Consider the following 113,386-nt stretch of genomic DNA (forward strand, 5'->3'; position numbering starts at 1 on the left):
GATTCGAACCTACGACCAATTGGTTAAAAGCCAACTGCTCTACCAACTGAGCTAACGACCCAATGCGGGGCGCATGATACTGATTTGATTGATTAAATCAACTTTTTTAGGAAAAGAATTTTAGAAATAGCGAGTCGGATCCGTGACGCCAGCTTCTTGGAAGCCCGCCGCGCGCAAGCGGCAACTGTCACACTTGCCGCAGGCGCGCCCCTCGTCGTCGGCCTGATAGCAGGAAACGGTCATGGCGTAATCGACCCCCAGCCGGACACCGGCACGAACGATCTCCGCCTTGCTCAGGTTCTGCAAAGGCGCGCGAATGGCAAAGCCTTGCCCTTCTACCCCAGCCTTCGTGGCGAGGTTGGCCATGCGTTCGAACGCTTCCACGAATTCAGGCCGGCAGTCGGGGTAACCAGAGTAGTCGACTGCATTGACCCCAATAAAAATGTCCCGAGCACCCAGCACCTCTGCCCACCCCAGCGCCAGCGAAAGAAATACGGTATTGCGGGCAGGCACATAGGTGACAGGGATTCCCTCGCCCGTCTCTTCCGGCACCGCGATGCTGGCATCGGTAAGCGCCGAGCCGCCAATACCATCGAGATTCATGCCGATGACCTTATGCTCGATCACGCCCAACTGTCGAGCGACGCGCTCTGCAGCCTGCAACTCGGCGCGATGGCGTTGACCATAATCGAAGCTCATGGTGTAGCAGGTGTGTCCTTGTACCTTGGCCATCGCAACTACGGTTGCAGAATCGAGCCCGCCAGAGAGAAGAATCACGGCTTTCTTGTCAGTCATTACACCTACCTATCGAAAACAACGGCGCACCATGAAAAAACGAAGGGCGCTCCCAACGGATCAATGACCGGGTGCGTCGGCCCAAAGGATCTTATGCAGCTGAAGCTGCAGTCGCACCGGGAGGTTGTCACTGACGATCCAGTCGGCCAGCGAGCGAGCATCGACTTGACCGTGACTGGGCGAAAACAGCACTTCGCCCACACGGGCGTCCAGCCTGTATTCGATGAGTTTGGACACAGCCCAGTCGTAATCCTCGCGCGAGCAGATCACGAACTTCACTTGGTCATTGCCTGTTAGCTGACCGATATTCTCGTACAGGTTTCGCCCCATTTCGGCGGAGCCCGGCGTTTTAAGGTCAACGACTCGACTCACCCGTTCGTCTGTACCGGAAATATCCAGCGCGCCACTGGTCTCCAGGGACACCTCGTAGCCGGCATCACAGAGGCTGCGCAACAGAGGAAGGCAATTGGGTTGAGCCAGGGGCTCACCGCCAGTGACGCAGACGTAGCGAGGTTTAAAGGAAGCGACCCGCTTAAGAATCGCCTCGAGCGGCATGACCTGACCGCCGCTGAACGCGTAGGCTGTGTCGCAGTATTGACAGCGCAGGGGGCAGCCGGTCAGGCGGACGAATACAGTGGGCAATCCACTGGTACGCGTTTCCCCCTGCAACGAGTAAAAGATCTCGGTAATTCGCAGGGTATCTTGCATTATCAGCCACGGGCGTGACGGCTAAACAGGCCATCCGCCTCCGTTGCGGGAAAGGGGCGGCGATTCTAACGAAAAAACCCGCCAAGGGGCGGGTTTTGTTCAACAGCCGCGACCGGCATCGGGCTTATCGATTCAGCTGACGCTGAGCCAACTGCGCTGCCGAGCTATTCGGATAATCAGCAATGACCTGACGCAGAATGCCGTTGGCCTTGTCCCGGTTGCCCAGACGTATCTCGACGTCAGCCAGCTTGTACAGCGAATCCGGCACCTTATTGTGCTGCGGATACGCCTGACTGACCTTGGCAAAAGCCTGGCCGGCTGCCTGCAGATCGCCCTTGGCGAGGTTCACCTCGCCCAGCCAATACTGCGCATTACCGGCGTATGGACTGCTGGGATACTTGCGCAGGAAGGCGGAAAAAGCCTGGCTGGCCTTCTCGAAATCCTTTGCCTTGATCAGATCAAATGCGGCGTCGTAGTACAGCTTCTCCTTTTCAGGATCAGCCGACTGACTACTCGCCGCGCCTTGCATTGGAGCGCCTGCTGGCACCCGTACAGACTCGCCGACATTCGTTGCATCGGCGGTTGAAGAATTCTGGCTAGCCGATCCACCTGATGAGGCGCTCGACAAGCGACTGTCCAAATCCTGATAACGCTCCAGCCCTTCTTGCTTCAAGCGCTGGATCTCGTTCTGCTGCACTTCCAGCATACCGCGCAGCTGCGCGATCTCTTCCTGCATCTGCTGCAGCTGAACGAAGAGCATACCCTGCGCCGAGGACGGAGCAGACGCTCCGCCCCCGACATAGGCACCGCCCGTATCCGCCCCGGAGGAGTAACCCGACTCAGGCGCACCACCTTGGGTTTGCGAGTCGTATTCCACCACCGGGACCTGAGCTGCCGCGAACAGCGGCAGACCAAGTGCAATAAGCGTCAGCGCGTAACGGTGCTTGAGCATGGCTTATTACTTACGCAGTTCAACGCGACGGTTCTGGGCCCAGGACTGCTCGTCGTTGCCCATGGCAACCGGACGCTCTTCGCCGTAGGAGACCAGTTCCAGCTGAGCAGGAGACACGCCCTGCAGAACCAGGTAGCGCTGAACAGCTTTGGAACGACGCTCACCCAGAGCCATGTTGTACTCGCGAGTACCACGCTCGTCGGTGTGGCCTTCCAGCACTACACGGTTGCCCGCGGACTTCAGATCCTTGGCATGAACGTCCAGAGCGCGCATGGCCTCCGGCTTCAGGTCAGAACTGTCGTATTCGAAGTAGAAGGTAGTGATGGCGCGCAGAGCGGCTTCTTCGCCGCTCATGCTGCCGTCGACGGCACCGCTGTCAGCGCCATAGCCAGCGTTCGGATCAATGGCGGAGGAACCTTCGCCAGAGTCATCGCCACCCTTGGACGAACAACCAACAGCTACGGCCATAGCCAGAGCCAGCGCAGCGAACTTACCGAATTTCAGCATTTCCATGTGTAACAACCCCAGGTGTGTGTTTTTGGTTAGGTAAAGCGTTGATACCGCATCAGTTCAGGTAAGGGGACCACGATGGCTCACGGACTTCGCCTTGAGCAGTAGGAAGCGGGAGCCTAACTCGACCATTAATGGATGCGAGCATCAAGACTCCCCGGCCCTGCTGGCGGGTCGCGTAGATTAGCATGGTGCCATTAGGCGCAACAGTAGGCGACTCATCTAAACTCGTGTCAGAGAGCAGCCGCAAATTGCCGCGCTGCAGGTCCTGCGCCGCTACCTTGAAGTTGGTATAGCCCTCCTGACGATGAATCATGACCAAGGTCTTCTCGTCTGCGGAGAGTTTCGGATTGGCATTGTAGTTGCCCACGAAGGTAACCCGTTCGGCATTGTTGCTACCCAGACTTTGCTTGTAGATCTGAGGTTTGCCGGCACGATCCGAGGTGAAGTAAATAGTCCGACCGTCAGCGCCCCAGAAAGGCTCCGTATCGATCGCATAGTGATTGGTGAGCCGCTGCAGCTGGCGCGACCCGAGGTCCATCACATAAATCTCCGGGTTGCCATCTTTCGATAGCACGAATGCCAGACGATTGCCATCCGGTGAGAATGCCGGCGCACCGTTGAGCCCTTCGAAATTGGTGACCTGCTCACGACGACCGGTATCGATGTGCTGCATGAAGATGCGGGGGCGTTTCTGCTCGAACGAAACGTAGGCAATACGGCGGCCATCCGGCGAATAGCGTGGTGACAGAATCGGCTCTCGAGATTGCAGCAAGGTCACCGCGCGCGCGCCATCGTAGTCGGAACGCTGCAACGTGTAGCGCGTGTTTGCCCCCCCAAGGCGTTCAACGGTGACGTAAAGAAGCCGTGTCGAAAATGCACCCTTGATGCCTGTGAGCTTTTCAAAGGCCTGATCAGCAGCGTAGTGCGCCATGTCGCGCAGTTGGTCCTGCGCCCCACCCACGGTGCCCGTCATGACCTGCTGCTCAGTGGTGACGTTGAACACCTCGTAGCGTATCTGCAGCTTGCCGGCGGAGGGCTCGATATTGCCAACCACGACGTACTGAGCACCCAGCGCCTTCCAGTCACGAAAAATGATCTCACTGCCGCGAGTTGGCAAGCTGATCATGTTCTGCTTCGGGATCGGCTGGAAGACGCCGGTATTGCGCATGTCGTTGCCGATGATTTCGGCCATGTCTTCAGGCAGTACAGTACCGCCTTGCCAGCCAAACGGTACGACCGCGATCGGAATCGCGCGATCGGTACCACTGGTAACCACAATATTCTTTTCCTGCGCCACGGCACTGCCCAGCACAAATAAAAGAAGAACGACAAAACCTCGAAGGTAATTGATCACAACGCTAGATCCTCAGGCGTAAATGTCATCATGAACGAGCGATACGGCTGAAACTCCTGAGCAGAAAGCCCCTGCATCTCGGTCAGCCGACCAATATTCTTTACTGCTGCGACCGCGGAATTATCGAAGGGCGAATCACCGCTCGAACGCGAAACCGTCACGCCGGTAATGGTGCCATCCGGCAGCATGTTGACCCGTAGCGTAACCGACATGTTGTTTCGTGCCGATGGCGGCCGTGTCCAACCCTCTGCAGCACGCATACGAATCAGATCATCGAAGTTGCCGGCCACCTGATCGCCCTGCGTATCCGCCATGGCCTGTTGCCGCTCCGTATCTTCGGACAGCAGCTCGGCCAGCGCTTGCGCTTTCTTATCTTCAGCCGCCTTGCGGGCGGCCTCGGCGGCAGCTTTTTTCTTCGCCTCTTCCGCCGCTTTTTTCTTTGCAGCTTCGGCTGCCGCTTTTTTCTTCGCGTCTTCCGCCGCTTTCTTTTTCGCGGCCTCGGCAGCTGCCTTCTTCTTCGCGTCTTCCGCAGCCTTCTTCGATTCTTCAGCGGCTTTTTTCTTCTCCGCCTCGTCGGCTGCCTTTTTCTTGGCAATATCCGCCTGTTTCTTCTGCTCGGCCTTTTTAGCCTCTTCGGCCTTCTGAGCTTCAGCAGCCTTCTTGGCGGCGTCGGCCTTCGCTACCTCGGCCTTTCGAGCCTCCTCGGCCTTTTTTTGTTCCGCAGCTTTAGCTGCAGCCTGCTTTTGCTGCTCGACCTTGCGCTGCTCCATCTGCTCGGTTTCGTACTGCTTGGCAGCGGTTTTCTGCGCCTCGCCGGCAATCTTCTGGTTGGTCTGGGTTTTCGCCTGGCTTTGGGATTTGAGTTGATACAGGGTGGCCTGAACGATCGGCTTGGACGGTGGTAACTCGGGCGTCATGGCGAAGCTGACGAACAGCATGCCAAAGATGATGACGTGCAAGCCCACCGCCAGAATGGTGGGCCAGTAGAGGCTCTCAGAGCGCGAACGTTCCGACTGTTGCATCAAGGCGCCTCGGTGATCAGGCCGACGTTACCCACACCGGCTTCCTGCAGTCCACCCATGGCCGACATAACCGACCCGTAATCCACTGCCTTATCGCCGCGCACGAAGACTTGCACCTGCTTACCCTGGCTGCGGTTCTGGTTCATGATCGCAGTGACCGCCTTGGTCATCTCGTCGAGCGTCAAGGCCTTGTCCTGCGCGGTTTCGGTGTCCACCTCGCTACCGATATTCCAGTAGTAGCTCTTATCCGCCTTGATCGAAATGGTCAACACGCGCGCATCGTTATCCTGAGGCAGGACTTCGCTGCTGACCTTGGGCAGGTCCACCTTCACGCCCTGATTGAGCATCGGCGCGGTCACCATGAAGATCACCAGTAGCACCAGCATCACATCGATGTAGGGCACCACGTTCATCTCGGCGACAGGTTTGCGTCTGTTGCGAATTCTTGCCATGGCCTGTGGGCCTCAATCTTCTGTGGTGTGGACTTTGCGATGAAGGATCGCCTGGAACTCATCGGCGAAGGTGTAATAGCGGCCAATGAGCATTTCGCCACGCGCCGAGAAGCGGTTGTAGGCGATGACCGCTGGAATCGCTGCGAACAGACCGATGGCAGTGGCGATCAGCGCCTCGGCGATACCTGGCGCCACGGTGGCCAGGGTCGCCTGCTGAACCTGCGCCAGGCCGCGGAAAGAGTTCATGATGCCCCAAACGGTACCAAACAGGCCGATATAGGGACTGGTGGAGCCGACAGTGGCGAGGAACGGCAAACTCTGATCCAGCTTCTCTTCCTCACGGGAAATGGCGACGCGCATCGCGCGGTTCACACCATCCATCACTGCATCTGGATCCACGCCCTGCTGCTGGCGCAGACGGGAAAATTCCTTGAAGCCGGCCCGAAAGATCTGCTCGACGCCGGAATCCGGGTCCGGGTTGCTGCCCGCCTGACGATACAGCTTGGAAAGATCGATTCCCGACCAGAAACGTTCCTCGAAGGTGTCCAGCGAACGTTTGGCGGCCCGCAGCATATTGCCGCGCTGAAAGATGATGATCCATGAAGTCACCGAGGCGCCCACCAGGATCAGCATGACCAGCTGAACCACAAAGCTGGCGTTGCTGATCAGGCTCCACATGGACATATGATCGACGTTGGCTTCCACGCTTACTCTCCTGCTGGGGGTAGACCCGACCCGACGAAAGCTGCACGCAGCGCTTCGGGAATGGGGCGGGGTTTCAAACTCTCGGTGCGCACACAGGCCACCACGAACTGCCCTTCGCAGAGCAGCAGATCATCCTTCGCTCGCCGCACCTGCTGTTTGAAACGCAGGCTTGCACGCTTGGTCTCTACCACTTCGGCGGACACCAGCAATTCATCGTCAAGCCTCGCTGGCGCGTGGTAACGCGCTTCGCTGGAATGCACGACGAACAGCAGGTCTTCACCCACCAGCTGCGACTGGGCGAAACCCAGGCTGCGCAACCGCTCGGTACGGGCCCGCTCCATGAACTTGAGGTAATTGACGTAGTAAACGATGCCGCCCGCATCGGTGTCTTCGTAGTAGACGCGACACCGGTGAGAGAACGGTTGAGCATGTGATTCCGCGCGCATACTAGTGCCAGGCCCTGCAAATGCCAATTGGGTGAAACAACAATATTTTTGTCACGCTGTGTCATTGTCGAAAAGGTCGCCTACTGGCGAATCGCCCAGGCGTTTCGGCAGGTTCAGACCGAAATGCAGATAGGCGTGACGAGTGACCACTCGCCCTCGCGGTGTGCGCATGATGTAGCCCTGCTGAATCAGGTAGGGCTCGAGAACATCTTCGATGGTATGACGCTCTTCGCTAATCGCCGCCGCAAGGCTGTCGATGCCGACGGGGCCACCATCGAACTTCTCGATCAGGGTCAGCAGCAGTCGCCGGTCTTGATGATCCAGACCACGCTCGTCGACATCGAGCATGTTCAAGGCGAGATCTGCAGTCCCCTGGGTAATCTCGCCATTGCCACGAACTTCAGCGAAGTCGCGAACTCTGCGCAGAAGCCGGTTGCCGATACGCGGCGTACCGCGGGCGCGACGGGCTATCTCTAGCGCGCCGGCGGCTTCGATAGGCAAGCCGAGGATGCCCGCGGAACGTGTGACGATCGTTGCCAGATCGGCCGTGGAGTAGAACTCGAGACGCTGTACGATTCCGAAGCGGTCGCGCAGCGGATTGGTAAGCATACCGGCACGCGTGGTCGCACCAACCAAGGTGAACGGCGGCAGGTCGAGCTTGATCGAACGCGCCGCCGGCCCCTCTCCGATCATGATGTCGAGTTGAAAATCCTCCATCGCCGGATAGAGTACTTCCTCCACGATAGGTGACAGTCGATGAATCTCGTCGACGAAGAGGACGTCGCCTTCCTCCAGGTTGGTCAGCAACGCAGCGAGATCGCCCGGACGCTCGAGAACCGGCCCTGATGTGCTCTTTATCGATACACCCATCTCTTGGGCAATGATATTGGCCAGGGTGGTTTTGCCGAGCCCTGGCGGGCCGAAAATGAGCGTGTGATCCAAGGCCTCCTTGCGCGCCCTGGCGGCACGGATGAACAGATCCATCTGTTCGCGCACGACCGGCTGCCCGATGTAGTCAGCCAGACTCAGCGGGCGGATGGCGCGATCGAACTGCTCTTCGCGGTCACGGCCGGTAGCGGTAATCAGACGATCAGCTTCGATCACTAGACCATTCCCTTGAGTGCACGGCGGATCAGGTCTTCACTGCTCAAATCGTCTTCCTGTACGGCAGATACTGCACGACTGGCCTCCTGAGGTTTGAAGCCCAGGGAAATCAAGGCACTCACAGCATCATTCTCGGCGCTTGAGACTGCCACAACTCCACGAGGTTCCACCACCAAGGTAGCGATGGACGGCATGGTTTCCCACGCCTTGAAGCGATCCTTGAGTTCAACCAGTAAACGTTCGGCTGTCTTCTTGCCAACGCCGGGAATCTTCACCAGCACGGAGGTATCCTGTGCCTGGACACAGCGCACAAGCTCGTCCACCTCAAGCCCGGACATCAGCGCCAACGCCAACTTGGGACCCACGCCGTTGAGGCGAATCAATTCTCGGAACAGCTCGCGATCGCGCTTCTCGGCGAATCCGTATAACAGGTGCGCGTCCTCACGCACTACCAGATGGATGTGCAACGTCACCGTCTCGCCTATTGCAGGCAGACGATAAAGCGTGGTCATCGGCACCTCGACCTCGTAGCCAACGCCGTTCACGTCCAATATCAGGTGAGGCGGCTGTTTTTCAGCCAGGGTCCCGCGCAAACGTCCAATCACTGTGATACATCCTCTTTCGGCCGATAGTACGCAAGCAGACCGGTTGTTCTTTTTTTGTCAGCCCCTAGCGCGCCAGGCATGGGCATTACAGCCGCAGGCGCCCGCTTCGACGCTTGGCGCCGCTCAGGCCATGTGGAATCAGGCTCTGCCGATGATGGGCGTGACACAAGGCGATCGCCAGCGCGTCGGACGCATCGATCTGCGGCTTCTGCACCAGTTTCAGTAGATGCATGACCATCATCTGTACCTGCTGCTTGTCGGCCCCACCCGTCCCGGCAATGGCCTGTTTGACCTGAGTGGCAGTGTATTCGGCGATCTCCAGTCCCTGTTCCGCGGCAGCCACGATTGCGGCGCCACGTGCCTGCCCCAGCTTGAGCGCGGAATCCGCGTTGCGGGCCATGAACACCTGTTCGATACCCATGGTGACCGGGCCGTGCAAGCGGATCACCTCGCTGACGCCGGTAAATACCGCCTGCAGCCGGGCCGATAACTCACCGCTACCGGTGCGGATACAGCCTGATGCCACATATTCGCAGTTGCGACCGGTATCGCGTACGACGCCGTAGCCGGTGATTCGTGAGCCAGGGTCGATCCCCAGGATAAGCGTCATGCCATCGCCATTACTGTCTATTTATCCAGCCACCAGTATAAGGAGCTCCATGTGCCGCGACCAGCGACATAACGAATAGCCATGGCCAAACCGGCAAAAAGCCCAACAAAAAGCCGGAAGCTCCGAAGTCGCTTCCGGCTGCGTTGCTGCCAGCGGATCAGTCCAGCTGTTCCATGATCTCATCTGGAATTTCAGCGTTGTGGTAGACGTTCTGCACGTCGTCCAGATCTTCCAACGCATCGATCAGACGCAAGACCTTCTGGGCCGTGTCCAGGTCGCTCAGCGGCGCGGCGATCGAAGGAATCATTGCGATATCCGCCTCCTCAGCCTTGAAGCCTGCGGCGCTCAGCGCTTCGTTGACTGCATGGAAATCGGCGAAACCGGTCGACACTAGGGCGGAGCCGTCCTCACCCATTTCCACATCGTCGGCACCGGCTTCCAGCGCGGCTTCCATCAGCGCATCTTCGTCTACGCCCGCGGCAAAGCTGATCTGACCTTTTCGATCGAACATGTAGGCGACCGAGCCGTCGGTACCTAGATTGCCGCCGTGCTTGCTGAATGCATGACGGACTTCCGCCGCGGTACGGTTACGATTGTCGGTCATGGCCTCGACGATGATCGCGACACCGCTGGGCGCATAGCCTTCATAGGTCAGCTCCGCCATGTTGTCGGCTTCGTTGGTACCGGCACCACGGGCAATCGCGCGATCGATGGTGTCGCGGGTCATATTGGCGACCAACGCCTTGTCCACCGCAAGGCGCAGGCGCGGGTTGTCCGCAGGAATCCCTCCACTCTTCGCCGCAACGGTCAGCTCACGAATGAGCTTGGTGAAAATCTTGCCGCGCTTGGCGTCCTGACGCCCTTTCCGGTGCTTGATGTTGGCCCATTTGGAATGACCAGCCATAACTGCCTCCCTTTCTGATCAACTTTCATCTTGCTGAAACCAAGAGCCCAGGTTTCCCTGGGCTCCGGCGCCGCCGTCACTCGGCTTTCGGCTGCTCACGCAGGCGAATGTGCAACTCGCGCAACGCCTTGGCATCAACCGCCCCAGGTGCCTGGGTCATCACGTCCGCAGCACTCTGGGTTTTCGGGAAAGCGATGACTTCGCGAATCGACTGCGCGCCGGTCATCAACATCACCAGGCGATCGAGACCGAACGCCAGGCCGCCGTGCGGCGGCGCTCCATACTTGAGAGCGTCGAGCAGGAAGCCGAATTTCTCGTCCTGCTCGGCCTCGTCGATCCCCAAGATGCGGAATACGGTCTGCTGCATTTCCTTGCGATGGATACGAATCGAACCGCCGCCCAGCTCAGTACCGTTGAGCACCATGTCATAAGCCCTCGACAGCGCGCCGGCGGGATTGGCCTCGAGCTCTTGCGGCGTGCACTTAGGCGCGGTGAACGGATGGTGCAGCGCGGAAAGCGACCCGTCATCGTTCTCCTCGAACATCGGGAAATCGACCACCCACATAGGCGCCCACTCACAGGTCAACAGCTTCAGGTCGTGACCCAGCTTGATTCGCAATGCGCCCAACGCTTCGGAGACGATCTTGGCCTTATCAGCGCCAAAGAACACGATATCCCCATCGACCGCACCGACGCGATCGAGGATGACGTTGAGCTTGTCCTCCGGAATGTTCTTGACGATCGGAGACTGCAGTCCCTCGACGCCTTTGGCGCGCTCGTTAACCTTGATGTAGGCCAGACCCTTGGCGCCGTAGATGCCAACGAACTTGGTATAGTCGTCGATCTGCTTGCGCGGCATGCTCGCACCGCCCGGTACGCGTAGCGCAGCAACACGGCACTTGGGATCATTGGCCGGACCGCTGAATACCTTGAACTCGACCTGCTGCAACTGATCGGCGACGTCGACCAGCTCCAACGGAATGCGCAGATCCGGTTTGTCGGAGCCGTAACGGCGCATGGCTTCTTCGAACGGCATGTGCGGGAACTCGCCGAACTCAACGCCCAGCACCTCCTTGAACAGCTTGCGAACCATGCCTTCGGTGATGCCGATGATGTCGGACTCTTCGAGGAAGCTGGTCTCGATATCGATCTGAGTGAATTCCGGCTGGCGGTCGGCACGCAGGTCTTCATCGCGGAAACACTTGGCGATCTGGTAGTAACGATCGAAGCCGGCGACCATCAGCAACTGCTTGAACAGCTGCGGCGATTGAGGCAACGAGAAGAAGGTCCCAGGATGAGTGCGGCTGGGCACAAGATAGTCACGCGCGCCCTCAGGCGTCGGGCGGCCGAGGATAGGCGTCTCGACATCTAGAAAGCCGTTCTCGTCCAGGTAGCGGCGGATACTGGTGGTGATGCTCGAGCGCAGCTTGAGCTTTTCAGCCATTTCCGGGCGGCGCAGGTCGATGAAACGGTAGCGCAGGCGGGTTTCCTCGCCGACGTCGCTGTATTCGTTGAGGGGGAACGGTGGGGTTTCCGCTTCGTTGAGCACTTCCAACTCATACCCCAACACTTCGATCGCTCCCGATGCCATGTTCGGGTTGACCGCACCGGCCGGACGCAGGCGCACCTTGCCGGTGATCTTGATGACGTACTCGCTGCGCACCTTGTCTGCTGTAGCGAAGGTCTCGGCACGATCGGGATCGAACACCACCTGTGCCAGCCCCTCACGATCTCGCACATCGAGGAAGATGACCCCGCCGTGGTCGCGACGGCGGTGAACCCAGCCGCAAAGAGTGATTTCCTGGCCGTCCAGGCTTTCGTTCAACTGGCCGCAATAGTGGCTGCGCATCATGGTGAGGTTCGCTTCTCGTATCTTGGAAATTCGTTGGATCGCTCGATTCGCGACTGGACAGACGGCGTCATCGTGGCGCTGCGCCTGGATGTTGCTCGTCGGCATTGAAAGGCAGAGCAACCGGCACAGAGCGCGGCTCTACCCTTTACGGCAAACAAGCCGCCCGACACAAGCGCGGGATTATATCTACATAATCGCTTCGACGCAGCCGGCGCCGATAGTCTTGCCCAATGGAAGCGATCATCGACGGAAGTTGAAACCAACCGCACCCGATAGCTTCAAACCAACAGCCTGCTACTCGCGACGTAGCGCCACTCGCCGCAGGCATTCATTTTCTGGCATAACTGCAACCCACTCATCAAACGGGAGAAAGACCATGGAAATCAATATTGGTATTGCCGAGCAGGACCGCGCAGCTATCGCGGACGGTTTGTCCCGGCTGCTGGCCGACACCTACACGCTTTATCTGAAGACGCACAACTTCCATTGGAATGTGACGGGACCGATGTTCAACACCCTGCATACCATGTTCGAGACTCAATACACCGAACTGGCCGTCGCCGTGGATGACATTGCCGAACGCATCCGCGCCTTGGGCTTCCCGGCTCCAGGCACCTATGCGGCTTATGCAAAGTTGTCGTCGATCAAAGAGCAGGACGGTATTCCAACTGCTGAAGAGATGATCAAACTACTGGTTGAAGGACAGGAGGCGGTCGTGCGTACTGCGCGCGGCATTTTTCCGCTGCTGGAAAAGGTCAGCGATGAACCCACCGCAGATCTTCTGACTCAACGCATGCAGATCCACGAGAAAACCGCCTGGATGCTGCGCAGCTTACTGGCTGCTTGATACGAGACGGCGAACTACCTGCACCTCGGATAGTCGCGAAGGCAGCTATCCGAGGCAAACCAACCAAGCGCCCCTTCCAGCAACCCAACCCGCGCCACCCGTCATATTCCCCTCACCGCAAGCCATTTGAGTGGCGCCCTCCTTTACTGTTAAATACGCGCGCCGCAGGCGGGCACCATCAAATACGAGCGATCACTGCCCCACGCTCAGTTTCTATTTGCCCAACGCCTGCTGCTTTCTGTCGTGCCATTTAACTGTGAGTTATTCGAATGCTTAAAATTATCCATGTGTTAGTGGGCGTTGCGGCTCTGGCGCTGTCATTCATACCCAGCCTCACCGGCGCAATATCGCCCCTGCTGCAGCCCGACGCATTGTGTCTGCTGTTCCTGGGTCTGCTGAACGTACAGTTCGCCTCATCTGCACAGCTGAACATAAGCGGGCGTCGCCGCCCCGTTCTTCTGGCCGCAGCGGTACTGCTGATCGCCGCAGTCGTGATTCAGGCTGCAATATTGCTGGTTCCCGTCTCTGCCATTGCAGGCCAGCCAGCCATGCTTGTCAGCCTCATGCTGACCTTTGTTGCCGTACTGCTACAACTGGCCACCGCGCAAGCAGACGTGCGCGCAACCGGCCACATCCCAGCCCCAAAGGCCACTAAAGGTCAGCCCAAGCGCGCCGCGTCGCCCGCCCCCGGTCGCGAGACAGGCACGGTCAAATGGTTCAACACCTCGAAAGGTTTTGGCTTTATTTCAAGAGACAGTGGCGACGATGTCTTCGTCCACTTCCGGGCGATTCGAGGCGAAGGCCATCGCGTACTGGTTGAGGGCCAGCGCGTCGAATTCGCCATCATGATGCGCGACAAAGGTCTCCAAGCCGAAGACGTGGTCGCGACCCAGTCAGGCGAATAACCCGCCGCGTCAGATCCTTATCAATCTGGCGCTTTAGCTTCCGCCGCAACCTTGCTAATAGTGCGGCGGAGGCGCCTCATCCTCGTCGCCACCCATTCTGCTCTGTATCTCTTCCTGCCGCCTGGCCAGCATGCCCAACTGCGCCTGCAGTCGCTCGACCGTACGCTGCTGCGCAATCAGCACATCGTTCAAGGTCTGAATCGTATCGTCCTGAAACGCAAGGCGCGCCTCGAGATCGGTGATGCGTTGCTCCAGCTCCATAAAGTCACTCCGCAAAACGGAAATTGTCAGTGAGCACTAATTTCAGCTTCTGCCTGATAGCGTCAACCTGCGCGTCACTATACGGGCTCGCCGGATGATGTCCCCAGACAGGCGCTGGCCAGGCAACGTCACCCCGACGCCTGGCGATCACGTGCATGTGCAGCTGATTAACCATATTACCCAGCGTCGCGACGTTCATCTTGTCCGCGCCAAAGGTGTCTTTCAGTGTCTCGGCCAAGGCCGTTACCTCTCGCCACAGCGCCTGCTGATCCGCCGGATCCAGCTGAAACAGCTCACTGACCTCTTCGCGACGCGGTACGAGAATGAACCAGGGGTAATTTGCGTCATTCATCAACAGCAAGCGGCATAACGGAAAATCGCCCAGATTTAACGTGTCCTGCTCCAGCCGTGAATCGAGAACGAACATAACGGCACTCCTGCTCATATCGAAAATCAGCGCAACCACGATGCTGCGCATAACACCGGTTTAAAGAATACCCCAACGCCCCGCTAGCAACAGCAAGCCGAGGCGCACCAAGCCTGAGCACGGCCAACACACCGAAGCCCAGATTTAGAGCGAGCCAGCCGCTATGGGCAGCAAGAATCGCGGTGAACATCAGCTTTGCATTTTTGTGCACGGTTATTGCTTTGAAGTAAAAAAAGCACTAAACGAGGGGGGAGAAAAACACAAATAGCTGGGTTAAGCTTGCTGGCGCTAGTTTCCCCAGCTACACAGTAATTCTCGGAAACAAAATTCCAGGGCTTGCTGCAGGTTTCGACCAGCTAGGAAACAAGGACTGAAATTGAGCTTGTATACCGAAAATAAAGATGCCTCTTTCCGGCGCACGCAGGAAAGCAAGCACCAATTTGAAACCAAAGGAGCAATCACGATGAAAGTGATGAAGTGGAGCGTAATCGCAATGGCCGTTGCGGCCGGTACGTCGCAAATGGCATTGGCGTCCAGCCAGTCCGAGTCGGAAGGCTTTGTGGAAGGCAGCAGTCTGACAATCCTGAATCGTAACCTGTATATGAACCGTGATGCTCGCGACAACGGCTTCGGTGGTACCCCTGCCGCCAATGGCCAGAGCTATCGCGAAGCGTGGGGCCACGGCTTCATCGGCACCTTCGAATCCGGCTTCACTCAAGGCACCGTCGGCGTCGGCGTCGATGCAATTGGCCTGCTGGGCGTCAAGCTTGACAGTGGCGAAGGTCGTGCTTGGCCGGACATATTCCCACGGGACAGCGAAGGCAAGCCGCAGGACGACTATTCCTCAGCCGGCGCAGCAGTCAAATTCCGCGTTTCAGACACCGTACTGAAGTACGGCACTCAGTTCGTGGCCCTGCCGGTCTTTTCAACCGATGACGCCCGCCTGCTGCCGGAAACCGCGCGCGGTGGCCTCATCACCAGCAGCGAGATCGATGGGCTCGAGTTGAACGTCGGTCGCTTTACTGCACTGAGCGCCAAATCTGAAGCAGACCATGACTCCGTAGGACTAAAAGAGATCAACCTCGTCGGCGGCACCTACGCGTTCAGCGACAGCCTCAGCACCTCGCTGTACTACTCGGACGTAAAGGACGCTTTCGAGAAGTTCTACGGCAACGCCAATTACAACATGGGCCTTGGCGCAGACCAATCGCTGGCTTTTGACTTCAACATCTACCAGACCGAATACGATTCGGAGTTCACCGGTACTGGTAGCGACGAAGACAACACCATCTGGAGCCTTGCTTCTACTTACGGCATTGGCGCTCATAAGTTCACAGTCGCGTATCAAAAGTCGCATGGCGGCTACAATACCAATGGCTATGTCTATGGCGTAGACGGTGGCGGCACCGTTTGGCTAGGCAACTCAGTCCAATACTCCGACTTCTACTATGAAGACGAGCAGTCCTGGCAGGTCCGTTATGACCTAGACATGGCTGCCTACGGTGTTTCTGGTCTTAGCTTCATGACCCGCTACGTGAGCGGCAGTAACATCGACATGGGCGCTGGCAACTCCGACGCCGAAGAACGCGAATGGGATATGGAAGCCAAGTATGTCTTCCAAGAAGGCCCTGCCAAGGATCTTTCCCTGCGCGTACGCCAGGCGTTCTATAACGCCACCAATGGCCTGGATAACGACCTGAGCGATACCCGTCTGATCGTCGAGTACCCGCTGAGCATCCTGTAATACAGGCCCACCAGTTGTAGCTCGTGCAACACAGGAAGCCCGGCACTCGCCGGGCTTCTTCGTCATAGCAGCCCAGCCAGCCGATCGATTCTGTACGCCACCGTGGCGCCGCCGTACAATGCCGAGCCATATTCATCGCTCTGCAAGGACACAACGGCCCACATGCGCACCAGTCAGTTCCTGCTCTCGACCCTCAAAGAAACCCCTTCCGACGCTGTGGTCATCAGCCACCAGCTGATGCTGCGTGCCGGAATGATTCGCAAGCTGGCTTCCGGTCTCTATACCTGGATGCCGATGGGGCTGCGTGCACTGCGCAAGGCCGAGGCAATCGTCCGGGACGAAATGAACAAGGCCGGCGCGCTGGAAGTGCTGATGCCCGCGATCCAACCTGCCGAGCTCTGGCAGGAGTCGGGCCGCTGGGTGCAGTACGGCCCTGAACTGCTGCGCGTGAAGGATCGTCATGATCGTGAGTTCTGCGTCGGTCCGACGCATGAAGAGGTGATCACGGATCTGGCACGCAACGAGCTGAACAGCTACAAGCAGCTGCCAATGAATTTCTATCAGATTCAGACCAAGTTCCGCGACGAGATCCGTCCGCGCTTCGGCCTGATGCGCGGGCGTGAATTCCTCATGAAGGACGCCTACTCCTTTCATGCGGATCAGCAGTCGCTGCAGGAAACCTATGACCGTATGCACCAGGCGTACTGCAACGTTTTCACCCGCCTGGGGCTGAATTTCCGCGCCGTACAGGCCGATACCGGCTCGATCGGCGGCACCGGTTCGCATGAATTCCATGTGCTGGCCGAGTCCGGCGAAGACGATATCGCGTTCAGCGACAGCTCAGATTATGCCGCCAACATTGAAAAGGCCGAGGCCATCCCGCGCGAAGCCGGGCGCGGCGCCGCCACCGAAGAGCTGCGCTTGGTGGATACGCCTAACTGCAAGACAATTGCCGCACTGGTCGAGCAGTTCCAGCTGCCCATCGAAAAGACCATCAAGACACTGGTCGTGCGGGGTGCCGAGAAAGGCCAACTGGTCGCGTTGATCGTTCGCGGCGACCACGAGCTGAACGAGATCAAGGCGGCGAACCTGGCTGAGGTAGAAAGCCCCCTGGTGTTCGCAACGGAAGCGGAGATCCGTGCCACCATGGGCGCCGGCCCTGGCTCGCTGGGCCCGTTGAATCTGCCTATCACCTGCATCGTCGATCGTTCGGTCGCGCTTATGAGCGACTTCGCAGCTGGCGCGAACCAGGAAGATAAGCACTATTTCGGCGTCAACTGGGAGCGCGACCTGCCATTGCCTGAAGTGGCCGATCTGCGCAACGTGGTCGCTGGAGACCCGAGCCCCGACGGCAAGGGTACGCTGGTCATCAAGCGCGGCATCGAGGTTGGCCATATCTTCCAGCTCGGCACCAAGTACAGCGAGGCGATGAACTGCAGCGTCATGGGCGAAAACGGCAAGCCGGTGGTTTTGACTATGGGCTGCTACGGCATCGGTGTTTCGCGCGTCGTTGCCGCCGCAATCGAGCAGAACTACGACGACCGCGGCATTCTCTGGCCGGATGCGCTAGCACCGTTCCAGATCGCACTGGTACCGATGAAGTACGAGAACCAGGCCGTTCGCGAAGCGACCGATAAGCTCTACGCGGAACTCACCGCTGCCGGCTACGATGTGCTGCTCGATGATCGTGACAAAAAGACCAGTCCCGGCGTCAAATTCGCCGATATGGAGTTGGTGGGCATCCCGCATCGCATCGTCGTGGGCGATCGCGGACTTGCTGACGGCACGCTGGAATACAAGCATCGTCGTGATGCTGAAAGCCAGGCTGTGCCGGCCGCTGACATCCTCGAGTTCATCAATTCGCGCGCCAGTCGCTGACGGAAATCATGCTCAACCGAAGTGCTTCAACCTGCGCCATGCTTTGCATGGCGCTTTTTGTGGGTGGCTGCGCCAACCATCTGCCCCAACGCAGCGAACACGAAGCCCGTACCGAACGCAAGCTGCTTGACCACAGCCTGCGCATAGAAGTGGGTGCCCCGTTACTGGAATTGCCACAGCGGCGTGTTCGCGTGCTCGACCAGAAGACCTTCGAGGTCACCGATTTCGAGGTAACCCGCCGCTATGACCGCTATACGCCGTACCAGGCATGGCGAGAGCTGTACGAAATCCCACTGGGTAGCGTTGCGGTGGTCGCCGGAATAGGGGCCAATGTGCTCAACGTGGTCATGCTCGGTAACTTACCGGAAAGCGTTACTCGTGACTGGATCAGCTACGGCTTTGCGGGCCTTAACCCTTTCATCAATGTCGAATCCAATGGTCGCTCACAGCAGAACCTCGCCAGCCTCGACGAGCAACGCGGCGATGCTCGGCTTGAGTACTCCAGCCTGCCTTGGGCCGAGCGTCCGGTATTGGTCGTTGCAGGCCCCGAGACCCATGAGCTGAGTACCGACCGCAACGGCATACTGCGGTTGAATCTGCTGGATGGCCCATTCACCGACCAAGACATTAGCCAGGTCGGTAAACTCCAATTGCAGGTCGAAGATCCACAGGATGCGACCCGCGCCGACGCGATGTTGCTGGTCAGTCGCAACCTGCGTGGCAAGCTGCTCGAGGCCCACGACCTCATTTTCGACGATCTCGAAGGCGACGACGTCAACCAGTGGGTCCATCGCGTCAAACGACTCTCGGAGCTGGGGCTCGAGGAGGAAGCCAGCGAACTCGAGCAGAGCCTGATCGAACTGACCCACAACGATCCGGATCTGCAGCAGGAGTTTCTCCGTAGCCTGATGCAAGACGCTGGTCGCCAGGCCAGCGATCCGGGCGAAGACGACTGAGACCGCTCCCCAGTGAAAGCCCTACCCAGCCTATGGCTGCTGATGTTGATGGCTGCCTGGCCGATCTCTGCAGCTGTTCGCCAAGCACCCGAGCCGGAGCTGCGCGAGCTGATGCAGCGCACCGTATTGGAGGCCGAGAGCTTTGAGGATCGGTTTGACGCGGAAGTCTGGCTGCTGGACATGTCGACCCGTCTCAAACGCTACGTCCCCGATCCGCAAGAACGGCTGACGCTTTTGCGGCTGGTGCATCAGGAAGCTAGCAAGGCGGGGCTGAGACCTGACATGGTACTGGCGCTGATCCATGCCGAAAGCCGGTTCGACCGATTCGCCATTTCCAGCGTGGGCGCGCAAGGGATGATGCAAGTGATGCCATTCTGGAAAGCCGAACTAGGGCGCCCACAGGACAATCTCACCGACAACGCCACCAATCTGCGCTACGGCTGCACGATCCTCAGCTATTACCTGAAAAAGGAAAACGGTGATATCAATCGCGCTCTGGCTCGCTACAACGGCAGCCTCGGCAAACAGCATTACCCGGCGAAGGTCATCGGCTTCTGGCAAGACTTCTGGTACGTGAAGCCTTGATAGGCGCCTGCAGCAAAAAATAGCGCACTACCTTGTTTGAAAGCTTTAGACCTATCGCTCCAGCCGCTTCAGGTGAGTCTGGAGCCCTTCGGCAGTCTGCTCGCCAACCAGACTTTCGCGGACCGTTCCAGAGCCGTCGACGATGTAGGTCACCGGAAGTACCGTACTGCGAGGCAAGTCCAGTCGCTCGGCAGGGTCCACGCTGAGCACTCTGAAACCTATGCCCAGCGCGCCAGCCGCAGCGATCAATTCGTCCCCCTGAAGCCCGTCGAAATTGACCCCGAGCACGGTGATGTCGTCTCTCGATTGGTCCAGCGCGTTCAGCTCGGGAACCTCGGTACGGCATGGGCCGCACCATTCGGCCCAATAGTTGATCAACAACCACTGGCCTTCGAGTTGCTGCGACGTGACAGCGGCACCGTGTTGGTCGGGCCCCCAGTCTTCTGAGCAGCCAGCCAGCGTCAGGCTGATGAGCACACTGACTAGCCCAATGGATCGTTTGATCATCTTCGCTCCTTTGCGATGCCGAGCACCGGCTCGTTCATATCCGTCGCGCTTGCAGCCAGTCCGCGACACTACCACCGAACAGGCTGGCCTGCTCCTTCTCCAGCAGCTCCAGCGACTGCCGCAGCGTCGGATACCATAGCTCGTCCAGATGCTCCGGCAACGCGTGTCTGCCCGAGAGCGGCCAGGGATTACAACGCAACAATTGATCGAAGCTGTAATGGTTGAGATCGCGACATAGCACCCATCCGGATGACCCGGTCCGGCAGACGAGTTGCTCGCGCTCGAAGAACTCAAGGATCTCGTCCCACTCGTCCTCTGGCAGTTGCCAGCCATTTCGATGGGCGTCGCGCAGCCGCACCTCACGTCCAGCCAGTTGGCTTTCGTAAAGCACCCGCAGCAAACCGAGCATGACCAGCAGGCGCGGGACCGAGCGACGCCGCCATTGCTGGGACGAAGACATCCCGCATACCAGCTCCGCACCGAACAGCACGATCATCCAGGAAAGATAAACCCAGAGCAGGAACAGCGGCACCGCGGCGAAGGCTCCGTAGATCAGCTGATAGCTGGGGAAATAGCTGACATACAAACCGAACATCTGCTTGGCCGCCTCGAATAAAACCGCCGTGAAGCTACCTCCGACAATGGCGTGCCGTAGCGGCACCCGGGTATTCGGCACGGCGGCATAGATCAAGGTGAACGCAGCAATGCTGAGCACCAGTGGCATCGCTTTGAGCACGGTGCGTGCACCGATCAGTGCGTGCGGGCCGGAGATCAATGACAGCGAGGTGATGTAGGTGCTCATGGCGAACCCCGCACCCAGCAACAGCGGGCCGAGGCTCAGAATCGCCCAGTACAGAAGAAAGCTCGAGATGCCACGGCGTGGCTGACGCACCCGCCAAATCACGTTGAACGCTTTTTCGATGGTCAGGAGCATCATCAGTGCCGTCGCCATCAGAAAACCGACACCAAACCAGGTGAGCTGCCTTGCTTGATCCGTGAAGGCAACCAGATATTCCTGGATGGTTGCGCCCGTGGAGGGTATGAAGTTGCTGAAAATGTACATCTGGATTTGCTCGCCAACCCCCTGGAACGCTGGAATGGCAGACAGCATGGCGAAGGTCACCGTCATCATCGGCACCACCGCAAATAGCGTGGTGTAGGTCAACGCGGCGGCACTGTGTGGGCCGCGATCCGCCAGGAAGCGCTGCACCAGGAAACGGCCGAACTCTACGAAATCCTTGACTCGTTGCTGCATTCCATCCCCTTGGTGCCAATCGCGATTTTCGGACGCGCTTGTTCACAGGCTTATGACAACCGAAAGTCCATCTTCGCAGACAGTTACCTGCGACTGGCGTTTCAGGCCTCGCCATATTGAAGGTTACAATGGCTGCCTACACTGGCGCGAAGCAATTACAAATGACCGAACTGACCCTTTATCACAATCCACGCTGCTCGAAATCACGCGGCGCGCTGGAACTACTCGAACAGCGCGGCCTGACCCCGACCGTCATCCGCTATCTGGAAACACCTCCTTCGGCCACAGAACTCAAGCAGATTCTAGCTCGTCTGGGCATCGCACCCCGACAGCTGCTGCGTAGCGGTGAAGAGGAATACAAGGCGCTCAACCTGACGGATCCAGCGCTCACCGACGCCCAGATCATCGATGCGATGGTCGCGCATCCAAGACTGATCGAGCGGCCGATTCTGGTTGCCGGCGATGTCGCAGTGATCGGCCGGCCACCGGAGAAAGTGCTGGAGATCCTGCCGTGAGCGCGCCGTACATCTTGGTGCTGTACTACAGCCGCCACGGCGCGACGGCCGAAATGGCGCGACAGATTGCTCGCGGAGTGGAGCAAGGTGGCCTCGAGGCGCGGTTGCGCACCGTACCGGCGATATCCACCGAATGCGAGGCAGTGGCACCGACGATCCCGGCGCAAGGGGCGGTCTACGCCACACTCGACGACTTGAAGAACTGTTCCGGATTGGCTCTTGGCAGCCCGACCCGCTTCGGCAACATGGCCGCCCCGCTGAAATACTTTCTCGACGGCACCAGCGGGCTCTGGTTGACGGGGGAACTGGTGGGCAAACCCGCCGGCGTTTTCACCTCGACCTCGAGCCTGCACGGCGGCCAGGAGTCGACCTTGTTATCCATGCTGCTGCCCCTACTGCACCACGGCATGCTGGTGCTCGGCCTGCCCTACAGCGAAAACGCCCTGCTCGAGACCCGCGGCGGCGGCACCCCCTACGGTCCCAGCCACCATGCTGGCGCAGACGGCAAGCGTCTGCTGGATGAGCATGAAATCCACCTCTGTCGAGCCCTGGGCCAGCGCCTCGCGCAAACCGCCAAGCGTCTGGAGAATGACCGTGGCTAGAACGCCTAAACCACTCCCCTCCCTGGAATGGCTGACGCCCCGGGTAAAACTCAGCCGAGCAATAAGCCTGGCCAGCTTCATCGGCCTCGCTGTCCTGCTGACCATCTGGAATCTGGTTTTCGCCGACCTGCACGGTGCGCGCACTTGGGTCGTGGTCGGCATCCAGCTGATTCCGCTGCTTCTGGTCGCCCCAGGCATGATCTCGGGTAGTCCACGCGCTCATGCCTGGACCTGCTTCATCGTCAATCTCTACTTCATTCAGGGCGTACTCGCCGCCATCAACCCCGCCCGAGCGATATATGGTTGGTTGGAAGCAATCATCAGCCTGACGCTTTTCGTCAGTGCGCTGCTCTATACCCGCTGGGCTTATCAGTACGAGCGCAAAGCCTCGGGCGAAAGCTGAGGCGGGCCCGCGGCACAGCAACAGTGCCATGAGAGAACGGCGCTGAAGGCGTCGTGTGCGAGGGAGTGGCCAGTTCGGTATTCGCTGGACCGAAGCCCACCCTACCCAGGCCTTCGCACTTCTCGGAGAAGGTTTCAGCGCACCCGCCCGACGTTCGGCCGCGCCAGCGGCTAGAACGAACGAAGCAGCTGCATCCTGCCCTTACCAGCCGAGCGTCTGCTTGAGAAACGGAATGGTCAGCTTGCGCTGCGCCTGCAGCGAGGCCTGGTCCAGCCGATCGAGTAATTCGAACAACGCGCTCATGCTGCGCGCACCGCGGGTGAGGATAAAGCGACCGACGTCATCCGGCAGATTCAAACCGCGGCGCGAGGCACGAAGCTGCAGGGCGCGCAGCTTGTCCTCGTCCGACAGTTCCTGCAGTTGAAATACCAGTGAAAGGCTCAAGCGGGACTTGAGATCCGCCAGCTGCACGGCGATTTCTCGCGGAGAGGCATCTGCGGCAAGCAGCAAACGGCGGCCACTGTCGCGTAGTCGATTGAACAGATGAAACAGAGCTTCCTCCCACACCGGATCGCCCGCCACGGCATCCAGATCATCCAGGCAGACCAACTCGCTCTGTTCCAGATTATCCAGCAGCGCCGGGCCATACTCAGCCACATCGGCAAGCGGCAGATACACGGCCAACTCGCCTCGCTGCTCGACGCGCAGGCAGGCGGCCTGCAACAGATGGCTGCGCCCGACCCCAGTACTGCCCCAGAGGTAGACCAACTCGTCGGACCAGCCGGTTTCCGGCGAACAGACCCGTTCGACGTAGCCCAGCGCAGCGGCATTGGCGCCCGGGTAGAAGTTGGCGAAGGTGGCATCGTCACGAAGACGGATGCCCAAGGGCAGTTGAATGGGTTTCATGGTTGGCGGGGCGGCTCGACCGGCGGCTCGGCGTAAAGGTCCGAGAGTTTATAGAGATCATGCACGTGACGCAGCAGAACCATGATCACCGCAGCCACAGGCAACGCCAACAGCACACCGGTGAACCCGAACAGCTGCCCGCCAGCCAGCACCGCGAAGATCACCGCTACCGGATGCAAACCGATCCGATCCCCAACCAATAACGGCGTCAGCAACATGCCTTCGAGCATCTGCCCGACCGTGAACACCGCCGCGACGCCCAGCAATGGATAGGGCTCGAGACCGAACTGGAACAGTACGGCGATCAGGGCCGCACCGATACCGACCACGAATCCCATGTACGGCACGATGCTGGCGAGACCAGCCAGCACGCCGATCAACAACCCCAGCTCTACGCCGACCAGCATGAGTCCGGCGGAATAGACCACGGCAAGCGCCAGCATCACCAGCAATTGACCTCGCAGAAAGGCACCGATCACCTCGTGGCATTCGCGCATTAGCACCATGACGGTTTCTTCGCGCCGCCGCGGCAGTAACGACCGAAGCTTGGCCATGATCAAATCCCAGTCGCGCAACAGATAGAAGCACACCACAGGTACCAACAGCAGGTTCGCCAACCAGGCCAGCAAGGCGATACTGGAGGCCGTGGCCTGACTCAGAATGACCGCTACCACATCTTTGGTGCTGCCGATATTGGCGGAAAAAGCGCTCTTGATCTGGTCGAAGCGCCAAAAGTCCTCATCGAGGCCGAACTGCATCTGCATCCAGGGCAGTGCCGTCATCTGCAACCAGTCGAGTCCCAACGGTGCCAATTGATAAAGATGCATCAACTGCTTACCCAGCATCGGCACCAGTACCAGCAGTAGCACCAGACACAGCAGACTGAACAACGCGAACACCAGTATCACGCCCCAGGTGCGGGACAGTTTCCAGCGCTCCAGCCGATCGACCAGCGGATCACCCAGGTAGGCCAGCAGAATGCCGACTAGAAACGGCGAAAGAATGGGTGAAAGCTGATAGATCAGCCAGCCAAGCAGTAATAACGCCGCCAGCCATAGCCAGCGGTTGGTATGAGTGATCGTCATGGTCAAGACGCCTTGCTCCGGTTGATTCGAGGCCGCACGGCCACTGCAGGCGAAAGAGGAGGTTCGTAGCCGGCGGGCGCCGCCAATTGCAGCGCCCGCTCCGTTTGTATCGGGCATGTCGGCCCGCCCATACCGCTACCAGCGGTAGCGCAGCACCTCGCCCTGCTCTGCCGGTGGGATTTGCTCGGCAGCAGGCTGAACCGGCTCCTCGAGCGGTGCTTCGGCGTCGATCGGCTGTGCGCCGACCTCGCCAGCCGGCACGTCGGTGCCAAGCGGCGGCGCAGCGGCTTCATCGGCAGGGACCTCATGCAGCCGCGCCAATGCCAACTGCGCCCGCAATTGCTCCGGGCTGGCGTTGAGGCGATACACCAACCGGTCGCTTTCGACTCGCTGCAAGCGCGCACCGAAAGGTTCGAGCAGGCGATCCAGCTCGGCAAACCGATCGACATCGGCGCCCAGCACCTCGAGCGTGATCTCCGACGTCTCCCCTGGCGCCACCCGATACTGCGGCGCCAGGAACGTGCTGACTGCCAGCATCACCTCATCGGCCACTGCAGCCTGGCTGTCACCGCTCGCCTTGCCTTGCGTCTGCTGGTCACCGAGCCAGAGCCGCCAGTTGGCTTCCCAGGCTTCACCGGACTGTTTCGCCACCACCGCCAGCAGCCCATCGGCATCGTAGCGTTCCGAGGCTTCGCGAAGCGCCTGTGGTTCTTTCGCCGAGACGGCCTCGGTGGTGGCTGCGAGCTGCTCACTCAGATCGGCCAGTGGCAGACGTAACGGCAAGCCGCGATGCTGGGCGGCCACGCGCAGTTCGGACGAACCTTCCTGCGCATCGCCGACGAGCTGCGAGCCTTCTGGCGACGTTCCCAGCCACCAGGTGAGAATGCTGGGGCGGTCAGCCCCCCACAACGACAACCCGGCGGACCGCAGCGCACGCTCGGTAGTGGTCGGGTCGAAGTTCACCACGACCGCATTGTCTTCATAGGCATATCGGCTGACGAGCTGTTGCGGATCTTTGCGTAACTGCGCAACGGCGGCCTGGTCCGCCTCGGCCTTACCCGTGAGGCGCAAGACCAAGGTATCGAATGCCTTGCGCAGCGCCTCTTCACGTTCCGCCGGCTGCTGGCTGGCAACCGGTTCACGCACCTTGTAAAGATCGCTGAGGGGCGCAGCCATGGCGTGGGCGGATGCGGCCACACCGCAGAGGGCGAAAAAAAAGCGGGGAATGAGGCGCATGGAAATACTCGCTGGCTGGCCAGTCGTGGGGAGCCGGTCGGTCGCGATGACGACCGGCCACGATGAATCAAGCGTTATACCTTAAACAGGCGCCTGAATCGGGGCAACCGCCGCACTTGGCTGTTGCGCATGCGGCTAAAAAAACCAGGCAGTTTGTGCGAACTTGCCCGACGCAACTGCGTCCGGGATGGCCGCTCTGCGGCAAGCCTGATAAAATCGCGCGCTTTCCGCAGACCGGTCCGGCACCTTCGCCACGTTGAGACAATCGTCTCGTCCCACCGGTCGCCCCGCACTCTCCTCACAGGTCCGGATTATGAGCAAGCAACCCTCCATCAGCTACAAGGACGCCGGTGTCGACATCGATGCAGGCGAGGCGCTGGTCGAACGCATCAAGGGTGTGGCCAAGCGCACCGCGCGTCCTGAAGTCATGGGCGGCCTGGGCGGCTTCGGCGCGCTCTGCGAAATACCCGCTGGCTACAAGCAGCCGGTGCTGGTGTCCGGTACAGATGGTGTGGGTACCAAGCTGCGCCTGGCCCTGAACCTGAACCAGCACGACAGCATTGGCCAGGACCTGGTGGCCATGTGCGTCAACGATCTGGTGGTTTGTGGTGCCGAACCATTGTTCTTCCTCGATTACTACGCTACCGGCAAACTCAACGTCGACATCGCCGCCACCGTGGTTACCGGTATCGGCGCCGGCTGCGAGCTGGCCGGCTGTTCGCTGGTAGGTGGCGAGACGGCCGAAATGCCCGGCATGTATGAAGGCGAAGACTACGACCTAGCCGGTTTCTGCGTCGGCGTAGTAGAGAAAAGCGAAATTATCGACGGCTCGACAGTGACTGCCGGCGATGCTCTGATTGCACTGCCTTCTTCGGGCCCGCATTCCAATGGCTATTCGCTGATCCGCAAGATCATCGAAGTAGCCGGAGCCGACATCGAGAACACCCAACTCGATGGCAAGCCGCTCACCGAGCTGCTGATGGCGCCGACCCGCATCTACGTCAAGCCATTGCTCAAGCTGATCAAGGACACCGGTGCGGTCAAGGCCATGGCGCACATCACCGGCGGCGGCCTGCTGGACAACATTCCGCGCGTGCTACCCGAAGGCAGCCAGGCCGTTATCGACGTCGGCAGCTGGCAACGTCCTGCGGTTTTCGACTGGCTGCAACAGCAAGGCAACGTCGAGGAGCATGAAATGCACCGCGTGCTGAATTGCGGAGTCGGCATGGTCATCTGCGTCGCTCAGGAGCAGGTCGAGACCGTTCTCGACAACTTGCGCAGCGCTGGCGAAAGCCCTTGGGTGATCGGCCGGATCGCATCGGCTGACGAAGCCGCAGACCGCGTCGTACTGAACAACCTGAAAAGTCATTGATGAGCGCACCCTGCGACGTCGTGGTGCTGATTTCAGGGTCTGGCAGCAACTTGCAGGCTCTGATCGATAGCCTGGGCGAAAACAATCCGGTGCGCATCCGTGCGGTTGTTTCGAATCGCGCCGAAGCGTTCGGCCTCCAGCGTGCACAAGCTGTCGGTATTGTCACCCACGTGGTGCAGCACAAGGACTTTGCCGACCGCGAAGCCTTCGATGCGGCTCTGATGCACGTCATCGATGGGCACAAGCCACAGCTCGTGGTGTTGGCCGGTTTCATGCGCATTCTCACCCCTGGCTTCGTCCGTCACTACCAGGGCCGGCTGCTTAACATTCATCCGTCCCTACTGCCGAAGTACAAGGGGCTGGATACCCATCGCCGCGCACTCGAAGCCGGCGATCGCGAGCACGGCTGCAGCGTGCATTTCGTCACCGAAGAGCTCGATGGCGGGCCGGTTGCCGTACAGGCCACACTCACCATCGAAGACGGCGAAAGCATCGGCCAGTTGACCGATCGGGTGCATGCGGCGGAGCACATCATCTACCCACTGGCCGTTCGCTGGTTTGCCGAAGGCCGCTTGCGCCTTACCGAGCAAGGCGCGATGCTGGATGGCGCCCCACTGCCGACTACCGGCCATCTGTTACGAATCTAGGAGATCTTATGCGTCGCGTCTTGCTGCTTGCTCTTGCCGTACTGGCTTTGCCAGTTCAGGCCCTGGAGCTCAAGCCCTTCTCCGCCAGCTATACCGCAGACTGGAAGCAAGTTCCTGTCAGCGGCACCGCCCAGCGCAGCTTGGAAAAGCGCGAGGGTGACATCTGGGAACTGGATTTCGAGGCTTCCATGCTGGTAGCCAGTTTCAATGAACGCAGCACGTTCAAGGTCGAGGGCGAAAGCTTCTTGCCGCAGAAGTATCGCCTGAAGCGCAGCGGGCTCGGCAAGGGCAAGACCATCAAGCATGATTTCGATTGGGCCGCCAAACAGGTTGTCGGCGAAGATCGCGGCGACCCGGTCAAGCTGCCGCTCAACCGCGGCCTGCTGGACAAGTCCACCTACCAGATCGCGCTTCAACACGCCGTGGCGGCGGGCGAAAAGAGCATGAGTTACCAGGTGGTCGACGGCGATGAAATCGAAACCTATGACTTCCGCGTACTCGGCGAGGAGAAGGTCAGCACCAAAGCCGGCCAGGTCGACGCAATCAAAGTGGAACGCGTGCGCGATCCGACGCAGAGCAAACGCCAGACCATTCTCTGGTTCGCCACCGATTGGGATTACCTGCTGGTCCGCCTGCACCAGATCGAAAAGGACGGCAAGGAATACCAGATCATGCTCGACGAAGGCACCGTCGACGGCAAAGCCGTGAAGGGTAACTGATCCCCACCGCGCCAGCCTGCTGGCGCCTTACCGTCCGCTGCTACGCCGAGTCCGTCATGACCTACCCCCGCTCCCTGCTGCTCCTTCTGCTGCCGATTTTCGCTGGCTGCCAAGCGTTTTCCTGGCGCGACGAGCCATCTCGGCAAGCGGTCGAACGGCTGCAGGGCGAAGTCACGCGCAACGAAGGGATGCTGCTATTGCGTAGCTGTCAGGGTCAGCGACAAGTCGAGCTGCTCGATACCGGCACGACCGGATTGTCTGACGATGCCCAGGCATTGCTCTCCGACAGCGGCCGACCGCTGTTCGCCGATGTGCGTGGCAGGCTGATCTCGCGCGCCGATGGCAGCAGCCAAATGCAGCTGACCCAGGTTTACCGCCTTCAGAGCGAAGGACCCGGCTGCGACGCGAGCGGATTCAACCAGCTGGCACTGCGCGCCGGCGGTCACGAACCGGGCTGGAGCGTTCGAATCACGACCAAAGGCCTGTTGCTCGAGCGGCTCGGCCAGGCGCCGTTGGCGGTGCCCTATCTAGAAGAGCAGTTGCCCGGCGGGCAAACCAATTTCAGCAGCGAAGCCAACAGCCAACGCATCGATCTCTGGGTCGCCCCGCAACGCTGCGTCGATGGTGCCACCGGTGCCGTCAGCCATCTGACCGCCGAGCTGCGCCTCGACAACCAGACACTGCGTGGCTGCGCCTATTACGGTGGCGCCCGCAACGAATGAACCTATCGAAGCGCCCATCGCCGCGCTTCCCTACGCTTCGAAGACTCCGACCATGAATGACGACCTGTCCCTGCTACAGCCCTACCCGTTCGAGAAACTTCGCGTGTTACTCGCCGGCGCGCAACCGCCGGCCGACAAGCGCCCGATTGCGTTGTCGATCGGCGAGCCGAAACATCCTTCGCCCGATTTCGTGGCCCAGGCACTGGCGACCAATCTGGACCAACTCGCGGTATACCCGTCCACCCTTGGGATTGCCGCACTGCGTGAGTCGATCGCCCGTTGGTGCGAGCGTCGCTTCGGCGTTACGGCGGGGAGCATCGACCCGGCGCGCCACGTGCTGCCGGTCAACGGTACTCGCGAAGCGCTCTTCGCCTTCACCCAGGCCGTGGTCAAGCGCAGCGCCGATGCGCTGGTGATCAGCCCCAATCCGTTCTACCAGATCTATGAAGGCGCAACGCTTCTGGCCGGCGCCGCGCCGCATTACCTGCCCTGCACCGCCGAAAACGGTTTCAACCCTGATTTCGATGCGGTCTCGGCAGAAACTTGGCGACGCACTCAGATCCTCTTCCTTTGCTCGCCGGGCAACCCCACCGGCGCGCTGGTGCCACTCGAGACGCTCAAGCGGCTGATCGCTCTGGCCGACGAATATGACTTCGTTATTGCTGCGGACGAATGCTACAGCGAGCTGTACTTCGACGAAGAACACCCGCCGGCAGGGCTGTTGACCGCCTGCGCCGCCCTGGGACGCGAGGACTTCAAACGCTGCGTGGTCTTCCACAGCTTGTCCAAGCGCTCCAATCTGCCCGGCCTGCGCTCAGGTTTCGTCGCTGGCGACGCGGATATCCTCAAGGCGTTCCTGCTCTACCGCACTTATCACGGCTGCGCCATGCCGGTGCAAACACAGCTGGCCAGCATCGCCGCCTGGAACGACGAAGCTCATGTGCAGGCCAATCGTCAGCTGTATCGCGAGAAGTTCGATGCGGTGCTGGACATCCTCACCTCCGTGATGGAGGTGCAGCGTCCCGATGGCGGCTTCTACCTGTGGCCTAAGACGCCTGGCGATGACCAGCAGTTCACGCGCGAACTCTTTGCCAGCGAACACGTGACCGTAGTTCCGGGCTCCTATCTGTCACGTGAAGTGGATGGATTCAGCCCGGGCACGGGCCGGGTACGCATGGCGCTGGTGGCGCCGCTCGCCGATTGCGTCGAGGCTGCCGAGCGCATCCGCGCCTTCATCGCCAAGTCGTGATCTGGAAGCCGGACGTTGCGACGTCCGGCTTACCGATTCAGGCCACCCCCGGCGGGATCTTGTCCTTGCCGTAATCGCGCAGTTTTTCCAGATTTTCCGGTTTCATGTGCTCTGGAATGTCCGCAGTGACGGGCTCGTCGCTTTTGTCACGCTCGTCCACATCCGGTTTTTCGGGTTCGTTCATGGCATCCTCCTTCAGATTGCGTTCTCTTCCCAGATCAGTTCACCTTCGTCGCTGACCTCCGTGACCTTGGTCAGTGCAGCTTCGGCTGCAGTCTCGGCCTCGGAGGCAAGGTCATACCGCCGCCCGTTAGCCACCTTGAATACCTGGGCGTTTTCTTCCGTCCCCCGCCGTTTCACGGCTATCACTGCCTCGAATCCGTCATCGGCAGGAACGGCGGACGAGATGGCTTCATGGTTTTCGAAATGCTTGCGTGCCATACATGACCTCATCGTTGCGACTGTGATCAATGGACAACGTAGAGGGAGAAAAAGGTCGAACGTCTTCTTCGTGACCCACTCACTGAACCCATGGCACTGCCGCGACTCCACCTATAAACAGACGACCGGGAGCCCTCTATGCCAATGAGCGAAACCTACATGTCCAACGCCCCTTCCCGCGACGAGGTCGATGCGCTCGACGGTCTCACTCTGCTCGAGTTCGGTACAGGCTGGTGCGGTCATTGCCGTACGGCGCAGCCTCTGCTCGCCCAAGCCATGGCCGAGCGCGACATTCGCCACTTGAAAATCGAGGATGGACCGGGCCGCCCGCTGGGCCGCTCCTTCCGGGTCAAGCTTTGGCCGACCCTGATTTTGATGCGCCAGGGAGAGGAATTGGCTCGAGTGGTGCGCCCTACCGATACTCAGGCAATCGAACGATTGCTCAGCCAAGCCGATAGCGCCACGGGCTAAGGCCCTCCTGAGCGACAACGCACCCTGCCAGGCAGTGCCCCAACGGGCGGCAGGCTTTGCCTCATCGTGGCATAATCCGCGGCCCAGTTTGGCCGGAGAACGCGGAGCTGTCATGCCCGAGAAACGCAAAGGACTCTGTCTGTACGGCATCAAAGCCTGCGACACCATGAAAAAAGCCCGCACCTGGCTCGACCAGCAAGGGCTAAGCTATGACTTCCATGACTACAAGAGCGCCGGGATCGACCGCGCCCATCTGGAAGCCTGGTGCGATGAACACGGCTGGCAAATCGTACTCAACCGTGCAGGCACCACCTTCCGCAAGCTGGACGACACGCAGAAGGCCGACCTCGATCAGGCCAAGGCCATCGAGCTGATGCTGGCCCAGCCGTCGATGATCAAACGCCCGGTGCTCGACCTGGGCGACAAGACGCTAATCGGCTTCAAGCCGGACATTTACGCTGCCGCGCTGGCAGCCAAGAACTGATACCGCTCGCCACGACGAGCCGCGATTGATAAGAAGGATTTTCCCTATGAGCAACACCCTATTCAGCCTGGCCTTCGGCGTCGGCACCCAGAATCGTCAGGGCAGCTGGCTGGAAGTCTTCTACGCGCAGCCGCTGCTGCGCCCGGCCGGTGAACTGGTTGCCATCATTGCGCCGCTGCTCGGCTATGAAGGCGGCAACCAGGCGATTGCCATCAGCACGACCCAGGCCGCGCAACTGGCCGATGCGATCAAGCCGCTCGACACCGCACAGCACGCCCTGCTGACCCGTTTGGCCGAAAGTCAGCGCCCATTGGTGGTCACGCTGCTCGCCGACGACACTGCACCGACGTCCACACCCGAGGCCTACCTGAAGTTGCACCTGCTCTCCCATCGCCTGGTCAAGCCGCACGGCGTGAACCTGACTGGGATCTTCCCGCTGCTGCCCAACGTCGCCTGGACCAATCAGGGAGCGGTGGATCTGGCCGAGTTGGCCGAGCGTCAGCTGGAAGCGCGTCTGAAGGGCTATCTGCTGGAAGTCGTTTCCGTCGACAAATTCCCCAAGATGACCGACTACGTGGTGCCGGCCGGCGTGCGTATCGCCGATAGCGCACGCATCCGGCTTGGCGCCTATGTGGGCGAAGGCACCACGGTGATGCATGAAGGTTTCGTCAACTTCAACGCCGGCACCGAAGGCCCAGGCATGATCGAGGGGCGCGTCTCAGCGGGCGTGTTCGTAGGCAAGGGCTCGGACCTGGGCGGCGGCTGCTCGACCATGGGCACGCTGTCGGGTGGCGGCAATATCGTCATTTCCGTGGGAGAAGGCTGCCTGATCGGCGCCAACGCCGGCATCGGTATTCCGCTCGGCGACCGCAACACTGTCGAAGCAGGCCTGTATATCACCGCCGGGACCAAGGTAAACCTGCTCGACGAACAGGGCGCGCTGGTCAAGGTGGTCAAGGCACGCGAACTTGCCGGCCAGACAGACCTGCTGTTCCGCCGCAATTCTCAGAACGGCGCGGTGGAATGCAAGACTCACAAATCGGCGATCGAGCTGAACGAAGCGCTGCACGCGCACAACTGACCGCTTGGCTGGTGGCCAGAGCCGGAAGCTGAACGCAACAGCGCACCGCTTTGGCTTCCAGCCTCCAGCTTCAGGCCTAACGCTATGCTCTTGTCCCCCTGGCGCTCCGACTTTCCGGCCCTGGCGATTCTCGAAGCCCAGGGCCAGACTTATCTCGACAGCGCCGCCACGGCGCAAAAACCCCAAGCGTTGATCGACGCGCTGACGGGTTATTACACCTGCGGCACCGCCAATGTGCACCGCGCCCAGCATCAGCCGGCAGAGCGCGCGACGCGCGCCTTTGAGGACGCACGAATCAAGGTGGCACGATGGCTTAATGCGGCCAGCCCGACCGAAATCGTTTTCACCCGAGGCGCCACCGAAGCGCTGAACTTGCTTGCCTATGGCCTGGAACCGCTGATCGACACGGATGACGAGATCGTGGTCAGCGCGCTAGAGCATCACGCCAATCTGCTGCCCTGGCAGCAGCTGGCGAAGCGGCGCAATGCCAAGCTACGGGTGTTGCCGCTGGACGATCGCGGCGTGATCGATCTGGAGCGGGCCGCCAGCCTCATCGGCCCGCGGACCCGTTTGCTTGCCGTCAGCCAGCTGTCAAACGTGCTCGGCGCCTTGCAACCACTTGCCGAATTGTTGCCCTTGGCGAAGGCTCAGGGGGCGTTGACAATCGTCGATGGCGCGCAAGGCGTCGTGCATGGACGGCATGACATGCAAGCGCTGGCTTGCGACTTCTACGTGCTGTCCAGCCATAAGCTTTACGGACCCGAAGGCGTCGGCGCGCTCTATGGGCGAGGCGAGTCATTGCTCAAGCTCCGGCACTGGCAATTCGGTGGCGAGATGGTCCGCGTCGCTGATTTTCAGCATGCCGAGTTCCACGCCGCACCGCTAGGCTTCGAGGCCGGTACGCCACCCATTGGGGCGGTCATTGGCCTCGGTGCGACCCTGGACTACCTTTCCAAACTGGACGCAACGGCGGTGACCGGCCATGAGCAGGCCCTGCACACGAAGCTACTGGCCGGGCTCGCGGTGCGCGAAGGCGTGCGGCTGCTGGGCGAACCTCGGCTGGCGCTCGCCAGTTTCACCGTGAACGGCGTGCATCACGGCGATCTGGCCCACCTCCTGACCGAGCAAGGCATCGCCATACGCAGCGGAACCCACTGTGCCCAGCCGCTGATGAAGGCGCTCGGGGTTGATGGCGCCATTCGTGTATCGCTCGGGCTGTATAACGACGGCGCCGACATCGAGCGCTTCTTCGGCGCCCTGGACCGTGCCATGGAAATCCTGCAATGAGCGAGCTGTCCATTGCCGCCACAGGAGCGCTGCAGAGCTTCCAGCAGGCAGCGGGCTGGGAACAGCGTGCGCGCCTGCTGATGCAATGGGGTGATCGCCTCGAACCGCTCAGCGACACCGAGCGCACCGACGATAATCTCGTAACCGGTTGCGACAGCAAGCTTTGGCTGCTCGGCGAGCCGCGCGGCGATCACTGGCACTTCCGCGGCACCAGTGAAGCCCGCCTGCTGCGAGGCTTGCTCGCGGTCCTGCTGCTGCGCGCGAACGGTCTGCGCGCGAGCGAACTGCAGCGGCTGGATATCGCCGACTGGTTCGGGCAGCTCGGACTATCGCGGCAATTGTCGCCGTCGCGCGCCAATGGAATGAACGCCGTGCTGCAGCGAATGCGCGAGTTGGCCTCGAGCGGCTGATCACACTCGGCGCGCCAATAGCACACCAGCGTGACTGACCCCAGTCATCAGCCTCGTGTTCGCTCCGACGGCCGCCTGGCGCCGGCGACCAGCTTGTCGACGGCACGCGCCGCCGCCACCATGCCGAAACTGGCAGTAACCATCATCGCCGCACCAAAGCCACCAGCGCAGTCGAGTTTGACCCCTTCACCAACGAAACTCTTGCTCTGGCAGACGCCGCCATCCGGTTTCGGATAGCGCAGCTGCTCGGTGGAAAACACGCAGGGCACGCTGTAGGTGCGCCCCGGCGTGCGTGAGAAGTTATATTCGCGCCGCAGTAGCGAGCGCACCTTCGCCGCGAGTGGATCGTTGAAGGTCTTGTTCAGGTCGGCAACCTGAATTTGCGTAGGGTCAACCTGGCCACCGGCACCGCCTGTGGCGATGATCTGGATCTTGCGCCGCTTGCACCAGGCGATCAGCGCGGCTTTGGCCGGCACGCTGTCGATGCAATCGATGACGCAATCCATCTGCTCGGTGATGTATTCGGCCATGGTCTCTCGGGTGACGAAGTCTGCAACGGAGTGCACCACGCAGCCCGGATTGATCGCCTTGATTCGCGCCGCCATCTCGTCGACCTTGGGCTTGCCGACCGCACCGTCCAATGCATGAACCTGCCGGTTGGTATTGGTGAGGCAGACATCATCCAGATCAAACAGGCTGATTTCGCCGACGCCACTGCGCGCCAACGCCTCGGCCGCCCACGACCCGACCCCGCCGATCCCGACCACGGCGACATGCGCTGCCGCCAACCGCCCGAGGCCTAGGGAGCCGTAAAGACGGGCGATACCGCCGAAACGCTGATCGTCAATGGACATGTCGATACCCCGAAAAAGACTCGGGCGATTATATGTTCCTTCGCTCCGGCTGACACAGGGCCGTGCATCACGCTGCCTCAGGCCCGGCACCAAGCGACAGGCAGAACACCTTTTCCTGTCGGCTCCGCCGAAGGCACTACGCACAGCACGGCAGAACCCAGGTTTTGCTTTAATATGGCGCTCTTTTTCCCGCCTGCCTCGGAGCCGTGATGACCACCGCCGCCCTCTCGCCCACCCTCGAACTCGCCTGCGAGCTGATCAACCGGCCTTCGGTGACTCCGCTGGACGAGGGCTGCCAGCAGCTGATGAGCGAACGTCTCGCGGCCTGCGGCTTCGCGATCGAGTCGATGCACATCGAGGACGTGGAAAATTTCTGGGCGATCCGCGGTCAGGAAGGCCCGGTGCTGTGCTTTGCCGGCCACACCGACGTGGTGCCCACCGGCCCATTGCACGCCTGGCAGAACCCGCCATTCGCCGCCCGCATCGACGCGAAAGGCATGCTCCACGGGCGCGGTGCGGCGGACATGAAGGGCAGCCTGGCTTCGATGATCGTCGCAGTAGAACGCTTTACCGCGGACTATCCCAACCACAAGGGGCAGATCGCCTTCCTCGTCACCAGCGACGAAGAAGGTCCGGCCCATCACGGCACCAAGGCCGTGGTCGAGCGCCTGCGTGAGCGTGCTCAGCGACTGGACTGGTGCATTGTTGGCGAGCCTTCGAGCACCAACCTGGTCGGCGACGTGGTGAAGAACGGGCGCCGTGGCTCGCTCGGCGGCACCCTGACGGTGCGCGGTCAGCAAGGCCACGTGGCCTATCCCCACCTGGCGAAGAATCCGATTCATCTCGCCGCGCCAGCATTGGCCGAACTGGCTGCCGAGCACTGGGACGACGGCAACGCCTTCTTCCCACCGACCAGCTTCCAGATCTCCAATCTGAATTCAGGCACCGGCGCTACCAATGTCATTCCCGGCACCCTGGAAGCGGTGTTCAATTTCCGCTTCTCCACCGAGTCCACCGTTGAGGGACTGCAGCGACGTACCGCCGCGATTCTCGACAAGCATGGCCTGGACTGGAAGGTCGACTGGGCGCTGTCCGGCCTGCCTTTCCTCACCGAGCCTGGCGAGCTGCTCGATGGCGTGGCCGCGGCCATCCGCCAGGTCACTGGCCGCGAGACCACGCCATCGACCAGCGGTGGCACGTCCGATGGCCGTTTCATCGCCACGCTCGGCACCCAGGTCGTGGAACTCGGCCCGGTCAACGCGACCATCCACCAGGTCGACGAACACATCCTCGCCAGCGATCTCGACCTGCTGACCGAAATCTACTACCAGACCCTGGTCAACCTGCTCGCATGCTGATCTGTCCGGTCTGCCAGGGCGCGCTCGCCACGGTCGACAATGGTGTCGCCTGCCCGGCGAATCACCGTTTCGATCGCGCCCGCCAGGGATACCTGAACCTGCTGCCGGTGCAACACAAGAACAGCCGCGACCCGGGTGACAACCAGGCCATGGTAGAAGCGCGTCGACGCTTTCTCGACGGCGGCCACTACGCGCCGCTGGCGGCTCGTCTGGCGCAGCTGGCGGCCGAACGCTCACCGTCGCGCTGGCTGGACATCGGATGCGGCGAGGGCTACTACACCGCTCAGATCGCCCAAGCCCTGCCGGATGCCGAAGGTTATGCATTGGACATTTCCCGCGAGGCGGTCAAGCGGGCGTGCAAACGCGCACCGCAGTTGGAATGGCTGGTCGCGAGCATGGCCCGGGTGCCGCTGGCTGACGCCAGCTGCGGCCTGCTCGCCAGCGTGTTCAGCCCGCTGGATTGGAGCGAAGCTGAGCGCCTGCTAGCGCCCGGCGGCGGGTTGCTGCGCATGGGGCCGACCCGTGAACATCTTTGGGAACTGCGCGGGCTGCTGTATGACGAAGTACGCGAGTACGATGACGAGAAGCACCTGTCGCTGATCCCCGGCGGCATGCATCTGGCCCATAGTGAAACCCTCGGCTACGAGTTGCGACTGGATAGCGCCGAAGCCCGCGCCGACTTGCTGGCGATGACACCGCACGGCTGGCGCGCCAGCGCCGAGCGCCGTGCCGCAGTGATCGACACACCGCTCAAGGTTCGGGTTGCGATACGCTACGACTGGATTCAGCGTGACCGGTAGCATCGCGCACGTAAGAGAGCCGTAGCCGACCAATCCTACGAGGCCAGCCAAGCCACGCCGGTTCATTTCTCAATAGGCTGCAACCACCACCGACAAGGCCATCATCCATGCGTCAACCGGACATCGAGATCTACCTCAGGGACGCCAGCCAGGACGCCGTGACTGAATGGCTGAACCGGGCTGTTGGACCCTGCTCTCCCTGGCAAACCAAGGGCAAGGCGTTCAAGTGCAAGGCCGGCGATATCCCGGTGACCTGGTTTCCGAAGGCGGTCGGTAAATGGCACAGCTTGCTATTGGAAAGCGATGCGACCCCGTGGAACGACGACGTCGCCTGCGCACGCGCCGCTTATCAGGCGTTGAGCGTGGAAATCCGCTGCGCACCAGGTGGCTGGCAGGAAGAAGAGTCAGTCGAAAATGCCGATCGCTGGATCAGCGTCAGCGAGCGTGGCGAAGCGGAGATTCTCTGGCGCACGGACTGAATGTTGGTTTGCACCGTGGCATTCAGGTGCTACCCGCTCCGCCGCCAGACAGCTGATCCGTCGGCAATTACTGGGCGCACAGAAGCGAAATTCTCGGAAATCTGCCCCTTACGCCGACTATTCGGGGCGACCAATCGGAAAGAACTGGCCATGGCTCCAGACGCCCAGCCAGCTGGTGCCATCGATCTCGCGCGGGACCGCCAACTCGACCAACTGATAGAAGACATTGCGGTGAATCAGCGCTTCGAGATTGGCACGCACATGCACGTAGGGGGCCGGCTCCTGGCTGGTAGGATCGAGCTCGACCCGCATCGGATGCTCTGCACCCGCTTCGGTTTCGTCGCCGACATTGGTGACGAAGCGAAGCACCTGAGCTTCGCCGCTGCCCTCGACCTCCAACTCGACCGCCACGAAAGGTGCGTCATCAACGGTGATGCCTACCTTCTCTACCGGTGTCACTAGAAAGTAGTCGTCGCCGTCTCGTCGAATGACCGTGGAAAACAGCCTCACCATGGCAGGTCTTCCGATCGGCGTACCCATGTAGAACCAGCTACCGTCGCGGGCGATTCGCATATCCAGATCGCCGCAGAAGGGCGGGTTCCACAAATGAACCGGTGGCAGGCCCTTGTTCTCAGTCTTTGGAATCTGCCCCAGCAGATTCGCGGCTTTTCCAGCATCGCTCATGTGCGCTCCTTAACGGCTGAGGCCCGTCAGGCGTCGGGCATAATCGCGCAACGGCGGCCCTAACAAGACCTGCGGTGTCGCATCATAGATATTAAGCAGCCCTCCGCGGCTGCGAATTCGCGCCGTATCGACCAGATACCGATTCCCGGTTTCGATCAGCATCAGCTGGACCACGCTGGTATCGACCCCAAGTCGATCGAGCGCGCGCTGATCATCGAGCTCGTCGAAACTGCCGATGCGGTCATCGGCGGCGGCAAATCGCGTGTACAGCAAGTAATGGGCACCAACAGCCGCTGCCTGGTTCAATGCCTCTTCCAATCCTGCAGGCTCTGGAGCGCGACGAACCAGCGGAAAGTATTCGACAAACCCCTTGAACGCCTCCTCAGCTACCACGTTCGGCCGCGGATACGCATTGCCGGGCGGGACGAAGTGGCCTTGGGCGATGTAGATGAACGAATCGGGCTGCAGCCGCCATGATGCGGACCTCACGGTCTCGCTGTGATCGAGAAACCCGACGTCTCGCAGCTGGTTGCGAGTGCCCTCGGCCATGTCACTGACCTGCATGCACCCGCCCAAAACCAGCACGGCCACGATAAGGCTGAATACTTTCATCTTTGCTCCTGCCAATGACGGAAAACCGGCGAATAGCAAAGCAATGCAGCAAACAAGCCAGCTCCGCGCAAAACGGCTGTAGCGCGTGCTCGTCTTCCTGCCACAACGGCACTCGACTGCGCGAAGGATCGGCCAACGACACGGCTTACTGGTTGGATTCCCGTTCCGCAAGCCGCCACCCGTCTCCGGCGATTCGAACTAGTCGCGCTTGCGCTTGTTACCCATGCGAACGCCAATGTCCATCAAGAACTGAAAGAAACCTTCCTGATCTTCTAGTACGTTGCTCCAGAACGGCGAGTGATAAAGCGCTACTGCGCCGTGCACCAACGCCCAGGCCGCGCAATAGTGGAAATAGGGAGGCACGTCCTCAAGCTTGCCTTCGGAAATGCGCCCCTTGATCAATTGGGTCAGATGATCGAAGTTGGAAGCGCGAATCCGGTGGAGTTCCTCGACCATGTCCGGGACCTGATTGCCCTTGACGACCTTCTCTTCGAGGCGATCGAACAACCGATAGCGCTGGGGGTCACGCATGCGGAATTCGAAATAGGCGCGAGACAGCGCCTCCTTGTCCTGATCAAGGCTCGGTGAATGCAGCAGCTCATTCAGGTCCCGCTCGTAGTCGAGCATGAGCCGCAGATAGATTTCGGCCTTGGATTTGAAATGCTTGTAAATGGTGCCTTTGCCGATGCCCACCCTGTCGGCGATCATCTCGACGGTGACACTGTCTTCTCCTTGATCAAGGAACAGCTGGAGCGCTGTATCAAGAATCTCTTGCTCGCGACGGCGAAATTCGCGGACCTTCCGGGGTTCATTTTGCATAAGAGGCTGCGGCTTGAAATCGAAGCAGATGATTATGCCCATCTAGTCAGAAAATGCACGGAACATCTCTTATGAGTACGTTGAATGACGAATTCCCTCAGATCGAAGGTTTGCGATACCTGAATCACGCCGCTGTCGCACCCTGGCCTCGACGGGCAACTGAAGCCGTGACCGCCTTTGCACAACAGAACATGGCGCTCGGCGCGCGGGACTATCCCCAATGGCTGGCAGTCGAAAGCCAATTACGTGATCGCTTGGCCAGGATGCTCAACGCACCGACATCGGCCGATATCGCGCTGGTCAAGAACACGTCGGAAGCGCTGTCATTCGTAGCCTTTGGCCTGGACTGGGGCGCCGGCGACCAGATCGTCATCAGTGACGAAGAGTTTCCGTCCAACCGGGTCGTCTGGGAGGCTTTGCAACCTCAGGGCGTGGAAGTGATACAAGTCAGCCTCAAGGGCGACGATCCGGAAGCCGCGCTCCTGGCTGCCTGCGGACCCAAGGTACGCCTCATGGCAATCAGCGCCGTACAGTACGCCAGCGGCCTACGGCTCGATCTGCCCCGCCTAGGCGAAGGCTGCGAGCAGCGCGGTGTGTTGTTGTGCATCGATGCGATCCAACAGCTCGGCGCACTCGCTTTCGACGTCCAGCAATACCGGTGCGCCTTCGCGATGGCCGATGGGCATAAATGGCTATTGGGACCGGAGGGCCTCGGCGTCTTTTACTGCCGCAGCGATCTGCGCGCCAGACTGAAGCTCCACGAATACGGCTGGCATATGCTCGAACATGCAGGCGACTACGACCGCAGCGACTGGCAGCCAGCCCGCAGTGCCCGCCGCTTCGAGTGTGGCAGCCCGAATATGCTCGGTGCCATGGCGTTGGATGCCAGCCTTTCGTTGCTCGAAGAGATTGGCATGAGCGAGGTGAGCCGAGCGCTAGCCGAACGCATCGATCACCTGCAACATGAGCTGGCGGCCATGCCCGGCATCGAGTTATTGAGCCCAACCGACCCGTTTCGGCAGGCCGGCATCATGACCTTCAGAGCCAATGGCTGGGAAAACGCAGCGCTGTTCCAGCAGCTCAAGGCCGAGCAGATCGTCTGTGCCCTTCGTGGTGGTGGTATACGGCTCTCGCCCCATTTCTACACGCGCCCTGATGTCATCGAGCAGACATTGACGGTGGTTCGCGGCCTGCTTGCAAAGTGAGCGATCAAGGTGCGCGTAACTATTCCAAATCCGTTTTAAAAAGCGCATGAATCGCCCGGCAAAGTTGCCGATCCGGGCCAATACTTCAGGCACTGGCCGCGCAATCCCCCCAATGCTCGGCCAGCTGAGGGAGCGAGGAACGTGACCTCAAACTCCTAATGGTCTTGGCCCGGCTCCTCGCGACGCCGGGTTTTTTTTGGCTGGCGATAGCAACATGCTTTAGCAATCAGCCAGGCGCGGCGCGCCGACTGGAAAGCCGAAGCCGGAAGCACACCCAGATGAACAGGACCCAGATCGGGATGGCAATGATCGAGGTACGTAGCCCCGGCATCGAGAGCATGATCGCCGCAATCAGTGCCACGAAAGCCAAGCACAGGTAGTTGCTGAAAGGGCACCAGAAAGCCTTGAACGAGGGATCGATACGCTGCGCTGTCATTGCTCTGCGAAACTTCAAGTGTGCGAGGCTGATCATCGCCCAATTGATCAGCAGCGCCGCGACCACGAGTGACATGAGCAACTCAAGGGCCGTCTGGGGTAACAGGTAGTTCACCAGCACGCAGAGCATCGTCACGAGAGCAGAGAGCGCGATTGCCAGAACCGGGACCCCACGACGGTTCACCATCATTAGCACCCTGGGTGCATCGCCCTGCTCAGCCAGACCGTAGAGCATCCGGCTGTTGCAATAGACACCGCTGTTGTAGACCGAGAGGGCCGCGGTCAGCACCACGAAGTTGAGAATATGTGCCGCAGTGTCGCTACCGATCAACGAGAAGATCTGCACGAAAGGACTACCGCTGTAAGGATCGCCGGCAGATCCCAGGGTTTCCAGCAACGTGTCCCAGGGGTACAGCGCCAGCAGGACGCTCAGCGCGCCGATATAGAAGATCAGGATGCGGTAGACGACTTGGTTGATAGCCTTTGGGATGACGGTCTTCGGATCCGATGCTTCAGCGGCGGTAATCCCCACCAACTCCAGCCCACCGAAGGAAAACATGATGATTGCCAGCGCCATGACCATCCCGCTTACGCCGTTGGGGAAGAATCCACCATGGCTCCACAGGTTGCTGAAGCTGGCCTGCTTACCGCCCTCCCCGCTCAGCAGCAAATACAGACCCAGCGCGATCATGCCGACAATGGCGCCAACCTTGATGATCGCGAACCAGAACTCGGTCTCGCCGAACGTTTTCACGTTCACCAGATTGATGAGATTGATCAGCACGAAAAAGGCCGACGCGGTGGCCCAGGTCGGCACCTCGGGCCACCAGAACTGCACGTATTTGCCGACTGCCGTCAGTTCGGCCATTCCTACGAGCACGTAGAGCACCCAATAATTCCAGCCGGAAAGAAAACCGGCATAAGGCGTCCAGTATTTGTGGGCGAAATGGCTGAAGGAACCCGCGACCGGCTCCTCGACGATCATCTCGCCAAGCTGACGCATGATCAGGAAAGCGATCAGCCCGCCAATGGCGTAGCCCAGAATCATCGACGGCCCCGCACTGCGGAGCACGCCGGCCGAACCGAGGAAAAGCCCCGTGCCGATGGCGCCTCCGAGCGCGATCAGCTGGATATGGCGATTTTGCAGGCCGCGCTGAAGCGGCCCGGTACGCAGCGTCTCGCTGGACATGGCGTCACCTTGATAGGTCTGTGACGAGGAAGCGGTCCGGCTCATGACAGTGATACGGAGCCGAGTTGAACCCTCGTATCCGCATGCCGGGGTTCAGGCATGCGGACCGAAGCGGCGCGGATTGTACACGCCATTGGACGACGAGGCTTGAAGGGCACGCGCCTTCGAGCGGCAACCTCGCTCAGCCCTTGACCCGGGTCAACGGGAAGAGTCGCTTGAAGTTATCCGTGGTCTGCTCGGCGAAGACGTCGAAATCGACACCACGTAACTGTGCCAGAAACTCGGCGACCTCGCGCACGTACTGCGGTAGGTTCGGTTTGCCCCGATAGGGGATCGGCGCCAGGTAGGGCGAATCGGTCTCGACCAGCAAGCGATCCGTCGGCACGCGGCGGGCCACGTCTCGCAACGCATCGGCATTGCGGAAGGTCACGATTCCGGAGAGCGAGATGTAGAAGCCCAGATCCAGCGCCGCCTTGGCCATGTCCCAATCTTCGGTGAAGCAATGCAATACGCCGGCTTGTGGCAGTGCCGCTTCGCGAAGCAGCGCCAGCGTGTCGGCACGGGCCGCCCGCGTGTGAACGATTACCGGTTTGCCGCAGACTTGGGCGGCCTCCAGGTGCAGGCGGAAGGACTGCTGCTGCAACTCGGCGGCTTCGGGCTCGTAATGATAGTCGAGGCCGGTTTCGCCAATCGCCACCACGCCTGGCCCATCCAGCTCTTGCAGCAGCCAGTCCAGTGCAGGTTCGGCACCGGGCTCGAGATCCAACGGATGCACGCCTACCGAACAGTCGACATCGTCATAGCGTTGCGCAAGCGCCTTGACCGCCGCGGTATTCTCGACGCTAACACCAATACAAAGAAAATGCCCGACACCACGCTGACGCGCAGCATTCAGCGCGGCATCAAGAGAACCGCCGTGCACGGCAAGATCAAGGCGATCGAGGTGGCAATGCGAGTCAACCAACATGGCGAATTACCCAAACAGAAAACGCGCCATTGTAGAGCAAAGCAACCGAGAGGTCGCAGACCGACCAGATGCAGGTGGGCGTCGCTAGAGGCAAAAAGCCGCCAAGCGATCTTCGCAACTGCGGCTTACATGGTGTGTGTTGGCCGATCGGACTTCATCGCCCCGGCCAGATAGGTTTCAATCTTGTTGCGGGCAGTCGAATCGCCCTCGTTGAACTGGACGCCGACGCCAGCGGCCCGGTTTCCCTGTGCGCCCTTGGGGGTAATCCATACGACCTTGCCGGCGACGGGGATCTTTTCAGGCTCGTCCATCAGGCTCAGCAGCATGAAGACTTCATCACCGAGCTTGTAGCTCTTGTTAGTAGGAATGAACAAGCCACCATGCTTGATGAACGGCATGTATGCCGCATAGAGCACCGACTTATCCTTGATGGTCAGGGACAGAATGCCGTTACGCGGACCAAGGTTTGCAGGCAGGCTCATGCGGTATTCCTAACAACAGTTCCGATGGATTCTAGCTTGGCTCGGGCAAACTTGCCCACTGCACCAAGAGCGCTTCGAGAAGCAAGACACGGTTAAGGTTGGCTTTGCCCAATACTTTTTGCCGGTGGGCCAGCAACCAGTCCTGCATCACCAGCAGCCTGGTCGACGGCGTCTTCTGCGCCAGGTATTGAATGACCTTCTGCATATCGGCAGAGCCAAGCCCCGCTTCATCGCCGGTCATCTGAAAACGCAGAATCAGATGCGCCCACTCACAGAACCAGTCGAACAGCAAAATCAGCGACAGCGGATTCCAGGCCTCGGCCAGCTGACTGGGGGATTGCTGCCGCTTGAGCAGCTTTTTCACCCCTTCTATCACCTGCACGCGCATCTCCAAGACGCCGATATCGTGAAGCTTAAGCGCTGCGAGCGGAGAGTTCGCTGCCAATGTCAGCAATTCTTCACGCTGAACTGCCAAGAGATCCGGAAGCTTGCCGGAAAGCCAATCCAGACTTTGCTGACGACCAGGCAACGGACAACGTTGCTGTACACAGCGACTTTTGATCGTGGGCAGCAGCCGGCTGGGTTGATGACTGATCAACAGCAGCACGGTATTGCCCGCAGGCTCTTCGAGACTCTTGAGAAGCGCATTGGCGGCATTCAGGTTCATCGCCTCGGCAGGTTCGAGCAGAACCACCTTGCGCCCCCCGAGCTGCGCGGTCTGACTGACAAACCCGACCAGTTGGCGAACCTGGTCGACACGGATGGCCTTGTCGACCTCCTCCGGCTCCAGAATGTAATGATCGGGATGGGTGTGTGCCGCCAGTAGCATGCAAGCCTTGCAGCGTCCGCAAGCTCCGCTCGGAGCCGGCTGCTGACACAGCAGGAACGCCATCAACTGTTCGGCCAGTGCACGCTTGCCAATACCCGCTGGACCATGCAAGAGATAGGCATGGGCATGCTGTTGACGACCCGCCAGCAGCTGCCACAGGCTGGCCTGCCAGGGAAGAATGCCGTCAGCCAAGGGCACGCTCCAACAGCTCGGGCAAGAGCGCGTCCAGCGCTCGCTGCACCATTGGCAGAGATTGGCCCGCATCGATTACCCGATAGCGCTGTGGAACCTGGCGTGCGCGATCGAGATAAGCGCTGCGCACGGCCTCGAAGAAGCCCAGCCCCTCCTGCTCGAACCGATCAAGACGCCCTCGCGCAGCGGCGCGGCTTAAACCGATCTCCACAGGCAGATCGAAAATCAGGGTCAGGTCCGGACGCATATCGCCCTGTACGAAGGTCTCAAGCTGCTCGATGCGCTGAAAGGACAGGCCGCGGCCTCCGCCTTGATAGGCATAGGTGGCATCGGTGAAACGGTCGCAAAGCACCACGGCGCCCCGTTTCAGCGCCGGACGGATCACCTCGGCAAGGTGCTGCGCACGCGCCGCGAACATCAACAACAGTTCCGTATCGCTGCCCATGGGTTCATCCGCAGGCGTCAACAACAGCTCGCGAATCCGTTCGGCCAGCGGCGTTCCACCGGGCTCGCGGGTCAGCACGACGTCAAGGCCGTGATCACGAAGGCGCTGCGCGAGGTACTCACGATTGGTGCTTTTGCCCGCGCCTTCAGGCCCTTCCAAGGTAATAAAGAGTCCTGTCACTGGATATTCTCGATCGGCACCGGAGCTTGCCGGGGCGGCGGACTGGAACGATAGTCGGCGCGGCGCTTGAGCTGGTACTCACGCACCGCACGATTGTGCTCGTCCAGCGAATCGCTGAACACATGGCTGCCGTCGCCACGCGCGACGAAGTAAAGGCTTTTTCCTTCGGCCGGATGCAACGCGGCATGAATGGCCTCGCGACCGACCATGGCGATCGGCGTCGGCGGCAGCCCGCTGTTGGTGTAGGTGTTATAGGGAGTCGGCCTGCGCAGATCGTTGCGGGTGATCCGTCCGCGATACCGCTCGCCCATACCGTAGATGACCGTGGGGTCAGTCTGTAGCAGCATACCCCGTTCCAGACGGCGCACGAAGACACCGGCGATTTCGCCGCGCTCCGAAGGCACTCCGGTTTCCTTTTCGATGATCGATGCCATGATCAGCGCCTGGTATGCGTCCTGATAAGGCAAGCCTTCACTGCGCTGCTCCCATTCCTCGGCGAGAACGGCTTCCAGACGTGAATAGGCCCTTTGAAGCAATTCGAGGTCGGTAACGCCGCGGGTAAAGCGGTAGGTGTCGGGAAAGAAACGCCCTTCCGGATGCAAACCCGCCTGGCCGAGTCGCCCCATTATCTCGGCGTCCGACAGACCGCCCAGCGTCTGCTGAATCGTAGGCAACATTTCCAGCGCGGCGCGTACCTGGCGAAAATTCCACCCCTCGACAATGGTCAGGGTGTGTTGAACAACCTCACCCCGCTGCCATAGCCCTATCATGTCGCGGACGGTCATTTCCGGACGCAGCTGATATTCGCCGCTGTGCAATGTCTGCCCAGAAAGATTCAGGCGCCAGTACAGTCGCAACCAAAACGAGTCGTTCAGCTTGCCTTCTCCCTCCAAGCGCTGAAACAAGCCACTGGGCGTATCGCCAGATTCGACTTCCAGCGTCTGCGCCTCATCAAGTTGCAAAGGCTGATCCAGCGCGGCGTAGAGTTTCCAGGCAATCAGTCCGAGCGTCAGCGCGGCGACCAGCACGGCGCCCAAGAGCGCAAAACACAGTTTTCGAATCACGAATTACTCGACAGATCAGCTACCAGACATTGAAGTTTACGTGTGAGCGGACCCACCGGCCATACGCTGGCTCCCAATTGCCGAACAGGCCAGATGCCATAAAGGCTGTTGCAAACGAAAACCTCATCCGCACCGACCAGCTGTCCGAGCGATACGTCATCTATCTTGCTCTGAATCCCCGACTGTCGCGCTCGCTCAAGGATTTCCTCACGCATCACACCAGCCACACCACAACGGTGAAGTGATGGCGTCAACAGTACACCGGACTCCACGATGAAGAGGTTACTGAACACAGCCTCCACCACGCGTCCGGACGTATCACGCATCAAGCCCTCCGCGAAGGTGGAATCCTGCCATTCGGCACGCGCCAACACCTGTTCCAGCCGATTGAGATGTTTCAGCCCGGCCAAAGCTGGCTGCTCAGCGAGGCGAGTCGCACAGGCATACAAGCGCACCCCTCGCTCGCGGTGCCCGACGGGATGATCTGGCAGTGGCGAGCCCAGCAGTACCGTGCGCGGCTGGCAGGTAGCCGGTGGGCCGTAGCCGCGCTTTCCGTCACCACGGGTCAGAATCAGCTTGGCTACGCCAGTACCAAGCGCCGCGCTGAAGGCGGTAATTTGTGCGCGAAGAGCTGTCAGATCAGCTGGAATAGCGAAACGTTGGCATCCAAGACCGAGACGATCCAGATGACGATCGAGAAGCTGCGGCGAACCGCTGACTACCTTGATGGTCTCGAACAGACCATCGCCGTACGCAAGCCCCCGATCATGAACGGGCAGCCCTTCAGCGGGCCGTCCGTCCACCCAACTCAATGTCACTCGACGAACCGACGGAAAACCAGTGAGCCGTTGGTGCCGCCAAAACCAAAGGAATTGGAAACGGCGACATCAATTGTCCTGGGTTTAGCTTCGTGCGGCACGAAGTCCAGATCGCATCCTTCATCGGGCTCATCGAGGTTGATCGTTGGCGGAGCCACCTGATCGCGAATGGCAAGCACGCTGAATATCGCCTCGACAGCGCCGGCGGCACCCAGCAAGTGGCCAACCATCGATTTAGTCGAGCTGACCGACAGCTCGTAGGCGTGACTGCCGAACACTGTCTTTATCGCAGCGGCCTCCGCCTTGTCGCCGGCAGGCGTGGAGGTGCCGTGCGCATTGATATAGTCCACCTGTGCCGCATCGAGCTTGGCGTCCACAATTGCGCTGCGAATGCAGCGAGCCGCACCCGCACCATCATCCGGCGGCGAGGTCATGTGAAAGGCATCGGCGCTCATACCGAAACCGATCAGTTCGGCATAAATTTTCGCGCCACGCGCTTTGGCGTGCTCCAGCTCTTCCAGAACCAGCGCGCCAGCGCCGTCCGACAAAACAAAGCCGTCCCGGCCCTTGTCCCACGGACGGCTAGCTGCAGCCGGATCGTCATTGCGGGTGGACAATGCTCGAGCAGCAGCGAATCCGCCGATGCCGAGACCACTGGCTGCCATTTCCGAACCACCCGCGACCATCACGTCCGCCTCGCCATAGGCGATATTGCGCGCCGCCATGCCGATGCAATGCGTTCCTGTGGTGCATGCCGTAGCGATGGCATAGTTCGGACCTTGCAGTCCCAGGTGGATCGATAGAAAGCCGGACACCATGTTGATGATCGAACCCGGCACAAAAAAAGGCGAAATACGCCGTGGTCCTTGTTCGATCAATGCCTTGCAGCTGTTTTCGATATTGGTCAGGCCGCCAATACCCGACCCCATCGCGACACCGATGCGTTCGCGATTAGCGTCGGTGATTTCCAGCCCGGAATCGCGCACCGCTTGAAAACTGGCCGCTAAACCGTATTGGATGAAAAGATCGAGTTTGCGAGCTTCTTTCGCTGGCAGATATTGCTCGACGTCGAAATTCTTGACCGATCCGCCAAAGCGCGTGGAGTAGGCGGAAAGATCCATATGTTCTATCAGGCCGATGCCACTGCGGCCGGCGAGAATCCCCTGCCAGCTGCTTGGCACATCGTTACCCAGCGGCGATAGCATGCCCATCCCGGTGACTACGACGCGTCTACGCGACACAGCAATTCTCCTTACGTTTATTCGACCTGCTCTGCTCCGCCAGCACGCCAACGAGCAAGAACCAGCCATCAGACTCGCGCGCAGGGGCACGACCAGCTGAATACAACTAACTCAAACAAAAGCCGCACTGCCCGTTCAAGGCAGTGCGGCTTACTGGTTCGAAGCAGGATTACAACTTACTGCGCGTGCGCGTTGATGTAATCGATAGCTTCTTGAACAGTGGTGATTTTCTCGGCCTGCTCGTCCGGGATTTCAGTCTCGAATTCCTCTTCCAGAGCCATCACCAGCTCAACGGTGTCAAGGGAGTCGGCACCCAGGTCTTCGACGAAGGAAGCGCTGTTGGTAACTTCCTCTTCTTTGACGCCAAGTTGCTCGGCAACGATTTTCTTGACGCGTTCTTCGATGGTGCTCATACCTTGTTTTCACTCCTATGGAAAAATCAGGCAGCTGGTCTGCGCGGTAGTGTATAGAAAGCGTTTTCCGCATTTCAAGCTGAAAGCGGGCAAGCATGAGCCGGCTTTCAACCATCTGTCTATAAACAAACCGCAGTTTTATAACGAACTAACCAGCCGTTATGACTGCATACATGCATTGGGCGTCACATTAGCTCATGTACATACCGCCATTCACCGGTACCGTAGCACCGGTGACATAGGCGGCGCCGTCAGAAGCTAGGAAGGCGACGACCTTAGCAATCTCTTCCGCTTGCCCAAGACGCCCCAATGGGATCTGCCCTAGCAATGCGTCACGCTGAGCTTCGGGAAGCTCTCGCGTCATGTCAGTATCAATGAAGCCCGGCGCCACGGCATTGACCGTGATACCGCGCGAACCGACCTCACGGGCCAGTGCTCGGCTGAAACCTTCAAGTCCGGCTTTGGCTGCGGCGTAGTTTACCTGCCCAGCGTTGCCCATGGCACCTACCACGGAACCGATGCTGATAATTCGCCCCCAGCGCGCCTTGGTCATGCCACGCAGGACACCTTTGGTCAGACGGTACAGGCTGCTGAGATTGGTATTGATCACATCATGCCATTCATCGTCTTTCATCCGCAGCATCAGGTTATCGCGCGTGATGCCCGCGTTATTCACGAGAATAGCCGGCTGGCCGAGGTGCTGCTGAATATGCTCCAGCGTAGTCGCGACGGACTCATCGCTGGTAACATCCAGCACCAATCCAGCACCTTCGATGCCGTTTTCCTTGAGCGTTTCGGCGATGCGCTCGGCGCCCGACGAAGAAGTCGCCGTGCCAATCACGATGGCGCCCTGGCGACCGAGCTCCAGCGCGATGGCCTGACCGATACCGCGGCTGGCACCTGTCACCAGGGCGACCTTGCCTTGCAGACTCATAAATATCTCCTTGTTCAGACCAGTGCGCTACGAGTGGCAGCGAAAGCTTCTGGCGTTTCTAGATTGTAGGTATTGATGCCCTTGACGCAGCGCTTGTTGAGACCGGACAGTACCTTGCCCGGGCCACATTCGACCAGGTCGGTCACGCCCTGCGCGTTCAACGCAACAATGGTCTCGACCCAGCGAACCGGGCTGTAGAGTTGAGCTAGAAGATCATGCTTGAGCGTATCGAGATCGGATACGATCGCCGCGCTGACATTCTGGACCAACGGAATCTGAGGCGCCTGCCAGGCGGCCGCAGTGACGGAATCGGCGAAACGCTCCGCTGCAGGGCGCATCAGGGCACAATGCGACGGCACGCTGACCGGCAGCGGCATGGCGCGCTTTGCGCCCTTGGCCTTACAAATCTCGATAGCACGCTCAACGGCCGCAGCGCTGCCAGCAATTACCACCTGACCAGGCGCATTGAAATTGACGGCACTGACCACCTCGCCCTGCGCCGCTTCGCTACAGGCCGCCAGCACATCGGCGTCATCCAGCCCGAGGATCGCTGCCATACCGCCGGAACCAGCAGGAACGGCTTGCTGCATGAGCTGGCCACGCAGCTCGACCAGCTTCACCGCATCAACGAATGGCAGGCTGCCTGCAGCGACCAAAGCAGAATATTCGCCCAGGCTATGGCCTGCGACGAACGCTGGGGTCGTTCCGCCTTCAGCCAGCCACAGGCGCCACAGCGCAATCGAAGCAGTCAGGATCGCCGGCTGAGTCTTATCGGTCTGGTTCAACTGCGCCTCTGGACCTTGCTGGGAAAGCGCCCAGAGGTCGTACCCCAGCACGGACGAAGCTTCAGCGAAGGTATCGATGACCAGGGATTGCTGGGCCCCGTGCTCGGCAAGCATGCCGAGGGACTGGGAGCCCTGCCCTGGGAAGACGAATGCAAGTGATGCGGACATGAAACGGCTCTCTTGTGGTTGTTCGTCAGAAGAATACGCCACGGGGACGCACCGGATTGTCAGTTGGATGGCGAGCCGTTGGACGTGGTCACATCAGCAGCGCCTTTTACCGACCGATTGGTCACGAGCAAATGCTCGAGCCGACTGTGCAATCGCTCCGGCAGATTGTGCTCCACGTCCTGGGTTGCGCGCAGGATAGCCGACCGGAAGCCCTCAGCACCGGCGCTACCATGACTTTTCACGACGATGCCCTGAAGCCCTAGAAAGCTGGCACCGTTGTACTGCGCCGGGCGCAGATCGGCCCGCAACTGACGCAACAGCGGCAGAGCCAGCGCCCCTACCAGACGAGAAATCAGTGAACGGCGAAAAAGCGCTTCGACGCGCAAGGCAACCAGATGCGCCAGCCCCTCGCTGGACTTGAGCAAGATATTGCCAACGAAGCCATCACACACCGCTACGTCAGTTTCACCGCGAAACAGTCCGTCACCCTCGACGAAGCCCCGATAATTGATGTCGCCCGCCTGCTGCAGCAGCGCAGCTGCCGCTTTGACCTGCTGGTTTCCCTTGATCTCTTCGGTGCCAACATTAAGCAACGAAACGCGTGGCTGCTCGATACCAAGGCTCTGCGCAGCAACCGATCCCATCACTGCGAATTGATAGAGCTGCTCGGCAGTACAGTCCACATTTGCACCGAGATCAAGCAATAGACAGGCGCCCTCAATCGTAGGAATCGCGGTCATCATGGCGGGTCGGTCGACCCCGGGCAATGTCTTCAATACATGACGGGCGAGCGCCATCAACGCGCCAGTATTCCCAGCGCTGACACACGCTTGAGCCTGACCGTCGCGCACCAATTCCAGCGCAACGCGCATGGACGAGCGTGGCTTGCTGCGCAATGCCTGCGTCGGACGCTCGTCCATGCCGATCACTTCGTCGGCATCGACAATCGTCAGACGCGCGCGATCCACACCCGGACGTCGAGCGATGATCTCTTCAAGAATGGAGGATGGGCCAACCAAGGCCAGGTGCAGCGAGGGGACTTCAGCCAGACAGTGGAGACTGGCCGGAACAATGCAGTGGGGACCGAAGTCCCCACCCATTGCATCGATCGCTATGATCGGAGCAGACAAGACTTACTCGTCAGCGCCCTTGTCGATCACTTTACGACCACGGTAGAAACCTTCCGGGGAAACATGGTGGCGCAGGTGAACTTCACCGGTGCTCTTTTCCACGGACAGGGCGTTCGGCTCGAGCGCGTCGTGCGAGCGACGCATGTCACGGGCGGAACGGGATTTTTTGTTCTGCTGAACAGCCATTGGGATCAACTCCTAAACGTTTGGGTCACGCTTTAACTGAGCCAGTACGCTGAACGGGTTGGACCGCGATACCTCGTCCTCACTCGGCTCGGGCTCATCAGGCCCAGCCGGCGGCTGGCAAACTTCTTGGTCATGGAGTGGAACAATCGGAAGAGCGAGCAGAAGCTCCTCTTCAACCAGCGCCAGCAGATCCAGAGGATCCTCTCCCACTTCCAGCACGTCATAGCCCTTAGGCAGGTGCTGGCTGCTCGAACCTTCATTCACCACGGCATAATCGCACTCGCTGTGAATAGGTAGAACAACCGGCTCCAGACAACGCTGGCAAATCATGGTGACCTCAACATCAAGCTCACTGTGAATGACCACAGTGCGCTGCTCGTCGCGCCCAAAATCAAAACTGGCGCGCACCACACCCTTGTCATCCTCAAGAGGATCGACGAGCCGCTTCAGCCCAGACAATTGCAGCTCACCCTTCAGGTTAGCTGCTCGGTCAGCAAGCTTGCGCGGATCTACGTGCGGAGGTATTGGTCCTTTCAACATAAGCGCGGCATTCTAGGGATGCGCCTCTCGACTGTCAAAGGAATTCAGCCGCACAATTGAGGTCCGCCGACCGACGATCGGACCTCTATATAAAAGGAAGGAAAATGCGCCGCCTGCTTCTCGCATCCAGCTCTCCCTATCGACGCGAACTGCTCTCGCGATTGCAGCTGACCTTCGATTGCAGCGCCCCGGAAATAGATGAGACCGCGCATCCTGAAGAGCTGCCGGAGCAACTGGTGCGTCGGCTGGCTTACGAAAAGGCGCAAGCACTGGCGCCGACCCATCAGGACCACCTGATCATCGGCTCGGATCAGGTCGCTGTGTTAGAGAAGAGCATCCTGGGCAAACCCCGAACATTCGAGCGAGCGAAGCAGCAGCTACAAGCCTGCAGTGGCAAAAGCGTACTTTTCCTGACTGCATTGGCCCTACTGGACAGTCGAACCGCAAGCACCCAGATCGATTGCGTCAGCTTCATCGTCCATTTCCGAGACCTCGATGACCACCAGATCGAACGTTATCTGCACGCCGAGCAGCCCTACGATTGTGCAGGCAGCTTCAAGGCCGAAGGTTTGGGTATCAGCCTGTTCCGCGCCACGGAAGGATCGGATGTCACCAGCCTGATCGGATTGCCACTGATCCGACTGGTCGACATGCTGAATAACGTCGGAGTCAAAGTTCCCTGACCCCTCAACCTAGGAGAACTAGCGCAGCTGCGGCCCTTGGAATCCCATCCACAGCGCCAACTGGGCACCGACGCTTGCACCAAGCTTCTTGGTGAAGCGATCCAGCGCGGAATCCTTCACGGTGAAATCCACCAATTCCTCTTCGCCAATCACTTCGCGCGCCACGTAGCTGGTATTACCCAGACCATCAATGAGTCCGAGCTCAAGCGCCTGCTCGCCGGACCAAATGAGCCCGGAAAACAGCTCAGGATGATCGGCGACCTGCAGCCGATCACCACGTCCTTGCTTGACGCTGTCTATGAACTGGCGATGAGTGGTGCCGAGCACGTCGCGCCAAAATTTGGTTTCCTCCGGCTTCTCCGGCTGGAATGGGTCGAGAAACGCCTTATGTTCGCCCGATGTGTAAACCCGGCGCTCGACCCCCAGTTTGTCCATCGTTTCGACAAACCCGAAAGTCGCCGCCGTCACTCCAATTGAACCGACCAGGCTCGACTTGTCGGCATAGATCTCGTCTGCGGCACTGGCAATATAGTAAGCGCCCGAGGCACCCAGATCGGCGATCACCGCATAGACTTTGATGTCGGGGTGCTCGCCACGCAAACGCCGAATCTCGTCGTAAATGTAACCCGACTGTACGGGACTGCCGCCCGGGCTATTGATTCGTAGAACGACGCCCTTGGTTTTGGGATCTTCGAAGGCCGCGCGTAGCGCCCCGACGACATTGTCCGCACTCGCTGACTCTTCGTCGGCGATCATGCCGCGAACGTTGATGACCGCCGTGTGGCTGCCGCTCGCGCTCCTGCTGTCGCCGATCTCCAACAAAGGCGAGAACATCAGCAGCGCTCCGAAGAGATAGACGAAGGTCAATAGCTTGAAGAATATCCCCCACCGCCTAGCCCGCCGCTGCTCCTGGACACCGGCGAGCAAGGTCTTTTCCAGCAACTTCCAACTTCTGCGATCTTCCTGCTGCTCGCTCACAGGTGCTTTCCATTCATCCGACATTCGCAACTACCTCTGCTGTACTTGCGGAGCGCAGCCAATCGCCAAGCTCCGAAAAACAATTAATGGCCATGAGCGGCGAACATGCGCGCAGCACCTCGATCGGCTGCGCACCGTAGGACACCGCAACACTATCTACCCCAGCTCGCCGGGCCATCTCGAGATCGAATACCGAGTCCCCAACCATCAAGGCCCGCTCGGGGCTGACCCGGCACTGTGCCAAAATCTCATGAATCATTAATGGATCAGGTTTGCTCGCGGTTTCATCCGCACAACGGGTCACATCGAAGAAATCGCTCCAACCCTGCCCGTCCAACACCCTATCCAGCCCGCGCCTTCCTTTTCCGGTCGCCACGGCGAGCAGATGCCCCTGGTCGCGAAACTGCTGCAGCGCCAGCGCAACTCCGGGGTAAAGCTTCGATGGTTCGGCCTCCAGCATGAGGTAATGGTCGGCATAGGCACGACGAAACGCCTCAGCCGTCCGCGCATCCGTGACATGTGGATACAGCACCGCAATGGCTTCGGGCAAACCCAGCCCGATGATCCCCTTGATAGCCGCCTCATCGAGGGGCGGTAGGCCGCAACGGGCTGCGGCGACAGAGATGGATTCGACAATACGCCCGATCGAGTCCATCAGGGTGCCGTCCCAATCGAAGATCAGGAGCTCGTATCTACTCACCAAGCCTCTCCAGCGTCCGCGCCCAAACGTCGTCGACAGGCGCTTCCAGACTCAGTTCGCCACCGTCAGGCAAGGGCACTTTCAACGCATAGGCATGAAGAAACAATCGCTTGCCGCCCAGATCACGAATGACCTTCGAAAACTCTTCGTCGCCATACTTGTTGTCGCCCGCAATTCCGTGCCCCGCGTGAAGCGCATGGACACGAATCTGGTGGGTACGCCCTGTTACCGGCTTGGCCTCGACCAGCGTGGCAAAATCGCCGAAACGACGTAGCACGCGGAAGAGCGTCAGCGCATCTTTGCCCTCTTCAGTGACCTCGACCATCCGCTCGCCCGAGCGCAGCGTATTCTTCATGAGCGGCGCGTTCACCTGCTTTCTGCCGGTCTCCCAGCGCCCCCGCACCAGCGCCATGTAACGCTTATCGACACCATCGCCACGCAACTCCTGATGCAGGTGACGTAGCATGCTGCGCTTCTTCGCGACCATCAGCAGCCCGGACGTATCTCGATCCAGGCGATGCACCAGCTCCAACTCCTTCGCATCGGGACGCAGTTGACGCAGCGCCTCGATGACGCCAAAGCTGAGCCCACTGCCGCCGTGCACAGCAATGCCGGCAGGCTTGTTCAGCACAATAAGCGCCTTGTCTTCATAAACGATGGCCGCTTCCAGTCGCTCGAGAAGCCCTTGCGCCACCGGGACCGCCTCGTCCCGCTCGGGTAATCGAAGCGGCGGCACCCGGACTATATCGCCGGCCCGCAGCTTGTATTCAGGCTTTATTCGCCCTTTATTCACGCGTACTTCGCCTTTGCGCAAAATGCGGTATATCAGCGTCTTGGGTACGCCCTTGAGCTGAGTACGAAGAAAGTTGTCGATGCGTTGGCCGGCAAGCTCCGGCACGACCTCGAGCATTTGCACGCCGGAGGTCTGAGAGGGGGTATTGGTCATCGCCGGATGATATCAATTTTCATGGATTTGAAGCACTTAAACATTGCTGTTATAGTCCCGAACGCCGCCAAAAGTGGCCAGGTCAATGAATGCCAGCGAAACCGCCATTCCTGACCCAGCAAATGTTCGAGGACGTGAGGCCGTCCGACGGAGCTTCCCTCAAGTAGCGGTGAAGCCCCGAAACAAGCCTTGAAGACATGATGCGTAACCCCGACGGGGAAGCGCGATAATCGATAACCCGCCCGGATTCTGCGAGCGGCACCCGATTTTCAAAGTATGAGTGTTGGGTGGAGATGTACAGCCATCGGATTGCGTAGCAAAGGCTTTCATAGACGCTTCATTCCGTCCGCTACCGATTGCTGATTCCTCCTCCCGAACCATTGCTTCTGTTCCGACAGCAAGCAGGAGACGTCGTCGCGACGCCGGCCCAACTGGCCTTACATCGCTGGACACTGGAGTGCCTTACAACCATTCCTGACTCACCTGACACCGACCGCGAGAGTCGTGTGTGCCGAACGCCGTTTCCGCTGCCCTGGAAACCGACGGTACTACATGAAAAGAATGCTAATTAACGCAACTCAACCCGAGGAGTTGCGTGTCGCACTGGTCGACGGCCAGCGCCTGTTCGATCTCGATATCGAATCCGGTGCCCGTGAACAGAAGAAAGCCAACATCTACAAAGGCAAGATCACGCGCGTCGAGCCCAGCCTCGAAGCCGCTTTCGTGGATTTTGGCGCCGACCGCCACGGCTTTCTTCCCCTCAAAGAGATCTCCCGCGAGTACTTCAAGAAGGCCCCCGACGGCCGCGTCAACATCAAAGAAGTCCTGAGCGAAGGCCAGGAAGTTATTGTCCAGGTCGAAAAAGAAGAGCGTGGCAACAAGGGCGCAGCCCTGACGACTTTCATTAGTCTAGCCGGCCGCTACCTTGTTCTGATGCCGAATAACCCACGCGCCGGCGGCATCTCTCGCCGCATCGAAGGCGAGGAGCGCAACGAACTCCGTGAAGCGCTGAATGGCCTCGATGTCCCTGCCGACATGGGTTTGATCGTCCGCACCGCCGGGCTCGGCCGTTCCAGTGAAGAAATGCAATGGGATCTGGACTACCTGCTGCAGCTCTGGAGCGCGGTCAAGGAAGCTTCCCAGGATCGCCCCGCCCCTTTCCTGATCTATCAGGAATCCAACGTTATCATCCGCGCCATCCGCGACTATCTGCGCCAGGATATCGGCGAAGTTCTGATCGATAGCGTCGAAGCCCAGGACGAAGCCCTGTCCTTCATCCAGCAAGTCATGCCGCAGTACGCCAGCAAGATCAAGCTGTACGAAGACAGCGTGCCGCTGTTCAACCGTTTCCAGATCGAAAGCCAGATCGAAACCGCCTTCCAGCGCGAAGTAAAGCTGCCGTCCGGCGGATCCATCGTCATCGACCCGACCGAAGCTCTGGTGTCCATCGACATCAACTCGGCGCGCGCCACCAAGGGCGGCGATATCGAGGAAACCGCGCTGCAGACCAACTTGGAAGCCGCTGAGGAAATCGCTCGCCAGCTGCGTCTGCGCGATATCGGGGGCCTGATTGTCATCGACTTCATCGACATGACCCCGGCGAAGAACCAGCGCGCCGTGGAAGAGAAGGTTCGCGAAGCGCTCGAGGCCGATCGCGCCCGTATCCAGGTTGGACGTATCTCGCGCTTCGGCCTGCTGGAAATGTCTCGTCAGCGCCTGCGTCCGTCGCTCGGCGAGACCAGTGGCATCGTCTGCCCTCGCTGTAACGGCCAAGGCATCATTCGTGACGTCGAGTCGCTGTCGCTGGCGATCCTTCGCCTGATCGAGGAAGAGGCGCTAAAAGATCGCACGGCAGAGGTTCGCGCCCGCGTCCCCTTCCAGGTCGCCGCATTCCTGCTCAACGAGAAGCGCAACGCCATCACCAAGATCGAACTGCGCACCCGCGCGCGAATCTTCATCCTGCCGGACGATCATCTGGAAACGCCGCACTTCGAAGTGCAGCGTCTTCGCGATGACAGCCCGGAAATCATTGCGGGCCAGGCCAGCTACGAGATGAGCCCGACCGAGGTCGAAGAAGCCCAACCGGTCAGCTCGACACGCACCCTGGTTCGTCAGGAAGCGGCAGTGAAAACCGCCCCTCCACGGACGGCGCCCGCACCGGCGCCGGCCGCCACGCCAGTAGAAGCCGCCGCGCCTGCCGCCCAGGAGCCGAGCCTGTTCAAAGGGCTGGTCAAATCGCTGGTCGGTCTCTTTGCCGGCAAGCAGGAAGCCCCGGCCGCTGAAGTCAAGCAGAAGCCCGCCACCAGCAGCCGTCCGCAGCGCAACGACGAGCGTCGCAGTGGCCGCCAGCAGAACCGTCGCCGTGATTCACGCAGCAATCGCGACGAAGAACGCAAGCCGCGCGAGGAACGTGCTCCGCGCGAAGAGCGCGCCCCACGTGAAGAGCGTCAGCCCCGCGAAGAGCGCCAGCCTCGTCCTCCACGCGAGGAGCGTAAGCCACGCGAAGCCCGTGAACCTCGCGAGCCGATCGAGGCCAACGACAGCCCGGCGCAGCCACAGCCGCGTCGCGAACGCACGCCACGCGAGGATCGCCAACCCCGCGAAGAGCGCAAGCGCGAATTGCGTGCACCGCTGGATGAGCCAGTCCAGACCGCTCCAGTGGGGGCTGCCAGTGAGGAAATCACCGAGCGTAAACCGCGCCCGCCTCGCGAAGAGCGTAAGCCTCGCGCAGAGCAAGCCGCGAGCACGGACGAACTGCAGCAAAATGACACCGCAGAAGCCACGCAGGATGAACAAGAGTCGACCGAAGGCGGAGATCGTCCGCGTCGTCGTTCCCGCGGTCAGCGTCGTCGCAGCAACCGCCGTGATCGTCAGCGTGATGCCAACGGCAACGAGATTGGCGAAGAGTCCGAGAACAACGTTGCCGAAGTCAGTGAAAGCAATGCACCGGTGAAATCCGAACAGGTTGCCATTGCCGCGACGGCAGCCGCCCTAGCGGCGAACACGGCCGACACCGACACAGCACCAGCGGCGATCCAGGCCGAGGCGACGTCGGAAACGCCAGCGTCAGCCAATGCCGAAACGGCTAGCACGACCGAAACGGCGAAGCCCGCAGAAGAAGTCAACGCAGCGCCAACAGGCGACACCACGACACCGACTATCGCAGAAGCCGCACCAGCCGCTGCCCCGCAGCCAGAAGCTGGCCAACCAGAACTTTCGGCAATCGAGCCTGAGGTCGCGCAAGCACCGGTCGAACCGGTTGCCGAACAGCCAGCGGCAGCGCCCGTCGAACCGGTAGCTCCAGTTCTGACAGCGACCGGCCGCGCACCCAACGACCCGCGCGAAGTACGTCGTCGCCGCCTCGAGCAGGAGCGCCAGGCCAAGGAAGCAGCCGAAGCCGAAGCGAAGGCCGCCGAAGCGAAAGCTTCAGCCGAAGCACAGACACCAGCGGAACTGGCAAGCCCTGAAATCGTTGTCAGCGAGGCGGTTAATATTGCATCGGCCGAACAACCGGTCGCCGATTCAGCCAGCAGCAAGGAAGAGCAGGCCATCGAACCGGCGCCGGCGCAGCCACAAACGGCCGAACCAGAAGCCGAACAGGCCGTCACAGAAGCTGTTCTGCTCGAGGAACCGATCAAGCCCACCACGGAAGCTGCCCCTGAGGTGGCCGACGAAGCCACCGAGCAGGATGACGCCGATAAGCGCCAGAACTGACAGGCACAGCAGTAAAAAAAGGGATGCTTCGGCATCCCTTTTTTGTGTCCATGTGCCCGTCACTGGGACCTACAGGAAATGGATACGCCGGTAATCCTCGACACGGCACAACCGAAAGCGATCAGACGCAAGCCGCCCGCCATACCAACGAGTAGAGCGGCCGAACGAACTCCGTATCAGATGACGTTGGGCTCTATTTCCAGCTGCACGCCAAAGCGTTCGGCAATATCCGCCTGGATGCGCCGAGCCAGATCCAGAATCTGCCGACCGGTGGCCTGACCATAATTGACGAGCACCAATGCCTGCAACCGATGCACACCCGCGTCACCGTCCCGATAGCCTTTCCAGCCCGCTCGCTCGATCAACCAGCCGGCGGCAAGCTTGACCTGCTCATCGCCTTGCGCAAACGCCACCAGATCGGGGTATCGCGCCCGCAATGCAGCTGCGATCGACTGAGGGACCAAAGGATTCTTGAAGAAACTGCCTGCATTGCCTAGAACTCGAGGGTCGGGCAGCTTCTCGCTGCGAATGGCACAGACCGCACGACTTACATCCATTGGCGTCGGATGGCGGATATCGTGCTGTTGCAACCATTGGCGAAGAGGCCCGTATTCAAGCTTCAGATTTGCCGTTCGCTGCAGCAAAAAGCGCACCCGCAGAATGACGTAGCGCCTGGCCTCGCGCTTGAACAAGCTGTCACGGTAGCCGAACTGGCACGCTTGCAGATCGAATTCAACGAGACCTCCAGTTTCACGGTCCAGCGCGGTCAGCCCAGCGAACACGTCTTTGATTTCGACGCCATATGCACCAACGTTCTGAATCGGTGCAGCGCCGACGGTACCGGGGATCAGGCTGAGGTTTTCCAGGCCGGACAAACCGAGCTCCAGGCTGTGCAGCACGAAAGGATGCCATGACTCCCCCGCCGCCGCCTCGATCACCACCTGCTCACCGTCGTCATTGAGCACCCGCACGCCCCGACTGGCCATGCGCAGCACCAGCGCATCCACATCCGCAGTAAGCACCAGGTTGCTGCCACCACCGAGAACCCACAGCGGGGCACCAAGACGGCGAGCCTCGGCGAGCGCCTCGACTACCTCCTGGTCGTTATGAGCCTCGGTAAAGCGTGCCGCGCTCGCCTCGACAGCCATCGTATTGAAGGCCTTGAGCGAGCGGTTCTGTTCGATGATAAGGGTCACAGACGCTCCCTGACCTCGTTAAGCAGGGCGACGGATGCCCTTTCGATCAGGTCAAGCACCTGCTCGAAACCGTCCTGGCCACCAAAATACGGATCAGGCACAGCATCTTCGCCCAGGTTGTATCGGCGCAGGAACAGGCCCAGCTCACCGCGCGAGTTCGAGGGCCGTAGCGCCTGCAGTCGCTCCAGATTCTCGTGATCCATTGCCAGGATCAGATCGAAGCGCTGGAAGTCCTCGACCGCCACCTGTCTCGCTCGTAGCGTGCTGAGGTCATAGCCTCGCCTGGCGGCCGCCTGGCAGGACCGCGGGTCCGGCCCTTTACCGACGTGCCAACCACCGGTTCCAGCAGAATCGATGGAAATGCGACCTTCCAGCCGAACGTCCTGCACGTGCTTGCGAAACACCGCCTCAGCCGTGGGCGATCGGCAGATGTTGCCCATGCAGACGAATAGGACGTTCATGCTCAGGCTCCGAGCTGCTTGCGGACACGCTCGAGATCTTCTGCGGTGTCGACGCCAGCCGGAGGCGCCTCGATCGCATCGGCGACGTGAATGCGTTTGCCATGCCAAAGCGCGCGCAACTGCTCGAGGCACTCAGTGTTTTCCAACCAGCAAGGCCCCCAGGCGACGAAGTCGGCCAGGAATCCGGCCCTGTAGGCATAGATGCCGATATGTCGACGATAGGGAACCTCAGCCGGAAACGCGTCCCGGTCACGGGCGAAGTCATCCCGCGCCCATGGCAACGGCGCACGACTGAAGGTCAACGCCAAACCATTGATATCGCTAAGTACCTTCACTACGTTGGGATTGAACAACGACTGCGCGTCGCTCATCGGCTCGGCAAGCGTGGCGATGGCCGCTTCCGGATGTGCGTCGAGGTTGCGCGCGACCTGATCGATTACCGCAGGAGGAATCAACGGCTCATCGCCCTGCACATTGACGACGATCGCATCAGTCTCGAGGCCCAGCTTATTCGCCACTTCGGCGAGGCGATCTGTGCCCGAATTGTGATCGATACGTGTCAGCAACACCTCCGCCCCGAAGTCTTGGCAAGCCTCGAGAATCCGCTTGTCATCGGTAGCCACCACCACTCGCTGCGCACCGCTCTTGCAAGCTTGCTCCCAGACGTGACGAATCATCGGCTTGCCTGCGATGTCTTGCAGCGGCTTGCCAGGCAGACGGGTGGACGCATAACGCGCCGGGATCACGACCGTGTAAGGGCTGCTCATTTGTCTAGGCGCTCGTCCACTTCCAAGGTGCGGGCTTCGCTTTCCAGCATCACCGGAATCCCGTCTCGCACCGGAAACGCCATGCCGTCGGCTTTGCAGATCAGTTCGGACTTGTCGTCGGTGAGCTTCAGCGGGCCCTTGCAGAGCGGGCAGGCGAGAATATCGAGCAGTTTGGTATCCATGCGCAGTCCTTGGATGCAGCCGACCGCACCTGGCAGATCGAGCGGCTTAGGGGTGTTCAGGTAGCAATCGGCCCAGCTGTGTATCGAACCAGGTCACGAACGCCGCCGATGGCTCGGCCTGCACCTGCAGATAACACCAGCCCGGCGGCGCGAATGCCCGGCATTTGACCGCATCCTTCTCCGTCATCACCAAGGGTAGCTCGGGGCTGAAACTCAGCTGCTCCAGGCTATAACGGGCGTGGTCGGCGAAGGGATGCGGAATCGGTCGCCAGTGTAGCGCCTCGAGCGTACTGAAGAAACGCTGTGGATTACCGATCCCGGCGACCGCGTGCAGCTGCTGGCCTGGAGGGAAATGATCAAGCGACCAAGCCTGATTGCTTGCCAGCTCGATCAATCGGGATGGCCGCAAGGCGAAGCCGAAACCGGACGGACTGTCGGTCAGTGCTCCATTGAAAAGCACCGCGTCGACCGACTCCAGCCGTTCGAGCGGTTCACGCAGCGGGCCGGCAGGAAGACAGCGAAGATTGCCCAGGCCACGCGCAGCATCGATGAGTACCAGTTCAAGGTCGCGAGCCAGCCGGTAGTGCTGCAAGCCGTCGTCGGAAAGAATGAGATCGAGTGGCTCGCACTCGAGCAGTCCGCGAACGGCGCGTGATCGATCCGGATCGATCATGACCGGAACGCCGGTTCGCTGCGCGATTAAAAGCGGCTCGTCACCCGCTTCGGCCGCCGAGTGGTTGGGCATCACTCGCCAGGGATACGACGGTGGTGTGGCGCCGTAGCCACGGCTGACCACCCCCACCTTCAGGCCGCGGCGACGGCAATGTTCGATGAGCCATAGAATCAGTGGAGTCTTGCCGGTTCCGCCAACGGTGATATTACCCACCACCACCACAGGCACCGGAGCGCGGTAACGATCTGTCGCACCGCTGATGAACTTCTTTCGCTTGGCGACGACCACACGCCGGTAGAGCGCCTCCAGTGGCGCGAGCAACGCCAGGGCCGGGTGCCCTTCGTACCAGGCTCGCTGCAGACGGTCGGCAAAGGACATCAGGGCTCCGGCTGGGCCTCGACGGTGGTGATACGAAGCTGCGCAAAACCCAGCTTTCCGGCTGCATCCATGGCTGTGATGACAGCCTGATGCGGGGTCTTGCCATCGGCGCTGATGATCATCGGCAGGCTGGTGTCACCGCCAGACTCCTTGCTGAGAGCTGCCATTAACGTACTCAGGTCATGCTTGATCAACGTCTTGCCGTTCAGGGTAAAGCTGCCATCGACATCGATGACCACTTCCAGCTGCTTTTTCTCGGCATCCTGGGGCGGCGTACCACTGGCCGCTTCAGGCAAATCCACCTTAAGCTGTGTTTCGCGGGTAAAGGTCGTGGTCACCACAAAGAACAGCAACAAGATGAACACCACATCGATCAGCGGAGCCAAGCCGATGTCGACGTTTTCTCGCGCCTTACGTCGAAACTTCACGCCTTGCCCTCACCCAGATCGACGTCGCGGTCGCCCTGTACGACCTCGACCAGCTTGATCGCCTCCTGTTCCATTCCAACCACCAGTTCTTCGACGCGGCGCAGCAGGAAACGGTGAAAAAACAAGGCCGGGATACCGACCATCAGGCCAGCCGCCGTGGTGATCAATGCCTTGGAGATACCCGCAGCGAGCAAGGGTGCATTGGCCATGCCTGATCCCATGAAGGCACTGAAGATCTCGATCATTCCGAGCACGGTGCCTAGCAGGCCGAGCAATGGCGCGATGCCGGCAATGGTACCCAACGCATTGAGGTAGCGCTCGAGGTCATGGACGACACGCGCCGCAGCCTCCTCGATACACTCCTTCATGATCTCCCGGCCATGTTTGGAATTGGCCAGGCCCGCAGCTAGGATCTCGCCGAGTGGCGAATCCGCGCGCAGCTCTTTAAGTTTCTGGTTGCTGAGCTTCTTGTCCTTGATCCACTTCCACACCTGACCGAGGAGGTGCGACGGAGTCACGCGACTGGGTCGTAGCGTCCATAGTCTTTCGATGATGATGCCAGCCGCGGCGACGGAACATAGAATGATTGGCAGCATTATCCAGCCGCCCGCTTTAACCAGCTCCCACACGAGATGAATCCCCCTCGAAAAAGTGGCGCCACTCTAGCATAGGGCCGACGGACCGCCGACGGCCACGGTTCTCATTTTTCCCGCCAGAATCGCCGTTCGGCGCGCAATCCTCGAATGGGCTCGAAACGGCCGAGACGGATCTGCAGAGCACCCAGTTCAGCCGTATCGAAAATCCGGGCGCCCGATGCCCGCAAACGTTGCACGACATCCGGATGCGGATGGCCGAAGGCGTTGTGCAGGCTGCGCGAGACAAGCGCGCCTTCGGCACCGGCTGCCTGGATAAATGCGGTTGAAGATGAGCTGCGACTACCGTGATGCGGCACCAGCAACCACCGCACGCCCAGCGGCAGTTTGCTCGCCAGCAGCGCCTGTTCGGCCAGCGTATCGATATCTCCGGTCAATAGCAGGCGTTCACCGCCGGCTTCGACCAGCAGCACGCACGACGACTGGTTTCCATCCTGGGCTTGTGACCATCGCCAAAGCGTAAAGCGGACCTGCTCCCATTCCCAGTGCTCTCCAGAGCGGCACGCCTCGGCACCCAGCGAAGCAGGCAGTCTTTCCGGCTCACCGCTGAGCACTCGCGCCAACGGCATCAGCCTCTTGATAGCCATGGCGCCACCGGCATGATCGCTGTCAGCGTGACTGAGGAGCATCAGGTCGAGATCGGTCAATCCCAGCGTTCTCAACGACGGAAACACCACCCGCTCGCCAATATCGAAGTCGCCATAGCGCGGTCCCGCGTCATATAGAAGTGCATGATCCCGGGTGCGCACCAGCACGGCCAGCCCCTGACCGACATCAAGCACCCAAATTTCCGCCTGTCCCGCTGCGGGTTTGTTTACTGGCGGAAATAGCAACGGCGCGAGAAGCAACAGTCCCAACGCTCGAAATGGCACCCCGGCCGGCAACAAAAATAGCAGCGTCCCCAGCGCGACCAGCACCCAGGCCCATATCGGCAACGATGCCGGTAGCCATGCAGCCTGCCAACCGGCAAGCCATTGCAGCGTATCGAAAAGGAACGCCAACAGGCCACCCGCCAACCACAGCAACGACTCACCAACGCCCGCCAACCACAGCAGCGAAACCCCCATCAGAGACAGCGGCACGATCAGCATGCTGACCAGTGGCACCGCAAAAAGATTGGCGACTGGACTGCTCAGGCTCACCGGCAAGCCCAGCGCAAGCAATGCCGGCAACAGGCCGAGCGCCATGCACCACTGGGCACGGCTCAACGCCCGCCACCAGTCCCAGCTGCCCAGTCGGCCACGGAAGACCAATGCGAGCAGCGCCACGGCCAGGAAAGACAACCAGAATCCCGATTGCAAACTAACCAATGGATCGATTAGCAAGACGCCATCGAGCGCGACGAGCAGCGGTAACCAGACACCGAGATGTCGAAACCGCAAGCGCCACAACAGCACCAGCGCGACCATCACCGAAGCCCGCTGAACCGGGACTTCGAAGCCCGCCAACCAACCGTATGCGAGTGCTCCGAACAGCGCCAGACCGCAGGCACAAGGCAGCCAGTCGATCCGCCGCGGCCAGATGCCCCAACGCGCCAATAGCGCAACCAGGCTATAGAGCAGACCGGCCAGCATCCCCACATGCTGTCCCGAGATCACCATCAAATGCACGGTTCCGGTGCCCTGCAGGATGCGCCAGTCTGACTTGGACAAACCACTGTCATCGCCAACCACCAGCGCTGCAATTGCACCCGAGCGTCCTTGGGCGTCAACCGCCATCAAGCGTTGGCGCAACCGATCGCGCCACGCCAGGTTCCCCTCTGAAAACGCCACCCGCTCGCCTGCTTTGATCGTGCCGCTGGCACCGATCCGACGTGCAAGAAGCCAGGCCTCGTAATCGAATGGATGGGGATTGACCAGGCCACGTGGCCTTTTGAGCTTGGCGGCGAGCCTCCATCGCTCTCCCGCCTGGATCATCGGTCCACCGTACCAGGCCAGGCGCATCCGCGAGGGTAAGCCGGCATGTCGGGATGAGACATCAACCAGTTCGAAGCGCACCACACCGTCACGAACATCCGGCAGTCCAGTCACCTGCCCTTCAAGCCAGAAGGTACGACCGTCGAGTTCGGTCGGGAGGCGGTCGCTTAACGCCCAGTGAGCACTCAGGCAGGCCCATGCGAGACCGCAAAGAAAACAGCCAAGCGCTCGCCAACGAAACGGCAACAAGACCAGTCCCGTCACGAACATGAACGGCAGCGACCCAAAAGGTGGCAATTGCGGTAGAAAGCGCAGCAATAAAAGGCCTGCCGCCAGTGCCAGCAAGGCTGTACGCATGAAACATCTCCTGGATTCCCTTCCAGCGATCAGCACATCCGTAGAAGACGGCTACCGAGTCACTGTGGCATCACCGACATCCTGTCGGCCGCCACAGTGTAGAATCCATGTCACAAACTCATCTCAGCGCCGGGTCTCGTTTCAGGCATAATCGGGCGCGCTTCAGCCCGCCAGAGAATCTTCATGCCGCGTCGTTTTTTCAAACGCTACATGCCGCACCCCGATCGCATAAAGACCCACAAATCTTTGCGATTTCTCGGCACCCTGACTCACGATCCAAACCTGCTCCACCTCAACCGGCATTCGGTTTCCAGAGCGATAGCCATTGGCCTGTTCTGGGCCATGATTCCGATGCCCATGCAGATGTTGGCCGCCGCGCTATGTGCGGTTCCAGCCAGGGCCAACCTGCCAATAGCCGTAGGGCTGGTCTGGCTGACCAACCCATTGACCATGCCTCCGGTTTTTTATTGCAACTACAAGGTCGGCGCCTGGCTGATGGATACCCCGGTTTCGCCGATGCCAATGGAGCTGACCCTCGCATGGGTGCAGAAGATGCTCAGCAGTCACTGGGAGCCCTTGTATCTAGGCTCTCTGGTGGTCGGCCTCGTCTTGGCCGTGCTCGGTTACATTGCGACTCAGGCCTATTGGCGCTGGTGGGTCAGCCGCAGTTGGCGCAAGCGCCAACTGGACCGCCGCTGACACGCACACCTACTCATAGCGCAGCGCTTCTGCGGGCTGAGTCTGCGCTGCACGCCAAGCGGGATAGAGTGTCGCCAAGAAGCTCAGGATCAATGCGGCTAGCGTCACCAACAGCACATCCTCCAGACGCAGCTCTGATGGCAAGGTGTTGATGAAGTAGACGTCGGAGCTGAAGATGTGTTGCCCCGACACCCGCTCCAACCATCCCACCAGCGTACTGACGTTGAGCGCGCCCAACACACCTAGGACGGTACCTATCAGCGTGCCGGTCAGGCCAATGATGCTGCCCTGCACCATGAAAATCGTCATGATCTGACGAGGCGTCGCCCCCAGGGTACGCAAAATCGCGATATCGGCACGCTTATCGGCCACCACCATGATCAAGGTGGCGATAATGTTGAAAGCGGCAACCGCCACGATCAGCAGAAGCAGCAGCCCGATCATGGTCTTTTCCATCTTCATGGCGCTGAACAGACTGCCCTGTGTGAGCGACCAATCCTCGCTGCGGTAACCGGCACCAAGCCTGGCAACGAGGTCGTGCCCAACCTCCGGAGCGCGATACAGATCTGCCAGTCTGAGCCTGACACCTTCGACCTGGTCCGGTTGCCAGCGAAGAATCCGCGCCGCATCGGTCCGATGAATCATGGCCAGGCTGCCGTCCAGTTCGGCGCCCACCTTGAATACCCCGACGACATTCAATCGCTGCATGCGAGGCGTGATGCCGCCAGGCGCGTCACTGAGCTCAGGGACGATGAGGGTGAGCTTGTCGCCCAGTTTCAAACCGAATCGCCGCGCGGTCATCAGTCCGAGAATTACGCCGGACTCGCCCGGTTTGAGATCGTCGAGCCTGCCGGCGACCATCTTCGAACCAAGTATCGATACCTTACCTTCGGTCTGCGGATCGATGCCCTTAATCTCGATCGGCTGCATCGAGCCCTTGAATGAAAGCATGCCCTCCAGCTGAGTGATTGGCGCGGCGCCGAGCACTTCGGGATGCGACCGGAGCTGCCCGGCCAGCGATTGCCAGTCATCCACAGGATGTCCGTCACCGGCGATCACGACGTGCGGAACCATTCCCAGAATGCGGTTGCTCATCTCCCGCTGAAATCCGTTCATGACGGAAAGCACCATGATCATCGCCAGCACGCCCAACGAAAGTCCGATCATGGAGGTCAAGGAAATGAAGGAGATGAAATGGTTGCGACGCTTGGCCCGCGTATAGCGACTGCCAATGAAGATGCTGAGCGGCCTGAACATTACCCGGCCACCAACCGGCCGTCTTCCAGGCGCAGAATGTGGTCCATTTGCCCGGCGAGTTGCGGATCGTGAGTAACGACGAGAAACGCAGTGCGCAACGAGCTGCTCAACTCCAGCATCAGATCCTGAATACCTTGGGCGGTATGGTGATCGAGGTTACCGGTAGGCTCATCGAGCAGGACCAGCGCCGGGCGGTTGGCCAATGCACGAGCAATCGCCACGCGTTGACGTTCGCCCCCGGACAGCTCTGACGGCTTGTGCGCCAACCGGTGGCCGAGCCCCACACGCTGCAACAGTTCCGTCGCACGTGCCCGTGCATCGACGATCGGCGCCTTGCCGATCAGCAATGGCATGCAGACGTTCTCTAGAGCGGTGAATTCGGGCAACAAGTGGTGAAACTGGTAGACGAAGCCCAGCGCGCGATTACGCAACAGCCCACGATCCTTTTCGCTAAGGGCTGAAAGCTCCTCGCCGGCCAGCCAGACGCTTCCTTCGCTCGGTGTATCAAGACCACCAAGTAGGTTCAGCAGCGTACTTTTACCCGAGCCCGAACTGCCGACGATGGCAACCCTCTGCCCCGGAAACAACTCCAGTTGCAGGCCGGACAGCACACTGACCGACTCCGGGCCCTGCTCGTAGCGTTTTCCCAGGTTACGGCAACTCAATACCGCACGATCGTTGGATGACCTTTCATTCATAACCAGCTCACTCATATCGTAGCGCCTCGGCCGGTTGGGTACGGGCGGCACGCCACGCCGGGTATAGGGTGGCAAAAAAACTCAGGACGAGCGCTGCGACGCAGACTTGGATCACGTCGGCGGCCAACAGTCGAGACGGGAGATAATCGATGAAGTACACATCAGCGCTGAGAAACTTGTGTCCGATCAGGCGCTCCAGCGCAGCGATCCAACCGCTAACGTTCAGTGCTGCGAAAATACCGAGCAAGGCGCCTACCAGAGTACCGACGACGCCGATGACCGTGCCCTGAACCATGAAAATCGCCATGATCTGCCGGGGCGTCGCGCCAAGGGTACGCAGGATGGCGATGTCTCCGCGCTTGTCGGTCACGACCATGACCAGTGTGGAAATGATATTGAAGGCGGCCACCGCGACGATCAGCAGCAGCAGCAGCCCGATCATGGCCTTTTCCATACGGATCGCCTGATAGAGATTGCCATGGGTGCGGGTCCAATCGCGCGAATAGAAGTCGTCACCCAACTGGCCCGCCAATTCCCATGCAATACGCGGAGCCTCGAACAAATCGACGAAACGCAAACGCAGCCCTTGGACCTGATCGGGCTTCCAGCGATGCAGCCGTGCGAGGTCGGAAATATTAGCCATCGCCACGTAACCGTCGATCTCACCCGCGCCTACATGGAAGATGCCGCGTACCGTGAAGCGCTTCATGCGCGGGAAAACACCCGCTGGGGTGACCGTCACTTCAGGGGCGACGAAGGTGATCTTGTCGCCGACACCAACACCGAGTTTTTCGGCCGCCTTGTCACCAATAACGATGCCGAACTCTCCAGGCACCAGATCTTCTAGCGTGCCCTCTCGAAAGAACTGGCCAACGATGGATACGTCCGGTTCGACCACTGGATCCACGGCATTGACGAGAGTCTTGGTAACCTGGCCGCGGTGGGTCAGCAAGCCCTGCATCTGAATGAACGGCGCTACCGCTGCGACCTGCGGATGCTGCGCGAGCCGCTGCCCCAAGGCTTGCCAGTCGTTGATCGGCGTCGCGCTTTCGATCGTGGCGTGCGGGACCATGCCCAGCACGCGACTGCGCATTTCTTGGTCGAAACCGTTCATCACCGACAACACGACGATCATCACCAGCACGCCGAGCGCGAGCCCGATCATGGATGTGAAGGATATGAAGGAGACGAAGAGGCTGCGACGTCTGGCGCGTGTGTAGCGCGCCCCGATATACACGGACAGCGGTCTGAACATAAATCGATGAGTTCGCTTTCGCTGGCAGGAAATAACAAGCTGAATGACGTTGCCAGGCGGCCTGATACACTCAAGCCATCACTGCAGCCCGGGGATCGACATGCCCACAGAAGACACCGAAGATCGCCGCGAATACTATCGTATCGAGGACATGATCGCACTGGAAATCCTGCCGCCGGAACACGCCGAAACAGTCTCCGGTAGCGGCTCGGTGCGGCTGTTCGACTTGCTTGGTGAACTGCACCAGCTCGATTTCGAAGCACAGTACCTGCTGCGCCAGATCGCAGAGGGGAATCGCACGCTAGCCAACTATCTGAAGGTGCAGAACAAGCGCATCGACCTCTTGGGCCAAGCATTGGCACAGGACCTGATAAAAGACCTGGGGGCAGCACGCGAGGTTGTGCTCTCGGAAGGCGGCATCAGTTTCGTCAATGACCAGCCGCTCGGCGAAGACACGCTCTGGACGCTCAAGCTGGTGTTGATGCCGCAATGTCTGGGCATGTTGTTACGCGCCCGCGTCGCGAGCTGCCAGGCCCTCGACGACGGGCGCTTTGCAATCGGCACGTCCTTCGAAGCGTTGACTGATGCACAACGGCAACTGCTCGCGCGGCATATCCTGCAGAAACAGGCGACGGAACGACGCCTGGCTCGTGAAAGTCTGCAAGGAACCTGAACATGCATCGATTGCTTATCCCGCTTCTGACATTTGCTCTCTGCATCCCGGCACAGGCCGACGTCATCCGCATTCCAATCGGCCAACAAGGTCAAACCCAACAGCCTTTGCCCAATCGCGGCGACGCCAAGAACCAGGTACTTGAGCGCTTCGGTCTTGCCGATGAAGAGCATCCTGCTGTTGGTCAACCGCCTATCACGCGCTGGGATTATCGTGAGTTTTCGGTTTACTTCGAAGATAACCGGGTGATCGACAGTGTTTTGCAACACCAACGTCTCACTCCAGCACAGCGAGATAAACAACCGTGACATTGATCTATGGCCATCGTGGCGCAAAAGGTGAAGCTCCGGAAAACACCTTGGTCGGCTTCCAGCGATGCCTCGCCCATGGCGTGCGCCGCTGCGAGCTGGATCTTCATTTGTCCAAAGACGGCGAATTGATGGTCATCCATGACCCGACACTCAAACGCACCACGGGACGACGCGGCAAGGTCGTCGAGCACGACGCTGAAGACCTGATTCGTTACGACGCGCGCAGTGGCGGACCAGGCTGGAAACAACCCTGCCCTATCCCGCGCTTGTCGGAATTGTTCGAGAAATGCGATTTCGAGCACTGGCAACTGGAAGTCAAAAGCGCATCGAGGGTTCGCGCCGCGCGCTCGGTGCTCGCAATCAAAGAGCTGGCCGAGCGTTATGGCCTGCTTGATCGGATCACCGTCACATCCGGATCACGGGAAGTGTTGCGGGCCCTGAAGCGCCTGACCCCGGAAATATCGTGCGGACTGGTCGCCGAATACGCCTGGCTCGACCCCTTGAAAGTGGCCAAGCAATACGGCTGCGAGCTGCTGGCGCTTAAGTGGACGTTGTGCACGCCCGAGCGGATAGCCAAAGCCCGCCAGCAAGGGCTGCACGTTTCGGTATGGACAGTGAACGAACCGGCGCTGATGCGTCGGCTCGCGGATTTCGGCGTCGACAGCCTAATCACCGATTACCCTGGCCTCGCCGTCACCACGCTGCGCAACACATGAACTGAAGAGGACCGCCATGCCCGGCGGTCCTCGTTCCTGCCCTCAAAAGCTTTCCCGATTCGGCCAGCGCCAGTTCCGGGTATCTTCTCCAACCGGCTCAGGCCACCGGTCGGAGCCGCTCAAAAAAGCCGGTTTAGCCCGTCAAACGCAGCGACGCGATAGGCTTCGGCCATGGTTGGGTAGTTGAAGGTGGTATTGATGAAATACTTGAGCGTATTCGCCTCACCCGGCTGGTTCATGATCGCCTGACCGATGTGCACGATTTCCGATGCCTGATAGCCGAAGCAATGCACGCCGAGCACCGCCAGCGTTTCTCGATGGAAAAGGATTTTCAGCATACCTACTGGCTCGGCTGAAATCTGCGCCCGTGCCATTCCCTTGAAGAACGCCTTGCCCACTTCGTAGGGAACCTTCGCCTCCGTGAGTTCGCGCTCGTTCTTGCCGATCGAACTGATCTCCGGAATCGTGTAGATACCGGTCGGCACATCGTCGACGAAGCGCCAGCTGTCGTTTTCGACGATGCTCCCGGCAGCCGAACGGCCTTGGTCATAGGCCGCACTGGCCAGCGATGGCCAACCAATCACATCGCCCGCTGCGTAGATATTGCCGACATCGGTACGGTAATGCTCGTCCACCTTGATCTGCCCGCGGCTATTGACCTTGAGACCGATGTTTTCCAGGGCGAGCTTGTCGGTGTTACCGGTCCGCCCGTTACACCAGAGAAAGGCGTCCGCCTTGATCTTCTTGCCCGATTTCAGATGCAGGATGACGCCGTTGTCGACTCCTTCGACACGCTCGTACTCTTCTTTATGACGAATCAATACGTTGTTGTTGCGCAGGTGATAGCTGAGCGCATCGGAGATCTCGTCATCGAGGAAGCTGAGCAACTGATCTCGGTTGTCGATCAGGTCGACCAGCACGCCGAGACCGCTGAAAATCGACGCGTACTCCGAACCGATCACCCCGGCTCCGTAGATGATCAAGCGGCGTGGCGTATGGCTCAGGGTCAGAATGGTATCGCTGTCATATATGCGAGGATGCGAGAAATCGACGTCGGCAGGGCGATAAGGGCGCGAGCCGGTCGCAATGATGAATTGATTGGCCACCAGCGTTTCAACCATGCCGTTGGCACTGACCACTTCGACGGTCTGCTCGTCGGCAAAACTCGCAGTGCCGAAGAAAATGTCGATACGGTTGCGAGCGTAATAGCCGGTACGCGAGGTGACCTGCTTGGCGATTACGCTTTCGGCGCTCTTCAGTACATCGGGAAACGAAAACCAGCGCGGCTCACCGATCTGGCGGAACAACGGGTTGGTGTTGTACTGCATGATCTGGCGCACCGAATGGCGCAGCGCTTTGGACGGGATGGTACCCAGATGAGTGGAGTTGCCGCCGACATGCGGCCTGCTATCGACCACGGCTACCTTACGTCCAGCCTTGACCGCGTTCATTGCAGCGCCTTCGCCGGCAGGGCCCGAGCCCAATACCACCACATCGTAATTGTAGACAGCCATATTCACCCCTGAACACGCAGCAGGCAGCCCTGCCGCCGTTAACAAATTCGGTTGGTCTGGGCGAATCGCCATCGCTGGCGTACCGCCCTGGACCTTACGCCGATAAATCCAAGCGGCATCGGCGCTGCAGCATGCAAGACTCGGGTCGGCGGCCAACGCAGCCGACCACGCCACAGCCGGGGTCAGCGTTTGGTCGCGTCGTACGCGAGATCTGCTTTTTCACCCTGGCTCGCCTGCGCAGTTACTTCTTCGCACTTCTCGCGGCTACCGCCGCAGATCGAGCACTCTTTTTCGATGCCAAGATTGGCGATGCCCCCGCAGGAACCGGCGATGGGCTTACGCCCCATGATCACGCCGATGGACATGCCGAACACGACCAACAGCATGACGAGAAAAACGATTAACCAAGTCATTACTCTGCTCCCGCACCGAATAACTCATCGAAGGCCCCGGTGCTTCTGCTTATGAATTCCTGTCCTTCGCGGATGACGAAAAACGCTGCGATATTTCGCTCTGTCGCATACGCCATTCCCCGCTCGGGACCCATTACCATGAGCACAGTAGACAATCCGTCAGCCCTTAATGTCGAGGGATCGACCACCGTCACAGCCGCCAGATGGTGAACGATAGGGGCGCCGGTTTGCGGATCGAGCGTGTGTGAATAACGTTTGCCGTCACGCTCGAAATAGTTGCGGTAATCACCGGAGGTAGAAACGGCAAAGCCATCCAGTTCGATGATTCGTTGCGCAACCCGCTCGTTATCCCGTGGCGCTTCGATAGCGACGCGCCAGGGCGACCCATCCGGCTTGCGGCCCCGCGCCTTGAGCTCCCCGGTGATCTCTACCAGATAACTGTTGACGCCTGATGCCTCGAGCGCTGCCGCGACCTGATCAACCGCGTAGCCGGCGGCAATACTGTTGAAGTCGACTTGGACAGCCCTGTCCTTGCAAAGCTGCTCGCCCTCTACCCGGACATAATGCTGGCCGACATTTTGCCGAGCCGTGGCAATTTCTTCAGCAGACGGCACCCGCTCGCCTCGCCCCTGCGGACCAAATCCCCAGAGGTTAAGTAGCGGTTCGATGGTCAGATCCAGCGCACCGTCGCTTTCGTCTGAAAGCTGCTGCCCCGCCAGGATCAGCTCGCGCACGCCGTCGGGCATGTTCGTGCATTCGCCTGCAGGCAAAGCATTGAACATTTCGATATCCGAATCGGCCCGGTAGGTCGACAGTTGCCTGTCGATCTCGGCGAGTATCGACTCGGTCTCGCGCTGTAGCTGCCCCTTGTCGGCTGCCTCGCGCCCCGCCACGTACTTGACCGTGTAGGTGCTGCCCATGGTCGGGCCACCGAAGCTTTCCACCTTGTCCTGAAACAGACAGCCCGTCAGGGCCGCCGCCAGGGCGGCAACGATGACGGGCCGAAAGAACGCATGGGCCATGCTAGCCGCCGAAGTCGTCGAGCAGAATGTTCTCCGGTTCGACGCCCAGATCGGTAAGCATCTTGATCACCGAGGCGTTCATCATTGGCGGGCCGCACATGTAGAACTCGCAATCCTCAGGCGCCGGGTGGTCCTTCAGATAGTTCTCGTACAACACGTTGTGAATGAAGCCGGTCGGGCCATTCCAGTTGTCTTCAGGCTGCGGATCGGACAATGCCAGATGCCACTCGAAGTTGTCATTCTCGGCCTGCAGCTGGTCATACTCTTCGACATAGAACGCTTCACGCATGGAACGTGCGCCGTACCAGAAGCTCATCTTGCGCTTGGACTTCAGGCGCTTGAGCTGGTCGAAAATGTGCGAACGCATCGGAGCCATGCCCGCGCCACCACCGATGAAGACCATCTCGGCGTCGGTATCCTTGGCGAAGAACTCACCGAACGGACCGTAAACGGTAACCTTGTCTCCCGGCTTCAAGCTGAACACCCAGGAAGACATCTTGCCTGGTGGCAGATCGTCTTTGCCTGGTGGCGGCGACGCAATACGGATGTTGAACTTAACCAGACCGACCTCTTCCGGGTAGTTCGCCATGGAATAGGCACGAATCACGGTTTCATCAACCTTCGACACATATTTCCACTGGTTGAACTTGTCCCAGTCACCGCGATATTCCTCCTGAATATCGAAGTCCTTGTACCGAACCTCATGCGGCGGACATTCCAGCTGCACGTAACCACCGGCACGGAAGTCGACGTTTTCGCCTTCCGGCAGCTTCAGGGTCAGCTCCTTGATAAAGGTCGCCACGTTCGGGTTGGACAGCACGGTGCATTCCCACTTTTTCACACCGAACACTTCTTCTGGCACTTCGATCTTCATGTCCGCCTTGACCGGAGTCTGGCAGGACAGGCGCCAGCCTTCGCCCGCTTCACGACGGGTGAAATGCGACTCTTCAGTGGGCAGCATCTCGCCGCCGCCGCTCTCGACGATGCACTTGCACTGCGCGCAGGTACCGCCACCGCCGCAAGCGGACGAAAGAAAGATGTTGTTAGCAGCCAGGGTTTGCAGCAGCTTGCCGCCCGCAGGGACGGTAATGGTGCGTTCGCCGTTGATCTCGATGCTCACATCGCCACTGGAAACCAGCTTGGCGCGCGCCGCGAGGATGATTACCACCAGCGCAAGCACGATGGCGGTAAACATACCGATGGCGAGGAAAATTTCGTAACTCATCAGTTCATCCCGTCCTTACAGCTGTACGCCAGAGAAAGACATGAAGCCCAGCGACATCAGTCCGATGGTGATGAAGGTGATACCCAGGCCCTGCAGACCATCCGGCACATCGCTGTATTTGAGCTTCTCGCGAATACCGGCCAGCAACGCGATGGCCAGCGCCCAGGACAGACCCGAGCCGACGCCATAGACAGTACTTTCCGCCAGGTTGTAATCACGTTCGACCATGAACAGCGTGCCGCCCATGATGGCGCAGTTCACGGTGATCAGCGGCAAGAACACACCCAGCGCGTTGTAGAGGCTGGGCACGTACTTATCGAGGGTCATCTCGAGAATCTGAACGATGGCTGCGATCACGCCGATGTAGCTGAGCAGCCCAAGGAAGCTCAGATCGACCTCAGGCAAACCGGCCCAGGACAGCGCACCCGCCTTGAGCAGGTAGGTGTAGATCAGATTGTTGGCCGGAACGGTGATGGTCTGGACCACGATGACCGCGATACCCAAACCGATCGCCGTTTCCACCTTCTTCGAGATCGCGATGAAGGTACACATGCCGAGGAAGAACGCCAGCGCCATGTTTTCGATGAACACAGCGCGGACGAACAGGCTGAGGTAATGCTCCATTAGTAAGCCTCCTTGTTCGAGACTTGCGGCGCCATCTTAAAGGACGGCTTCTCGACCTGCTCTTTCTTCCAGGCGCGGATACCCCAGATGAACAGGCCGATCAGGAAAAACGCCGAAGGCGGAAGTAGCATCATGCCGTTGGGCAGGTACCAGCCACCGTCGTTGACGACCGGAAGAATGGTGTAGCCCATCAGCTTGCCAGCACCGAACAGCTCGCGAATGATGCCGAGGGCAATCAACATGGCGCTGTAGCCGAGCCCGTTGCCTAGGCCATCGAAGAACGACAGCATGGGCGGGTTCTGCATGGCGAATGCTTCGGCGCGTCCCATCACGATGCAGTTGGTGATGATCAGACCGACGAATACCGATAGCTGTTTGGACAGGGAAAAGGCGTAGGCCTTGAGCACCTGATCAACCAGAATCACCAGTGAGGCGATGATCACCATCTGCACGATCATGCGGATCGAGCCTGGAATCTGGCTGCGAATCATCGAGATGAACAGATTGGAAAACGCCACCACCAGCGTCAGCGCAACGGACATGACCAGCGCGGTCTTAAGGTTGGAGGTGACTGCCAGCGCCGAACAGATTCCAAGAATCTGTAAGCCGATGGGGTTGTTATTAAAGACCGGATTGAACAGGACTTCTTTGATAGTAGGTTGCGACATGGTCAAGCCTCCCCAGCGCGCAGGTTAGCGATAAATGGACCGAATCCGTTCTCGCCCAGCCAGAAGTGCAGCAGGTTGTTCACCCCGTTGCTGGTCAGGGTCGCGCCAGCCAGCGCGTCGACCTGATGGTCGGCTCGCGGACTTTGCGGATCGACGCCGCCTTTGACCACCTGGATGGCCAGCTTGCCGTTCTCGCTGAACAGCTCTTTGCCCTGCCACAGGCCACGCCATTTGGGATTGTCCACCTCGCCGCCGAGACCGGGAGTCTCGCCATGCTGATAGAAGCCCAGCCCTTCGACGGTGTTGAGATCGCCCTTGACGGCGATGAAGCCGTACAGCGTCGACCACAGCCCGTAGCCACGGACCGGCATGATCAGCGTAGCGACCTCGCCATTCTCCTCGACGGTGTAAACGACGCTGTAGCGCTCGCGACGCTTGATCGAAGCGATATCCTCATCACCCGAGAGCGCTTGCGAAAGCTCCGGGTCCTTGGCTGCAACCAGCGGATCGAAAGTGTTCGGATCGAACTCATCGCTGTACTCGCCTGTTTCCAGGTTGACCAGCTTCGCGACGATACGCTCCTTGTAGAGGGCCTTCACCTGGTTGCCAGACATGCCTGGCTCACCCAGACCGGCAATCGCCAGGATGCTACGCTGCTTATCCAGCTGACGATTTTCCAGCTGCGTCGGGCGAAGCGCCACGGCCGCACCCGCAACGAACACCGAGCAGACCAGGCAGACCAACAAGGCCACGACCAGTGTGCGAACGGTGGATTCTTTTTGACTAGACATTACGTGCCAGCCTCCGCTTGATGTTGGCCTGAACGACAAAGTGGTCAATCAACGGTGCGCACAGGTTGGCGAACAGAATCGCCAGCATCATGCCCTCCGGAAATGCCGGGTTCACCACCCGGATCAAGACCACCATCAGTCCAATAAGAATGCCGAAGACCCATTTGCCCGTATTGGTCATCGACGCAGAAACCGGGTCGGTCGCCATGAAAATCAGGCCGAAGGCGAAACCGCCCACCACCATGTGCCAGTACCAAGGCATGGCGAACATCGGATTGCTGTCCGAGCCGATCAGGTTGAACAGATAGCTCAGTGCAATCATGCCCACCATCACGCCGCTGACGATCCGCCAGGATGCGATCTTGGTCATCAACAGCACAGCTCCACCAATGAAGATGGCCAGCGTACTGGTTTCGCCGATCGAGCCGTGAATGGTACCGATGAAGGCATCCATCCAAGTGATACCGCTGCCGATCACATTCTCCATACCGCCGGCAAAGCTCAGGCTGAGCGCCGTTGCGCTGGAGAATCCATCCACTGCTGTCCATACGGCATCACCGGACATCTGGGCCGGGTAGGCGAAGAACAGGAAGGCACGACCGGTGAGCGCAGGGTTGAGGAAGTTCTTGCCGGTACCGCCGAAGATTTCCTTGCCGATCACAATACCGAAGCTGATACCCAGCGCGACCTGCCACAGCGGAATGCTGGGCGGCAGAATCAGGGCAAACAGCACCGATGTGACGAAGAATCCTTCGTTGACCTCGTGCTTGCGGATCGAGGCGAACAATACTTCCCAGAAACCGCCCACGATGAAGGTCACCGCGTAGACAGGGATGAAGTAGGCCGCGCCCTGGATGAAGTTATCCCACAGGCTGTTCGGATCGAAGCCGGCCAGCGCGCTGACCAACGCCAGTCGCCAACCTTCTTGCGAAGCAAGCAGATCCGGGCTCTGTGCGTAGATCAGGTTGGCCTGGTAGCCGGTATTCCACATGCCGAAAAACATCGCCGGGAAAGTGCACAGCCAGACCGTGATCATCATCCGCTTGAGGTCGATACCGTCACGCACGTGAGCGGTGGTCTTGGTTACGCTACCGGGACGATAAAGGAAGGTGTCTGCGGCTTCGTAGAGTGCATACCACTTCTCGTACTTGCCGCCCTTCTCGAAATTGTGCTCGATCTTGTCGAGGAATTCGCGAATGCCCATTCCTTACCCCTCCTTCTCAATGCGAGTCAGGTTGTCCCGCAGGATCGGGCCGTATTCGTATTTGCCGGCACAGACGTAGGTGCACAGCGCCAGATCCTCTTCATCCAGCTCGAGGCAGCCAAGCTTCTGCGCAACTTCGGTGTCGCCAACGATCAAGGAACGCAGCAGTTGAGTTGGCAACACGTCAAGCGGCATGACCTCCTCGTAGTTACCGACTGGCACCATGGCGCGGGGACTGCCATTGGTGGATGTAGAAAAGGCGAACTTCTTACCGCCCATCAGCTTGGAGATGTAGATATTGAGGATCGAGTGCTTGTCGCTACCGGCACGCAGGTAATGCAACATCTCGCGCTCTTTGCCCTCACGCAGGCAGGAAACCTGCTGGTGATACCGGCCCAGGTAGGCGAAGGCGCCATGCGCCGTACGACCACCCAATACCGAACCGGAAACGACGCGATTGGCGCCCGGCTGCAGCTCACCGGCCGTCAGCTCGTCGAGGCTGGCGCCTAGACGAGTACGTACCAGACGCGGATTTTCCACCACGGGACCGGCAAGTGACACCACGCGCTCGACCGACAGACGGCCACTGGTGAACAGCGCGCCAACGGCGATCACGTCCTGGTAGCCGATGGTCCAGACACTTTTGCTGGCGCTGACCGGATCGAGAAAATGGATGTGCGTACCGGCCAAACCCGCCGGATGAGGTCCGGCGAAACTCTCGATTTTCACCTTGGCGAGCTGCTCGCCTGGTAGCGAGGCGCCCTCGGCTTTGCACAGGAACAGCTTGCCTAGATTGCCGAGCACCTTCAGGCCCGCTTCGAAGTCAGCGGCACGCTCAGCGATGATGATGGTAGGGTCCGCCGCCAGCGGATGGGTATCCATCGCTGTGACGAAAATGGAGCTGGGTACCGCATCGATGGCCGGAACTTTGCTGTAAGGGCGCGTACGCAGCGCGGTCCAAAGACCTGATTGCTGCAGATTCTCGCGAACCTGGGCATCGCTTAGCCCTTCGAGTTCAGCGGACGCGTACTGGCTGAACATCACCTCTTCCGCTCCGTCGAGATCAACGACCACCGACTGAAGGACGCGCTTTTCGCCGCGGTGGATGGCGCTGACGGTGCCAGCACCCGGCGCGGTGAAAACCACCCCTGGTGTCTTCTTGTCGGAGAACAAGACTTGCCCCAACTTGACCCGATCACCGACCTGGACCTCCATGGTCGGCTTCATGCCAGGGTAATCAAACCCTACGACGGCAACGCTTCGCACGGGCCTTCCAGCCTCGATACGCTGCGCCGGCGCACCTGCAATGGGCAAATCAAGCCCACGTTTTATATTGATCATCGGTTCGCTAACCACTGATTTAAAAGGCTTTTTTTACGAGCGCCGCGACTTCACTAAAGTCGAATTGCACGGCGCGCGCTGATAAGTTATCAGCGCGACGCTATGCCGCGGGCCCAGGTAGAAATCCGCCCGATTATAGAGGTCGCAAGCCGTGACTGACCACCCAGGGTCTTTCAATTTTTTGACTAGAGACAAGCGATTCGCCGTAACCAACTATTGACGCTGCCCATTCCGGGCCGAACAACTCCGCATATTTCCCGACGAAATGAAAAACGGGAGCCGAAGCTCCCGTTTCTTTGCACCCGATGCGTTAGCGCGGGAAGGCTGGCGGGTTCACGCCAGCCATATCTTCCATCACGCGGACTACCTGGCAGCTATAGCCGAACTCGTTGTCGTACCACACATACAGAACGACACGGTTGTCGCTGCAGATGGTCGCTTCGGCATCCACCACGCCTGCATGACGCGAACCGACGAAGTCCGTCGAAACCACTTCCTGCGAATTGACGAAGTCGATCTGCTTTTGCAGATCCGAATGCATGGCCATCTGGCGCAGGTATTCGTTGATCTCTTCGCGGGTCGTGGCCTTTTCCAGGTTCAGATTGAGAATGGCCATGGAAACGTTAGGCGTCGGCACCCGGATGGCGTTGCCCGTCAGCTTGCCTTTGAGCACCGGCAACGCCTTGGCAGCGGCAGTGGCGGCCCCGGTCTCGGTGATGACCATGTTCAGCGCAGCGCTACGACCGCGACGACTGCCCTTGTGGAAGTTATCGATCAGGTTCTGGTCGTTGGTGTAGGAGTGCACGGTCTCCACATGACCATTGACGATGCCGTACTGATCGTTAACCGCCTTGAGCACTGGCACGATGGCGTTGGTGGTACAGGAGGCTGCCGATACGATCTTGTCATCAGCGGTGATATCGCCATGGTTAATGCCATGCACGATGTTCTTCAGCTCGCCCTTGCCAGGCGCGGTCAGAACGACGCGCGCAACACCAGGGCACTTGAGATGCTGGCTGAGGCCTTCGGCATCACGCCACTTGCCGGTGTTGTCGACCAGCAGCGCGTTCTCGATGCCGTACTGGGTGTAATCCACCGAGGACGGGTCGTTCGAGTAGATCACCTGAATCAGGTTGCCGTTAGCTGTGATGGTGTTGTTTTCCGCATCGATGTGGATGGTGCCGTCGAACGGACCATGTACCGAATCACGACGCAGCAGACTGGCGCGCTTGACCAGGTCGTTCTCGGCGCCCTTGCGTACGACGATCGCCCGCAGGCGCAGGCCGTCGCCACCGCCGGTCTTCTCGATGAGGATGCGCGCCAGCAGGCGGCCGATACGACCGAAACCATAAAGCACGACGTCCGTGCCTTTGTGTACGCCCGAGGTATTGCGCTTGCCAGCCACTTCGGCCAGTTCGTCACGCACGAACTGATCGAGGGTTCGGCCATTGCCTTCGGCCTTGTACTTGGCAACGACTTTGCCCAGGTCGACCGAAGCGGCACCCAGATTCATGTCGCTCATAGTGGTAAGGATCTGGTGCGTCTCATGCACGCAGAGTTCGGCTTCGTCAGCCTGACGGTGACGTGCGAATCGATGCGCCTTGAGCAGCGCGATGACCGAGCGATTGATCAGGCCACGGCCATAGATGGAAGTCACCACGTTGTTGTTACGATACAGCTGACCAATCAGCGGAATCATCGCTTCGGCGAGGGCTTCTCGATCAATCCATTCACCAAGACACTGGTCGGGCTTCTGAGTCACGGGCAGTTCCTTCCAACATGTAGGGGCTGAGAAAAGGGGCTACATTATGCCGGCGCACCCTAGCGCCGGCAATCTGTGCAGCGGAAACACTGACAGCGTCCCGCGCAGATAGTTACAATCCGCGCGGTCCATTTTTTGACCGGAGCCACGCCCACTCGTGTCCGTATTGCGCCTTCCGCCCATGCCTGCCGCCAGCGGCAAGCAAACCTGGGGCAACCTTCCCGGAGCCGCGCTGAGCCTGGCCATTGCCGAAGCAGCCAGCAACGCAGAGCGTTTCACCCTTCTCCTCACTGCCGACAGCCAAAGCGCCGAACGCTTGCAGGAAGAACTCGCGTTCTTCGCCCCGACGCTACCGGTGCTGCATTTTCCCGACTGGGAAACACTGCCCTATGACGTCTTTTCGCCGCACCAGGACATCATTTCCCAGCGCATCGCAGCGCTCTATCAGCTTCCCGAGCTGACCCACGGCGTGCTGGTAGTCCCCATCACTACCGCGCTACACAGGCTCGCCCCAAAGCGCTTTCTGCTTGGCTCCAGCCTGGTGCTGGACGTCGGCCAGAAGCTCGACGTCGAACAGATGCGCATGCGCCTGGAAGCAGCCGGCTACCGCTGCGTCGATACCGTTTACGAGCATGGCGAGTTTGCCGTGCGTGGTGCGCTGATCGATCTGTTTCCTATGGGCAGCACGCTGCCCTATCGCATCGACCTGTTCGACGACGAGATCGAAACGTTGCGCACCTTCGATCCGGAAAATCAGCGCTCGATCGACAAGGTCGAGTCGATCCGCCTGCTGCCAGCGCGCGAGTTTCCGTTGAAAAAGGAGTCGGTCACCGGTTTCCGCGCGCGGTTTCGTGAACGCTTCGATGTCGATTTCCGCCGCTGCCCGGTCTATCAGGACCTGTCCACCGGGATCACACCAGCGGGCATCGAGTACTACCTGCCGCTGTTCTTCGACGAAACCTCGACGTTGTTCGACTACCTCCCAGAGGACACTCAGGTCTTCTCGCTGCCCGGAATCGAGCAAGCCGCCGAGCATTTCTGGAAGGACGTACGCAATCGCTACGAGGAACGCCGCGTCGATCCCGAGCGGCCTCTGCTGCCGCCCGCCGAGCTGTTCATGCCGGTCGAAGACTGCTTCGCCCATCTGAAATCCTGGCCACGAGTAGTGGCCAGTCAGGACGATGTCGAGACCGGTATCGGACGCGAGCGTTTCCCGGCCAGCCGCTTTCCTGAATTGGCGATAGACGCCAAGGCCAGCGAGCCGCTGGGGGCGCTGCGCCGCTTCCTCGACGAATTTCCTGGCCGTGTGTTGTTCACCGCTGAATCGGCTGGGCGCCGCGAGGTCCTGCTGGAACTGCTGGCACGGTTGAAACTACGCCCGCAGGAAGTCTCTGGCTGGCCGGAGTTCGTTGAAAGCCGAGAGCGGCTGGCGATCGCCATCGCCCCGCTGGACGACGGACTGTTGCTAGAAGACCCATCGCTGGCACTGATCGCGGAGAGCCCGCTGTTCGGCCAACGGATCATGCAACGGCGCCGCCGCGAAAAAGGTCGTGACGCCGGCGAGAACGTCATCAAGAACCTTACCGAGCTGCGTGAAGGCGCGCCGGTGGTCCATATCGACCATGGTGTCGGCCGCTATCAGGGACTGGTCACGCTGGAAATCGAAGGTCAGGCCGCCGAGTTCTTGATGCTGCAGTACGCCGAGGAAGCCAAGCTCTACGTGCCGGTATCCAGCCTGCATCTGATCGCGCGCTACACCGGCAGCGACGATGCGCTGGCGCCGTTGCATCGCCTGGGCTCGGAAACCTGGCAGAAGGCCAAGCGCAAGGCCGCCGAGCAGGTTCGCGATGTCGCCGCCGAGCTGCTCGATATCTACGCCCGCCGCGCCGCCCGCGAGGGGTACGCCTTCGAAGACCCGCAACTCGATTACGAAACATTCAGCGCTGGTTTCCCTTTCGAGGAAACACCGGACCAACAAGCCGCCATCGAGGCCGTGCGCAGCGATATGCTGGCGCCCAAGCCCATGGACCGCCTAATCTGCGGCGACGTCGGCTTCGGCAAGACCGAAGTGGCCATGCGCGCCGCTTTCATTGCGGTGCACAGCGGTCGTCAGGTGGCCGTCCTGGTGCCCACCACCCTACTCGCCCAGCAGCACTACAACAGCTTTCGCGACCGCTTCGCCGATTGGCCGGTGCGCGTCGAGGTGATGAGCCGTTTCAAGTCCGCCAAGGAAATCCAAGGCGCGGTGCAAGAGCTGGCCGAAGGCAAGGTCGACATTCTCATCGGCACCCACAAACTGCTGCAGGACGACGTGAAGTTCACCAATCTGGGTCTCGTCATCATCGACGAAGAACACCGTTTCGGCGTGCGCCAGAAAGAACAGCTCAAGGCCCTGCGCAGCGAAGTGGACATCCTCACGCTCACCGCCACTCCAATTCCGCGCACCTTGAACATGGCGGTGGCCGGCATGCGCGACCTTTCGATCATCGCCACGCCGCCAGCGCGCCGCCTGTCGGTACGCACCTTCGTCATGGAGCAACAGAACTCGGTCATCAAGGAAGCACTGCTACGCGAGCTGCTGCGTGGCGGCCAGGTCTACTACCTGCACAACGACGTGAAGACCATCGAGAAATGCGCCGCCGACCTCGCCGAGCTGGTACCGGAAGCGCGTATCGGCGTGGGCCATGGACAGATGCGCGAGCGCGAGCTCGAACAGGTGATGGGCGATTTCTATCACAAACGCTTCAACGTGCTGATCGCCTCGACCATCATCGAAACCGGTATCGACGTGCCCAGCGCCAACACCATCATCATCGAACGCGCCGACAAGTTCGGCCTGGCCCAGCTGCATCAGCTGCGCGGACGCGTCGGACGCAGCCACCACCAGGCCTACGCCTATCTGCTGACGCCACCACGCAAGGCCATGACCCCCGACGCGGAAAAGCGCCTGGAAGCCATCGCCAACGCACAGGATCTCGGCGCAGGCTTCGTCCTCGCCACCCACGACCTGGAAATCCGCGGGGCCGGCGAGCTGCTCGGCGACGGCCAGAGCGGACAGATCCAGGCCGTCGGATTCACGCTTTATATGGAAATGCTCGAACGGGCAGTCAAGTCGATCCAGAAAGGCGAACAGCCCAACCTCGACCAACCGCTGGGAGGTGGCCCGGAAATCAATCTGCGCGTACCGGCGCTGATCCCCGAGGATTATCTGCCGGACGTCCACGCGCGCCTGATCCTCTACAAACGCATCGCCAACGCCACCGACGAGAACGGACTACGCGAGCTGCAGGTCGAAATGATTGATCGCTTCGGCCTGCTGCCCGAACCGGCCAAGCATCTGGTCAGGCTGACGCTGCTCAAGCTCCAGGCCGCCAGCCTCGGCATCACCAAGATCGACGCAGGGCCGCAGGGCGGGCGTATCGAGTTCGCCGCGGATACCAGCGTCGATCCGATGGTGCTGATCAAGCTGATCCAGAGCCAACCCAACCGCTACAAGTTCGAAGGCGCCACCATGTTCAAATTCCAGGTGCCGATGGAGCGGCCCGAAGAGCGCTTCAACACGCTTGAAGCCTTGCTCGAGCGACTGGCGGCGAACGGGTGAGGATGCAGTTCACGTGCAATTAACCCTAGGCGGCGCGCTGATTGATGTCCGGTAGTTTTCTGGCCCATCTGCCGCCGACCTGGCGGCTGGCATTTTCTGAAAACGCGCTCGCCCGCGGGATGCAATATGCCCACGAACGGCGCGTCAGCCTGCTGCGCGAGGATGCACGATTCGCCGAAGGCACCTGCCGTGGCGCAGGCGACAATCAATATCGGCAATCACTGCAGCTTTCGGGCAACGGCGGGCTCAGCTGCATCTGCAGTTGTCCGGTAGGCCTCAATTGCAAGCATGCGGCGGCGCTCATCCTCTATCTTGAGCATCAGGCCGACCACACAACATCGCCCGCAGCCGAAGAGCCACCTGACCAGCTTCCAGGCACCGTGGAACACTGGTTATCCCAACTTCCGCGGGCGCTGGGCGAGCCCCAGACCGCTGGCGAGCAATGGTGTCTGCACTACCGGGTCACGCCGGGCGTTCACATCGAGGTCTACAAAGTACGACTGCGAAAGGATGGTTCCTTCGGCGAAAGGCAGCCCTATTACGGCGTACGCGAAGCCAGCTTTCGCCAACCACGCTTCATGCAGCCTCTGGATTTGCATATCGCGGCGCTCCTGGCATTGGGCCGCGGTGCCAGCCACGGATTCACGCTCAGCGGCGAAAACGGCGGCGAGGCTCTGCGCCTGATTCTGGAAACTGGCCGTGCGTATCTCGACTGGGCCCGTCCACCGCTGCAGTTTGGCCTGTCTCGCCAGGCGCGCTTCAACTGGACGCAGCAATCCGATGGATCCTTCCAGCCAACGCTGGACATGAACGACCCCGCAGAGGAACTACTCTCCACCGTCGATCCGCTGTACTACCTCGACGAACGGCGAAACGAAGTCGGTCTGATCGATCATGGATTGACGCCGGCCTTGGCCCGTCATCTACTCGCCGCCCCCTCGGTTCCGTCAGCCAAGGCCGCCTTGTTCAGCCTGTCGCTCAATGAAATCGCCCCGCAGCTTCCAGCGCCTGCCAAAGCGCAAGAACAGCGGATTGACGATGTTATGCCCATCGCCCAGCTCGCCCTGGGCAGCCATCATGCGGTCAATTACCAGCCGAGCAGCGGGCGCATGGTGAATGAGCATCAGCACCGCGCGGGGCTCAGTTTCGTCTACGGTAAAACCAGCGTGCACGGCAACGCCAAAGCCGAGCAGCGCATCCGTCAGACCGAAGGCGAACGGGTGCTCAGCATGGCTCGCCAACCCGCCGCGGAACAGGCGCTACGCCAGCAATTGAAGCAGCTGGGCTTTCGTCCGTCGTTGCGACAAAGCCTGGCCTTGCCGAAGGATTCGGCGGAGATGTACGACCTGCCCAGCGAAACCGCCTGGCTGCATTTCGTCCAGCAACAGTTGCCGCAGCTGCGCGAACAGGGCTGGCGGATCGTCATGCAACCCGGCTTCGCGTATGACCTGACGCCTGTAGACGCCTGGTACGTCGAAGTCGACGAGCCGCCGGAGCACAGCTGGTTCGATCTGGAACTCGGCATTATCGTGGAAGGCGAACGCATCAGCCTGTTGCCGGTCCTGCTCGGCCTGATCCGCAGAAACCCGGCGCTGCTGTCCCAGCAGGCCTTGGCTCGGCGCGCCGACGACGAAACCCTTCGCGTACAGCTAGACAAGCGCCGCGGGGACGATGACCGCCCCTTGCAAGTGCTGCTGCCATTTGGCCGTCTGAAAACCATCATGGCCACCCTCGCCGAACTGTACCTTCGCGACGACCAGCCAAGCGCCGACACGCTTCGTCTGGGACGCGCCGATGCGGCACGACTGGCGCAACTGGATGCGCTCTCCCCGCACTGGCATGGCGGCGAGCTGATGCGCGAGTTCGCCCAACGTCTGCGCGACTATCGCCAGCAAGCGGTCAGCGCTCCGACCGGTCTGAATGCGCAGTTGCGGCCCTATCAGCTGGAGGGTCTGCGCTGGATGCAGACGCTACGCAGCCTCGAGGTCGGCGGCATCCTCGGCGACGACATGGGACTGGGCAAGACACTGCAAACCCTGGCTCATCTTCTTTTGGAAAAAGAGGCAGGCCGCCTCGATCGGCCCTGCCTGGTGGTCATGCCCACCAGCCTCATCCCCAACTGGCAAGACGAGGCAGCTCGCTTCGCCCCTGCCCTGAAAGTGGTCACACTGCACGGTTCGTCACGCCAGCAGCATTACGAACACCTGGCCGAATACGACGTTTTGTTCACTACCTATGCGCTGCTGCCCAGGGATATCGACCGACTCGTCGAACTGCCCTTGCACATCTTGGTGCTCGATGAAGCGCAGAACATCAAGAACGCCAGCAGCAAAGCCGCCCAGGCTGCCGGACGCCTGAATGCCCGGCAGCGCCTTTGTCTCACCGGCACGCCTCTGGAAAACCACCTGGGCGAGTTATGGTCGCTGTTCCACTTCCTCATGCCCGGCTGGCTGGGCGATGCAAAGCGATTCAACCGCGATTACCGCAACCCTATCGAAAAAAACGGCGACACCGATCGGCTGCAGCACCTCACGACACGGATCAAGCCATTCCTGTTGCGACGGCGCAAGGAACAGGTGGCGCGGGAGCTGCCTACCAAGAATGAAATCCTGCATTGGGTAGAACTGAACGCAGCCCAGCGCGACCTCTATGAAACCGTACGGTTGGCGATGGACAGCAAGGTTCGCGACGAGATCGACCGCAAAGGGTTGGCACGCAGCCAGATCGTCATTCTCGATGCGTTGCTCAAGCTGCGCCAGGTTTGCTGCGATCTGCGTCTGGTCAAGAGCGACGCCGCCAAGCCGACCCGCGGAAGCAGTTCGGGCAAACTCGACAGCCTGATGGAAATGCTCACCGAGCTGTTGGCAGAGGGACGCCGCATCCTGCTGTTTTCACAGTTCACCTCGATGCTCGCGCTGATCGAAGAAGAGCTCCGCAGCCGCGCCATCGACTACGTTCAGATCACCGGCGACACCAAAGACCGGCGCGCGCCGGTGCGGCGCTTCCAGAGCGGCGAAGTACCCCTGTTTCTGATCAGCCTCAAGGCCGGCGGCACAGGGCTGAACCTGACCGCCGCCGACACCGTGATCCATTACGATCCCTGGTGGAATCCCGCGGCGGAAAACCAGGCCACCGACCGCGCCCATCGTATCGGCCAGGACAAGCCTGTGTTCGTCTACAAGCTGATTGCGCGCGCCACGGTGGAAGAAAAGATCCAGCAGTTGCAGCAACACAAGGCCGACCTGGCAGCCGGAGTGCTGGATGCCGGCTATCGTGGTGACTGGCAGTTGGAGCCGAGTGATATCGAAGCACTGTTCGCGCCGCTACCCTAGCGCAAGGAATATCGACGATGCGACGACTGGCAATCCCCACCGATTTCGATCGGGTCTATGACATCTACATGCACGAAGCGGTGGTGCCGTTTCTGGGCTTCGACCCGATGCCTCGGGAGGCTTTCGGCAAAGTTTTCGAGCCATTGTTCGAAAGTGGCTGTTTCTATGTCTACGAGGCGAATGGCCAGGTGCAGGGGTTCTACAAAGCACAACGGCACGTTGGCCGCGCGGCGCACGTCGCTTATCTGGGAACCCTGGCGGTGGCACCGGAAGCACAGGGCAGCGGCATCGCCGGCGCGATGATGGGCGATGCCCTCGCCCACCTGCGCAAAGCCGGCATCACTCGCGTAGAGCTCACCGTGGAAGCCGACAATCCGCGCGCCATCGCCTTTTATGAACGCATTGGATTCGTTCTCGAAGGCGTCCAGCGGGCGGCATACAAACGCGCCTGTGACGACCGCTATGTCGATGAACTGATGTATGGATTGCTGCTGAACGCAGAATGAATCGCCACAAATCGAAGCGGCGCCAGGCGGTCCCGAATCGCCCGGCGCCGCGCCGTGCGATCAGCCTTTCAGCTTGACCGCGGTCTGAGCGACCAGCTCGCCCTGATAACGGGCGATGGTCAGCTCCTTCTGGGACGGCTGACGCGAGCCGTCGCCGCCGGCGATGGTCGAAGCCCCGTAAGGCGTGCCGCCGTTGACTGCGGAAATGTCGAAGAACTCGCCGATGCCGTAGCCTGTCGGCACGATGATCATCCCGTGGTGCGCCAGCGTGGTCCAGGTCGAGGTGATGGTCATCTCCTGCCCGCCACCGGTCCCGGTGGAGGTGAATACGCTGGCCACCTTGCCATGCAGCGCGCCCTTGGCCCAGAGGCCCCCGGTCTGGTCGAGGAAGTTGCGCATCTGCCCGGACATGTTGCCGAAGCGGGTTGGCGTGCCGAAGATGATGGCATCGTAATCGGGCAGTTCGGCCGGGCTGGCGACCGGCGCGGCCTGATCGACCTTGCCGCCGGCGTTCTTGAAGGCGTCCGCCGGCATGGTCTCCGGCACGCGCTTGATGGTCACCTCGACACCCTCGACGCGGCGTGCGCCTTCGGCGACGGCGTTGGCCATGGTTTCGATGTGGCCGTACATCGAGTGATAGAGCACAAGAATCTTCGCCATCTGTATTTCCTCTTCCTGGTTGGTGTTCCGGTTCTTTGCGTCTTACCGGACGCTCAGCATGACTGGGTCGTCTTCCAGACACGCCTGCCAGCCGCGCCCCGGTATTCGGCAACCTGTCCGATGGAAAGTGTCGCGGCACAGACGCACATCGACCCGGGGCGACATGACGCGCCAGTAAACAAGCCGATCTTCCATTGGATTGCTGCGTGCTTGGGTAGATTATTCCGCACGAATCAATCGATAAATCGGATATAACCGCCGCGGGACGTCAGGCAAGAAACCCCAGCACGTCCTCCAGCAGCAACTCAGGCACTTCTTCTGGAAGGTAATGACCGGCCGGCAACGCCCTGCCCTCTACATCCACCGCCACTGCCCGCCACTCCTTCAGCGGATCGAAACAGCGCTGGATGACGCCCCTCGAACCCCAGAGCACCAGCAACGGTGCCTGGATCATTCGGCCGGCGGCGCGGTCCTCGCGGTCATGCTCGAGATCGATGCCAGCGCTGGCCCGATAGTCTTCGCAAAAGGCGTGAATGGTGCCGGGCAGCTTCATGCAGCGCAGATATTCGGCGTAGGCCGCGTCGCTGAATGGATGGACATGGTCGGCACGGGTGGCCACGGCGCTGCGCAGGATCAGTTCGGGATCAGCCTCGAGCAACGTTTCCGGCAACGGTGCTGGACGAATCAGAAAGAACCAGTGCCAGTAAGCCCGAGCAAAGGTTTCGTCGGTCTGACTGTACATCGCCAGGGTCGGTGCGATGTCGAGCAGGATCAGTCGCCGAACCGCTTGTGGATGGTCCATCGCCAGACGGTGGCTGACCCTCGCACCGCGGTCATGAGCCAGAATGTCGAAGCGCTCGAAACCCAGCTTGCCCATCAGCTCGACTTGGTCGCGGGCCATCTCGCGCTTGCTGTAGGCAATGTGATATTCGCCGCCGTCGGGCTTGCTGCTGTCGCCATAGCCTCGCAGGTCGGCAGCCACCACGGTGAATCGCGCAGCCAGCTCGTCAGCGATCTCGTGCCAAATAACATGGGTTTGCGGGTAACCGTGCAGCAGCAGCAACGGCGGACCTGAGCCGCCCTTGCGATAGTTGATCGTCACACCGTTAACGTCGCATTCGCCGCGCTGGAAGTGCTCGAACATCGGACCGCTCCTGCAGGAAAAATCTTAAGCCTAGGCGCAGGCGGCGCGTTCGCAACGGAGCATTGCAACAGACCTGCGGTACCGATCGAGTTACGGGCCCGAGGTGCCAGCAGGCTCAGCCGAGCGCCAGCGGCAGAAACAGCGCGATAAGAATACCCAGCAGGCTCATCCCCAACGCGGCGAATGCCCCGCACTCATCACCCTCTTCCAGCGCCCGCGCCGTGCCAATGGCGTGGGCATTGATGCCGTAACTCAACCCACGGGCCGCCGGGTGATCGACGCCGGCCCAGCCCAGCAGCAGCGGCGCCAGCGCCGTTCCGATCACACCGGTGAGCATCACGAATACCGCGGCTAGCGAAGCCAGGCCGCCAATCTGCTCGGCCACCAGCATGGCGATCGGCATGGTTGCGGCCTTGGGCGACAAACTCATCAGTACGGAGAAGTCCGCTCCCAACGCCCCGGCGATCATCAGTGTCAGGACCACGCCCAGTACTCCACCGCTGACCAAAGTGATAAGGATCGGCCAGAACAATTGCTGGATACGCCGTATATGCCGGTACAACGGCACCGCCAGCGCCACAGTCGCAGGGCCGACCAGCACGGCAATCATCGAGGCATCGGCCCGGTAGCTCGCATAGTCGATTCCGCACAGATAGAGCGTGCCGACCACCAGCAGCATGCCGACCATGACCGGCTGCAGCACCAGCCAACCACTGCGCCGGTAAAGCGCAAGCGCCAGTTGGAACGCGATGAGGGTCAGCCCCACGGAAAACAGGGGGTGCTCCAGCGTCATTACCCAGACGCCGCGCCAGTCGACATCGCTCATGCCTGATCCTCCTGACGGCTATCCATACGCCTGATCAGCACCTGCATCAGCCAGCCGCAGAACGGCACGGTCACCGCGAGCGACAGAACCAGCCCGGCCGCGATGGCGGGCAGGTCGGCAAGCAGAGCATCGCTGCTGGTCATGATTCCCGCCGCCGGCACGATAAGCAGTAATGGCAGGTACTGCAGCAACAGCGCGGCGGTTTTCTCCAAGGGTTCCGGAATACCCCGTCTCAGAAGCAGTACGCCAAACAGCAGCACCATGCCGATGATCGGGCCGGGCAGCGCCGGCAACAACGAAAGGTGGATGACGCTGCCAAGCAGCTGCAGTACGACCAGCCAGGTCAGGCCTTTGAGAATCATTGGGGTCCTCGATGAACAACAGAAGGGAACGGGGATGATGCCGGGAACGGCGGCTCACGGCACGCTTTCGCAACGCCGTTTGGACTATCACCCGGCTGCGCCTCGACGAAACAGGTGCAGATCGGTCTGAAAAAGTCGGATCAGCGGCACAGTGCGCACTGTGACCTGAGGTCGCAGGCTCCGCTCATTCTTTTTACTCACCGGCGTTTTCGGCGTCCCTGCGCCCTTCGTGGCGGGGGTTCTCCGCTCGACACAGGGCGCGCGAAGCCTGTGATTCTTCGAATCGAGTCATCATCTGATCCGTATTTTTCCGTCCGACCTGAGCCTGTTATGCACCCGGTGTGCGTCCGATCATCAGCGCCGCCTGATTAGCCTGATAGGGGCGACACAATGACCGAACGAATCCCCGCCGCGATCATCGACTCCGTTGATCCGCGCAAGCCCATACGCCTGACGCCTGCACAAGCGGGCGGCCCGATCCACACCCGCAGCTTCAGCGGCCTGTTCCGCAATCTGCGCCTGGTCGGCAGCGGACTGCTGTTTCTGCTCTATTTCGGCACCCAATGGCTAACCTGGGATGGACGCCAGGCAGTGCTCTGGGATCTGGGCAAACAACAGTTTCATATCTTCGGAGCCACCTTCTGGCCACAGGATTTCATCCTGCTGTCAGGCTTGCTGATCATCGCGGCATTCGGCCTGTTCTTCATCACCGTGCTGGCCGGCCGCGTCTGGTGTGGCTACGCCTGCCCACAGAGCATCTGGACCTGGGTGTTCATGTGGGCCGAGAAAATCACCGAGGGTGATCGCAGCCAGCGCATCAAACTGGATGCCGCGCCCTGGTCGCTCAGCAAGCTCTTGCGGCGCAGCACCAAGCACGCGGTCTGGCTGGCGGTGAGTCTGGCCACGGCAATTGCTTTCATCGGCTACTTCACTCCGGTACGCGAGCTGGTGGGCGGCCTGTTCAGCCTGCAACTGAGCGCGACCACCGGCTTCTGGTTGTTCTTCTTCACTGCCGCCACCTATATCAATGCCGGTTGGCTGCGCGAGAAAGTGTGCCTGCACATGTGCCCTTATTCGCGTTTCCAGAGCGTGATGTTCGACGCTGACACGCTGGTGGTGTCCTACGATGCCGCACGCGGTGAGCATCGCGGCGCGCGGCGCAAGGACAGCGACCCGCGTGCCAAAGGCCTCGGCGACTGCATCGACTGCACCTTGTGCGTGCAGGTCTGCCCCACCGGCATCGACATCCGCGACGGCCTGCAACTCGACTGCATCAGCTGTGGCGCTTGCATCGACGCCTGCGACAGCGTGATGGACAAGATGGGCTACGCTCGAGGCCTGGTCCGCTATACCTCCGAACGTGCCCTGGAAGGTGGCAAAACTCACTTGCTACGACCGCGCCTGGTCGGCTATGCCGTCGCCTTGGTGCTGATGGTTGGAACGTTCGTCTGGGCATTGGATGCGCGGCCAATGCTCTCGCTGGACGTGACCAAGGACCGCACGTTGTATCGGGAAAACATGCAAGGCCAGATTGAGAACATGTACAGCCTCAAAGTTATCAACAAGACCCAACAACGCCGTGACTACCTGATCACCCTCGGCGAAGGCCCTTTTGAGCTGCATGGCCCGCGCGAGGTCAGCCTGGCACCTGGGGAGATCGTTGATCTGCCGGTCAGCGTGGCGCTGGTCGACAATGAAGAAAGCACACACCGTGAGCTGCACTTCGCCGTTAGCGACGCCAGCGAGCCAGCAAGCCGGGTAACGGCGCCGAGCACCTTCATCGCGCCCAGGGTTCCGTAGAACGGCCATGACAGTTCCACACGGCCCAAGCTGCGATACTCGGCCACATCGTCAGCCAGCATCGCCACGGGTGAGTCAGGACAAGATGAAGCGCTACGAGAAATTCGCCGACGAAATCGCCGAGCTGATCCGGACCGGGGTGCTGACGCCAGGGGAAAAGGTGCCCTCGGTGCGTCATGCCAGCCGTACCTGCGGTATCAGCCCTTCGACCGTATTCCAGGCTTACTATCTGCTCGAGGATCGCGGCCTGATCCAGGCCCGGGCACGCTCCGGCTATTTCGTTCGCGAGCACATCAAGCGCCCGCTGCACGAACCCGAAATCAGCCCGCGTCAGAGCGAAGCCACGGAGGTCGGCGTCAGCGAGCTAGTGTTCTCCGTACTGGCCTCGCTTCGCGACCCCGACACCGTGCCCTTCGGTTCGGCCTTTCCCAGCCCCGAGCTGTTCCCACTGCAACGTCTGGCGCGCTCCATGGCGCAGACCGTACGCGAGATGCCGGCTCGCGAGGTGGTGGCGGAAATGACCAGCGGCAATTCCGATCTGCGTCGGCAGATCGCCCTGCGCTACATGGTCAGCGGGGTGATGCTGCCGATGGACGAACTGGTGATCACCACCGGGGCCATGGAGGCACTGAACCTCTGCCTGCAGGTCGTCACCGGCCCCGGCGATCTGGTCGCCATTGAGGCGCCGGCCTTTTATGCCACCTTGCAGGTACTGGAGCGGCTCAAGCTCAAAGCCGTGGAAATTCCGGTGCATCCTCGCGACGGCATCGATCTGGACGCGCTGGAAAGCAGCCTGACCAATCTGCCGATCAAGGCCTGCTGGTTCATGAGTAGCCTGCAAAATCCGCTCGGCGCGAGCATGGGCACGGAGAAAAAGCAGCGCCTCTATCAGCTGCTGCAGCATCATCAGGTGCCGTTGATCGAGGACGATGTCTACGCCGAGCTGTATTTCACCCGCGAGCCGCCGAAACCGGTGAAAAGCCACGACCATGAAGGATTGGTGATGCATTGCGGCTCGTTTTCCAAGAGCCTGGCGCCGGGCTACCGGATCGGCTGGGTGGCAGGCGGCCGATACGCAGAGCAAATCAGCCGGCTGAAACTGATGACCACCCTCTCGCCCTCGGTACCGGCGCAAGCGGCCATTGCCGACTACTTGCAGCACGGCGGCTATGACCGGCATCTGCGCAAGTTGCGCCATGCCCTGGAGCGCCAACAGGGGGAGATGCTCGCCTCCGCCGCACGACACTTTCCCGCCAGCACACGCGTTACCCGGCCCAGCGGTGGTTATTTTCTGTGGTTCGAATTTCCCGAGCAGGTCGACTCACTGCAACTGCTGCAGCTCGCGCTCGCCCAGGGCATCAGTCTGGCTCCCGGGCCGATCTTCTCAGCCACACAGCGCTTCAGGAACTGCGCACGACTGAACCATGGCCATCCCTGGGATGCACGCAGCGAGAAGGCCATGGAATTGCTAGGACGAATGATCAAGTCGTTCTGAGAATGCCTCGACGGCAAATACCTTAATGCTAGATTTCAATCGTGCCTTGCAGGTACTGCACCGCTCGCCCGGCCACGAATACCCGCTCCCCTTCGATCCGGCAGTACAGCAGGCCACTGCGACGCGAGGCTTGCAACGCGACCAGCGACGATTTGCCCAGCCGCCCGGCCCAATAGGGTGCGAGGCCGGCATGGATCGAGCCCGTGACCGGATCTTCATCGCCACCGTTGGCCGGCCAGAAGTACCGGGAGACGAAATCTTGCTCACGCCCTGGCGCGGTGATCACCACATCCAACGGCGCGAGTGACTTGAGCGGGGCGAGATTGGGTGTCAATTGACGCACCTGGTCCTCATCCTCATATACCGCGAACCAGGCCTGTCCGTTTCGCAAGACCGCGTACGGCGGTACGCCCAGCCCCTCGACCAAGGCAGCCGGTGGGCTATCGACGCGCTCAGGTTCGCGGTTAGGGAAGTTCATTTCCAGCCGGCCATCATCCAACTGCGCAACGCTGACATCGCCCACCGCAGCGGCACGAAAGGTCAGCGGCGCCTTTGCCATACCTTGGCCGAGCAGCACGAAGGCGCTGGCCAGGGTCGCGTGGCCGCAGAAATCGATTTCGGTAAGGGGTGAGAACCAGCGAATGCGAAACGCACCGTCCGGCTCACGAACCAGAAAGGCGGTCTCCGACAGATTATTCTCGACGGCGATCGACTGCATTTGCGCATCGCTCAACCATTGTTCCAGCGGCACCACTGCCGCGGAGTTGCCTTTGAACAGCTCATCGGTGAATGCATCGACCTGGTAAATCGGCAGTTTCATGCTCGGCCCTCATCCCTGCGCGACATCCGCCACCGGACGCGCTGTCAGGCAAGTCTCGCCGAGCGGGGTGCGCCCGGCAATCCTTGACACTGCGCGAGAGCTAGCGATGAATCAGCGCCGCGATACCATCCCGGCCGTCAACGTGGGCTGGATCGGCCCGGCGGGCGGCTGACACTGCGTCTGCGCCCCTACCTGCAGGTACGGCTGAAGAATCGGCGCCATGCCTTTGAGTACCTGCACCGGTAGCGCAGAGGTGAAGCGGAAGCTGTCTGCACCACGTCCGGGAACATAGGCGGTCAAGGTGCCGAAGTGATTCGGGCCAAGGAAGAAGACGAAGGTAGCCGTGCGATTCAACGCCAGCGAACTGATCAGCCGCCCACCGGAACCGACCGTCTGAATGCGGTTATCGCCCGTTCCGGTCTTACCGCCGACCCGCAACGGCTCGCCATCAGCCTGCACGAAACTGCCACGCAAACGCCGCGCCGTCCCGCCTTCGACCACGCTGGCCAACGCCTCGCGCAAGGCCGCCGCCACTTCGCTGTGCAGCACCCGAGCGCCTGCGTCCGGCTTAATTCCGAAACGGGTCTCGTACGGCGTGTCGCTGGCGAAATGCAGGCTGTCGATGCGCACGCTGGGCAGCCGTACGCCATCGTTGACGATGATGCCCATCAGTTCCGCCAGTGCCGCCGGACGATCACCGGAGCTGCCCAACGCAGTGGCCAGCGAGGGCACCAGATGATCGAAGGGATAACCCAGGCGCTGCCAACGGCGATGGATATCGGTGAAGGCTTCCACTTCCAGCATGATCCGGATACGGCTGTCACGAGCACTCTTGTGACGACTGCGGAACAGCCAACCGTAGACTTCCTGGCGCTCGGCGGTACTGGCGGCAATCACCTCCGAAATGTCTGCGTCGGGATGCTTGATCAGATAGCCCAGCAGCCACAGATCCAGCGGATGCACGCGGGCGATATAGCCCTGATCCGGCAGGCTGTAGGCCCCCGGGCCGTAACGGGTGTACAGCGAGTCGAGCGACTTGTCGCTGACCTCGACGTTCGGCAGGTTCTTCTTGAGGAAGCGGTCGAACGTCGAGCGGTCGGCGTCCGGCATCAGATAGCGATGCACGGCGGCAAGACGCGGCGGCGTGGGTCGCATGCCGTCGAGAAGCGCTTCGATGCGCTCATCGGCGGTCTTGCCGCGGTATTTCTTCCAGAAGCGCTGCAAGAACACCGAGCCCTCGCGATCGGCAAAGCGCCTCAGATACTCGCGCCGCTCCGGGTTGTCGTCGCTTTTCAACAACTCGGCCCCGTTGGACGTCTGATAGGTGCTGTAGCTGACCAGATCCCGCATCAGGCGCACGAACGGCAAGTTGATCGATTCCTGCAGCGCCTCGCGCATGGTCGGCAGGCGGCCGTCGTCCTCATGACGGAAGTTGTTGAAATGGTGCATCCCGGCGCCGGTAAAGAAGCGCTCGGCCGGACTCGCCGAATAGCGTCGTTCCAGCGCCGCATCGAGCATCGCGGGCAGGTTCCGATCCTCGTGCTGGATCAGATAGCCGAGCGCCCAACGCGTCAGCGGATCGACCGCCTCGGCCTGGCGCAGTTCGCTGACCTTGCTCTGCGCGTAGCGGTCATGCAGCTCGGCGATGACTTCGAGATAGGTCGTCAGCACCCGCAACTTGGCTGTCGAACCCAACTCCAGCTTGCTGCCCTCGTTGATATCGAAGGGCTGGTTGGTGTTGTCGGTCTGCACGCGCACACGAAACCCCTGCTCGCCTCGCTCGAACAGGGTAAAGCTGTAACGCACGTCAGCGGTTCGCTCCGGCGACAGCATGCGCTCGCCGAACAGGCCGACTTCACCGGCGAACTCCGGCTGCGCCAAGCGATGCAGGTACTCACTGACCTGTGTCTGTAATTCACCATGCAACGGCGTGGTCGCGGCCAGGTCCAGACGATCCAACTGGTACAGCGACACGCCGAGCAGGCTGCTCAGGCGCATGCGCGCCGCCGTGATGCCTTTGCTTTGCGGCACCTCACGAATACCCGGTTCGACTCGAAGGTCGCGGAACACGACCTTCTGCTGCAACGCCGCGTTGCGCAACCGTGTACCGATCACGCCACCATTGGCCAAGAGACGGATATGGCTGTCGGTAAGCTCGGCCAGGTCATCGCGTCCCGCCCCCAGGTAATAGGACGGCCGCCGCTGGGCAATCAACAACGAAAGCACCTGGCGCAGCGCCAGTCCTTGGGCTTCGTAGCTGGAATCGGCGTTACGGCGCGAATCGAGCAGACGGTTGACCTCGGCGAAGTCCGCGCCATACCAGAGGCGCAAACCGTCAGCGATACCGTGAACTTCGCCGTGCCCGTAGGCCGCGGAGAGTGGCACGCTGTTCAGATAATCGCGGACGATGCGCTTCCTCGTCGCCATGGTCTGCTGGCCTTCGCGATAGGTGCGTACGCTAGCGGAGATCATCTGCCGAATCTTTTCCTCGGCGTCACCGGTACGGCCTTCAGGTGAATGGCGGTACTTTTCCACCTGAGTCGCCAGGGTACTGCCGCCAGCCGCCTGGACCGACAAGCCAAGCTTCTTCTCGACCTGACTCACCGCGGCCATGGTGAAACGCGGCCAATCCACAGCAGGATTGGCGCGTGGCCGCCCCTCATTGAGCAAGCCGCGGTCCTCGATGAACAACAGGCTCATCGCGATGACTGGCGGCACGTCTTCGAAAGATTCGTAATACTGGTGCGGGTAGCTATTGGCATACAGCGGTTCGCCGCGGCAATCGTCAATGGTCAATCCGGCCTGGGATTTCTCCGGATAAGGCACAAAAAAGCCATTGCTGGCGTAACGCTGCAAAGCGGGAGAGAAGCGCACCTGCTGTTGGATATCGAACCCACGCTCGCTCAATCTTTCGATGAATACAGGCAAAGCCGAATAGCCCAACCGTCTGTCGAATGGGCCTGCGTCCGGAAAGTGAATATTGGTACTCGCACCGGGCTCGACCCGATAGTCCAGATTTTCCGCGTAGCGGCTCAACCAGAGCGCCTGCAGCTTCGAGGTATGCATCTCATGCCAGGCGGCATAGCCACCGCCGGCCAGTAATGAAACGCCCAGCAACAGACTCATGCGGCGCGCCAAACGGCTTCCGTGCGAAGGTGTTCTACCCGGTTTGCTGGTGGATGACGCGCGTTTGCTGCCACCCGTCCGGGACGTATCGGTCCGCCATACTGCGCCCATCTTTTCGGCCTGGCTTCCTAGAGAAATCACAGGCTTAAGCTTAGCTGGCGGCGCTTCGTTCGGCGTGCTCAAGCAGACGAACGGAGAGGCTCAAACCCACGGCCTGAAGGCGAAATCAGCACGGCCGGCGACGCCCATTCATTGTATCCAGCGCGGATAAAATCCGAGCTGCTCCTGCCGTTGGACGTCCTGCATTTGCGCAACCTCGGCAGGCAGTGGCTTCGGGTCGCTTTCAGCAAGCGCTGCGTCCCCGCGGAAGAAGAAACGCCGTCCATCATCCAGAGTAAGAAACAACCCCAGGGCGCCATGTCCAGGCAGTTTCACCAGCACCAGCCGTTCGTCGCCAAACAGGTCCAGGCTTTCCTCGAACCCATAGAACGGCCGCTGATCGAAGTGCAGCGGCTGCCACCTGACGCCATGGGCAAATTGCGTCGGAAGGACCGCAGGTGGCGTCGCGTTACGGGCGTAATGAATGCTTTCGGAGCTCGCCAGCACCGGCAGATCAGCGAAATCAGCCAACCCCGAGGCGTACTCCCAACGAGCACAGCCCAGCACGACCCGGTCAACCACCAGATGATCACGATCGAGCTGCTCGCGCACCGGCTGTACTGCACTGTAGCGCTTTTCCCGCCAGGGTATTTCGCTGTCCAATTGCTGGTCGATCTGCCGACCCAGCCCAGTGCCGAACAGCAATCGACTACCCCGGTGCTCAATCAACACGGCAATGTGGTTGACCGGCGGTGGTTCTACCCAGCCGCCGTCCCGCCAGGCGTATTCGCTACTGGTCGTGGTCTGCGCGGTACGCACCAGGCTAAAGCGCAGCTCCGCGGCGTTCACGATTCCAGACAGCAATATCAACGACAAGCCAACCATTCTCAGGCACATGGCTCACGCTCCTGCATCGGGAAGAAAGGGTGAGCGTTGGGGTGCAGTGAATGCCAGCGGCAGGCGCGAACGCCTCAGCGTCCAGCGCCCCGGCGTCAATGCCAGCATGCGCTCCGCGCCAGGCGGTGCCTTGATACCCAACGCTGGGTATTGTTCAGGCCAGATCAGCTCGGCACGAGCCTGTACATGCAACAGATCGCCGCTGCTGAAATCGATCAACAGCAGTCCACAGCGCGGCTCGCGCTGCAAATTGCCAAGCGTGTTGAACAGCCGATTGCCGCTGTAGTCCGGCATCCAGAGCCGACCGTCCTGGCCGATCTCGACGAAACCGGTCGGGCCGCCACGATGCGAGATATCTACTCCACCGCCCCGAGAATCCGAACTCTGAGTGGCGATGAACAGGGTGTCCGCCGCCTGCACCAGGCCCAGCCATTGTTCATCCAGGCCGAGACCTTCGAGCATTAACCCCGGCAGACGTGGGGTCGACTGCCAATCACGCGCCTGTATGTATTTCGGGCAATTGCCGAACGATTGCGCGACCGCAACGCTGAAGCCCCGCTCGTCGCTCTCGACGATTCGCCCGTTCATCCGGTTGCGCCGGCGTGTCGGCCACTCGAGTCCGAGCAACCCCACCGCGGCACGCGGCTGCAGCAAGGATGCGATCGGATCGTCGATTTGCGGCCGGGCACCGACACAAAGCAAGGCGGGATGCGGCGACCAGGCGAACCCGGCCGCGCCCCAGAGCACCGATGCATGAGGCTGCCCATCGCTGTCCACTGCCGCCACCAGCACAGCCGGCAGCTGCGCGAAAAATTCCCGATGCTGGTCCGGCATGAACGAGCGGATCATCCGGCTGCCTATCTGCTCGGCTTTTTCGCGAACGCCGGCGCGGGTCTGAACGGATTGCTCGCCGACGTGGAAGGGACTGCTCATAGCGGTATCCCCTATTCCAGACCGGGCATGCCGATGTACCCCGGCAGCTCACGAATGCGCGAACACCAGGTACGTATTGCCGGATACGGGACGAGATCGATGCCGCCCTCACCCGCCAGCGCGGCATAGGGATACACTGCGATATCGGCGATGGTCGGCGCAGCGGTTTCGGCCAACCAGGCATGCTCGGTGAGCTGCTGTTCGACGATCTGCATAGCGGCGAGTGCACGGGCGGCGGTCAGCGTTTCGTCGATCGGCCGACGAAACAGCCGCCCTACCCGAGCAGTGGCCGGACCATGATGCATCTCGTTCGCCGCGAAACTCAGCCAGCCCACGATGCGCGCCTGGATCAGCGCGTCCTGTGAATACCAGGCCTCGTCGGCGTAACGGCGCGCCAGGTAGACGAGGATCGCCTGTGAATCAACCACTCGGTCATCGCCGTCTTCCAGAACCGGCACCTGCCCGCGCGGATTGAGGGCGAGAAATGGAGCCTGCTTGTGCTCGCCCGCAAGCAGATTCACCGGCACCAGCTCGACCGGCTGGCCGATCAGGCTGAGAAACAGGCGCGCCTTGTAGCAGTTACCGGACAGGGTCAGATCGTAGAGTTTCATCGTGTCGCTCCTTTGGGCTGAAGGCTGGAAAAGCACGACTGGATAATAGACAGACCTGTCTGTACACTGCAAGCGCAAAGTGTCACATGGATCGGCAATTTGGAGAGCGCTGAACCACTCCCGCATAATGGCCACCCGAGGAGACCTGCATGGCAACGAACAAGCGCGACCTACTGCTCAGCACCGCCGAGCGGCTGTTCTACACAGAGGGCTACCACGCCACGGGAATCGACCGGATTCTCAGTGAGTCGGGGGTGGCCAAGATGACGCTGTACAAGCACTTCAAGTCGAAGGAAGAGCTGATCCTGGCGGTGCTCGACGCGCGCCAGCAGCCAATGTTCGAGCGCCTGCGCGAAGCGCGCGACAGGCTGCCACCCCGCAAGGCACTGCTCGGGGTGTTCGAAGGGTTGAACAATATGATTCACAGCCCGAGCGCATTCTGCGGCTGTCTGTTCATCAATGCCGCGGCCGAATATCACGACCGCGAACACCCGATTCACCAGCGCTCGGCCGCTTACAAGGCAGAGTTTCAGATGCACTTGCGCGGTCTGCTGGAGGCGCTCGACGCGCCGCAGCCGGAGCAACTCGCACGGCAACTGCAATTTCTGATCGAAGGTGCGCTGAGCATGGCGCACATCGAGGGGCCACGCGATCAGGCGCTGGTGGCCAGAGCGGCGGCCGAGCAGTTGTTGCAGGCCGCTGGCATCTAAGGCAGGGGCTACCTTACCCCTGAGGCTCTTCCTTGACGCGGAACCAAGCGGCGTAAAGCGCTGGCAGGAACAGCAGGGTCAATGCAGTCGCAACAATCAAGCCACCCATGATGGCCACCGCCATCGGCCCGAAGAATACGCTGCGTGACAGCGGAATCATTGCCAATACCGAGGCCAGCGCAGTCAGCACGATAGGGCGGAAGCGGCGTACGGTGGCGTCGATAATGGCATTGAAACGATCCTGTCCGGCACCGATATCCTGCTCGATCTGATCCACCAGAATCACCGAGTTACGCATGATCATTCCGGACAGCGCGATGGTGCCGAGCATGGCGACGAAACCGAACGGCTTGCCGAACAGCAGCAGGAACAGGGTCACACCGATCAGCCCCAGCGGCGCGGTCAGGAACACCATGGCCGAACGCGAGAAGCTCTTGAGCTGAAGCATCAGCAGGCTGATCACGACAATCACGAATAGTGGCATGCCGGCATTCACCGAAGCCTGGCCGCGGCTGGAGTCTTCTACGGTACCGCCAACCTCGAGCAGATAGCCGCTGGGCAGCGCGTCGCGAATCTCGCTCAGCGTCGGCTCGATCTGCTGCACCAGCGAGGCCGGCTGCTGATCGCCGTAAATATCGGCACGCACCGTCACCGTCGGCAGGCGATTGCGGTGCCAGATCACGCCTTCTTCGAAGCCGTACTCCAAGGTGGCGACCTGCGACAACGGCACGCTGCGCCCGCTGTCAGTGGGAATCGCCAGACTCGGTAGCATCGAGAGCGTCTCACGTTCACGCGCGGTACCGCGCAGCTGGATCTCGATCAGCTCATTGTCCTCACGGAACTGGCCGGCAGTGGCGCCAGTGAAGGTGCGCTTGAGGAAATTGGACAACTCGACCGTACTCACCCCGAGGGCGCGCGCGCGGTCCTGATCGACATTCAGCCAGACCACCTTGCTCGGCTCCTGCCAGTCCAAATGCACGTTCGCGACGTAGGGGTTCTCACGCACCTTGGCCGCGACCTGGCGCGCCAGTTTGCGCACCACATCGATGTGCTCGCCCGTCACTCGGAACTGCACCGGGTAACCTACCGGAGGGCCGTTTTCCAGACGACTGATGCGACCGCGCAAGGTTGGGAAATCCTCACGCAACCGCTCGATCAGCCAGCTGCGAAGGGCCTCGCGATCCTCGATGCTTTTCGCCAGTACCACGATCTGGGCAAAGCTGGTAGCAGGTAATTGCTGATCGAGCGGCAGGTAAAAACGCGGCGAGCCATTGCCGACATAGGCGACGTAATTATCGATCCCTGCGCGGTCCTTGAGCATGTCTTCGAGACGGTGCACTTCGGCTTCGGTGGCCTTGAGCGAAGCACCTTCGGTCAACTTGAGGTCGACCATCAGCTCCAAACGACCCGACGCAGGGAAGAACTGTTGCGGAACCACGCGGAACAGGCCGATCGCACCGACGAAGAGCAGCAGGGTCAGCACGATCACCGTTTTGCGTCGCTGTACGCAGAATCGGATGACCCGCCGCACCCGCTGATAGACCGGTGTCGAATAGGGGTCGTGCCCGCCCTCGCCACCACCGTGCTTCTCCGCATAGCGCTTGGCCAGATCCGGCAACAGCTTCGCGCCCAATAGCGGGACGAATACCACCGCCGCTATCCAGGACGCCACCAAAGCGATGGTCACCACCTGGAAGATCGAGCGGGTGTACTCACCCGTGCTCGATTGAGCCGTGGCAATCGGCAGAAAGCCAGCCGCGGTGATCAAGGTACCGGTCAACATCGGAAAGGCTGTGCTGGTCCAGGCGTAACTTGCCGCCTTGAGCCGATCGAAGCCCTGTTCCATCTTGATGGCCATCATCTCGACCGCGATGATCGCATCATCCACCAGCAACCCGAGCGCCAGAACCAGCGCGCCCAGGGAAATCTTGTGCAGACCGATGTCGAGGTACTGCATGGCGGCGAAGGTCATCGCCAGAACCAGCGGTATCGACAGCGCGACCACCAGGCCTGTGCGTACACCGAGCGAAAAGAAACTCACCAGCAACACGATCGCCAGCGCCTCGATCAGCACCCGCACGAACTCACCGACACTGGTCTTCACGGCAGCTGGCTGGTCGGAAACCTTGCGTAGCTCCATGCCGGCCGGCAGTTCCTGCTGCAGCCGGGCAAACTCGCCCTCCAGCGCCTCGCCCAACATGAGAATGTCGCCACCGGGTTTCATCGAGACGGCGAGGCCAATCGCCGGCTCAGCCATGAAACGCATGCGCGGTGCCGGCGGATCGTTGAAGCCGCGGTAGACGTCCGCGACGTCACCAATGCGGAAGGTGCTACCGGCGACTCTGATAGGGAAGTCTCGAATCTCCTTGACCGTCTCGAAGTTACCGGTGACGCGCAGTTGAACGCGATCGCTGGGGGTTTCGACGAAGCCGGCGGACATGACGGTGTTTTGGGCCTCCAGTGCCTGCCTGACCGCTTCCAGCGGAAGGCCGAGAGTGGCCAGCTTGACGTTCGACAGTTCGATCCAGATTTTCTCGTCTTGCAGGCCGATCAACTCGACCTTGCCGACGTTCTTCACACGTTGCAGCTGCAGCTGGATGCGATCGGCATAATCCTTGAGCACCGCATAGTCGAAGCCTTTGCCGGTCAGCGCGTAGATGTTGCCGAAGGTGGTGCCGAATTCGTCATTGAAGAACGGCCCCTGCACGCCGGCCGGCAACGTATGGCGGATGTCGCCAACCTTCTTGCGGATCTGGTACCAGAGATCGGGGATCTGCTCGGAACGCAGCGAATCACGCGCCATGAAAGTCACGTTGGACTCGCCCGGCCGCGAGAAGGAGACGATGCGCTCGTACTCGCCGGTCTCCATCAGTTTCTTCTCGATGCGTTCAGTGACCTGGCGGGAAACTTCCTCAGCGGTCGCACCGGGCCACTGAGTCTGGATGACCATCGCCTTGAAAGTGAACGGTGGATCTTCGCTCTGGCCGAGTTTGCTGTACGACAGCGCCCCTACGACTGCCAGCAACAGCATCAGATAGATGACGATCTGGCGATTGCCCAGCGCCCAAGCGGAAAGATTGAAGCGCATCCCCGTCACTCCTGAGCCGCCAGTGTGATCGGCCGGTTGTCTCGATCGACCGCCCTCACCGGCTGATTCTCGTGGAGCATCTGCACGCCGGCCAACACGACCCAGTCGTCGGCTTGCAAGCCTCCGAGGATCGGCACCGACGTTTCGCTGAAGGCACCGGTCTGCACCGTGACCCGCTCCAGCGTAGCGTCATCCTTGACTCGCCAGACATAGGCCTTGCCCTGCTCGGCGGTGACAGCCGAAAGCGGCACGGCAAGAGGCACCTCGCCGTTGCTATGGATTGACACCAGAGCGCTTTGACCAAGCTCGGCGGGTACATCGGCATCCGCGAACGCGACACGTGCGGAGTAGGTACGCGACTGCTGGTCGGCAGCCGGTGACAGTTCGCGAATACGGCCCGGGTAGTGCTTGCCCGGATGCGACCAGATCTCCACCGAAACCGCCTGGCCGACCGAATAACGATCCAGAGCCTGCTCCGGCAGGTTAATCGCCACTTCGCGCTCGCCATCGGCGGCCAGCACGAATGCCGTCTGGCCGGCAGCAACCACTTGGCCGACCTCGATCCGGCGTTGCGCGATCACGCCCTCGTGAGTGGCTCGCAGAATGGCGTAGTCGACCTGATTGTTCGCCACATCGAACTCGGCCCGGGCCTGCTGCAGGCGCGCCAGCGCCGAGCGATAGGCATTTTCGGAGGAGTCGAATTGCGAACGGCTGACCAGTTGCCGATCCATCAGCGTCTTGTAGCGCTCACGTTCGGCTCGCGCGACCCGCAAGTTGGCTTCCGCAGCCGCGACCTGAGCACGGATTCCCTCGAGTTGCAGCCGTACGTCCTGCGGATCGAGCTTGGCCAGAGGCTGGTCCTTGCGTACTCGCTCGCCCGCCTCGACCATGCGTTCGGTCACCTTGCCGGAGATTCGGAATGCCAGTTCAGGCTCATAACGTGCGTGCACTTCGCCCGGATAGCTCTCGAACGCTTCGCTGGCCGGTTGCGGCTGAATCACCATCACCGGTCTTGCCGAGAGCGGCTCGGGCTCGCCGTTGCCGCATCCGGCCAGCAAGGCGAAACCAATGACACCGAGGAAAGGCAAGGCATGTCGGAACACGTTGAATCTCTCTCTGTCGCAAGGCGGGTTTTAATACTTATACTGGCCGGTATAGTAAAAATACCGAACTCACCAGTCTAGTATTAAAAAGCCGATATGACAGAAAACCCATCCGTACCCTCTGGCCCGGGCCGCCCGAAGGATCTCGCCAAACGCGAAGCCATCCTCGCCGCCGCTCAGGTGCTGTTTCTCAGTAACGGCTACGAGGGCAGCAGCATGGACGCTATCGCCGCAGAAGCGGGCGTCTCCAAGCTCACCCTGTACAGCCACTTCAAGGACAAGGAGGCGTTGTTCGGCGAAGCGGTGAAGACCACCTGCGAGACGCGCTTGCCGCGCAAGCTGTTCATGCTCGATGAAGGTTGTTCGATCAGGCAGGTGCTGCTGGATATCGGTCGTGCCTTCCATGAGTTGGTCAACAGCCCTGAATCCATTGGCCTGCACCGTCTCATGGTCGCCATGGCGCCGCAGAATTCCGCTCTGTCACGGATGTTCTTCGATGCCGGGCCGCAGCGCTTGCTGTGGGATCTGGAGCAGCTATTGACCCAGGCCAACCAGCGCGGCATGTTGAACACGGACGACCCCATGCGCGCCGCCGAGCACTTCTGCTCGTTGATCAAGGGCGCCGCGCATTTCCGTCTGCTGATTGGCTACGCGGAGCTGCCCGATACCGCCGAAGCGGATAAGCACGTACGGGACTGCGTTGCCTTGTTCATGCGAGCTTATGGGGTGGCAGATACCCCGAAAGGCTGAGTCAAATCGGCTCGTTCGAGGAAACCAGAGCGCCGAAAGCCCCTTGGGTATGCGTGAGCGTCAGGGTGACTCATCTCGGCGCCAGCTGCATGGCGTTCGATCAGCGGTGTTAGTCGTGACTCAGCGCGCCGATCCGGTGAATGGACAGATCTGCGCCGTTGTACTCCTCTTCCTGGCTCAGGCGTATCCCAACGATCGCCCTGAGGAGGCCGTACACGAGGAACCCTCCAGCCAATGCAACCAGCACGCCCAACGCCGAGCCCAGTAATTGACTGGCCATACTGACACCGCCCAGCCCGCCCAACGCCTGTCGACCGAAGACACCACAGGCCAGCCCGCCCCAGACACCACACAAACCGTGCAACGGCCAAACGCCGAGCACATCGTCGATCTTCCACTTGTTCTGCGCTGCGGTGAAGGTCCATACGAACAAGACCCCAGCGACCACCCCAGTGATCAGCGCCCCGACCGGGTGCATCACGTCGGACCCGGCACAGACCGCCACCAGCCCGGCCAGAGGACCGTTATGCAGGAAGCCTGGATCGTTGCGACCGATGACCCACGCCGCCGCAGTCCCACCGACCATCGCCATCAGTGAATTGATCGCTACCAACCCGCTGACGCCTTCGAGCGTCTGCGCGCTCATTACGTTGAAGCCGAACCAGCCGACGATGAGAATCCACGAGCCCAACGCCAGGAACGGAATATTGGACGGCGCAAAGGCTACCAGTCGACCATCGCGATAGCGGCCGTTGCGCCGGCCTAGCAGAGTGACCGCGCCGAGCGCCAACCAGCCGCCCATGCCATGCACCACCACCGAGCCGGCGAAATCGTGAAACGGCGCGCCGAAACGTGCTTCCAGCCAGCTTTGCAGACCGAAGTTGCCGTTCCACATCAGCCCCTCGAAGAACGGATAAATGAACGCAACGATCAGCAGCGTCGCGCACAGCTGCGGCCCGAACCGAGCCCGTTCGGCGATGCCGCCCGAAATGATCGCCGGTATCGCGGCGGCAAAGGTCAGAAGAAAGAAGAACTTCACCAGCGAATAGCCATTATCGACGACTAATTGGTCGGCCGGCTCCATGAAGGTCACGCCATAGGCGATCCAATAACCGATGAAGAAGTACGCCAGGGTCGACACGGCAAAATCGGCAATGATTTTCGATAGGGCATTGACCTGATTCTTCAGGCGCACGGTGCCGACTTCGAGAAAGGCAAAGCCGGCGTGCATGGCTAGCACCATGACGGCGCCCATGAGGATAAAAAGAGTATTGGCGCCGTGAACCAGCACCTCCACCGCACTACTCGGGTTTTCCATTAACTGCATTCCTGCCGAGTGAAACGCACCAAAACAGCAAGCCTTCCCAGCCGCACGCACCATGATGCGTCACAAGCTGATTAGCAACTCGCCACCATCTCCGTTAAGCGATCTCTAGGGCTCATTGAATTCGGGCATCTTTTTCTATTGATTCAACGATTTATGAGAATCGCTCATTGAAGCTGCGCCTTACCGCGCGCCATTTGGGTGCGACGATGAGTAAAGGCGCACCAAACAACTGCAAGCCCCGTACCAGCGAAACGCCTTCTGTGAGCCGATATGGCGCAGGCCGGTCATAGCAGCGTCGCGTGCGAGTGCAGAAATCCAAGAGGAAGGCGCGCTTACTGCGCAGCGCAAGTGGGACTAGAGCGCGGAGAGGGTGCGAAATTCGTCCTGCGCGAGTTGATCGGTCATGCCGCTGACGAAATCCTGCAGCATGCGGCAACGATAATAGAACTCCCACAACGGCTGATCCGGCGAACCTGTGGGATGCGCGTTTAGCGCCTCGTGATAAGCCTTGATCAGCTGACTGGGCAAGCGCCGCGCGAGCATTTGCAGGTGCGGCTCGCTGCGGCATCCGCTTTCGGTCAGGGCCTGGAAGGTTGCCGGGGCCACGCGCAGCAATGGTGCATAGGTATCCAGCAACCCTTGAAGGATTCGATAGCCCTGGAGCTGCAGGGTCTCCACCTCTCGATGGCAAAAGACCCGCTCCATCGCCACGTCCTTGAAGGTTTGCACGATGGCGTTGGCCAGGCTGGCGTCTTCGAGCAGGGCACGGTCCAAAGTGCCGTGATACACCTCCTCGATATGCTCGATGAACTGCTGAGCCGCATGCTGCACGAGCGGATGGACCATGTTCACTCGCAGCCAGATGAAAAACTCGCCGACCTTGTTGATCGGCTCTTTCTCGGCACGCGACTGAGCGTAGGTGACCATGCTGCGGAAACTGCGCCCGGTTGTCGCGATCGGCTCGTCTGGCGAACCGTGCTCGACGAACTTGGCCAACAGCAGTTGCGACAGCTGTTCGATAGTGAAAATACCCTTCTCCACAGAGTCCTCGATGTCCGCCAGGCAATAGGCGATGTCGTCTGCCGCCTCCATGATGTACGCAATCGGATGACGGCCGCCTGATTGCAGTTCCAGCGAAGCTCGCAGATCCCTTATGAACGGTTCCTCGGATAGATAGAAGCCTGGCTTCTTGTGCAGGTAGGCGCCAGGCGTGCCCTTCCCCGGCTTGGGCGCATAGGCCGCTCGGACATATTTGAGCAAACCGGCCGTCTGGGTATAGGTGAGGTTCAACCGCAACAGGCTGACCACGAGTCGAATTGCCTGGGCGTTGCCTTCGAACTGCTTGAGGTCGGCGAGCATCCGGGCGCGTAGCGCTGCATCGCCCCGCTCCGCCGGGACGGCTACATCGAACAGCCCTTCCAGCTTGCCGCCAAACCATTCGCTGATAGCGAATTCACCGAAGTGCCCAAAGGGTGGATTGCCGATATCGTGCATCAGGCAAGCCATCTCCACCAGGCTTTCCAGCGCCCCCTCGAGCCCATCGAGACCATACTCGCCAGCCTTGCTGCCGAGCTGTTTGTACAGCGTGCGGACGATGAAACGTCCCGTCTGCTGGACTTCCAACGAGTGCGTCAGTCGGCTGCGCACCGCCGCATTGCGTTCCAGCGGAAAGACCTGGGTTTTTTGTTGCAGCCTGCGCACCGCAGCGGAGTTGATGATGCGTCCGCGGTCGCTTTCAAGCTGATCGATCACCAACGACAGATCGCCATCGGACGCCTTCAGACCCGATTCCACCCGACCGTAGGGCCGCTGGCGGGAGATCTTGTGCTTGAAATTCACCGGCTCCGGCATGGCTAGGCTCGTTCTTTAGGTGGGAACCGCGAGCCTAGCGCGGCCCGTCAGCTTTACCAAGCGATCAGAGGTCAACACAGCCGTCCGGCGGAGCGTACCGGCAGTAGCAGCTCCCGCAGCGACAGAACAGGGCACAGCCGATACTGGCGAAAATGTTGTCTGACAACATGTTTAAGTTTAGGTAAAAATAGCCGATGTCATAATATGACTTTGCCATTGGCAACCTGCCCGCCTGAGGAAAAATAACAATGAAGAATCTCAAGGTCAGCACCAAGCTGGCTCTAGGCTTCGCCGCGGTTCTGCTGCTGACCATC

Annotated in this window: 115 protein-coding genes (1 of these 115 cut by a window edge); 37 read left to right on the plus strand and 78 right to left on the minus strand. The window is 60.4% G+C overall.

Annotation, left to right across the window (positions count from 1 at the left end; genetic code table 11):
• Positions 1–120: 120 nt before the first annotated feature.
• From queC to aspS, 14 genes are all read right to left on the minus strand, one after another.
• Positions 121–795 (minus strand): 7-cyano-7-deazaguanine synthase QueC, encoded by a 675-nt coding sequence (queC, locus tag UF78_RS13955; protein WP_045162825.1) that lies wholly within the window; start codon positions 793–795, stop codon positions 121–123.
• A 60-nt stretch (positions 796–855) separates the two neighbouring features.
• Complete coding sequence (gene queE, locus UF78_RS13960; protein ID WP_045162826.1) at positions 856–1,503, minus strand: 7-carboxy-7-deazaguanine synthase QueE; 648 nt, start codon at positions 1,501–1,503, stop codon at positions 856–858.
• Positions 1,504–1,627: 124 nt separating this feature from the next.
• Positions 1,628–2,455 carry a tol-pal system protein YbgF gene (gene ybgF, locus UF78_RS13965; RefSeq protein WP_045162827.1) on the minus strand — a complete coding sequence of 276 codons (828 nt, stop codon included), beginning with the start codon at positions 2,453–2,455 and terminating at the stop codon, positions 1,628–1,630.
• 6 nt (positions 2,456–2,461) lie between these two features.
• Positions 2,462–2,968, minus strand: a complete 507-nt coding sequence (pal, locus tag UF78_RS13970) for a peptidoglycan-associated lipoprotein Pal (protein ID WP_045162828.1) — start codon at positions 2,966–2,968, stop codon at positions 2,462–2,464.
• Positions 2,969–3,020: 52 nt separating this feature from the next.
• Entirely contained in the window at positions 3,021–4,322 is a 1,302-nt protein-coding gene (gene tolB / locus UF78_RS13975; RefSeq protein ID WP_045162829.1) for a Tol-Pal system beta propeller repeat protein TolB, read from the minus strand.
• Positions 4,319–5,344 carry a cell envelope integrity protein TolA gene (gene tolA / locus UF78_RS13980; RefSeq protein ID WP_045162830.1) on the minus strand — a complete coding sequence of 342 codons (1,026 nt, stop codon included), beginning with the start codon at positions 5,342–5,344 and terminating at the stop codon, positions 4,319–4,321. Before tolA ends, tolB begins: the two co-directional genes overlap by 4 nt.
• Entirely contained in the window at positions 5,344–5,796 is a 453-nt protein-coding gene (tolR, locus tag UF78_RS13985; RefSeq protein ID WP_045162831.1) for a protein TolR, read from the minus strand. The genes tolA and tolR overlap by 1 nt, the downstream gene beginning before the upstream one ends.
• A gap of 12 nt (positions 5,797–5,808) precedes the next feature.
• Complete coding sequence (gene tolQ / locus UF78_RS13990) at positions 5,809–6,501, minus strand: protein TolQ (protein ID WP_025241068.1); 693 nt, start codon at positions 6,499–6,501, stop codon at positions 5,809–5,811.
• A 2-nt stretch (positions 6,502–6,503) separates the two neighbouring features.
• Positions 6,504–6,947 carry a tol-pal system-associated acyl-CoA thioesterase gene (gene ybgC, locus UF78_RS13995; protein ID WP_045162832.1) on the minus strand — a complete coding sequence of 148 codons (444 nt, stop codon included), beginning with the start codon at positions 6,945–6,947 and terminating at the stop codon, positions 6,504–6,506.
• A gap of 51 nt (positions 6,948–6,998) precedes the next feature.
• A complete protein-coding gene (gene ruvB, locus UF78_RS14000) occupies positions 6,999–8,051 on the minus strand; it encodes a Holliday junction branch migration DNA helicase RuvB (RefSeq protein WP_045162833.1) in 1,053 nt (350 codons plus the stop codon).
• Positions 8,051–8,656, minus strand: a complete 606-nt coding sequence (gene ruvA, locus UF78_RS14005; RefSeq protein ID WP_025241065.1) for a Holliday junction branch migration protein RuvA — start codon at positions 8,654–8,656, stop codon at positions 8,051–8,053. Before ruvA ends, ruvB begins: the two co-directional genes overlap by 1 nt.
• An 85-nt stretch (positions 8,657–8,741) precedes the next feature.
• A complete protein-coding gene (gene ruvC / locus UF78_RS14010) occupies positions 8,742–9,266 on the minus strand; it encodes a crossover junction endodeoxyribonuclease RuvC (RefSeq protein ID WP_045162834.1) in 525 nt (174 codons plus the stop codon).
• A 157-nt stretch (positions 9,267–9,423) separates the two neighbouring features.
• Positions 9,424–10,170, minus strand: a complete 747-nt coding sequence (locus UF78_RS14015) for a YebC/PmpR family DNA-binding transcriptional regulator (RefSeq protein WP_045162835.1) — start codon at positions 10,168–10,170, stop codon at positions 9,424–9,426.
• Positions 10,171–10,246: 76 nt separating this feature from the next.
• The gene (gene aspS / locus UF78_RS14020; protein WP_045162932.1) at positions 10,247–12,022 is read right to left on the minus strand and encodes an aspartate--tRNA ligase; all 1,776 of its coding nucleotides are present in this window, start codon (positions 12,020–12,022) and stop codon (positions 10,247–10,249) included.
• 376 nt (positions 12,023–12,398) lie between these two features.
• On the opposite strand from aspS, the gene UF78_RS14025 reads away from it, so the two are divergent.
• A complete protein-coding gene (locus UF78_RS14025; protein WP_045162836.1) occupies positions 12,399–12,869 on the plus strand; it encodes a Dps family protein in 471 nt (156 codons plus the stop codon).
• Positions 12,870–13,138: 269 nt separating this feature from the next.
• Entirely contained in the window at positions 13,139–13,774 is a 636-nt protein-coding gene (locus tag UF78_RS23210) for a cold-shock protein (protein WP_045162837.1), read from the plus strand.
• 54 nt (positions 13,775–13,828) lie between these two features.
• On the opposite strand, the gene UF78_RS14035 is transcribed toward UF78_RS23210, so the two are convergent.
• Both UF78_RS14035 and UF78_RS14040 read right to left on the minus strand, forming a co-directional pair.
• Complete coding sequence (locus UF78_RS14035; RefSeq protein WP_045162838.1) at positions 13,829–14,035, minus strand: SlyX family protein; 207 nt, start codon at positions 14,033–14,035, stop codon at positions 13,829–13,831.
• A gap of 4 nt (positions 14,036–14,039) precedes the next feature.
• Positions 14,040–14,462 carry an HIT family protein gene (locus tag UF78_RS14040; RefSeq protein WP_045162839.1) on the minus strand — a complete coding sequence of 141 codons (423 nt, stop codon included), beginning with the start codon at positions 14,460–14,462 and terminating at the stop codon, positions 14,040–14,042.
• Positions 14,463–14,925: 463 nt separating this feature from the next.
• On the opposite strand from UF78_RS14040, the gene UF78_RS14045 reads away from it, so the two are divergent.
• From UF78_RS14045 to UF78_RS14060, 4 genes are all read left to right on the plus strand, one after another.
• On the plus strand, positions 14,926–16,206 hold the full coding sequence (locus UF78_RS14045; RefSeq protein ID WP_045162840.1) for an OprD family porin: 1,281 nt from the start codon (positions 14,926–14,928) through the stop codon (positions 16,204–16,206).
• Positions 16,207–16,368: 162 nt separating this feature from the next.
• Entirely contained in the window at positions 16,369–18,084 is a 1,716-nt protein-coding gene (locus UF78_RS14050; protein ID WP_045162841.1) for a proline--tRNA ligase, read from the plus strand.
• A gap of 8 nt (positions 18,085–18,092) precedes the next feature.
• Positions 18,093–19,040 carry a hypothetical protein gene (locus tag UF78_RS14055; RefSeq protein ID WP_045162842.1) on the plus strand — a complete coding sequence of 316 codons (948 nt, stop codon included), beginning with the start codon at positions 18,093–18,095 and terminating at the stop codon, positions 19,038–19,040.
• Positions 19,041–19,082: 42 nt separating this feature from the next.
• Positions 19,083–19,625 carry a lytic transglycosylase domain-containing protein gene (locus UF78_RS14060; protein ID WP_045162933.1) on the plus strand — a complete coding sequence of 181 codons (543 nt, stop codon included), beginning with the start codon at positions 19,083–19,085 and terminating at the stop codon, positions 19,623–19,625.
• A gap of 51 nt (positions 19,626–19,676) precedes the next feature.
• Here the strand turns inward: UF78_RS14060 and UF78_RS14065 are convergent, their stop codons facing one another.
• On the minus strand, positions 19,677–20,132 hold the full coding sequence (locus UF78_RS14065; protein WP_045162843.1) for a TlpA family protein disulfide reductase: 456 nt from the start codon (positions 20,130–20,132) through the stop codon (positions 19,677–19,679).
• A gap of 34 nt (positions 20,133–20,166) precedes the next feature.
• The gene (locus tag UF78_RS14070; protein ID WP_045162844.1) at positions 20,167–21,387 is read right to left on the minus strand and encodes a virulence factor BrkB family protein; all 1,221 of its coding nucleotides are present in this window, start codon (positions 21,385–21,387) and stop codon (positions 20,167–20,169) included.
• 161 nt (positions 21,388–21,548) lie between these two features.
• On the opposite strand from UF78_RS14070, the gene arsC reads away from it, so the two are divergent.
• The 3 genes from arsC to UF78_RS14085 are packed head-to-tail and all read left to right on the plus strand — an operon-like array spanning position 21,549 to position 22,907.
• Positions 21,549–21,902 (plus strand): arsenate reductase (glutaredoxin), encoded by a 354-nt coding sequence (gene arsC, locus UF78_RS14075; protein WP_045162934.1) that lies wholly within the window; start codon positions 21,549–21,551, stop codon positions 21,900–21,902.
• Positions 21,899–22,504 carry an NAD(P)H:quinone oxidoreductase gene (wrbA, locus tag UF78_RS14080; protein ID WP_045162845.1) on the plus strand — a complete coding sequence of 202 codons (606 nt, stop codon included), beginning with the start codon at positions 21,899–21,901 and terminating at the stop codon, positions 22,502–22,504. The genes arsC and wrbA (UF78_RS14080) overlap by 4 nt, the downstream gene beginning before the upstream one ends.
• Positions 22,497–22,907 (plus strand): DUF2069 domain-containing protein, encoded by a 411-nt coding sequence (locus UF78_RS14085; RefSeq protein WP_045162935.1) that lies wholly within the window; start codon positions 22,497–22,499, stop codon positions 22,905–22,907. Before wrbA (UF78_RS14080) ends, UF78_RS14085 begins: the two co-directional genes overlap by 8 nt.
• Before the next feature lie 201 nt (positions 22,908–23,108).
• Here the strand turns inward: UF78_RS14085 and hda are convergent, their stop codons facing one another.
• From hda to UF78_RS14100, 3 genes are all read right to left on the minus strand, one after another.
• On the minus strand, positions 23,109–23,813 hold the full coding sequence (hda, locus tag UF78_RS14090; RefSeq protein WP_045162846.1) for a DnaA regulatory inactivator Hda: 705 nt from the start codon (positions 23,811–23,813) through the stop codon (positions 23,109–23,111).
• Positions 23,810–24,898 carry an AI-2E family transporter gene (locus UF78_RS14095; protein WP_045162847.1) on the minus strand — a complete coding sequence of 363 codons (1,089 nt, stop codon included), beginning with the start codon at positions 24,896–24,898 and terminating at the stop codon, positions 23,810–23,812. The genes hda and UF78_RS14095 overlap by 4 nt, the downstream gene beginning before the upstream one ends.
• Positions 24,899–25,033: 135 nt before the next feature.
• The gene (locus UF78_RS14100) at positions 25,034–26,134 is read right to left on the minus strand and encodes a DUF2066 domain-containing protein (RefSeq protein ID WP_045162848.1); all 1,101 of its coding nucleotides are present in this window, start codon (positions 26,132–26,134) and stop codon (positions 25,034–25,036) included.
• 313 nt (positions 26,135–26,447) lie between these two features.
• Between UF78_RS14100 and purM the strand changes: the two genes are divergently transcribed.
• From purM to dapC, 5 genes are read left to right on the plus strand one after another with little or no spacing between them, the layout of a single operon-like run.
• Positions 26,448–27,506, plus strand: a complete 1,059-nt coding sequence (gene purM / locus UF78_RS14105; protein ID WP_045162849.1) for a phosphoribosylformylglycinamidine cyclo-ligase — start codon at positions 26,448–26,450, stop codon at positions 27,504–27,506.
• Complete coding sequence (purN, locus tag UF78_RS14110) at positions 27,506–28,153, plus strand: phosphoribosylglycinamide formyltransferase (protein ID WP_045162850.1); 648 nt, start codon at positions 27,506–27,508, stop codon at positions 28,151–28,153. The genes purM and purN overlap by 1 nt, the downstream gene beginning before the upstream one ends.
• Before the next feature lie 8 nt (positions 28,154–28,161).
• Positions 28,162–28,872, plus strand: a complete 711-nt coding sequence (locus tag UF78_RS14115) for a DUF3108 domain-containing protein (RefSeq protein WP_045162851.1) — start codon at positions 28,162–28,164, stop codon at positions 28,870–28,872.
• A 56-nt stretch (positions 28,873–28,928) separates the two neighbouring features.
• Positions 28,929–29,594, plus strand: coding sequence for a COG3650 family protein (locus UF78_RS14120; protein ID WP_045162852.1), 666 nt, complete (start codon positions 28,929–28,931; stop codon positions 29,592–29,594).
• 52 nt (positions 29,595–29,646) lie between these two features.
• Positions 29,647–30,843, plus strand: coding sequence for a succinyldiaminopimelate transaminase (dapC, locus tag UF78_RS14125; protein ID WP_045162853.1), 1,197 nt, complete (start codon positions 29,647–29,649; stop codon positions 30,841–30,843).
• Positions 30,844–30,880: 37 nt separating this feature from the next.
• Here the strand turns inward: dapC and UF78_RS22900 are convergent, their stop codons facing one another.
• Both UF78_RS22900 and UF78_RS14130 read right to left on the minus strand, forming a co-directional pair.
• Positions 30,881–31,027, minus strand: a complete 147-nt coding sequence (locus tag UF78_RS22900; RefSeq protein ID WP_155397652.1) for a hypothetical protein — start codon at positions 31,025–31,027, stop codon at positions 30,881–30,883.
• 11 nt (positions 31,028–31,038) lie between these two features.
• On the minus strand, positions 31,039–31,284 hold the full coding sequence (locus UF78_RS14130) for a hypothetical protein (RefSeq protein ID WP_045162854.1): 246 nt from the start codon (positions 31,282–31,284) through the stop codon (positions 31,039–31,041).
• Between the two features lie 138 nt (positions 31,285–31,422).
• Here UF78_RS14130 and UF78_RS14135 point away from each other — a divergent pair, with 138 nt between their 5' ends.
• From UF78_RS14135 to UF78_RS14155, 5 genes are all read left to right on the plus strand, one after another.
• Positions 31,423–31,755, plus strand: a complete 333-nt coding sequence (locus UF78_RS14135; protein ID WP_045162855.1) for a thioredoxin family protein — start codon at positions 31,423–31,425, stop codon at positions 31,753–31,755.
• A 112-nt stretch (positions 31,756–31,867) separates the two neighbouring features.
• A complete protein-coding gene (locus tag UF78_RS14140) occupies positions 31,868–32,239 on the plus strand; it encodes an ArsC family reductase (RefSeq protein WP_045162856.1) in 372 nt (123 codons plus the stop codon).
• A gap of 46 nt (positions 32,240–32,285) precedes the next feature.
• Positions 32,286–33,320 (plus strand): 2,3,4,5-tetrahydropyridine-2,6-dicarboxylate N-succinyltransferase, encoded by a 1,035-nt coding sequence (gene dapD / locus UF78_RS14145; RefSeq protein WP_045162857.1) that lies wholly within the window; start codon positions 32,286–32,288, stop codon positions 33,318–33,320.
• An 84-nt stretch (positions 33,321–33,404) separates the two neighbouring features.
• The gene (locus UF78_RS14150) at positions 33,405–34,607 is read left to right on the plus strand and encodes an aminotransferase class V-fold PLP-dependent enzyme (RefSeq protein WP_045162858.1); all 1,203 of its coding nucleotides are present in this window, start codon (positions 33,405–33,407) and stop codon (positions 34,605–34,607) included.
• A complete protein-coding gene (locus UF78_RS14155) occupies positions 34,604–35,017 on the plus strand; it encodes a SufE family protein (RefSeq protein ID WP_045162859.1) in 414 nt (137 codons plus the stop codon). The genes UF78_RS14150 and UF78_RS14155 overlap by 4 nt, the downstream gene beginning before the upstream one ends.
• Positions 35,018–35,064: 47 nt before the next feature.
• Here UF78_RS14155 and tcdA read toward each other — a convergent pair whose 3' ends face one another.
• Complete coding sequence (gene tcdA / locus UF78_RS14160) at positions 35,065–35,871, minus strand: tRNA cyclic N6-threonylcarbamoyladenosine(37) synthase TcdA (protein ID WP_045162860.1); 807 nt, start codon at positions 35,869–35,871, stop codon at positions 35,065–35,067.
• A gap of 209 nt (positions 35,872–36,080) precedes the next feature.
• Here tcdA and dapE point away from each other — a divergent pair, with 209 nt between their 5' ends.
• The 3 genes from dapE to UF78_RS14175 all read left to right on the plus strand — a co-directional run bounded on the left by dapE (position 36,081) and on the right by UF78_RS14175 (position 38,508).
• A complete protein-coding gene (gene dapE / locus UF78_RS14165) occupies positions 36,081–37,229 on the plus strand; it encodes a succinyl-diaminopimelate desuccinylase (RefSeq protein WP_045162861.1) in 1,149 nt (382 codons plus the stop codon).
• Positions 37,223–38,029, plus strand: a complete 807-nt coding sequence (locus UF78_RS14170) for a putative RNA methyltransferase (RefSeq protein ID WP_045162862.1) — start codon at positions 37,223–37,225, stop codon at positions 38,027–38,029. Before dapE ends, UF78_RS14170 begins: the two co-directional genes overlap by 7 nt.
• Positions 38,030–38,136: 107 nt before the next feature.
• Positions 38,137–38,508, plus strand: coding sequence for a hypothetical protein (locus UF78_RS14175; RefSeq protein WP_045162863.1), 372 nt, complete (start codon positions 38,137–38,139; stop codon positions 38,506–38,508).
• A gap of 117 nt (positions 38,509–38,625) precedes the next feature.
• Here UF78_RS14175 and UF78_RS14180 read toward each other — a convergent pair whose 3' ends face one another.
• From UF78_RS14180 to UF78_RS14190, 3 genes are all read right to left on the minus strand, one after another.
• Positions 38,626–39,192, minus strand: coding sequence for a DUF1285 domain-containing protein (locus tag UF78_RS14180; protein ID WP_045162864.1), 567 nt, complete (start codon positions 39,190–39,192; stop codon positions 38,626–38,628).
• 9 nt (positions 39,193–39,201) lie between these two features.
• Entirely contained in the window at positions 39,202–39,804 is a 603-nt protein-coding gene (locus tag UF78_RS14185; protein ID WP_045162865.1) for a DUF4823 domain-containing protein, read from the minus strand.
• 198 nt (positions 39,805–40,002) lie between these two features.
• On the minus strand, positions 40,003–40,623 hold the full coding sequence (locus tag UF78_RS14190; RefSeq protein ID WP_045162936.1) for a TetR/AcrR family transcriptional regulator: 621 nt from the start codon (positions 40,621–40,623) through the stop codon (positions 40,003–40,005).
• Positions 40,624–40,694: 71 nt separating this feature from the next.
• Between UF78_RS14190 and UF78_RS14195 the strand changes: the two genes are divergently transcribed.
• The gene (locus tag UF78_RS14195) at positions 40,695–41,828 is read left to right on the plus strand and encodes an aminotransferase class V-fold PLP-dependent enzyme (protein ID WP_045162866.1); all 1,134 of its coding nucleotides are present in this window, start codon (positions 40,695–40,697) and stop codon (positions 41,826–41,828) included.
• 226 nt (positions 41,829–42,054) lie between these two features.
• On the opposite strand, the gene UF78_RS14200 is transcribed toward UF78_RS14195, so the two are convergent.
• The 14 genes from UF78_RS14200 to UF78_RS14265 all read right to left on the minus strand — a co-directional run bounded on the left by UF78_RS14200 (position 42,055) and on the right by UF78_RS14265 (position 53,826).
• Positions 42,055–43,452: an amino acid permease gene (locus tag UF78_RS14200; protein ID WP_045162937.1), complete on the minus strand. Its 1,398-nt coding sequence runs from the start codon at positions 43,450–43,452 to the stop codon at positions 42,055–42,057.
• Positions 43,453–43,633: 181 nt separating this feature from the next.
• Positions 43,634–44,419 (minus strand): TatD family hydrolase, encoded by a 786-nt coding sequence (locus UF78_RS14205; protein WP_045162867.1) that lies wholly within the window; start codon positions 44,417–44,419, stop codon positions 43,634–43,636.
• A gap of 125 nt (positions 44,420–44,544) precedes the next feature.
• Positions 44,545–44,901, minus strand: coding sequence for a PilZ domain-containing protein (locus UF78_RS14210; RefSeq protein ID WP_025241024.1), 357 nt, complete (start codon positions 44,899–44,901; stop codon positions 44,545–44,547).
• A 31-nt stretch (positions 44,902–44,932) separates the two neighbouring features.
• The gene (locus UF78_RS14215) at positions 44,933–45,922 is read right to left on the minus strand and encodes a DNA polymerase III subunit delta' (protein WP_045162868.1); all 990 of its coding nucleotides are present in this window, start codon (positions 45,920–45,922) and stop codon (positions 44,933–44,935) included.
• The gene (gene tmk, locus UF78_RS14220; RefSeq protein ID WP_045162869.1) at positions 45,915–46,547 is read right to left on the minus strand and encodes a dTMP kinase; all 633 of its coding nucleotides are present in this window, start codon (positions 46,545–46,547) and stop codon (positions 45,915–45,917) included. The genes UF78_RS14215 and tmk overlap by 8 nt, the downstream gene beginning before the upstream one ends.
• Positions 46,544–47,611 (minus strand): endolytic transglycosylase MltG, encoded by a 1,068-nt coding sequence (mltG, locus tag UF78_RS14225; RefSeq protein WP_045162870.1) that lies wholly within the window; start codon positions 47,609–47,611, stop codon positions 46,544–46,546. Before mltG ends, tmk begins: the two co-directional genes overlap by 4 nt.
• Positions 47,608–48,423 carry an aminodeoxychorismate lyase gene (gene pabC, locus UF78_RS14230; protein WP_045162871.1) on the minus strand — a complete coding sequence of 272 codons (816 nt, stop codon included), beginning with the start codon at positions 48,421–48,423 and terminating at the stop codon, positions 47,608–47,610. The genes mltG and pabC overlap by 4 nt, the downstream gene beginning before the upstream one ends.
• A 2-nt stretch (positions 48,424–48,425) precedes the next feature.
• Complete coding sequence (fabF, locus tag UF78_RS14235) at positions 48,426–49,670, minus strand: beta-ketoacyl-ACP synthase II (RefSeq protein WP_045162872.1); 1,245 nt, start codon at positions 49,668–49,670, stop codon at positions 48,426–48,428.
• 176 nt (positions 49,671–49,846) lie between these two features.
• Positions 49,847–50,083, minus strand: coding sequence for an acyl carrier protein (gene acpP, locus UF78_RS14240; RefSeq protein WP_003283670.1), 237 nt, complete (start codon positions 50,081–50,083; stop codon positions 49,847–49,849).
• Positions 50,084–50,273: 190 nt separating this feature from the next.
• On the minus strand, positions 50,274–51,017 hold the full coding sequence (gene fabG, locus UF78_RS14245; RefSeq protein ID WP_045162873.1) for a 3-oxoacyl-ACP reductase FabG: 744 nt from the start codon (positions 51,015–51,017) through the stop codon (positions 50,274–50,276).
• Positions 51,018–51,031: 14 nt separating this feature from the next.
• Positions 51,032–51,970: an ACP S-malonyltransferase gene (gene fabD, locus UF78_RS14250; protein WP_045162874.1), complete on the minus strand. Its 939-nt coding sequence runs from the start codon at positions 51,968–51,970 to the stop codon at positions 51,032–51,034.
• Between the two features lie 59 nt (positions 51,971–52,029).
• Positions 52,030–53,100, minus strand: a complete 1,071-nt coding sequence (plsX, locus tag UF78_RS14255; protein ID WP_080890630.1) for a phosphate acyltransferase PlsX — start codon at positions 53,098–53,100, stop codon at positions 52,030–52,032.
• A gap of 3 nt (positions 53,101–53,103) precedes the next feature.
• On the minus strand, positions 53,104–53,286 hold the full coding sequence (rpmF, locus tag UF78_RS14260) for a 50S ribosomal protein L32 (protein WP_019342480.1): 183 nt from the start codon (positions 53,284–53,286) through the stop codon (positions 53,104–53,106).
• Between the two features lie 12 nt (positions 53,287–53,298).
• Entirely contained in the window at positions 53,299–53,826 is a 528-nt protein-coding gene (locus UF78_RS14265; protein ID WP_045162876.1) for a YceD family protein, read from the minus strand.
• A gap of 104 nt (positions 53,827–53,930) precedes the next feature.
• On the opposite strand from UF78_RS14265, the gene UF78_RS14270 reads away from it, so the two are divergent.
• Positions 53,931–54,509: a Maf family protein gene (locus UF78_RS14270; RefSeq protein ID WP_045162877.1), complete on the plus strand. Its 579-nt coding sequence runs from the start codon at positions 53,931–53,933 to the stop codon at positions 54,507–54,509.
• Positions 54,510–54,527: 18 nt separating this feature from the next.
• Here UF78_RS14270 and sppA read toward each other — a convergent pair whose 3' ends face one another.
• The 3 genes from sppA to rluC are packed head-to-tail and all read right to left on the minus strand — an operon-like array spanning position 54,528 to position 57,133.
• Complete coding sequence (gene sppA, locus UF78_RS14275; protein ID WP_045162878.1) at positions 54,528–55,511, minus strand: signal peptide peptidase SppA; 984 nt, start codon at positions 55,509–55,511, stop codon at positions 54,528–54,530.
• Complete coding sequence (locus UF78_RS14280; RefSeq protein ID WP_045162879.1) at positions 55,501–56,187, minus strand: HAD-IA family hydrolase; 687 nt, start codon at positions 56,185–56,187, stop codon at positions 55,501–55,503. Before UF78_RS14280 ends, sppA begins: the two co-directional genes overlap by 11 nt.
• Entirely contained in the window at positions 56,180–57,133 is a 954-nt protein-coding gene (rluC, locus tag UF78_RS14285; RefSeq protein WP_045162880.1) for a 23S rRNA pseudouridine(955/2504/2580) synthase RluC, read from the minus strand. Before rluC ends, UF78_RS14280 begins: the two co-directional genes overlap by 8 nt.
• Before the next feature lie 552 nt (positions 57,134–57,685).
• Between rluC and rne the strand changes: the two genes are divergently transcribed.
• On the plus strand, positions 57,686–60,847 hold the full coding sequence (rne, locus tag UF78_RS14290; protein WP_196298672.1) for a ribonuclease E: 3,162 nt from the start codon (positions 57,686–57,688) through the stop codon (positions 60,845–60,847).
• 176 nt (positions 60,848–61,023) lie between these two features.
• Here rne and murB read toward each other — a convergent pair whose 3' ends face one another.
• From murB to UF78_RS14330, 8 genes are all read right to left on the minus strand, one after another.
• Positions 61,024–62,043: a UDP-N-acetylmuramate dehydrogenase gene (gene murB, locus UF78_RS14295; RefSeq protein WP_045162882.1), complete on the minus strand. Its 1,020-nt coding sequence runs from the start codon at positions 62,041–62,043 to the stop codon at positions 61,024–61,026.
• A complete protein-coding gene (locus UF78_RS14300; protein ID WP_045162883.1) occupies positions 62,040–62,504 on the minus strand; it encodes a low molecular weight protein-tyrosine-phosphatase in 465 nt (154 codons plus the stop codon). The genes murB and UF78_RS14300 overlap by 4 nt, the downstream gene beginning before the upstream one ends.
• A gap of 2 nt (positions 62,505–62,506) precedes the next feature.
• Positions 62,507–63,271, minus strand: coding sequence for a 3-deoxy-manno-octulosonate cytidylyltransferase (kdsB, locus tag UF78_RS14305; protein WP_045162884.1), 765 nt, complete (start codon positions 63,269–63,271; stop codon positions 62,507–62,509).
• The gene (locus UF78_RS14310) at positions 63,268–63,453 is read right to left on the minus strand and encodes a Trm112 family protein (RefSeq protein WP_025241005.1); all 186 of its coding nucleotides are present in this window, start codon (positions 63,451–63,453) and stop codon (positions 63,268–63,270) included. Before UF78_RS14310 ends, kdsB begins: the two co-directional genes overlap by 4 nt.
• Before the next feature lie 46 nt (positions 63,454–63,499).
• Positions 63,500–64,504, minus strand: a complete 1,005-nt coding sequence (gene lpxK / locus UF78_RS14315; RefSeq protein WP_045162885.1) for a tetraacyldisaccharide 4'-kinase — start codon at positions 64,502–64,504, stop codon at positions 63,500–63,502.
• Positions 64,504–64,932, minus strand: a complete 429-nt coding sequence (locus UF78_RS14320) for an ExbD/TolR family protein (protein WP_045162886.1) — start codon at positions 64,930–64,932, stop codon at positions 64,504–64,506. The genes lpxK and UF78_RS14320 overlap by 1 nt, the downstream gene beginning before the upstream one ends.
• Positions 64,929–65,561 (minus strand): MotA/TolQ/ExbB proton channel family protein, encoded by a 633-nt coding sequence (locus UF78_RS14325; protein ID WP_045162887.1) that lies wholly within the window; start codon positions 65,559–65,561, stop codon positions 64,929–64,931. Before UF78_RS14325 ends, UF78_RS14320 begins: the two co-directional genes overlap by 4 nt.
• 71 nt (positions 65,562–65,632) lie before the next feature.
• A complete protein-coding gene (locus tag UF78_RS14330) occupies positions 65,633–67,858 on the minus strand; it encodes a DNA internalization-related competence protein ComEC/Rec2 (protein WP_196298673.1) in 2,226 nt (741 codons plus the stop codon).
• A 183-nt stretch (positions 67,859–68,041) separates the two neighbouring features.
• Between UF78_RS14330 and UF78_RS14335 the strand changes: the two genes are divergently transcribed.
• Entirely contained in the window at positions 68,042–68,557 is a 516-nt protein-coding gene (locus UF78_RS14335) for a DUF2062 domain-containing protein (RefSeq protein WP_045162888.1), read from the plus strand.
• A 9-nt stretch (positions 68,558–68,566) separates the two neighbouring features.
• Here the strand turns inward: UF78_RS14335 and UF78_RS14340 are convergent, their stop codons facing one another.
• Genes UF78_RS14340 through UF78_RS14350 form a run of 3 tightly spaced genes read right to left on the minus strand, consistent with a single transcriptional unit; the run spans position 68,567 to position 71,767 of the window.
• The gene (locus UF78_RS14340) at positions 68,567–69,814 is read right to left on the minus strand and encodes a lipoprotein-releasing ABC transporter permease subunit (RefSeq protein WP_045162889.1); all 1,248 of its coding nucleotides are present in this window, start codon (positions 69,812–69,814) and stop codon (positions 68,567–68,569) included.
• A complete protein-coding gene (gene lolD, locus UF78_RS14345; protein ID WP_045162939.1) occupies positions 69,814–70,512 on the minus strand; it encodes a lipoprotein-releasing ABC transporter ATP-binding protein LolD in 699 nt (232 codons plus the stop codon). The genes UF78_RS14340 and lolD overlap by 1 nt, the downstream gene beginning before the upstream one ends.
• Positions 70,513–70,519: 7 nt before the next feature.
• Positions 70,520–71,767 carry a lipoprotein-releasing ABC transporter permease subunit gene (locus UF78_RS14350; RefSeq protein WP_045162890.1) on the minus strand — a complete coding sequence of 416 codons (1,248 nt, stop codon included), beginning with the start codon at positions 71,765–71,767 and terminating at the stop codon, positions 70,520–70,522.
• A gap of 100 nt (positions 71,768–71,867) precedes the next feature.
• Here UF78_RS14350 and UF78_RS14355 point away from each other — a divergent pair, with 100 nt between their 5' ends.
• The 3 genes from UF78_RS14355 to UF78_RS14365 are packed head-to-tail and all read left to right on the plus strand — an operon-like array spanning position 71,868 to position 73,467.
• Positions 71,868–72,440, plus strand: a complete 573-nt coding sequence (locus tag UF78_RS14355) for a PilZ domain-containing protein (protein WP_045162940.1) — start codon at positions 71,868–71,870, stop codon at positions 72,438–72,440.
• Positions 72,441–72,442: 2 nt separating this feature from the next.
• A complete protein-coding gene (locus UF78_RS14360; protein WP_045162891.1) occupies positions 72,443–72,748 on the plus strand; it encodes a hypothetical protein in 306 nt (101 codons plus the stop codon).
• Positions 72,745–73,467 carry a glycerophosphodiester phosphodiesterase gene (locus UF78_RS14365; RefSeq protein WP_045162892.1) on the plus strand — a complete coding sequence of 241 codons (723 nt, stop codon included), beginning with the start codon at positions 72,745–72,747 and terminating at the stop codon, positions 73,465–73,467. Before UF78_RS14360 ends, UF78_RS14365 begins: the two co-directional genes overlap by 4 nt.
• Positions 73,468–73,586: 119 nt before the next feature.
• Here UF78_RS14365 and sthA read toward each other — a convergent pair whose 3' ends face one another.
• The 10 genes from sthA to UF78_RS14415 form a co-directional block, all read right to left on the minus strand.
• Entirely contained in the window at positions 73,587–74,981 is a 1,395-nt protein-coding gene (gene sthA / locus UF78_RS14370) for a Si-specific NAD(P)(+) transhydrogenase (RefSeq protein WP_045162893.1), read from the minus strand.
• Positions 74,982–75,163: 182 nt separating this feature from the next.
• On the minus strand, positions 75,164–75,394 hold the full coding sequence (gene nqrM / locus UF78_RS14375) for a (Na+)-NQR maturation NqrM (protein WP_045162894.1): 231 nt from the start codon (positions 75,392–75,394) through the stop codon (positions 75,164–75,166).
• Positions 75,394–76,416, minus strand: a complete 1,023-nt coding sequence (locus UF78_RS14380) for an FAD:protein FMN transferase (protein WP_045162895.1) — start codon at positions 76,414–76,416, stop codon at positions 75,394–75,396. The genes nqrM and UF78_RS14380 overlap by 1 nt, the downstream gene beginning before the upstream one ends.
• Before the next feature lies 1 nt (position 76,417).
• The gene (gene nqrF, locus UF78_RS14385; protein WP_196298677.1) at positions 76,418–77,644 is read right to left on the minus strand and encodes an NADH:ubiquinone reductase (Na(+)-transporting) subunit F; all 1,227 of its coding nucleotides are present in this window, start codon (positions 77,642–77,644) and stop codon (positions 76,418–76,420) included.
• A 12-nt stretch (positions 77,645–77,656) separates the two neighbouring features.
• On the minus strand, positions 77,657–78,265 hold the full coding sequence (gene nqrE / locus UF78_RS14390) for an NADH:ubiquinone reductase (Na(+)-transporting) subunit E (RefSeq protein WP_045162897.1): 609 nt from the start codon (positions 78,263–78,265) through the stop codon (positions 77,657–77,659).
• Entirely contained in the window at positions 78,265–78,939 is a 675-nt protein-coding gene (locus UF78_RS14395) for an NADH:ubiquinone reductase (Na(+)-transporting) subunit D (RefSeq protein WP_196298674.1), read from the minus strand. The genes nqrE and UF78_RS14395 overlap by 1 nt, the downstream gene beginning before the upstream one ends.
• Positions 78,936–79,724 carry a Na(+)-translocating NADH-quinone reductase subunit C gene (locus tag UF78_RS14400; RefSeq protein WP_045162899.1) on the minus strand — a complete coding sequence of 263 codons (789 nt, stop codon included), beginning with the start codon at positions 79,722–79,724 and terminating at the stop codon, positions 78,936–78,938. Before UF78_RS14400 ends, UF78_RS14395 begins: the two co-directional genes overlap by 4 nt.
• Entirely contained in the window at positions 79,717–80,928 is a 1,212-nt protein-coding gene (locus UF78_RS14405) for an NADH:ubiquinone reductase (Na(+)-transporting) subunit B (protein WP_045162900.1), read from the minus strand. The genes UF78_RS14400 and UF78_RS14405 overlap by 8 nt, the downstream gene beginning before the upstream one ends.
• Positions 80,929–80,931: 3 nt before the next feature.
• A complete protein-coding gene (locus UF78_RS14410) occupies positions 80,932–82,269 on the minus strand; it encodes a Na(+)-translocating NADH-quinone reductase subunit A (RefSeq protein ID WP_045162901.1) in 1,338 nt (445 codons plus the stop codon).
• 310 nt (positions 82,270–82,579) lie between these two features.
• Positions 82,580–84,031 carry a glyceraldehyde-3-phosphate dehydrogenase gene (locus UF78_RS14415; RefSeq protein ID WP_045162902.1) on the minus strand — a complete coding sequence of 484 codons (1,452 nt, stop codon included), beginning with the start codon at positions 84,029–84,031 and terminating at the stop codon, positions 82,580–82,582.
• Between the two features lie 157 nt (positions 84,032–84,188).
• Here UF78_RS14415 and mfd point away from each other — a divergent pair, with 157 nt between their 5' ends.
• Genes mfd through UF78_RS14430 form a run of 3 tightly spaced genes read left to right on the plus strand, consistent with a single transcriptional unit; the run spans position 84,189 to position 91,470 of the window.
• Positions 84,189–87,632, plus strand: a complete 3,444-nt coding sequence (gene mfd / locus UF78_RS14420; RefSeq protein ID WP_045162903.1) for a transcription-repair coupling factor — start codon at positions 84,189–84,191, stop codon at positions 87,630–87,632.
• A gap of 44 nt (positions 87,633–87,676) precedes the next feature.
• On the plus strand, positions 87,677–90,964 hold the full coding sequence (locus UF78_RS14425; protein WP_080890631.1) for a DEAD/DEAH box helicase: 3,288 nt from the start codon (positions 87,677–87,679) through the stop codon (positions 90,962–90,964).
• Positions 90,965–90,981: 17 nt separating this feature from the next.
• Positions 90,982–91,470, plus strand: a complete 489-nt coding sequence (locus tag UF78_RS14430; RefSeq protein WP_045162904.1) for a GNAT family N-acetyltransferase — start codon at positions 90,982–90,984, stop codon at positions 91,468–91,470.
• A 60-nt stretch (positions 91,471–91,530) separates the two neighbouring features.
• On the opposite strand, the gene wrbA (UF78_RS14435) is transcribed toward UF78_RS14430, so the two are convergent.
• The 4 genes from wrbA (UF78_RS14435) to UF78_RS14450 all read right to left on the minus strand — a co-directional run bounded on the left by wrbA (UF78_RS14435) (position 91,531) and on the right by UF78_RS14450 (position 94,462).
• Positions 91,531–92,130, minus strand: a complete 600-nt coding sequence (gene wrbA, locus UF78_RS14435; protein ID WP_045162905.1) for an NAD(P)H:quinone oxidoreductase — start codon at positions 92,128–92,130, stop codon at positions 91,531–91,533.
• Between the two features lie 268 nt (positions 92,131–92,398).
• A complete protein-coding gene (locus UF78_RS14440) occupies positions 92,399–93,274 on the minus strand; it encodes an alpha/beta fold hydrolase (RefSeq protein WP_045162906.1) in 876 nt (291 codons plus the stop codon).
• Positions 93,275–93,389: 115 nt separating this feature from the next.
• Complete coding sequence (locus UF78_RS14445) at positions 93,390–94,100, minus strand: LrgB family protein (protein WP_045162907.1); 711 nt, start codon at positions 94,098–94,100, stop codon at positions 93,390–93,392.
• The gene (locus tag UF78_RS14450) at positions 94,097–94,462 is read right to left on the minus strand and encodes a CidA/LrgA family protein (protein ID WP_045162908.1); all 366 of its coding nucleotides are present in this window, start codon (positions 94,460–94,462) and stop codon (positions 94,097–94,099) included. The genes UF78_RS14445 and UF78_RS14450 overlap by 4 nt, the downstream gene beginning before the upstream one ends.
• A 390-nt stretch (positions 94,463–94,852) precedes the next feature.
• On the opposite strand from UF78_RS14450, the gene ccoG reads away from it, so the two are divergent.
• Together ccoG and mapR are read left to right on the plus strand one after the other, a co-directional pair.
• Positions 94,853–96,262, plus strand: coding sequence for a cytochrome c oxidase accessory protein CcoG (gene ccoG / locus UF78_RS14455; protein WP_045162909.1), 1,410 nt, complete (start codon positions 94,853–94,855; stop codon positions 96,260–96,262).
• Between the two features lie 85 nt (positions 96,263–96,347).
• A complete protein-coding gene (gene mapR / locus UF78_RS14460; RefSeq protein WP_045162910.1) occupies positions 96,348–97,757 on the plus strand; it encodes a GntR family transcriptional regulator MpaR in 1,410 nt (469 codons plus the stop codon).
• 28 nt (positions 97,758–97,785) lie between these two features.
• Here mapR and UF78_RS14465 read toward each other — a convergent pair whose 3' ends face one another.
• The 5 genes from UF78_RS14465 to UF78_RS14485 all read right to left on the minus strand — a co-directional run bounded on the left by UF78_RS14465 (position 97,786) and on the right by UF78_RS14485 (position 104,243).
• The gene (locus UF78_RS14465; protein ID WP_230623652.1) at positions 97,786–98,565 is read right to left on the minus strand and encodes a PhzF family phenazine biosynthesis protein; all 780 of its coding nucleotides are present in this window, start codon (positions 98,563–98,565) and stop codon (positions 97,786–97,788) included.
• Positions 98,566–98,688: 123 nt separating this feature from the next.
• Positions 98,689–101,814 (minus strand): transglycosylase domain-containing protein, encoded by a 3,126-nt coding sequence (locus UF78_RS14470; RefSeq protein WP_080890632.1) that lies wholly within the window; start codon positions 101,812–101,814, stop codon positions 98,689–98,691.
• Between the two features lie 138 nt (positions 101,815–101,952).
• A complete protein-coding gene (locus UF78_RS14475) occupies positions 101,953–102,699 on the minus strand; it encodes a hypothetical protein (protein WP_045162912.1) in 747 nt (248 codons plus the stop codon).
• 3 nt (positions 102,700–102,702) lie between these two features.
• Positions 102,703–103,632: a pyridoxamine 5'-phosphate oxidase family protein gene (locus UF78_RS14480; RefSeq protein WP_045162913.1), complete on the minus strand. Its 930-nt coding sequence runs from the start codon at positions 103,630–103,632 to the stop codon at positions 102,703–102,705.
• Positions 103,633–103,643: 11 nt separating this feature from the next.
• Positions 103,644–104,243, minus strand: a complete 600-nt coding sequence (locus UF78_RS14485; protein WP_045162914.1) for a glutathione S-transferase family protein — start codon at positions 104,241–104,243, stop codon at positions 103,644–103,646.
• A gap of 149 nt (positions 104,244–104,392) precedes the next feature.
• Between UF78_RS14485 and UF78_RS14490 the strand changes: the two genes are divergently transcribed.
• Positions 104,393–104,953 carry a TetR/AcrR family transcriptional regulator gene (locus UF78_RS14490; RefSeq protein ID WP_045162915.1) on the plus strand — a complete coding sequence of 187 codons (561 nt, stop codon included), beginning with the start codon at positions 104,393–104,395 and terminating at the stop codon, positions 104,951–104,953.
• A 13-nt stretch (positions 104,954–104,966) separates the two neighbouring features.
• Here UF78_RS14490 and UF78_RS14495 read toward each other — a convergent pair whose 3' ends face one another.
• Both UF78_RS14495 and UF78_RS14500 read right to left on the minus strand, forming a co-directional pair.
• Positions 104,967–108,041, minus strand: a complete 3,075-nt coding sequence (locus UF78_RS14495; RefSeq protein ID WP_045162916.1) for an efflux RND transporter permease subunit — start codon at positions 108,039–108,041, stop codon at positions 104,967–104,969.
• Positions 108,042–108,046: 5 nt separating this feature from the next.
• Entirely contained in the window at positions 108,047–109,144 is a 1,098-nt protein-coding gene (locus UF78_RS14500; RefSeq protein ID WP_045162917.1) for an efflux RND transporter periplasmic adaptor subunit, read from the minus strand.
• Positions 109,145–109,240: 96 nt separating this feature from the next.
• Between UF78_RS14500 and UF78_RS14505 the strand changes: the two genes are divergently transcribed.
• The gene (locus UF78_RS14505; protein WP_045162918.1) at positions 109,241–109,894 is read left to right on the plus strand and encodes a TetR/AcrR family transcriptional regulator; all 654 of its coding nucleotides are present in this window, start codon (positions 109,241–109,243) and stop codon (positions 109,892–109,894) included.
• A 109-nt stretch (positions 109,895–110,003) separates the two neighbouring features.
• Here the strand turns inward: UF78_RS14505 and UF78_RS14510 are convergent, their stop codons facing one another.
• On the minus strand, positions 110,004–111,212 hold the full coding sequence (locus UF78_RS14510) for an ammonium transporter (protein ID WP_045162919.1): 1,209 nt from the start codon (positions 111,210–111,212) through the stop codon (positions 110,004–110,006).
• A 363-nt stretch (positions 111,213–111,575) separates the two neighbouring features.
• Positions 111,576–113,072: a dGTPase gene (gene dgt / locus UF78_RS14515; protein WP_045162920.1), complete on the minus strand. Its 1,497-nt coding sequence runs from the start codon at positions 113,070–113,072 to the stop codon at positions 111,576–111,578.
• 248 nt (positions 113,073–113,320) lie between these two features.
• On the opposite strand from dgt, the gene UF78_RS14520 reads away from it, so the two are divergent.
• Positions 113,321–113,386, plus strand: the beginning of a protein-coding gene (locus tag UF78_RS14520) for a methyl-accepting chemotaxis protein (protein WP_045162921.1). The gene runs 1,857 nt beyond the window's last position; only the first 66 of its 1,923 coding nucleotides appear in the window; the start codon lies at positions 113,321–113,323; its stop codon lies beyond the right edge, outside the window.

The organism is Stutzerimonas stutzeri, assembly GCF_000952685.1.
GTDB classification, from domain to species: domain Bacteria; phylum Pseudomonadota; class Gammaproteobacteria; order Pseudomonadales; family Pseudomonadaceae; genus Stutzerimonas; species Stutzerimonas stutzeri_E.

Excerpts from the sequence above, each read along its gene's own strand:
- queC (WP_045162825.1), bottom strand. The coding sequence starts at position 795 with ATGACTGACAAGAAAGCCGTGATTCTTCTCTCTGGCGGGCTCGATTCT.
- queE (WP_045162826.1), bottom strand. The coding sequence starts at position 1,503 with ATGCAAGATACCCTGCGAATTACCGAGATCTTTTACTCGTTGCAGGGG.
- ybgF (WP_045162827.1), bottom strand. The coding sequence starts at position 2,455 with ATGCTCAAGCACCGTTACGCGCTGACGCTTATTGCACTTGGTCTGCCG.
- pal (WP_045162828.1), bottom strand. The coding sequence starts at position 2,968 with ATGGAAATGCTGAAATTCGGTAAGTTCGCTGCGCTGGCTCTGGCTATG.
- tolA (WP_045162830.1), bottom strand. The coding sequence starts at position 5,344 with ATGCAACAGTCGGAACGTTCGCGCTCTGAGAGCCTCTACTGGCCCACC.
- tolR (WP_045162831.1), bottom strand. The coding sequence starts at position 5,796 with ATGGCAAGAATTCGCAACAGACGCAAACCTGTCGCCGAGATGAACGTG.
- ybgC (WP_045162832.1), bottom strand. The coding sequence starts at position 6,947 with ATGCGCGCGGAATCACATGCTCAACCGTTCTCTCACCGGTGTCGCGTC.
- ruvC (WP_045162834.1), bottom strand. The coding sequence starts at position 9,266 with ATGACGCTTATCCTGGGGATCGACCCTGGCTCACGAATCACCGGCTAC.
- UF78_RS14015 (WP_045162835.1), bottom strand. The coding sequence starts at position 10,170 with ATGGCTGGTCATTCCAAATGGGCCAACATCAAGCACCGGAAAGGGCGT.
- aspS (WP_045162932.1), bottom strand. The coding sequence starts at position 12,022 with ATGATGCGCAGCCACTATTGCGGCCAGTTGAACGAAAGCCTGGACGGC.
- UF78_RS14025 (WP_045162836.1), top strand. The coding sequence starts at position 12,399 with ATGGAAATCAATATTGGTATTGCCGAGCAGGACCGCGCAGCTATCGCG.
- UF78_RS23210 (WP_045162837.1), top strand. The coding sequence starts at position 13,139 with ATGCTTAAAATTATCCATGTGTTAGTGGGCGTTGCGGCTCTGGCGCTG.
- UF78_RS14035 (WP_045162838.1), bottom strand. The coding sequence starts at position 14,035 with ATGGAGCTGGAGCAACGCATCACCGATCTCGAGGCGCGCCTTGCGTTT.
- UF78_RS14040 (WP_045162839.1), bottom strand. The coding sequence starts at position 14,462 with ATGTTCGTTCTCGATTCACGGCTGGAGCAGGACACGTTAAATCTGGGC.
- UF78_RS14045 (WP_045162840.1), top strand. The coding sequence starts at position 14,926 with ATGAAAGTGATGAAGTGGAGCGTAATCGCAATGGCCGTTGCGGCCGGT.
- UF78_RS14050 (WP_045162841.1), top strand. The coding sequence starts at position 16,369 with ATGCGCACCAGTCAGTTCCTGCTCTCGACCCTCAAAGAAACCCCTTCC.
- UF78_RS14055 (WP_045162842.1), top strand. The coding sequence starts at position 18,093 with ATGCTCAACCGAAGTGCTTCAACCTGCGCCATGCTTTGCATGGCGCTT.
- UF78_RS14060 (WP_045162933.1), top strand. The coding sequence starts at position 19,083 with ATGTTGATGGCTGCCTGGCCGATCTCTGCAGCTGTTCGCCAAGCACCC.
- UF78_RS14065 (WP_045162843.1), bottom strand. The coding sequence starts at position 20,132 with ATGATCAAACGATCCATTGGGCTAGTCAGTGTGCTCATCAGCCTGACG.
- UF78_RS14070 (WP_045162844.1), bottom strand. The coding sequence starts at position 21,387 with ATGCAGCAACGAGTCAAGGATTTCGTAGAGTTCGGCCGTTTCCTGGTG.
- arsC (WP_045162934.1), top strand. The coding sequence starts at position 21,549 with ATGACCGAACTGACCCTTTATCACAATCCACGCTGCTCGAAATCACGC.
- hda (WP_045162846.1), bottom strand. The coding sequence starts at position 23,813 with ATGAAACCCATTCAACTGCCCTTGGGCATCCGTCTTCGTGACGATGCC.
- UF78_RS14095 (WP_045162847.1), bottom strand. The coding sequence starts at position 24,898 with ATGACGATCACTCATACCAACCGCTGGCTATGGCTGGCGGCGTTATTA.
- UF78_RS14100 (WP_045162848.1), bottom strand. The coding sequence starts at position 26,134 with ATGCGCCTCATTCCCCGCTTTTTTTTCGCCCTCTGCGGTGTGGCCGCA.
- purM (WP_045162849.1), top strand. The coding sequence starts at position 26,448 with ATGAGCAAGCAACCCTCCATCAGCTACAAGGACGCCGGTGTCGACATC.
- purN (WP_045162850.1), top strand. The coding sequence starts at position 27,506 with ATGAGCGCACCCTGCGACGTCGTGGTGCTGATTTCAGGGTCTGGCAGC.
- UF78_RS14115 (WP_045162851.1), top strand. The coding sequence starts at position 28,162 with ATGCGTCGCGTCTTGCTGCTTGCTCTTGCCGTACTGGCTTTGCCAGTT.
- UF78_RS14120 (WP_045162852.1), top strand. The coding sequence starts at position 28,929 with ATGACCTACCCCCGCTCCCTGCTGCTCCTTCTGCTGCCGATTTTCGCT.
- dapC (WP_045162853.1), top strand. The coding sequence starts at position 29,647 with ATGAATGACGACCTGTCCCTGCTACAGCCCTACCCGTTCGAGAAACTT.
- UF78_RS22900 (WP_155397652.1), bottom strand. The coding sequence starts at position 31,027 with ATGAACGAACCCGAAAAACCGGATGTGGACGAGCGTGACAAAAGCGAC.
- UF78_RS14130 (WP_045162854.1), bottom strand. The coding sequence starts at position 31,284 with ATGGCACGCAAGCATTTCGAAAACCATGAAGCCATCTCGTCCGCCGTT.
- UF78_RS14135 (WP_045162855.1), top strand. The coding sequence starts at position 31,423 with ATGCCAATGAGCGAAACCTACATGTCCAACGCCCCTTCCCGCGACGAG.
- UF78_RS14140 (WP_045162856.1), top strand. The coding sequence starts at position 31,868 with ATGCCCGAGAAACGCAAAGGACTCTGTCTGTACGGCATCAAAGCCTGC.
- dapD (WP_045162857.1), top strand. The coding sequence starts at position 32,286 with ATGAGCAACACCCTATTCAGCCTGGCCTTCGGCGTCGGCACCCAGAAT.
- UF78_RS14150 (WP_045162858.1), top strand. The coding sequence starts at position 33,405 with ATGCTCTTGTCCCCCTGGCGCTCCGACTTTCCGGCCCTGGCGATTCTC.
- UF78_RS14155 (WP_045162859.1), top strand. The coding sequence starts at position 34,604 with ATGAGCGAGCTGTCCATTGCCGCCACAGGAGCGCTGCAGAGCTTCCAG.
- tcdA (WP_045162860.1), bottom strand. The coding sequence starts at position 35,871 with ATGTCCATTGACGATCAGCGTTTCGGCGGTATCGCCCGTCTTTACGGC.
- dapE (WP_045162861.1), top strand. The coding sequence starts at position 36,081 with ATGACCACCGCCGCCCTCTCGCCCACCCTCGAACTCGCCTGCGAGCTG.
- UF78_RS14170 (WP_045162862.1), top strand. The coding sequence starts at position 37,223 with ATGCTGATCTGTCCGGTCTGCCAGGGCGCGCTCGCCACGGTCGACAAT.
- UF78_RS14175 (WP_045162863.1), top strand. The coding sequence starts at position 38,137 with ATGCGTCAACCGGACATCGAGATCTACCTCAGGGACGCCAGCCAGGAC.
- UF78_RS14180 (WP_045162864.1), bottom strand. The coding sequence starts at position 39,192 with ATGAGCGATGCTGGAAAAGCCGCGAATCTGCTGGGGCAGATTCCAAAG.
- UF78_RS14185 (WP_045162865.1), bottom strand. The coding sequence starts at position 39,804 with ATGAAAGTATTCAGCCTTATCGTGGCCGTGCTGGTTTTGGGCGGGTGC.
- UF78_RS14190 (WP_045162936.1), bottom strand. The coding sequence starts at position 40,623 with ATGCAAAATGAACCCCGGAAGGTCCGCGAATTTCGCCGTCGCGAGCAA.
- UF78_RS14195 (WP_045162866.1), top strand. The coding sequence starts at position 40,695 with ATGAGTACGTTGAATGACGAATTCCCTCAGATCGAAGGTTTGCGATAC.
- UF78_RS14200 (WP_045162937.1), bottom strand. The coding sequence starts at position 43,452 with ATGTCCAGCGAGACGCTGCGTACCGGGCCGCTTCAGCGCGGCCTGCAA.
- UF78_RS14205 (WP_045162867.1), bottom strand. The coding sequence starts at position 44,419 with ATGTTGGTTGACTCGCATTGCCACCTCGATCGCCTTGATCTTGCCGTG.
- UF78_RS14210 (WP_025241024.1), bottom strand. The coding sequence starts at position 44,901 with ATGAGCCTGCCTGCAAACCTTGGTCCGCGTAACGGCATTCTGTCCCTG.
- acpP (WP_003283670.1), bottom strand. The coding sequence starts at position 50,083 with ATGAGCACCATCGAAGAACGCGTCAAGAAAATCGTTGCCGAGCAACTT.
- fabG (WP_045162873.1), bottom strand. The coding sequence starts at position 51,017 with ATGAGTCTGCAAGGCAAGGTCGCCCTGGTGACAGGTGCCAGCCGCGGT.
- fabD (WP_045162874.1), bottom strand. The coding sequence starts at position 51,970 with ATGTCCGCATCACTTGCATTCGTCTTCCCAGGGCAGGGCTCCCAGTCC.
- rpmF (WP_019342480.1), bottom strand. The coding sequence starts at position 53,286 with ATGGCTGTTCAGCAGAACAAAAAATCCCGTTCCGCCCGTGACATGCGT.
- UF78_RS14265 (WP_045162876.1), bottom strand. The coding sequence starts at position 53,826 with ATGTTGAAAGGACCAATACCTCCGCACGTAGATCCGCGCAAGCTTGCT.
- UF78_RS14270 (WP_045162877.1), top strand. The coding sequence starts at position 53,931 with ATGCGCCGCCTGCTTCTCGCATCCAGCTCTCCCTATCGACGCGAACTG.
- sppA (WP_045162878.1), bottom strand. The coding sequence starts at position 55,511 with ATGTCGGATGAATGGAAAGCACCTGTGAGCGAGCAGCAGGAAGATCGC.
- rluC (WP_045162880.1), bottom strand. The coding sequence starts at position 57,133 with ATGACCAATACCCCCTCTCAGACCTCCGGCGTGCAAATGCTCGAGGTC.
- rne (WP_196298672.1), top strand. The coding sequence starts at position 57,686 with ATGAAAAGAATGCTAATTAACGCAACTCAACCCGAGGAGTTGCGTGTC.
- UF78_RS14300 (WP_045162883.1), bottom strand. The coding sequence starts at position 62,504 with ATGAACGTCCTATTCGTCTGCATGGGCAACATCTGCCGATCGCCCACG.
- kdsB (WP_045162884.1), bottom strand. The coding sequence starts at position 63,271 with ATGAGCAGCCCTTACACGGTCGTGATCCCGGCGCGTTATGCGTCCACC.
- UF78_RS14310 (WP_025241005.1), bottom strand. The coding sequence starts at position 63,453 with ATGGATACCAAACTGCTCGATATTCTCGCCTGCCCGCTCTGCAAGGGC.
- lpxK (WP_045162885.1), bottom strand. The coding sequence starts at position 64,504 with ATGTCCTTTGCCGACCGTCTGCAGCGAGCCTGGTACGAAGGGCACCCG.
- UF78_RS14330 (WP_196298673.1), bottom strand. The coding sequence starts at position 67,858 with ATGCGTACAGCCTTGCTGGCACTGGCGGCAGGCCTTTTATTGCTGCGC.
- UF78_RS14335 (WP_045162888.1), top strand. The coding sequence starts at position 68,042 with ATGCCGCGTCGTTTTTTCAAACGCTACATGCCGCACCCCGATCGCATA.
- UF78_RS14340 (WP_045162889.1), bottom strand. The coding sequence starts at position 69,814 with ATGTTCAGGCCGCTCAGCATCTTCATTGGCAGTCGCTATACGCGGGCC.
- lolD (WP_045162939.1), bottom strand. The coding sequence starts at position 70,512 with ATGAATGAAAGGTCATCCAACGATCGTGCGGTATTGAGTTGCCGTAAC.
- UF78_RS14350 (WP_045162890.1), bottom strand. The coding sequence starts at position 71,767 with ATGTTCAGACCGCTGTCCGTGTATATCGGGGCGCGCTACACACGCGCC.
- UF78_RS14355 (WP_045162940.1), top strand. The coding sequence starts at position 71,868 with ATGCCCACAGAAGACACCGAAGATCGCCGCGAATACTATCGTATCGAG.
- UF78_RS14360 (WP_045162891.1), top strand. The coding sequence starts at position 72,443 with ATGCATCGATTGCTTATCCCGCTTCTGACATTTGCTCTCTGCATCCCG.
- sthA (WP_045162893.1), bottom strand. The coding sequence starts at position 74,981 with ATGGCTGTCTACAATTACGATGTGGTGGTATTGGGCTCGGGCCCTGCC.
- nqrM (WP_045162894.1), bottom strand. The coding sequence starts at position 75,394 with ATGACTTGGTTAATCGTTTTTCTCGTCATGCTGTTGGTCGTGTTCGGC.
- UF78_RS14380 (WP_045162895.1), bottom strand. The coding sequence starts at position 76,416 with ATGGCCCATGCGTTCTTTCGGCCCGTCATCGTTGCCGCCCTGGCGGCG.
- nqrE (WP_045162897.1), bottom strand. The coding sequence starts at position 78,265 with ATGGAGCATTACCTCAGCCTGTTCGTCCGCGCTGTGTTCATCGAAAAC.
- UF78_RS14400 (WP_045162899.1), bottom strand. The coding sequence starts at position 79,724 with ATGTCTAGTCAAAAAGAATCCACCGTTCGCACACTGGTCGTGGCCTTG.
- UF78_RS14405 (WP_045162900.1), bottom strand. The coding sequence starts at position 80,928 with ATGGGCATTCGCGAATTCCTCGACAAGATCGAGCACAATTTCGAGAAG.
- UF78_RS14410 (WP_045162901.1), bottom strand. The coding sequence starts at position 82,269 with ATGATCAATATAAAACGTGGGCTTGATTTGCCCATTGCAGGTGCGCCG.
- UF78_RS14425 (WP_080890631.1), top strand. The coding sequence starts at position 87,677 with ATGTCCGGTAGTTTTCTGGCCCATCTGCCGCCGACCTGGCGGCTGGCA.
- UF78_RS14430 (WP_045162904.1), top strand. The coding sequence starts at position 90,982 with ATGCGACGACTGGCAATCCCCACCGATTTCGATCGGGTCTATGACATC.
- wrbA (WP_045162905.1), bottom strand. The coding sequence starts at position 92,130 with ATGGCGAAGATTCTTGTGCTCTATCACTCGATGTACGGCCACATCGAA.
- UF78_RS14440 (WP_045162906.1), bottom strand. The coding sequence starts at position 93,274 with ATGTTCGAGCACTTCCAGCGCGGCGAATGCGACGTTAACGGTGTGACG.
- UF78_RS14445 (WP_045162907.1), bottom strand. The coding sequence starts at position 94,100 with ATGAGCGATGTCGACTGGCGCGGCGTCTGGGTAATGACGCTGGAGCAC.
- UF78_RS14450 (WP_045162908.1), bottom strand. The coding sequence starts at position 94,462 with ATGATTCTCAAAGGCCTGACCTGGCTGGTCGTACTGCAGCTGCTTGGC.
- ccoG (WP_045162909.1), top strand. The coding sequence starts at position 94,853 with ATGACCGAACGAATCCCCGCCGCGATCATCGACTCCGTTGATCCGCGC.
- mapR (WP_045162910.1), top strand. The coding sequence starts at position 96,348 with ATGAAGCGCTACGAGAAATTCGCCGACGAAATCGCCGAGCTGATCCGG.
- UF78_RS14470 (WP_080890632.1), bottom strand. The coding sequence starts at position 101,814 with ATGGGCGCAGTATGGCGGACCGATACGTCCCGGACGGGTGGCAGCAAA.
- UF78_RS14475 (WP_045162912.1), bottom strand. The coding sequence starts at position 102,699 with ATGTGCCTGAGAATGGTTGGCTTGTCGTTGATATTGCTGTCTGGAATC.
- UF78_RS14480 (WP_045162913.1), bottom strand. The coding sequence starts at position 103,632 with ATGAGCAGTCCCTTCCACGTCGGCGAGCAATCCGTTCAGACCCGCGCC.
- UF78_RS14485 (WP_045162914.1), bottom strand. The coding sequence starts at position 104,243 with ATGAAACTCTACGATCTGACCCTGTCCGGTAACTGCTACAAGGCGCGC.
- UF78_RS14490 (WP_045162915.1), top strand. The coding sequence starts at position 104,393 with ATGGCAACGAACAAGCGCGACCTACTGCTCAGCACCGCCGAGCGGCTG.
- UF78_RS14495 (WP_045162916.1), bottom strand. The coding sequence starts at position 108,041 with ATGCGCTTCAATCTTTCCGCTTGGGCGCTGGGCAATCGCCAGATCGTC.
- UF78_RS14505 (WP_045162918.1), top strand. The coding sequence starts at position 109,241 with ATGACAGAAAACCCATCCGTACCCTCTGGCCCGGGCCGCCCGAAGGAT.
- UF78_RS14510 (WP_045162919.1), bottom strand. The coding sequence starts at position 111,212 with ATGGAAAACCCGAGTAGTGCGGTGGAGGTGCTGGTTCACGGCGCCAAT.
- dgt (WP_045162920.1), bottom strand. The coding sequence starts at position 113,072 with ATGCCGGAGCCGGTGAATTTCAAGCACAAGATCTCCCGCCAGCGGCCC.